Below are 97499 nucleotides of genomic sequence, written 5' to 3'. Positions count from 1 at the left end.
AAGCCGCCTCTGATCTCTTCGGAGTGAGGGGGAGTGGTGGAGCCGCTGAACCGGACTTGTAGTAGGTAAGCGATGGGGTGACGCAGGAAGGTAGTCCAGCCCGGGCAGTGGTTGTCCCGGGGTAAGGGTGTAGGACGTGTGGTAGGTAAATCCGTCACACATGAAGTCTGAGACCTGATGCCGAGCCGATTGTGGTGAAGTGGATGATCCTATGCTGTCGAGAAAAGCCTCTAGCGAGTTTCATGGCGGCCCGTACCCTAAACCGACTCAGGTGGTCAGGTAGAGAATACCGAGGCGTTCGGGTGAACTATGGTTAAGGAACTCGGCAAAATGCCCCCGTAACTTCGGGAGAAGGGGGGCCACTTCCGGTGATCATCTTTACGGTGTGAGCTGGGGGTGGCCGCAGAGACCAGCGAGAAGCGACTGTTTACTAAAAACACAGGTCCGTGCGAAGCCGTAAGGCGATGTATACGGACTGACGCCTGCCCGGTGCTGGAACGTTAAGGGGACCGGTTAGTCCTGTTTCGACAGGGCGAAGCTGAGAACTTAAGCGCCAGTAAACGGCGGTGGTAACTATAACCATCCTAAGGTAGCGAAATTCCTTGTCGGGTAAGTTCCGACCTGCACGAATGGCGTAACGACTTCTCGACTGTCTCAACCATAGGCCCGGTGAAATTGCACTACGAGTAAAGATGCTCGTTTCGCGCAGCAGGACGGAAAGACCCCGGGACCTTTACTATAGCTTGATATTGGTGTTCGGTTCGGCTTGTGTAGGATAGGTGGGAGACTTTGATATCGCGGCGCCAGCCGTGGTGGAGTCGTCGTTGAAATACCACTCTGGTCGTGCTGGATGTCTAACCTCGGTCCGTGATCCGGATCAGGGACAGTGTCTGGTGGGTAGTTTAACTGGGGCGGTTGCCTCCTAAAGGGTAACGGAGGCGCCCAAAGGTTCCCTCAGCCTGGTTGGCAATCAGGTGTTGAGTGTAAGTGCACAAGGGAGCTTGACTGTGAGACTGACGGGTCGAGCAGGTACGAAAGTAGGGACTAGTGATCCGGCGGTGGCTTGTGGAAGCGCCGTCGCTCAACGGATAAAAGGTACCCCGGGGATAACAGGCTGATCTTCCCCAAGAGTCCATATCGACGGGATGGTTTGGCACCTCGATGTCGGCTCGTCGCATCCTGGGGCTGGAGTCGGTCCCAAGGGTTGGGCTGTTCGCCCATTAAAGCGGTACGCGAGCTGGGTTTAGAACGTCGTGAGACAGTTCGGTCCCTATCCGCTGCGCGCGTTGGAGTCTTGAGAAGGGCTGTCCCTAGTACGAGAGGACCGGGACGGACGAACCTCTGGTGTGCCAGTTGTCCTGCCAAGGGCATGGCTGGTTGGCTACGTTCGGGAGGGATAACCGCTGAAAGCATCTAAGCGGGAAGCCTGCTTCGAGATGAGGGCTCCCACCCACTTGATGGGGTAAGGCTCCCAGTAGACGACTGGGTTGATAGGCCGGATGTGGAAGCCTCGTGAGGGGTGGAGCTGACCGGTACTAATAGGCCGAGGGCTTGTCCATGTGTGCTCGCGTCCACTGTGTAGTTCTGAAACAACCAGCAACCACACACTCCTAGCCCGGTTCTTTTATGGGGCTGGGTTGGTGTGTGGTGTGTGGGACAGTTTCATAGTGTTTCGGTGGTCATAGCGTTAGGGAAACGCCCGGTTACATTCCGAACCCGGAAGCTAAGCCTTTCAGCGCCGATGGTACTGCAGGGGGGACCCTGTGGGAGAGTAGGACACCGCCGAACAATTTTTCAGCTCGGGTCCCCCGATTAATTCGGGGGACCCGAGCTTTTTTGCGTTCAGCACCCCTGTACGGTGAGCCCGTGCAGTACGACCTGGTGATCTTCGACAACGACGGCGTCCTGGTGGACAGCGAGCCGATCTCCAACCGCATTCTCGCGGACTGCCTCACCGCGGCCGGACACCCCACCACCTACGAGGACTCCCTCCGCGACTTCATGGGAGCGGCACCGCACCGTATCCACGATGTGGTGCGCGAGCGGTCGGGTGCGGAGTTGCCCGCCGACTTCGACGCGGCCTATCACGCGCAGGTCTTCGCCGCGTTCGAGCGGGAGCTGGAGCCGGTGGACGGCGTGGCGGTCGTCCTGGAGAAGCTGGCGGCGGAAGGGGTGCCGTACTGCCTGGCGTCGTCCGGGGGGCATGAACGGATTCGGGTCGCCCTGCGGAAGACCGGGCTGTACGCACGGTTCGGGGAGGAGCGGATCTTCTCCGCGCAGGACGTGGGGCGTGGCAAGCCGGCGCCCGACCTGTTCCTGCACGCCGCACGTGAGATGGGGGTCGCCCCCGACCGGTGTGCCGTGGTGGAGGACAGCCGGCTGGGTGTGGCGGCGGCGCTCGCGGCCGGGATGGACGTGTACGGGTACACCGCGATGACGCCGGCCGAGAAGCTCGTGGGGGCGACGGCGCTCTTCCACACCATGGCGGAGCTCCCCGGACTGCTGTCCTGCTGACCGTTCCGGCGGCACGTGCGGCGGCAGGCGTGACGGTCCGCACCGCACTCGGCGAGGAATCGTTTCCCCGGCCCCTACTCATCCGTAGCTTTCGCGCTTAGCCTGCTCGCTTATGGATGTCGCTCGCCCGCAGGCCCTGCGGCAAGGCCGAGCCGCCCTCGCGGTCAGCTTCTTCGCGCAGGGCGTGCTGTTCGCGTTGCTCGTGACCCGTATCCCCGCGATCCAGGACCGCTACGGGATCAGCGACGGACTGCTGCCGGTGTTCCTGGCGGCCGTGCCGATCCTGGCCGGCATCGGGAGCGTGCTGACCGAGCAGCTGGTGAAGCGGGTACGGCCGAGCGTGGTGCTGCGCTGGGTGCAGCCGACGGTGGGGCTGGTGCTGGCCGGCCTGGGTGCCGGGGACCGGCTATGGGTGGCGGCGGTGACGTTGGCGCTGTTCGGGGTGTGCGTCGGCGGGCTCGACGCGTCCATGAACATGCTGGGCGTGAGCCTCCAACGGGCCTGGGGGCAGAGCATCATGCTGGGTTTCCACGCCGCCTACAGCCTGGGCGGCATCGTGGGGGCGTCACTGGCCTGGTCGGGCGCGCACTGGCACTTCGCGCTGTTCTCGCTGTACGCGCCCGCGGCGCTGGTGCTGATCCCGCTGGCACTGACCGCGAGCCGCTGGTACCGCGACCAGCAGCCCGACGACGCGGCCGTGGCCGCCGCCTCCGGTGCCCAGGGCGCCCAGGCGCCCGACGGTGCCCGTGGCGCGGCCGGTGAGGGCCTGGCGATGCCGTACGGCCCCGAGCCGCCCGCGTCGGCGACCGCGGGCCTTCCCGCCGCGTCCGGGGTGTCCGGGGGGTCCGGGGTGTCCGCCGCGTCCGACCCGGCCGGCGCGTACCCGGCCGTGCCCCGGGCCGTCCAGCAGGTCGCCATGCGGATGCTGCTGCCGCTGTGCCTGGTGATGGCGTTCGCGTACATCGGCGACTCGACGGTCTCCAACTGGAGCGCGAAGTACTTGCAGGACACCCTGCACAGTTCGGACCAGCTCTCCACGGTGCCGTACGCGGTGTACATGGTGACGACGCTGATCGGGCGGTCGGTCGGTGACCTCGGGGTGCGGCGGTTCGGGGCGGTCGCGGTGGTGCGGCTGGGCACCGTGGGGGCGGTGGCCGGGTTCGCGGTGGTGGCGGTGGCGCCGGGGCCCTGGGTGGGCATGCTCGGCTTCATGCTGCTCGGGCTCGGGTTGTGCGTGGTCGTGCCGCAGACCTTCGCCGCGGCCGGGCGGATGTTCCCCGACGCGTCGGACACGGCGATCGCACGGCTGAACATCTTCAACTACGTCGGGTTCCTGGTCGGGTCGCCGCTGGTGGGCGCGCTCGGCGACGCGTGGAGCTACCGCGGCGCCATGGTCGTACCGATGGTGCTGGTGGCGGCGACGCTGGTGTACGCGCGGTCATTCGCGGCCGGGCCCGCCGGGTACGGTGTCGGCCATGAGCGGCCGCGCACAGTTGATGTGGGATGACCAGGAGACGGCGTACGACTTCGGGGCCGGGCACCCGATGGACCCCGTGCGGCTCAAGCTGACCTGGGCCCTGGTGCGGGCGTTCGGCCTGGACGCGGGGTTGAAGGTGGTGGCGGCGCCGCCGGCCGGGGACTCGACGTTGGAACTGGTGCACCGGGCGGACTACGTGGCGGCCGTGCGCCGGGCCTCGGCGGACCCGCGGGCCGCGCAGGCCGGCGCGGAGGCGGGGTACGGGATCGGCAGCGTCGACAACCCGGCGTTCGCCGCGATGCACGACGCGTCCGCGCTGATCGCGGGGCAGTCGGTGGGTGCGGCCGAGGCGGTGTGGCGGGGCGAGGTCGAGCACGCGGTGAACTTCGCCGGCGGGCTGCACCACGCGATGCCGGGCCAGGCGGCGGGCTTCTGCGTCTACAACGACGCGGCGCTCGCGGTGGCGCGGCTGCTGGAGTTGGGCGCGGAGCGGGTGGTGTACGTGGACACGGACGTACATCACGGGGATGGCGTGCAGACGGTGTTCTGGGACGATCCGCGGGTGCTGACGATCTCGTTGCACGAGACGCCGCGCACGCTCTTCCCGTTTGCCAGCGGGTGGCCGGAGGAGACCGGCGGGGCGGCGGAGGGCGGCGCGGTGAACGTGGCGCTGCCGGCCGGGACCGGGGACGCGGGCTGGCTGCGGGCGTTCCACGCGGTGGTGCCGGAGTTGGTGGCGGCGTTCCGGCCGCAGGTGCTGGTGTCGCAGCACGGCGTGGACACCCACGTGGAGGACCCGCTGGCGCATCTCGCGGTGTCGCTGGACGCGCAGCGGGTGGTCGCGGAGGCGTGCCACCGGCTGGCGCACGAGCACGCGCAGGGGCGCTGGTTGGCGCTGGGCGGCGGCGGTTACGCCGTGGCGGACGTGGTGCCGCGGGCGTGGACGCATCTGGTGGCGATCGCGGCGGGGACGCCGGTCGCGCCGCAGACGCTCGTGCCGCAGGAGTGGCAGGAGCAGGCGTACGCGCTGACCCGGACGTCGGTGTCGGCGCGGATGACGGACGGGGCGGCGGCGCGCTGGACGGAGTTCGACGACGGCGGGTACGACCCGGCGTCGCGGCTGGACCAGGCGGTGCTGGCGACGCGGCGGGCGGTCTTCCCGCTGCACGGGCTGCTGCCGTAGCCGCGGTCGCGGCCCGGTGCCGGACCCGGCGCCCCACCCGTGGGAGTGATTTCGGAGGGTTCGTCATGCGCCGGGCGCACGACGTGGGCAGGATCGGCCGGGTGGTGAGTGTGGGTGCGCTGCGCGCACATCTGGTGGCGGTGGGGCTCGCGGGCCGGGTGGGCACCGCGCGGGAGCAGAGCCTGGTGAACTACGGGCTGTTCGCGGCGCGTGATCCTCGGCTGACCTGCGGGCTGGAACCCGACGGCGAGTGGGGGCGGGCGGAGTTGCTGCGGTTGATGGCCGACCGGTGCGGGGTGTCGGCCGATCCGGGGCAGACGTCGGGGCCGGACGCGATCGATCCGGACCGCACGGTGGCGGCGCTGGACGCCTTCGCGGAACGCCTGGCACGGGCGGCGCACGACCGCGTACCCGTCCTGTTGGGCACAGGACATCCACATCGCCTCCTTGGTTTCTACGCAACTTTGGCCGCCGCTCTGTCGGCGGCCGGGTGCCAAGTACTCACCCCGCCCTACGCTCGCTGCATGCGTATGTCCACACACTTCGGCGTACGCGCACACCGCCTCGGCTACGTCGGAGGGGTGGCTCTGGTGCGTTCGGAGGGGGCGGAGCGCGGGGCGCACACGCACTCGCCGCTGCCGGTCCGGGCGGCGCTCGCAGCGGCTGCCGAACAGGCCGGGATATTGCCGAAACTGGTGGTCGGAGACCATGGATTCGTCTGCGGGGCAGGGCAGTTGGGCATCGAGGCGATCGGCCTGGGGGACTGCGACGACCCCGCGGTTTTCGTCGCGGAAGCGGAGGGCAGGGTGTCGGTGGCCGTACCACTCGACGACACCGCTCGCTCGGACTACTACCGGCCGGTCACCCGCTACGTGTTGAAGAGTGCGTGGCTCGCACAGTAGTCAACCCTTCGCAACTCCTCTTCCCCACTCGCATCATCCGCCCCTAATCTGAGGGGGAGCGCACATGCCTGTTTGGAGTCGCCGGAGGGGAAGCCGGTGGCCGTCATGTGCGGAAGGTTCAGGTGTGTCATGGCTGTAACTGAAAGTCGGCCTCTCAACGAGGTCGTGTTCCTCACCGTCGCCGAAGTCGCGGCGGTAATGAGGGTGTCGAAGATGACCGTGTACCGGCTGGTGCACAGCGGTCATCTGCCGGCGATTCGCGTGGGTCGGTCCTTCCGGGTTCCGGAGCAGGCCGTGCACGAGTACCTGCGGGAATCCTATGTGGGGGTGGAGTCTGCCTGAGCTGCCCGAGGCGGCCCGGTAACGGGCCGGTGACGGACCGCGTGGGCCTCGGTTACGTTCGTCCGCTCGGGGCGGGTAGGCTTGGCCGACGTAGGTCGTGTGGGCTCGGACGCCCCGCACCGAGTGAAACCGAAGCGAGGGTTGTCGTGGGCTCTGTCATCAAGAAGCGGCGTAAGCGTATGGCGAAGAAGAAGCACCGCAAGCTTCTGAAGCGGACGCGTGTTCAGCGCCGTAACAAGAAGTAAGCGAGCTTTTTGCCGCTCTCCTGCCCCCTTCCTCCGCCTGATTCAGGGTGGTCGAAGGGGGCAGTGGCATGTACGGGGGCCGGTCGGGGCGCGGGGGCGTTTCGTCACCGTCGCGCAACAGCGGCGGGGTACGGTGACAGCATTCCCCGAGGAAGGCGCTGAACGTGGGCAAGGTGGTGCTCGTCACCGGAGTCGCGCGGCAGCTCAGCGGGCGGTTCGTCCGGCGTGTGCAGCGTGAGCCCGAGGTCGACCGGGTGGTCGCGGTCGACGCGGTGCCGCCGGAGCACGACCTGGGGGACGCGCAGTTCGTGCGGGCCGACATCCGGCAGCCGATGATCGGCAAGGTGCTGGCGCGGCACTCCGTGGACACCGTGGTGCACCTGGACGTCAGCGGCACCCCGCTGGGCTCCGGCGGCCGCACCCAGGCCAAGGAGACCAACGTCATCGGCACGATGCAGCTGCTGGGCGCGTGCCAGAAGGCGCCGACCGTCCGGCGGCTGGTGGTGAAGTCCACCACGAGCGTCTACGGTTCCGCGCCGCGCGACCCGGCGGTGTTCAGCGAGACCACCCCGGTCAAGTCGCTGCCCAGCGGCGGCTTCGCGAAGGACGCGGTCGAGGTCGAGGGGTACGTCCGCGGCTTCGCCCGGCGTCGGCCCGACGTGGCGGTGGCGGTGCTGCGGTTCGCGAACATCCTCGGCCCGCGGGCGGACACCCCGCTCGCGGAGTTCTTCGACCTGCCGGTGCTGCCCACCGTGTTCGGGTACGACCCCAGGTTGCAGTTCGTGCACGAGGACGACGTCAACGAGGTGCTGGTGGTCGCGGCCACGGAGGCGCGGCGCGGGACGCTCAACAGCGGCACGTTCAACATCGCGGGCGACGGGGTGCTGCTGCTGTCGCAGACCGCGCGGCGGCTGGGCCGTCCGACCGTGCCGGTGCTGCTGCCCGCGGTGACGTGGGTGGGCCGGATGCTGCGGACCGCGGGCGTGACGGACTTCTCCAGCGAGCAGATCCGACTGCTCACCCACGGCCGGGTGGTCGACACCCGGCAGATGCGGGAGACGCTGGGCTTCCACGCCGCGTTCACCACTGCGGAAACGTTCCACGACTTCGCCCGCACCCGGCAGCCCGGCCTGCTGCCGCCCGCACGGGTGGCGGCCGCGGTCGACGAGGTGGCGGCCAGGGTGCGGCGTACGGAGCCGGCGCGATGACGGTGGACGTGGCGGCGGCGGATGCGGTGACGGCGGTGGACGGCGTGGGATCGATGCGGGGGCCGGAGCGGCAGAAGGAGCGGCAGCCATGACGGACGCGAAGGTCATTCCGTTCGGGGATGACGCCCGTCGCCGCGGCAGTGGTGGCGGCAGTGGTGGCGCAGGAGCCGGGGCGCGGCGGTCGCGGAGCCGGGAGCGCAAGGCGGGCCCGCCGGGGGCGGGCCAGACGGCCGAGGGAGGCGCCCAGGCGCCGCTGGCGGCCGTACCGGAGGAGGGCCCGGGGATTCCGGCGCAGGCGGACGGGTCGGAGCCGGCAGGGCCGGGGGAGGGCCCGCACGGCGGCACCGCGGCCGAGGGGCCGGCGGCCGGCACGAGCGGTGCCGGCGACTCCGGAGGCCCGGGGTCCGATCAGGGCGCACCGCTGGCCGCGGCGCTCGGCGCGGTCGCCGACCGGCTGCTCGGCGGGCCGTGGGAGCGGAAGGTCGCGGCCGGGCTGTCGTTCCTGCGCCGGCGGGTGACCGGGGACTACGACGTCGACGAGTTCGGTTTCGACGCCGACCTCACCGACCAGGTGCTGCTGTCGCTGCTGCGCCCGCTGTACGAGGGGTACTTCAGGGTCGAGGTCAAGGGCATCGAGAACATCCCCGTGGAGGGCGGCGCCCTGGTGGTGTCGAACCACTCCGGGACGCTGCCGTTCGACGCGCTGATGACCCAGGTCGCCGTGCACGACCACCACCCGGCCGGGCGGCACCTGCGGCTGCTGGCCGCGGACCTGGTGTTCGTGCTGCCGGTCATCAACGAGCTGGCGCGCAAGGCCGGGCACACCCTGGCCTGCTCGGAGGACGCGCAACTGCTGCTGGAGCGGGGCGAGGTGGTCGGGGTGATGCCCGAGGGCTTCAAGGGCCTGGGGAAGCCCTTCTCCGAGCGGTACAAGCTCCAGCGGTTCGGGCGGGGCGGGTTCGTGGCGACGGCCCTGAAGACGAAGGTGCCGATCGTGCCGTGCTCGGTGGTGGGCGCGGAGGAGATCTACCCGATGGTGGGCAACTCCCGCACGCTCTCCCGCGTCCTCGGCGTCCCGTACTTCCCGCTCACGCCGACCTTCCCCTGGCTCGGCCCGCTCGGCCTGGTTCCGCTGCCGACCAAGTGGACGATCCAGTTCGGCGAGCCGATCCCCACGGAGTCGTATCCGCCGGAGGCCGCGGACGACCCGATGCTCGTCTTCAACCTGACCGACCAGGTCCGCGAGACCATCCAGCACACGCTGTACGAGCTGCTGGTGGAGCGGCGGTCGGTGTTCTTCTGAGCGCCGTCTTGCGGAGATCGGGGGCGGGTACGCGTCGGGGGCGGGTGGTCCGGGTGGACCGTCCGCCCCCGACGCGTACCGTGATGCGTGCCGTCAGCCCTGGTCGTCGCTGCTGGTCAGGCCGAGACCGGGGAGGAGACCGGGGAGCAGCGGGGGCAGCTCGACGGAGTGGTGCGGCGAGCTGGGGGTCTCCGTCGGGGTCGCCCCGGGGATGCCGGGGAGGGTGGGCTGCGTGTCGAGCAGCTTGCCGGAGCCGCCGATGAGACCGTCGGGAGCACTGTCGGAGGGCGAGGGGCTGGGGCTCTGCCCGCTGTCCTCGCCGGCCGTGCCCTTCGTCGTGGTCGTCGCCGACGGGCTGCCCGAGGGACCGCTGCCGGGGATGCCGCCGTCGTGACCGGTCCCGGAGCCGTCCGCGCCGTGGGTGGCGGGTGTGCCGGGGCGGTCCTTCTGCGGCAGGGACAGCGGCGCGACCTCTGCGTCTATGGCGTCGAAGAGCGAGGTCACCTGGTCGGAGACGTCGGTGAGCTGGCTGGGCAGCTTGCCGCTCAGGTCGGCCCAGCCCTGCCGGTGGCTCTCCGCGAAGGTGTTCAGCAGCTCCATCGGCTGGAGCGAGCCGTCCTTCTGGTAGGCCGCGGTGAGCAGGCGGTGCCCCTCGGACACCTCCTGGTGCATCCCGGAGAGCGCCTTGCGCACCTCGCCGACCGACTCGCTGTCGAGCTGGCCGCCGCGCCCGCGGTCCATCAGCCGGCGGGCCTCCTGCATGCGGGTGGACGCCATGTCGAGGTAGACCTTGCCCCGGGAGGAGTCGCTGCCCGCCATGTCCAGCTTGATGTCCTCCATGCTGCGCTTGAGGCCGTAGAGGCTGTCACCGGGCAGGGCGTTGGTGCTCGCCGCCGCGACGCCGCCGAAGGCACCGGCGGCGACTCCCATGGTGAGCCCGCCGACCGCGATCCGGCGTGACAGCCGGGAGCGCGGAGCGAGCTTGCGCAGCGCGGCCGCGGGTGCTCGCCTGGGGCTCTCGCCGCGTTGCTCGGGCACCCGGACGGTGGCGCGGAAGCTGCCGTCGGCGATGGCCTGCTCCATGGCGGCGATCAGCTGGGCGCGCTGCACCGTCTTCTGCTCGGGGTCCATCGCGGGGCGGGGCCGCCGGCCGAGCACCTCGGCGAGCGCGACCATCGAGACCTGCTCGGGGTCGGCGTGCCGGTCGGCGGCATGGGAGCCGTGCCCTCCGCCGGCGCTGTGCGCGCCGCCGTGGCCGCCGTGCTCGCCATGGCTGCCCGTACCGGCACCCGCGCCGGAACCGCGGGCACCGGACCCGTGGCCGTCGGCACCGCCGTCCGTACCGGTACCGGCGCCGTGCCCACCGGTGGTCTCCTCGCGGCCGCCGTCAAGCCCGGCGTCCTCGACCGCCTGGGCGAAGGCGTTCGCCCGACGGTGTGCCGTTGCCTGTCCGATCACGGGCGGCACCTCCTCTCGTCTCCACACTCGACTCCTCCCGCCGTCTGGAAGGTTGCCCTCTCCCAGGCCGTCCACCCGATCGGGTGAAAAACGGTGAGCGGCGTGCGGCGCGGAAGTGTCTGCATGTGTTGCAACGAGTGCCGGTCCGGTTGGGTTACGCAGGTCTGATGATCGGGCAGGGTGAACCGTACGCGGTGCTCATCTGGCGTCTTCGGGCAGCAGGCGGGCCAGGGTGCGCACCGCGCGATACTGGAGCGTCTTGATGGCGCCCTCGTTCTTCCCCATCACCCGGGCGGTCTCGGCCACCGACAGGCCCTGCAGGAAGCGCAGGGTGATGCACTCCTGCTGCTGCGGGTTGAGCTTGCGGACGGCGGTGAGCAGCGCCTCGTTGGAGAGCTGTTCCAGGACCGATTCCTCGGGGCTGCGGGCCACCTCGTTGGCGTCCAGCATTTCGCCGGTGGTCACTTCGAGTCGGAACCTGCTCGACTTGAAGTGGTCGGCGACCAGGTTGCGGGCGATCGTGACCAGCCACGCGCCGAAGTCGCGGCCCTGCCAGGTGAAGGTGCCGATACGGCGCAGGGCGCGCAGAAAGGTCTCGCTGGTCAGGTCCTCGGCGGTGGCCTTGGAGCCGACCCGGTAGTAGATGTACCGGTAGACGGTGTCGCTGTAGTGGTCGTAGAGCCGCCCGAAGGCCTCGGTCTCGCCGCTCTGCGCGGCTTCGACCAGGTCCATCATGCGGCCGCTGTCGGTGTCCGACGCGGGCCGGCGGGCGTGGGCGCCCTTGTCGGCGGCGCTCTGGCCGCGCTGCGGGCTGCTGTTGCGGGTGCGTCTGCCTGCGGCGGTGCTGACTTCGGCCAGGGCGTAAGCCGAGCCGGGGACGGTGGGACCGGACGTGGCGAGGGCGGGCACGGCGAACGCGGGGACACGCGGCAACTGGTCGGAGACCAGAGCGCGCAGCGCAGCCAGGCCGGAGGTGACAACCCCGTCGTGTGGGTACACGGGACTCCCAGAGGCAGAACTTCCATCACGTGCAGTACGGGACCGTTCACCCGTCGTGGCGACGTGTGGGTACCGGAATGCGTCTGAGGAGAATAACGCTTCGTACAGGCGACGCTACACCGAGTTGTGGAATTCGCCGTTTCCGGCACTTCCTGTGCGGAATCGTGATCGACCAATTATCGAACAGGGCACCCGAGTTGACCACTTGCAGTCGTGAAGCGCTCGTGTGAAGCGCGTGTTGTGCTCGTGTCGAAGTCGGCGAAGCGAGCCGCGTGTTCGACGGAGCGAGCCATGCGGGGTGGCCGCGGTCGGCCGCGCCGGGGCGTACGCGGGCGGACCGTGAGGGGGCGGGTCGAACGAGGGCGGGTCGAACGGCGGCGGGCTGTACGGGAGCGGGGTCCGGGTCTCCGCGGTCGGGCCGGGCGGGCCGGGCGGGCCGGGCGGGCCGGGTGGCGCGGGTTGGTGCGGTTGGTGCGGGCTCGCCGTCAGCGGTAGCGCCGGCGCACGGCCACCGCCGCCAGCACCCCACCGGTCACCGCGCCCATGCCCGCGGCCGCGGGAATCCCGATCTTCGCGGCCTTGCGCCCCGTGCGGTAGTCGCGCAGCCGCCATCCCTCGGCCCGCGCGTGCTTGCGCAGCGCGCTGTCGGGGTTGACCGCGTACGGGTGTCCGACCAGCGAGAGCATCGGGATGTCGTTGGTGGAGTCGCTGTAGGCCGCGCACCGCGACAGGTCGAGGTCCTCGGCCGTCGCCAGCGCCCGTACCGCCTCGGCCTTGGCCGGGCCGTGCAGGGGTTCGCCGACCAGCCGGCCGGTGTAGACGCCGTCGACGGACTCGGCGACGGTGCCCAGCGCCCCGGTCAGGCCGAGCCGGCGGGCGATGATCGTGGCGGTCTCCACGGGCGCGGCCGTGACCAGCCAGACCCGCTGCCCGGCGTCGAGGTGGGCCTGGGCGAGCGCGCGGGTGCCGGGCCAGATCTTGCCGGCCATGTACTCGTCGTAGATCTCCTCGCCGATGCTCATCAGCTCCTCGACCCGGTGCCCCTTGACGATGGACAGCGCGCTGTCGCGGGCGTCCTGCATGTGCTCGGGGTCCTCGGAGCCGGCCAGCCGGAAGTACGCCTGCTGCCAGGCGAACCGGAGCAGGTCGCGCTTGTCGAAGAACTTCCGCTTGTACAGCCCGCGGCCGAAGTGGAAGAGCGCGGCGCCCTGCATCACGGTGTTGTCGAGGTCGAAGAAGGCGGCGGCCCGCGGGTCGCCCGCCACCGGGAACTGCGGCTCCTCGGTTTCGGCCGCCGCGTCGCCGGACCGCGCCTCGCTGCCGAGCGCGGCCTCCGCGGCGGCCTCTCCTGCCAGCACGCTCCGCTCGGTGGCGGACTGCTTACGGGGGGTGAGCCATTTGAGAGCGGCCATGTCGCGAGCATAACCAGATCGGGGGGCGGGTCGGCTGCGGCCGGGATGCGGGCGCGTGAACGGCGCGGGACACAATGGCGGGTATGACGACGACCCCGAAGACGGTGACCTTGATCGGCAAGCCCGGCTGCCACTTGTGCGACGACGCCCGAGCCGTGATCGAGAAGGTCGCCGCGGAGACGGGCGCGGCCGTGGCCGAGCAGGACATCACCCAGGACGCGGAGTTGTACGACCGCTACTGGGAGCAGATCCCGGTGGTGCTGGTCGACGGCGAGCAGCACACCTTCTGGCGGGTCGACGAGCGGCGGCTGCGCGCGGCGCTGGCCTGAGCGGGCGCTGAGCCCGACCCCGCGCGCACCTGACCCGACCTGGCCCGACCCGGCGCTCACCTCACCTGGCGCACGGCCCCGGCCGCCCGACCCGGCGCTCGGACACGTGAATCCGTGCACGAACCTCTGGGCATTTTGAGCGGATTGCCTACGGAGCCGCGTATTCGATTACCATCAGGGGCGTTTTGTACACCCGGGGGCGATGCGTGAGGAGTGTGGGCACGTGCTTCCGGGCCGGAGTCAGGGTTCGTACGGCTATGCCGTCGTGGACTTGGAGGCGACCGGCTCGTCCTCGCACCGGCACCGGGTGGTGGAGTTGGCGGTGCTGCTGCTGGACCCGGACCTGGTGCCGCAGGGCGAGTTCACCACGCTGATCGACCCGCAGGGACCGGTCGGCCCCACCCACATCCACGGCATCGAGCCGGAGCACCTGAGCGGGGCGCCGCGGTTCTCCGCGATCGCCGCCCGGCTGCTGGCGCTGCTGCGCGGCCGGGTGCTGGTCGGCCACAACGTCGGCTGTGACCGGGCCTTTCTGGTCGCGGAGTACGCGCGGCTGGGCCTGCGGCTGCCCGCGGTGCCCGAGGTGTGCACGATGCGGATCGCGGCGGCGGCCGGCGGCGGCCCCGCGCCGTACGGGCTGTCGCTGCGGGCCCGCGCCGCCGCGATCGGGCTCACCGACTGGAGTCCGCACACCGCGCTCGGTGACGCCCGCGCCACGGCGGCGCTGCTGGCCCACCACGCCCCGCAACTGCCCGGCCTGTCCGAGCTGCTGGCGACCGCGGCCGGGCTGCGGTGGCCGGAGCCGTCCGACCTGCCGGCGGCGGCGGACGGCCTGTGGGTTCGGCGCAGCAACGATTCGGCACGGCGAACAGTGCCGAATGTCCGGCATGGGCATGCGTGATGCCCATCACTTCCGCCGGGCAAATCGGACACCATCTTTGTGCACGCGTTCACAAAGACATAGCCTGGCGTCCACGGGGCGTCCCCAAAGACCGTGGTCGCCCTCAGCCCAGCTCTACCCGCAGGAGCACCGTGGCAACTGGCCGAACACACCGACCGGCGACCCGCGGCCGAGGAATTCCCGAGGCCACCGTCGCCAGGCTTCCGCTGTATCTGCGGGCACTGACAGCACTCTCGGAGCGCTCCGTGCCCACCGTCTCCTCGGAAGAACTCGCCGCCGCCGCCGGAGTCAACTCCGCGAAGCTGCGCAAGGACTTCTCCTACCTCGGCTCCTACGGGACGCGCGGGGTCGGATACGACGTGGAGTACCTCGTCTACCAGATCAGCCGGGAACTCGGCCTCACCCAGGACTGGCCGGTCGTCATCGTCGGTATCGGCAACCTCGGCGCCGCGCTCGCCAACTACGGCGGGTTCGCCTCCCGGGGCTTCCGGGTCGCCGCGCTGCTGGACGCCGACGCGGGCCTGGCCGGGCGCCTGGTCGCGGGCCTGCCGGTGCGGCACATCGACGAACTCGAGGCGATCGTCGCGGACAACCAGGTGTCCATCGGGGTGATCGCGACCCCGGCCGGCGCCGCCCAGGAGGTCACCGACCGCCTCGTCGCGGCCGGCGTCACCTCGATCCTCAACTTCGCCCCGACCGTGCTGTCGGTGCCCGACGGGGTCGACGTGCGCAAGGTCGACCTCTCCATCGAACTGCAGATCCTCGCCTTCCACGAGCAGCGCAAGGCCGGTGAGGAACGCCAGGACCCGGACGGTGACGTACCCGCCGTGATGCCGGCATGAGCGAGCGCAGCGAGAGCACCCTCGGAAGGTGCGCCCCGGCCGCGGGCCGGCCCGAGCACAGCGGGAGGCGCGCATGAGCCTCCTTGTCGTCGGGCTGAGCCACCGCACCGCGCCGGTCAGCGTCCTCGAGCGCGCCGCGCTGCCCGAGGGCGCGCGCGCCAAGCTGCTCCAGGACACGGTGGCCTGCGAACCGGCCACCGAGGCCGCGGTGCTGGCCACCTGCAACCGCATAGAGCTGTACGCCGATGTCGACAAGTTCCACGCCGGGGTGGCCGAACTGACCACGCTGCTCGCCCAGCACAGCTCCGCCGGCCTGGACGAGCTGACCCCGCACCTGTACGTGCACTACGAGGACCGGGCCGTCCACCACCTGCTGTCGGTGGCCTGCGGGCTGGACTCCATGGTGGTCGGCGAGGGCCAGATCCTCGGCCAGATCAAGGACGCCCTCGCCCTCGGCCAGCAGCAGCACACCGCCGGGCGCCTGCTCAACGATCTGTTCCAGCAGGCGCTGCGAGTCGGCAAGCGGGCCCACTCCGAGACCGGCATCGACCGCGCCGGACAGTCCCTGGTCACCTTCGGACTGTCCCAACTGGCCCCCGCCACCGGCCCGCTCGACGGCCGCAGCGCCCTGGTGGTCGGCGCCGGATCGATGTCCTCGCTCGCCGCGGCGACCCTCGCCCGGGCCGGCGTCCGCGAGTTGGCGATCGCCAACCGCACCGTCGAACGCGCCCAGCGGCTGGCCCGCGCGCTCGCCGACCAGCACCCCGGCCTGAGCACCCGCGCACTCACCATCGCCGACGTGCCCGACGCCGTCGCGCAGGCCGACCTCGTGGTGTCCTGCACCGGCGCCACCGGCCTGGTGCTGACCGCGGACGACCTGCGGACCGCCGTCGCCCGCCGCACCGGCGAAGGACCGCTGGCCGTACTGGACCTGGCGATGCCGCGGGACGTGGACTCGGCCGCCCACCAGCTCGACGGCCTGCACTTCGCGGACATCGAGTCGCTCGCCGCGGCCTCCGCCGACGCCCCGATGGCCGCCGACGTGGACCAGGTGCGGGCGATCGTCTCCCAGGAGGTCGCCGCCTTCGGCGCGGCCCAGCGGGCGGCCCGGATCACCCCCACCGTGGTGGCGCTGCGCGCGATGGCGGCCGACGTCGTGGCGGGTGAACTTTCCCGACTCGACGGTAGGCTGCCCGATCTGGACGACAAGCAGCGCGCCGAGATCACCCAGACGGTACGCCGTGTGGTGGACAAACTCCTGCACGCTCCGACCGTGCGGGTCAAGCAGCTTGCCGGTGAGCCCGGCGGCGCCGGGTACGCCGACGCGCTGCGTGAACTCTTCGACCTCGACCCGCAGGCGGTCGCCGCCGTCAGCCGGGCCGACACCCGGCCGCCGACCCGGGTGGCACAGAACCGAATCGAGGCGGGCAATGAGTAACCCTGCGGGGCCGGGACCGGAAACGGTGCGGCCGTCGGCCGCGGCCCCCGGACCGATCGGCGCCGGTGCCGCCACCGCGGAGGCGGGCCCGGCAACGGACCGGCCCGCGCCGGCCGCTGACGTGCGCGCGCCCCACCGCGACTCCGCCTCCGGCGGGCGACCGCTGCGGCTGGGCACCCGCCGCAGCAAGCTCGCGATGGCGCAGTCCGGCATGGTCGCCGACCAGGTACGGCAGTTGACCGGCCGGCCGGTCGAGCTCGTGGAGATCACCACCTACGGCGACGTCTCCAAGGAGAGCCTGGCCCGCATCGGCGGCACCGGGGTGTTCGTCTCCGCGCTGCGCGACGCGCTGCTCACCGGCGGGATCGACTTCGCCGTGCACAGCCTCAAGGACCTGCCCACCGCCGAGCCCGACGACCTGGTCCTGGCCGCGATCCCGGTCCGCGAGGACCCCCGCGACGCGCTGGTGGCCCGTGACGGCCTCACCTTCGCCGAGCTGCCGCCCGGCGCCAAGGTCGGCACCGGCTCGCCGCGCCGCATGGCGCAGCTCAACGCGTGGGCACGGTCACACGATCTGGACATCGAGACGGTCCCGATCCGTGGCAACGTTGACACCCGAATCGGGTACGTTACTTCAGGCACGCTCGACGCGGTCGTGCTGGCCGCCGCCGGGCTGAACCGTATCGGCAGGCTCGCCGAGGCGAGCGAGCTGATCGACACCAGCGTCAGCCTGCCCGCTCCCGGACAGGGGGCACTGGCCGTCGAGTGCGCCGCCTCCAACCAGGAGTTGGCCGCACAGCTCGCCGAACTCGACGACCCGTTCACCCGGGCCGCCGTGACCGCCGAGCGATCCCTGCTCGCCGCCCTTGAGGCCGGTTGCTCCGCCCCCGTGGGCGCGCTGGCCGACCTCGTGGCCGACGGGCAGTTTACCGAGCTGCGCCTGCGCGGCGTCGTCGGCACCACCGACGGCACCTCGCTGGTGCAGATGTCCACCACCGGTCCCGTACCGGCGTCGGACGACGAGGCGCGGGCCGTTGGCCGCGAACTCGCCGTGGCGATGCTCGCCAAGGGTGCGGCCGGTCTTATGGGGGAGCGCACATCTTGAACCCCGCCGCCGTCGCTACAACCAACCCGGCCGGCACCGCCGCCGGTCCGGCCGTACCAGCAGCCGGGCACGTGACCTTCCTCGGTGCCGGGCCCGGTGACCCGGGCCTGCTGACTCTGCGCGCCGTCGAGGCACTCGCCCTCGCCGACGTGCTCGTCGGCGCCGGACACGTGCTCGACGTCGTCCGCGGCCACGCCCGCGCCGACGTGGGCACGGCCGAACCCGCCGTCAACGGTGAGGTGTTGGACACCGCCGACGCCGCCGCTGCTGCCTCACAGCTTGTCATGTCGTCCGCGCGCACCGGTAAGCGGGTGGTACGCGCGGTGGCCGGCGACCCCGGTCTGGACGCGTCCACGGCCGAGGAGATGCTGGCCTGCGCCCACGCGGGCATCCCGTTCGAGGTCGTCCCCGGCGTCGCCGCCGCCCTCGGCGTGCCCGCGTACGCCGGCGTGCCGCTCAGCGGCGACGTCCGGTTCGTGGACGCGGCCACCGCCTCCGACCAGTGCTGGGGCGAGGTCGGCGCGAGCTCCGCGACGCTGGTGGTCTCCACCACGCTGCAGACCGTCGCCGCGGCCGCCGCCGAACTCGTCGCCGCCGGGCGCAAGCCCGACACCGCGCTGACCGTCACCGTGGCCGGCACCACCACCCGCCAGCGCACCTGGAGCGCCACCCTGGCGACCATCGCGGCCGAGCTGAAGGCGACCAAGGCGCTGCCGACGCCCGAGGGGCCGATCGCCGCGATAGCCGTGGTCGGCGAGCCCACCGCGTACCGGCGGCAGCTGTCCTGGTTCGAGACCAAGCCGCTGTTCGGCTGGCGGGTCCTGGTGCCGCGCACCAAGGAGCAGGCCGCCTCCCTGTCGGACCAGCTGCGCTCCTACGGTGCGGTCCCGCACGAGGTGCCGACCATCGCGGTCGAACCCCCGCGCACCCCGCAGCAGATGGAGCGCGCGGTCAAGGGCCTGGTCACCGGTCGCTACGAATGGATCGCGTTCACCTCGGTCAACGCGGTCAAGGCGGTCCGGGAGAAGTTCGAGGAGTACGGCCTGGACGCCCGGGCGTTCGCCGGGATAAAGGTCGCCGCCGTCGGCGAGCAGACCGCGCAGGCGCTGGTCGAGTTCGGCGTCAAGCCGGACCTGGTGCCCAGCGGTGAGCAGTCCGCCGCCGGGCTGCTGGAGGACTGGCCGCCCTACGACCCGGTCTTCGACCCGATCGACCGGGTGTTCCTGCCGCGCGCCGACATCGCCACCGAGACGCTCGTCGCCGGTCTGGTGGAACTCGGCTGGGAGGTCGACGACGTCACCGCCTACCGCACGGTGCGCGCCTCGCCCCCGCCGGCCGAGACCCGCGAGGCGATCAAGGGCGGCGGCTTCGACGCGGTGCTGTTCACCTCGTCCTCCACGGTGCGCAACCTCGTCGGGATCGCCGGCAAGCCGCACAACGTGACCGTCATCGCCTGTATCGGGCCCGCGACCGCGAAGACGGCGGAGGAGCACGGGCTGCGGGTGGACGTGATGGCTCCCGAGCCGTCCGTGCACGCGCTCGCGCAGGCGCTCGCGGAGTTCGGGCGGGCACGACGTGCCGCGGCCGAGGAGGCGGGCGATCCTGTCACGCGGCCCAGCGAGCGTCGGCCGGGTGCCCGGCGCCGCTCCCGGGTCTGACGGGCCCCTCCGGGGTGGATGGTCCTGTCGGTTCCGGGACCACCCACCAGTGGGTGGTCCCGGAACCGGCGTGCGGGGGGCACGCCGGAGGGTCAGGGCCGCCCCGGGAGCACCGACTTTGCGTCGGGAAGAGCACCCTGCGTACGGGCGTACCGTGGAAAGCCTGGTACAGATCCGCACCCTTCTCCTGAAAGGCGGCGCAGCCGATGAGCAGCCGATACGGCGAGTTCCCTGGAGCGCGGCCCCGGCGCCTCCGGACGACCCCCGCGATGCGCCGCCTGGTTGCCGAGACACGCCTGAACCCGGCGGAGCTGATCCTCCCGATGTTCGTGCGGGAGGGCGTCAGCGAGCCGGTCGAGGTCTCCTCGATGCCGGGAGTGGTCCAGCACACCCGTGACAGCCTCCGCAAGGCCGCCGTGGAGGCGGCCACCGCCGGTGTCGGCGGGCTGATGCTCTACGGCGTGCCCGAGACCAAGGACGCGGTGGGCAGCGCCGGCACCGACCCGGACGGCATCCTCCAGCAGGCGATCCGTGACGTGGTGGCCGAGGTAGGGGACGCGGCCGTGGTGATGTCCGACCTGTGCCTGGACGAGTACACCGACCACGGCCACTGCGGCGTGCTGGACGACCAGGGCCGGGTCGACAACGACGCGACGCTGGAACGTTACGCCGAGATGGCCCGGGTGCAGGCCGACGCCGGCGTCCATGTGGTCGGCGCGTCCGGGATGATGGACGGCCAGGTCGGTGTGACGCGCGACGCACTCGACGAGATAGGCCGCCAGGACGTGGCGATCCTCGCCTACACCGCCAAGTACGCCTCCGTGTTCTACGGCCCCTTCCGCGAGGCGGTCAACTCCTCGCTCCAGGGCGACCGAAAGACGTACCAGCAGGACCCGGCGAACTTCCGGGAGTCGATGCGCGAACTGGCGCTCGACCTCGCGGAGGGCGCGGACATGGTGATGGTCAAGCCCGCGTTGCCGTATCTTGACGTGCTGAGGAAGGTCGCGGACACCGTCGACGTGCCGGTCGCGGCGTACCAGATCTCCGGTGAGTACGCGATGGTCGAGGCCGCGGCCGCGAACGGCTGGATCGACCGGGAGCGTGCGATCCTGGAGACGCTGACGTCGATCCGGCGGGCGGGTGCGAACCTGATCCTGACCTACTGGGCCACGGAAGTCGCCCAGCGGCTGTAGCGGCCGCGGTGGTCGTACGGCCCGAGCGGCCGCGGGACCGCGGCGGTCATGACGGCCGCCGGGCGCGTGTTGAGGAAAGGGGAGGGGTCCGATGAGCCGGGGCATACCCTCGTGGGCAACGGTGAGCGGGCTGACCGCTGCGGCGATGGCCGCGGTGTCGGTGCTCGCGATCCAGGCCAGCGGATCGTCCCCGAGCGGCAAGCCGACCGCCGCCGGGCCCACCCCGCACCCCACCGCGACCAAGCAGCATGCCCCGCAGGCCCCGCCGCCGGTGCCCCCGCACTCGGACACCGGCAAGCGGATCGTCTACTCGCTCTCCCAGAACCGCGTGTGGGTGGTGCCGCGCTCCGGCCCGACCTCCACCTTCCTGGTGCAGCCGGGTACGGTGCCGGCCCAGGTGGGCACCCACTACGTGACCCGCCGCAAGCCCACTGGTGTGGGTACCGACGGCACGAACATCGAGAACATCGTGTACTTCGAGTACACCGCCGAGACCTGGGTGGCCTTCTCCGCCCCGGTCAACGACAAGGTGACGGCGCCCTCCTCCTCGCTGCACACCGGCGCCATCCGTGCCCACCGCGCCGACGAGACGAAGATCTGGAACAACACGGTCATCGGGTCCACGGTCGTCGTCCTGAAGTGAGCGCGCGCCCGGCCGGCCCGCCTCAGTCCCACCAGAAGGTCCAGACCCCCTCGTCCACCAGGGACTTGGCGTAGGCGCGCAGGGTGCCGGGGCCCTGGGTGATGTTGTCCGGGCAGAAGGAGAGGTGCTCGGCGGCGACGGCCTCGGCCTCCTCGACGGTGGTCGGCGGGGCGGCGACGGTGGCGGTCAGCGTGGCGAAGCCGAGGGCGACCACGCGCAGGCCGAAACGGTCCTCCCAGGAGCGCAGCACCGCGCACAGCCGGGCGACGTCGTGCTCGTGGTTGACCGGGCCGGTCCAGCCGATGGCGGCGGGGACGTCGGCGCTCCGGCGGGCGTACACCAGGGCCGCGCGGGGGTCCCGCAGGCGGCCGGAGCCGGTGAGCGCCGCGGTGAGTTCGGCGGCGACCGCGTCGGGCCGGCCGGCGGCGGCCTCGGCGGAGGTGAGCAGCTTCGGGGCGAGGCCGGGGAAGGCGGGGCCGAACGGGGCGACCAGGTCGCGCAGTTCGTCGTCCCACTCCGCGTCCGCCGGGTCGTCGTCGTGGTCCGCGGGGCCGGCGTCCGCGTCCTCGGCCGTGTCGTCGTCGCGGTCCGCGGATACGTCTGCGTCTGCGGATACGTCTGCGTCTGCGTCCGAGTCCGTGTCCGCGGCTTCGGCGCACAGCGGCCAGGCGTGGGCCAGGACATCCTCGGCGTCATGGTGGCCCGGATACGACATCGCGCCGGGGTCCAACTCCCAGGTGGCGACGTCCTCCATGCCGGGTATCTCCCCGGACTCCAGCAGCACCGGCAGCAGTCCCACCGCCCGGGCCGCCGCCGGCTCCGGCCAACCGCCGGGCCCTGCCGGGGTGTCAGCGTGCCAGAGCAGCGGCTCGTGCCAGGTCCCGTCGCAGGTGGTGTCGACCAGTCGCCCCGGCGGCAGCCGCAGGCCGAGAGCGGCACCGCTGAGGTCGTCCGTGAGCCGGGGGAGGGGGTTCGGAAGCATCGCCATGCCGAGACTCTAGGACCGGGCCGCGACAGCGTCCGCACCGCGGTCCTCGGCCCCCGCCCGGGCCCGACCCGCACCGCGGTCCCCGGCCCCCGCCCGGGCCCGAGCCGCACCGCGGTCCCCGGCGCGCACCGAGGACCGCGGGCACGGTCCTACAGGCGCTCGGGGCTGCGGATGCCCAGCAGTTCCAGGCCCTTGCTCAGGGTGCGGCCGGTCAGTTCGCACAGCAGCAGGCGGTTCTCCACCTGCGCCGGGCCGCCGTCCGCGGTCAGCACCGGGCACTGCTCGTAGAACGTGGTGAACAGCGAGGCGAGTTGGAAGAGGTACGACGCCAGCCGGTGCGGCTCGTAGCTCTCCGCGACCTCCGCGAGGCTGTCCCCGAACGCGTCCAGGTGCAGCCCCAGCGCGCGCTCGGCCGGCTCCAGGGCCAGCTCCGGGTGGGCGACGGGCCGCTGGTCGGCGCCGGCCTTCCGGAAGATGGACCGGGTCCGGGCGTACGCGTACTGGAGGTAGACGCTGGTGTCGCCGTTGAGCGAGACCATCCGGTCCAGGTCGAAGATGTAGTCCCGGCCCAGCGAGGTGGACAGGTCGGCGTACTTGACCGCGCCGATGCCGACCTGCCGGCCGTTGTCCACGATCTCCTGCTCGGACAGGCCGATCTTCTCGCCCTTCTCCCGCACCACCGCGGTGGCCCGCTCGACGGCCTCGTCGAGCAGATCCTCCAGCTTCACGCTGGCACCGGCCCGGGTCTTGAACGGCTTGCCGTCCGCGCCCAGCACGGTGCCGAACGGGAGGTGCCGCGCCACCACGCCGTCGGTGAGCCAGCCGGCCCGCCGGGCGGTCTCGAAGACCATCCGGAAGTGCAGCGACTGCCGCACGTCCACGACGTAGAGCAGGGTGTCGGCGTGCAGGTCGCCGGTGCGGTTCCGGATCGCGGACAGGTCGGTGGCCGCGTACCCGAAGCCGCCGTCCGACTTGCGGACGATCAGCGGGACCAGCTCGCCGTCCTTGCCCTTGATGTCGTCGAAGAAGACGCACAGCGCGCCCTCCGAGCGCACCGCCACGCCGGACTTCTCCAGCAGCTCGCAGGTCTCGACCAGCATGTCGTTGTACCCGGACTCGCCGACGATGTCCTCGTCGGCGATCTCGATGTCCAGCTTGTCGTAGACCGAGAAGAAGTAGATCTTCGACTCGTCGACGAACCGCTGCCAGGTCGCCAGCGTCTCGGGGTCGCCCGCCTGGAGGTCGACCACCCGGCGCCGGCCCCGCTCCTTGAACGCCTCGTCGGCGTCGAAGAGGGCGCGCGACGCTTTGTACAGCCGGTCGAGCCGGGACATGGACGCCTCGCCCGAGTCCGCGTCGGCGCCCTCGGTGTGGTCCAGCGCGTGCGGGTGCTCCAGCAGGTACTGGATCATCATGCCGAACTGGGTGCCCCAGTCGCCGATGTGGTGGCGCCGCACCACCCGCTCGCCCGCGAACTCCAGGATCTTCACGATCGCGTCGCCGATCACCGAGGAGCGCAGGTGGCCGACGTGCATCTCCTTCGCCACATTCGGCTGTGCGTAGTCGACGACGGTGGTGCCGGGGGCGGCCTTCTCGGGCACGCCGAGCCGGTCGTCCGCCACGCGCAGGGCGAGGTTCGCGGTGATCGCGGAGTCGGGCACGCTGATGTTCAGGAAGCCGGGGCCGGAGACCTCGACCTGGCCGACCACCTCGTCGGTGGGCAGCGCGGCGAGCACGGCCGCGGCCAGCTCCCGCGGATTGGCCTTCGCCCGCTTGGCCAGACCCAGCACGCCGTTGGCCTGGAAGTCCGCCCGGTCGCTACGTCGCAGCAGCGGGTCGGCGTCGACGGCCGACGGCACCGCGGCCGCGAGGGCGGCGGAGACGCGCTGCTGGAGCGAAGCGGAGAGGGAAGCGACCGAGGCCATGGAGGTGCCGTTCCGTGTGTCGGGGAGATCGGACGTGCTACGGCGAGGTAGCAGCATCATTGTCCCATGCGCCCCGCGACCGGCTCACCCGGTTATCCACAGGCCGCACGGTCGCCGTCGGGTTATCCACAGGCGGGATTATCCGCTGGCGAGCGGAGGCGCCAGGTCTGGGAGAATGAACGTGCCGGGCCGCTCCGGCCGCCGGGGCCCAGGCCCCGGGAAAAACCATCGGAAACCCCCCAGGAAGAAGAGGACCGTGGCTGCAAGCACCGAGGCCGACTGGGTCTCCCGTTTCGCGGACGACGTCATCGCCGAGGCGGAGCGCCGCGCCCCCGGGAAACCCGTTGTCGTCGCGTCCGGGCTCAGCCCCTCCGGCCCGATCCACCTGGGAAACCTGCGGGAGGTCATGACTCCCCACCTGGTGGCCGACGAGATCCGCCGCCGCGGCATCGAGGTGCGCCACCTGATCTCCTGGGACGACTACGACCGGTACCGCAAGGTGCCCAAGGGCATCCCCGGGATCGACGACTCGTGGGCCGAGCACATCGGCAAGCCGCTGACGTCGGTGCCCGCCCCCGCCGGCTCCGCGTACCCGAACTGGGCGGAGCACTTCAAGGCCGCGATGACCGACGCGCTCGCCGTCCTCGGCGTGGAGTACGACGGCATCAGCCAGACCGCGCAGTACACCGCGGGCGCCTACCGCGACCAGGTGCTGCACGCGATGCGGCACCGCGCCGACATCGACGCCATCCTCGCGCAGTACCGCACGAAGAAGCCCGCGCCCGCCGCCAAGCAGGGCCAGAAGCCGGTGGACGACGCGGAGCTGGCAGCGGCCGAGGGCTCGGGAGCCGCCGCGGAGGACGACGGCAGCGGCACCGGTGCCGAGTACTACCCCTACAAGCCGTACTGCGCGCAGTGCGGCAAGGACCTCACCACCGTCACCGGATACGACGACGAGACCACCGAGCTGACCTACACCTGCGCCTGCGGCCACTCCGAGACGGTCCGGCTCAGCGAGTTCAACCGCGGCAAGCTGGTCTGGAAGGTCGACTGGCCGATGCGCTGGGCGTACGAAGGGGTGGTCTTCGAGCCGTCCGGCGTCGACCACTCCTCGCCCGGGTCGTCCTTCCAGGTCGGCGGGCAGATCGTCGGACCGATCTTCGGCGGGAAGCAGCCGATCGGGCCGATGTACGCGTTCGTCGGCATCTCGGGGATGGCGAAGATGTCCTCCTCCAAGGGCGGCGTGCCCACCCCGGGAGACGCGCTGAGGATCATGGAGCCGCAGATCCTGCGCTGGCTCTACGCCCGCCGCCGTCCCAACCAGTCCTTCAAGATCGCCTTCGACCAGGAGATCCAGCGGCTGTACGACGAGTGGGACGCGCTGTCCCGCAAGGTCGCCGACGGCACCGTGCTGCCCGCCGACGCCGCCGCGTACGGCCGGGCGGTCGGCACCGCCCGCGGCGAACTCCCGCGCACCGTCCGCCCGCTGCCGTACCGCACCCTCGCCTCGGTCGCCGACGTGACCGCGGGCGCCGAGGCCCAGACGCTGCGCATCCTCTCCGAGCTGGACCCGGAGCACCCGCTCACCTCGCTCGACGAGGTGCGGCCCCGCCTGGACCGCGCCGAGGACTGGATCTCGACCTACGTCCCGGCCGAGCAGCGGACCGTGGTCCGCGACCAGCCGGACACCGACCGTCTCGCCGCACTCGACGACGCCGACCTCGGCGCGCTGAAGCTGCTGCTCGACGGGCTGGAGTCGCACTGGTCGCTGGACGGCCTGACCACCCTCGTCTACGCGGTGCCGAAGATCCGGGCCGGCCTCGCGCCCGACGCCAAGCCGACGCCCGAACTCAAGGTGGCCCAGCGGTCGTTCTTCGTGCTGCTCTACGAACTGCTGGTCGGCCGGGACACCGGTCCGCGGCTGCCCACCCTGCTGCTGGCCGTGGGCCAGGACCGGGTGCGTTCGCTGCTGGGCGGTGCCTGACCGGCCCCAGCGGGACAAGTGCCGGGCGGTGCCGGCCGGTGGGGGACCTGGCGTGGTCCCCGCCGGCCGGCGCCCGCCGGGATGACGTGACGGGCTGTCGAGTCCGCTTCCGGCGTCCACGGTCGGCGGGGCTCGGGTCGGGGGCCGGCCCGTCGGCCGCTATCGGGGTGCCCGCGATCCGCGAGGCGCGGCGCCGTACGCCCGGTGGCCTGGCCGGGTGTGTCAACTGCGGTCGCCGATCGACGCGTTGGCGTTCGACGCGCGCCGGCCGCAGGGGCTGAAGGGAAGCCGGCCGCCCGGGCGGCGTCCTGGCTCCGGCGTGTTGGGGCGGCACGCCCCGGGGGGGGGCTACGGGATGTACTCGGTCTCCGCCTCGGACGTGTAGCGGTAGCGCAACTCGCGGTGCGCGGCGATGAGTTCGCGCAGCTCGGGCGCGTTGCCGCCGTATGCCTCCTCCAGCAGCCGGGCGAGCTGGCGGGCGTTGGGGAAGGTGCCATGCTCCCGCACGTATTGGCGGTAGGCGGCGAAGTAGGCGTCCTCGACCGGCACGTCGTCGGGCAGGCGCAGGGTGCCGGAGGGGTAGGTCGCGAGATCGGCCTCCGGCTCCGGTTCGGCCGCCGGCTCGGGCGCCGGGGCGGCGGTCCGCTGCTCGGCCGGGCCGGGTTCCTCGGAGCGCTGCCCGGGGAGGGAGACGCCGTTCGCCTCACCCGAACCGTTGACCGGGTTGCCGCCGTTGCCGCTGCTCATGCCGTTGACCGCGTCGCCGTCCGTGCCCACGCTGCCCAACGGGCGGGTGCGGTTGGGCCCGGCGGGCACCATCACCTGGGGCTGCGGCTGCTGGTGGGCCGGGCCCTGCCCCGGGAACTCCTCGCCGGGGAAGTCCTGCCCCGGCACCTGCTGTCCCGGCACCTGCTGCGGCATCTCCTGCGGCGCGTACGCCTGCTGCGGATCGGCGTATCCGGCCGGGCCGTAGGGGTAGGGGTACGGATGTCCCTGGGCCTGGGCGGCCTGCTGCGCGGCGAACCAGGGGCTGTCGTGCGGCGCGCCCTGCCAGTCCTGCTGGTAGGCCTGCTCCTGGAGTTGGCGTTCGTACATCTGCCGCTCGTACTCCTGCGCCTGGGCCAGTGCCAGGTCGAAGTCCTGGTCCAGCTCGCTCGCGGGGCCGGCCGGCCGCACGGGCCGTGCCGCCACGGCCGCCACCTGGTCGCCGCTGTGCTCGCCCGCCTGCTCGCCGGTGGCCTGCCCGGCGGCCGGCTCGGCAGTCTGCCCGGTGGCCGGCTCGCCCGTGGCCGGAGTGCTCGCCCCTGACGCGGCCGCCGTCAACTGCTTGGCCGCGGGCTGGAGTTCGATGCCCGCCGCCTCCAGGCCCGCGTCCGCGGTCTCGGACAGCGGTACGCCGTAGCGGGCCAGCCGCAGCGGCATGATGGCCTCGATCGGGGCCCTGCGCCGCCACGCGACGCCGTAGCGGGCGCGCAGCCGGGCCCGGTAGACCAGCCGGTCCTGCTCGCGCCGGATGACCTCCTCGTAGGAGCGCAGCTCCCACAGCTTCATCCGCCGCCACAGCCGGAAGGTCGGCACCGGGGCGAGCAGCCAGCGGGTCAGCCGCACGCCCTCCATGTGCTTGTCGGCGGTGATGTCGGCGATCCGGCCGATCGCGTGCCGGGCGGCCTCGACCGCCACCACGAACAGCACCGGGATGATCGCGTGCATGCCGACGCCGAGCGGGTCGGGCCAGGCCGCGGCGCCGTTGAAGGCGATGGTGGCCGCGGTGAGCAGCCAGGCGGTCTGCCGCAGCAGTGGGAACGGGATGCGCAGCCACGTCAGCAGCAGGTCGAGCGAGAGCAGCACCACGATGCCGGCGTCCACGCCGATCGGGAAGACGTTCGCGAACCAGCCGAAGCCCTTGTGCAGGGCGAGCGTGCGCACGGCGGCGTACGAACCGGCGAAACCGATTCCGGCGATCACCACGGCACCGGAGACGACGATACCTATCAGTATCCGGTGAGTCCGGGTCAAACGTATCGCGGCCACCCGCGACCCTCCTGCTGGTCGGCACCTGTCCCGTGAACTGGCCGACCCAGACTGCCACATGCGGGTGGCGTCGGGAGGATCGGTTGACGCCGGAGTCGACTCGCGGTCGGACAAACGTACGGATACGGGGCCCATGAGGCCGAGTTGTTACGCGCTGCGGAGGGGTGCGGGCCGAGGCGGGCCGCGGCGGCGTTGCGGCAGCGTCGCCGTGGCGGCGTCGGAGGGGAGACGGAAGCGGCGTGGAAGCGGCGTTACGCGTTGGCCGCCGCGACCGAGGCGACCACGTCCTTCGCGGCGCGCTGGGCGTCGCTGTTCACGGTCTTCGCGCTCGGGTTCTTCTTGCCCTCCAGGCCGGCGCCGTCGTACTCCACGATCAGGACGACGTTGCCGGTGCGGACCACCACCGAGTCGTTCTGCGACTTGACCTTCGAGACGATCGTCCAGCCGCTGATCGAGCGGGCCTCGTCGCCGAGCCCGGTCACGCCGGTGGCGGAGGTGCCCGCGGTCTTCTCCACGGCGGAGACCTCGTCGGTGAACCGCTTGTGCGCCTGGAGGTCGGCCGCGCCCAGCTCGGGGGAGGAGTCGTAGCGCTCCAGGGTGACCGAGAGCCAGCGGTACTGGAAGCCGTCCTTGCCGTTGCCGGTCCACGAGCAGCCGCTGCGGGAGTTGCCGGTGTCTGCGGTGTCCGTCGCCGTGCCGCCGCTGTGCTTGGCCTTCGGGACCAGCTTGCTGATCGTGTCCTTGGTGATCGTCTTGCAGGACGACGGCAGCGTCTTGAAGCGCGCGGGCGCGATCGGGGGTGTGGTGGTGGCGCTCGGGGTCGGCGCGGCCGAGCCGTTCTTCCCTCCGGAGCCGGAACTCGCGGTGGAGCCGGAGGCGGAGTGGGACGAGCCGCCGGAGCCCGAGGAGCAGCCGGCCACCAGCAGGGCGGGCACGGTCGCGCCGGCGAGCAGCACGGCCAGGCGGCGCTTGGAGGGGCGTCGACGTCGTTCCATGGTCTCGGGTTCCTTCGGCAGCGGAGGCGGTCGGCCGGTTCGGCCCACCACCCTAAGGGGTCGCGGTGGACCCCTGGCCCGCGCGCCGGTTCAGCCCTCGACCTTGTGCTGGAGGTCGCTCGCCACCTTCTCGGCGCCCTTCTGCAGGTCAGCGCTCTTCGGTGGCTGTGCGTCGGTGGGCGACGACTGCGTGTAGGTGACGGTCGCCAGGACGTTCGCGGTGCGGAAAACCAGCGTCACCGTGCGGCTCGAGCCCTTTCCGGGCTTCTTCGCCACGTCGTTGATGAATGCGGCGTTTCCCACACCGGACAGCAGCCGCGGGGCGAGATCGGGGCTGCCCGTGTTCGCGTCGTTCGCCGCGTTCGACCCGATTGCGTCGTTCGAGGAGCCGGTCGAGGACGGAGTGCCCGAGCCGGACGAGGAGTTGCCGCCCGCGCCGCTGGTCGCGCTGCTGCCGCTGGTGCCCGCGCTCCCGTTCGACCCGCTGTTCGCGGTCCCGGTCGACGACGAGGTGGTCGGGGTCGTCGGGCTCGTGGTCGACGGCGAGCCGCCGGGCGGGGTCGACGGGATCGACGCCGCCTGGGCCCGCTTGTCGAAGTCCGACGACGCCTGCGCCTCATCGCTGACCGACGGGTCGTACGACACCACCCGGACCAGGGTCAGGCTCAGCGAGCGGGAGGTGCCGTCGGCCGCCTTCACCTTCCACGAGCAGCCCACCAGCCGGTCGGTGTCGTACGTCAGGGACTCCGCGCCCGAGTAGTCCTGCAGACCCGGCACCAGCTTCTTCAGCGAGTCCGTGTCCACGGACGTGCAGGGCTGCGGCAGCGTGCGGTACTTGCCCGGGGGAGCGGACGAGACGCTGCCGCCCGTGACCGGCCCGGTCTTCCCGTCGCCGTCCGCGCCGTCCGACGAGCCGGAGCCGGTGCACGCGCCCAGGGTGGCGACCGCGACCGCGGTCAGCACGGCCCCGGCGGCGAGCGGCAGCCTTCGTGTCGACGGCAACGTGGACCGCACCGGCCGGACCCCTTTCGTCATTCCTCGCGGGTAATTCCTTGGCGCATACGAGCGAGCCTTGGACACAATGTCTATCGCACCCGGGACCGAAACCGCCCGTCGGGGCGGTGCGCCGGACGGCCCGCGCAAGCCCGCCGGTACGACCCGATCGTCACGCCGTACGCGCCCCCACGGGCTGTGCGGAGCGTGTCCTCGCTCCCTTTCTTCGTATTGTCGCTCAATTATCCGTACCGCCATCGGGGGGAATCCATGTCGTACACCGAGCTGCCGGGCGTCCGCGTACCGATCCGGATGTGGGCCGACCCCGCGTCCGTCGAACAGGGCGCCATGCAGCAGCTGCGCAATGTCTCCTCGCTGCCCTGGATCAAGGGCCTCGCGGTCATGCCCGACGTCCACTACGGCAAGGGCGCGACCGTCGGCTCGGTCATCGCGATGCACGGCGCGGTCTGCCCGGCCGCGGTCGGTGTCGACATCGGCTGCGGGATGAGCGCGGTCAGGACCTCGCTGCGGGCGGGCGACCTCCCCGGCGACCTCTCCCGGCTGCGTACCAAGGTCGAGCAGGCCATCCCGGTCGGCCGCGGCCTGCACGCCGACCCGGTCGACCCGGGCGCGATCCACGGGTTCCGCACCGCGGGCTGGTCCGACTTCTGGACCCGTTTCGACGGCCTCGCCGACGACGTGAAGTTCCGCGCCGAACGCGCCGCCCAGCAGATGGGCACGCTGGGTGGCGGGAATCACTACATCGAAGTCTCGCTCGATGCCGACGAAGCGCTCTGGCTGACCCTGCATTCCGGTTCCCGGAACATCGGCAAGGAACTCGCCGAGCACCACATCGGGATCGCCCAGGGCCTGTCCCACAACAAGGGCCTGGTCGACCGTGACCTCGCGGTCTTCGTCGCCGACACCCCGCAGATGGCCGCCTACCGCAGCGACCTCTACTGGGCGCAGGAGTACGCGAAGTGGAACCGGGCCGTGATGATGACCCTGCTCCGCGAGGTCGTCCGCAAGGAGTTCAAGAAGGCCAAGCCGGTCTTCGAGCCCGAGATCTCCTGCCACCACAACTACGTCGCCGAGGAGCGTTACGACGGCATGGACCTGCTCGTCACCCGCAAGGGCGCGATCCGCGCGGGCAGCGGCGAGTACGGCATCATCCCCGGTTCCATGGGCACCGCGACGTACATCGTGCGCGGCCTCGGCAACACGGCGGCGTTCAACTCCGCGTCCCACGGCGCCGGCCGCCGGATGAGCCGCGGCGCGGCCAAGAAGCGCTTCACCACCCGCGACCTGGCGGAGCAGACCCGCGGCGTCGAGTGCCGCAAGGACTCCGGCGTCGTGGACGAGATCCCCAGCGCCTACAAGCCGATCGAGCAGGTGATGGACCAGCAGCGCGACCTGGTCGAGGTGGTGGCGAAGCTCAAGCAGGTCGTCTGCGTCAAGGGCTGAGCCGGGCGGGGGCGAGCCGAGGCCCGTGCCCGGCTGGTGCGCTCGGGTGCCGGGCCGGTGCACGCCGGCCCGGCCAGCGGCGAGTTCAGAGGTTTCCTTGAGGTGGGGCGGGGGTGGGGGTGGGTACTGTCCCGGGCACAGGGGCCGGGGTGTGGGGCCCACGGGGGAAACGCGAGGGGGACGCGGTATGGACGCGATGTTCTATGGGGTGCCCGCGCTGATCGGGCTGGTGGCGCTGGCGGTGGCGATCGGGAGCGTGCGGCGGGCGCTGGAGTTGCGGGCGGCGTGGCGCAGCGGGCTGACCGCCGAGGGGCGGTGCCTGCGGGCGTACACCACGCACAGCGAGGACAGCACCACCCACCACCACGTGTACGCCTTCACCACGAGGGACGGGCGCGAGGTCCGGTTCGAGGAGCGGAACGGGCCGACGACCCGGGTGGCGGGCGACCACGTCACCGTGCACTACACGGCGGCGCGGCCGGAGAAGGCGACGGCGGCCGCGCCGGGGGGCGTGAAGAACGCGGCGGGCGCGGTCGCGGTGGTGGCGTTCTGCGGGGTGATGATCGCGTTCTGCGCGGTGTTCGCGATCACGGTGCCCACGTAGGCCGTGTTTTGGAAGTAGCGCCGTCCGCCCAAGGGGCGGGGCCCGTGGCGTCTGGTGCTCCCCCACAGCCTGCGGCGTGGGAGGTGCCCCCAGATCGCAAGGCGGAGGGTTGTCCTCGTAGTGGGCCTACTCGGACAAGCCCGACAACGAAGCGAGCGTGCGTGCCAGGCGCCACGGGATGGGGGCACCTCCCCCGCCGAAGGCAGGGGGGGAGGGACTTCCAAAACACGGCCTAGCCGCGGCCGGAGCCGCGCGGCGTGCCGCGCGGCTCACTGCTCCCGGTGGACCTTGGTGTTGCTGGCCTGGGCGCGCGGTCGCAGCACCAGGAGGTCGACGTTGACGTGGGAGGGGCGGGTGACGGCCCAGGCGACGGTGTCCGCGACGTCGTCGGCGGTGAGGGGTTCGGCCACGCCGGCGTAGACGGCCTCGGCGCGGGCGGCGTCGCCGTGGAAGCGGGTGAGCGCGAACTCCTCGGTCCTGACCATGCCGGGGGCGATCTCGATCACCCGCACCGGCTTGCCGTTGAGCTCCAGGCGCAGCGTCTCGGCGATGACGTGGGCACCGTGCTTCGCCGCCACGTAACCGCCGCCGCCTTCGTACGTGCCCAGGCCCGCGGTCGAGGAGAGCACCACGACGGTGCCGTCACCGGAGCCGGTCAGCGCGGGCAGCAGGGCCTGGGTGACGTTGAGCACGCCGAGCACGTTGACCTCGTACATGGTGCGCCACTCGGCGGGGTCGGCGGTGGCGACCGGGTCGGTGCCGAGCGCGCCGCCCGCGTTGTTCACCAGGACGTGCAGCGGGGGCAGGGCGTCCAGGGAGGCGGCGAAGGCGTCGACGGCGGCGCGGTCGGTGACGTCGAGGGCGTGCACGGAGGCGCTGCGGCCTTCGGCGGTCAACTCCTTGGCGAGCGCGTCCAGTCGGTCGGTGCGGCGGGCGGCGAGTGCGACGTGGTAGCCGGCCTCGGCGAGCCTGCGGGCGGTCGCGGCGCCGATGCCGCTGCTCGCACCGGTGACCACTGCGGTACGGGAACTCATGTCGGGCTGCCTTTCGGACGGTCCTGCTGCTGAGGCCGGTTGAGCCGGTCGAACCGGGTCGAGTCGGTCGAACCGGGTCGAGCCGCTTGACGGGCTCCGGACGCGCCGGACGGCTCGGCTCCTACCTGTTCAGCATAGGTGCGGCCGTACCGCCGGCGCTCAGGAGTCCGCGTTCAGCGCCCGCAGCATGATCTTCTGGTCGAAGGCGAGCAGGGCGACCGTCGTCGCGCACATCAGCAGCGCGAAGGCGACGTGCGCGGCCGGCGAGGTCGCCTCGACGCCGACCAGGCCGAGCACGAAGTGGACGCCGACGCGCAGCGCGATCAGGCCGACGGCGAGCTTGCGGGTCTTCCTGCCGCGCAGGATCGCCTTCGCCATCTTCAGCCGGCCGCGCAGCACGGTCCTGGCCAGCACCACGTTCACCGCGACCGCGACCACGATGACGATCCAGCCGTGCGGGTCGCTCTTGACGATGTCGTACGAGGCGCCGATCAGGCCCTCGAAGGCGAAGAACCAGACCGGGACGGGCTGGTAGCCACCGGTGGCGGTGCCGGTCTTGGCGTCGGCACCCCCCTTCGCGCCGGTGCCGGTGCCCGTGCCGATGCCGGTGCCAGTGCCGGTGCCGTTGCCGGCGGGGGCGCCGCTCCGCGGGGACGGCCAGGTCGTGGTCTGCGTGACTGCCTCGGTGGTTGCCATGGACTCAGCTTCGCGTCCGCGGGGGTGCCGGCGGCAGAGCCGGACGTCCGGGGTCGGCGATGACATCTGTCATGTCCGGCCCCGCCGTTCGTCACCCCTCGGCCGCCCGGCGGGCGGCGAGCACGGTGTGCCGCAGCAGCAGCGCCGTGGTGATCGGGCCGACCCCGCCGGGCACCGGCGACACCGCGGCCGCCACCGTCGCGGCCGACGCGTCCACGTCGCCGGCCAGCCCGCCCTCCGGCGTCGGGTTGGTGCCGACGTCGACCACGACCGCGCCCTGGCGCAGGTGTTCCGCGGTGATCAGCCCGATCCGGCCGGCCGCCGCGACCACGATGTCCGCCTGCCGGGTGACCGCCGGCAGGTCGGCGGTGCGGGAGTGGGCGACGGTCACCGTGGCGTCCCGGTCCAGCAGCAGGTGCGCCAGCGGCTTGCCGACCACCGTGGAGCGGCCGACGACGGTGACCGTACGACCGGAGAGCGGGACGTCGTGGAAGTCCAGGAGCTGGACGACGGCTTCGGCGGTGGCGGGGGCGAAGGCGGGCAGTCCGGCGGCGAGCCGGCCCAGGCTCAGCGGGTTCGCGCCGTCGACGTCCTTGGCCGGGTCGAGGGCGGCGGCCAGTTCCGCGGCGACCGCGCCCTTGGGCAGCGGGGTCTGGAGGATGACGCCGTGCACGGACCGGTCCGCGCTCAGCCGCTCCAACTCCTCCCGGATGAGCGCGGGTTGGCTGTCGGCGGGCAGCGTCACGAGGTCGCAGGCCAGCCCGGCCTTCTCGGCGGCGCGGGCAATGGAGCGTACGTACCAGGCGGTCGACTCGTCCTCGGTGGCGACCACCACGGCCAGCCGGGGCCGGTTCCCGCCCGCGGCCGACTCGGCGGCGGCAAGGGCGACTTCGGCCCGGATCTCGGCGGCGCGCGGGCGGCCGTCCAGGGCCACCGAAGGCGTGGCGGTCATCGGGTGATCTCCTTGCGTACGGCCTCGGTCACGGCGTGGGCGCGGGCGGCGAGCCGGTCCACGCCGTCGATGGCGGCGGTGAGTTCGGCCCGTACCGCCTCGTCCTTGATGCCGCCGAGGTTGATCTCGACGTTCACCCGGGCGGTGGTGGCCGCGGCACGCGCGGCCTCGGTGGCGGCGGCGATGTCGGTCACGACGTTCGGGTTGCCGAACGGCAGCAGTTCCTCGGCGAGTTCGACCACCCGGGCGGCGACGGCGATCACGTCGGCCGGTGGCCGGGCAGCACCCGCGAGCGCGTCGGCGATGGCCAGCGAGCGGGCCGCCTTCTGCTCGGCCTCGGCCCGCGGCAGCTTGTACGCGTCGGTGACTGCGGTGAAGGCCCGCGCGTCCTCCTGTGCCAACTCCAGCGCCCGCAGCCGCAGTTCATCGGCCGCCGCGGTGATCGCGGCGACCTGCGCGGCATGTGCGGCGTACTTCTCGCCGGTGGTGTAGCGGGCCACCATCGCCAGCAGAGCCGCACCCTGGGCCGCGTGCAGGGCCGCCGCCGCCCCGCCGCCGGGTGCCGGTTCGCGGGCGGCGAGCCGATCCAGATAGCCGCCGATCGTCTGGTCCTGCATACGGGCTCCCACCTCGCGCCTGGCCACTGCCGTCGTCGCCCCGACCCTATCGCCGGGGACCGCAGGAGACCTCCGGGGACCGCCGCGGACGGGCGCGTTCGCGGGTGTGGTCACGGGCGCGTTCGCCGGCGCCTCCACGGCCGTGGTCAACGGCACGCTCAGTGCTGCGAGGAGGCCCGGTAGCCGTCGGCCACCCCGGCGGTGAAGACGATGTCGGAGTCGGTGTGGTCGGTGCGGTAACGCGCTATCTCGCGGTACGCGGGGGAGGCGTACCAGTCCCGCGCCGCCGCCAGGTCGGGGAACTCGATCACGATCAGGTGGCCGGGCCAGGTGCCCTCCACCACGTCCAGCACCGAGTCGTGGACGAGGAAGCGGCCGCCGAAGGGGTCGAGGGTGTCGGAGATCCGGTCGAGGTAGAGGCCGATCTCGGGGTGCGGGGTGACGCTGCGCATGTGGGCGACGGCGTAGGCGGTCATGTGGGGCTCCTCGGGTCGTCCGGTCCTGCCGGGCCGGGGCGGTCGCCCCGGCCGGTGCTCCGGTACGGCAGACGCTACGGAGGGCCGGCGCCGGCGGAATCCGTCACGCTTAGGTAGTCGCGCCCGGTGCGCGGCCCCCGCCGTCCCGCCCCCGCCGCACCCGCCCCCGCCGGGCCCGTACGCCACCGCCTCCGCACCCACCGGCCCCGTACGCCCCGCGCACCGCTCGCGCCTCCCCGCGTCGCCCCGGCGGTCCCATCAGCCCCGCTCGCCCCGCCCGTACGGCCGCAAGTACTCTCGATCGTTCCGCAAGAACCCGACGGACAGGCGTAGTTGTTCGCCAAAGACACGAAATACCTGTGCAGGAATCTTGTGGTGGCGGATCGGGCCGCCCTACTGTCACCTCACCGTTTCGCCCCCTCAAGAGAAACGAGCTAGCGATGTCACGGAGCATCACCGGTGCGGTGGCAAGTGGGCCCGGCAGATCCCGACGAAGAGCGGCGGCCGCCTTCGCCGCGGTGACCGCGGCCGCGGTCGGCCTCGGTGTGCTGGCCGGCGCACCCGCGTACGCGGGCGGCGTCGCCCACGGCGGGGGGCCGGGCGCGGGCCAGGCCGCGGCCGTCACCCGCGCCGCCCTCGACCCCTCGCTCGTCGCGGGCCGGGGCGCCGACCTCGGGTTCGCCGAGCAGGAGGCCGAGGACGCCGCCACCGACGGCACGGTGATCGGCCCGGGCACGGCCGCGTACACCCTGCCCGCCGAGGCGTCCGGCCGCAGCGCGGTGACGCTGAAGCCGGGCCAGTACGTCGAGTTCACGCTGCCGAGCGCGGCCAACGCGATCAGCGTCCGCTACAGCATTCCGGACGCGCCAGCCGGCGGCGGCATCACCTCGCCGCTGGACGTCTCGCTGGCGGCGAAGAGCGGCGGCGGTGTCCAGGGCCGCAAGACGATGACGCTCACCTCGCAGTACGCCTGGCTCTACAACCAGTACCCGTTCTCCAACGACCCCGACGCGGACCTGCTCTACCCCGACCAGTGGATCACCGAGTGCGCGTGCGTGCCGGACCAGACCACGCCGACGCCGACGGTCGCCAAGCCGTTCCGCCCCAACCATTTCTACGACGAGCAGCGGCTGCTGCTCGGCCGCACCTACCAGGCGGGGGAGAAGGTCCGGCTCACGGTGCCGAAGGGCGCCGCGACCACCACGGTCGACCTGATGGACTCGCAGCTGGTGGCCGCGCCGAAGATCGACCTGCTGGCGGCGAACGTGCTGGCCTTCGGCGCCGACCCGACCGGCCGCCGGGACTCCGCGGACGCCATCGACAAGGCGATCGCCTTCGCCAGGCGGGCGCACCTGAAGGTCTACATCCCGCCGGGCACCTTCCAGGTCAACCGGCACATCGTGGTGGACCACGTCACGATCGAGGGCGCCGGCAACTGGTACACGGTCATCAAGGGCCACCAGGTCACGCTGAGCAAGCCCGCTCCTGGGGGCACCTCCCAGCCCGCAGGGCCTGGGGGAGGGTCGCTCCACACCGGTGTCGGCTTCTACGGCAAGGACGCGGCGGACGGCGGCAGCAGCGACGTGCACCTGTCCGGCTTCGCCATCGAGGGCGACGTCCGGGACCGGGTGGACACCGACCAGGTCAACGGGATCGGCGGCGCGCTCAGCGACTCCACCATCTCCGGCCTGTACATCCAGCACACCAAGGCCGGCATGTGGTTCGACGGCCCGATGCACGACCTGACGATCACCGGCAACGAGATCGTGGACCAGACCGCGGACGGCATCAACTTCCACACCGGCGTGACCGATTCGGTGGTGCGGAACAACGTCGTCCGCAACACCGGTGACGACGGGCTGGCGATGTGGTCGGACAAGGTCGAGGACGCGAACGACACCTTCGACCACAACACCGTCCAGACGCCGGTGCTCGCCAACGGCATCGCGATCTACGGCGGCACCGACAACACCGTCTCCGGCAACCTGGTCGCCGACCCGATCCGCGAGGGCAGCGGCATCCAGGTCGGCTCCCGGTTCGGCGCCGAGGCGTTCACCGGCCACCTGTGGATCACCGGCAACACCACGGTGCGGGCGGGCACTTACGACCTGAACTGGAACATCGGGCTCGGCGCGATCTGGTTCTACGCGCTGGAGAAGAACATCAGCGCCGACATCGAGGTGACCGGGGACGACTTCCTCGACAACACCTACAACGCGATCATGCTGGTGAGCGACTTCCCGGTGAAGGACCTCTACTCGATCACCAACGTGCACTTCAAGGACATCAAGGTGGACGGCACCGGCACGTCGGTGCTGAGCGCGCGGGTCGCCGGCGGCGCCACCTTCCAGAACGTGGACGCCCGCAACGTGGGCGCGGTCGGCGTCAACAACTGCGGTTCGTTCAACTTCACGCCCAGCGGCTCGGAGTTCACGCTCACCGACCTCGGCGGCAACGACGGCGGGGGCACCACCGGGGACTGGCTCGCCCCGTGGGAACTGCCCAACACGATCACCTGCGACGACCGTCCCGCGGTGGTGCCGCCGCCGGCCCCCTCGGCATGGTGACGCGCTGAGCGCACGCCTTCGGTGAACCGCGGCCGCCCGGCCCTCCCCCCGGGCGGCCGCGGTCGTGTGGGCCCGGCGGCCGATTGCCGGGGCGCGCCTACGGGTTGCCTACGGGTTGGGGCGGCCGGACCTGGTGTTCACCCAGGCCGGGCCGCCCGCCGCGTGGAAGACGGCCATCGGCAGCGCCCCGAGCGCGGCCGCGACGCAGGCCGCGCCGGGGTGGTCGCCGGGGCGGGCCCAGTACAGGCTCAGCCCGGCGACCACGAAGAGCGCCCAGCCCCCGATCGCGTTCGGCACCGGCCCGTTGCCCGTCACGCTCGGGTACGGGCGGCCGGTGATGCCGCTGACGAAGTGCGGCAGCGCGTTCGCGGCCATCAACCCGGCGAACGCGCTGAGCAGGACGGTCTGGGTCATGGCGGTGCTCCTGGAGTCGAGAGCGGGCGGGCCGGTGCGGGTGCGGGTGCGGGTGCCGGTGCCGGTGCCGGACCGCGGCCGGGGTACGGGCCCGGCCGCGGCGCATGGGGGCGCAACACGGCGCAACGCGGTACGGAATGGCGTGAAACGGTGTGTCGCGGCACGCCTCGGCCGCACGACGCGGCACGTTTCGTGCAACGCGTGTTGACTCAAATGACGGTAGCGGTCGCCGGCCCTTCGGTCAACGCGTGTAGGCTGAATCCGTGACGCCCCCGGCTACGCCGCCGACCGCCTCCGGTTCGGCCTCCACCGCCCCCTCCGACTCGGCCTCCGGCCCGGCCCGGACGACCACGCGGGCCGAGCGGCGGCGTGCCACCGAGGCCCGTATCCTCGCCGCCGCGCGCCGGCTGTTCGCCGAGGTCGGGTACGAGCGGGCCACCGTACGGGCCATCGCCGCCGCGGCGTACACCGATCCGAGCCTGGTCACGCGCTACTTCGGTTCCAAGGAGGCACTCTTCCAGCAGGTCGCGCGGATGGCGCCGGACGACGTCTCCGCCGAGACGATCGAGGGGATCGCCGAGCAACTGCTGGCCGCGCTCGCCGACAAGCTGTCGGACGAGCCGACCGACGTGATGGCGGTGCTGCGGTCGATGTTCACCCGTCCCGAGGCGGTGGTGGAGGCCCGCGAGGCGATGCTGGAGCAGCAGCGGCGCACCGCCGAGCGGATCGACGGGGAGGCACCCGACCTGCGGGCGGGGCTGGTCGGCGCGATCACGATCGGCGCGGTCGTCGGGCGGCACCTGCTCGGGCTCGACGGGTTGCGGGACGCCTCGCCGGAGCAGGTCGTCGCGATGCTGCGGCCGGCCTTCCACGAACTGCTCGGCGTCCCGAACCCCCCGAGCGCCCCGAATCCCCCGAACCCCCCGAACCCCCCGGCCGCCCCGAACTCCCCGGCCGCCCCGCCCGGTTAGCCGAAGGACCCTCGCCCGGTTCCGGGGCGCGGCTCACTCCGGGGCGCGCTCCGCGCCGGCCTTCAGGGAGGCGGCCTCGGTGTCGACCATGCGGCGGATCGTGGCGGCGCCGAGGCGGCCGAGGAGGGCGCCGGCCGGGCCTTCCATGGCGAAGGTGAGGACGACCTCGCAGCGGTCCGCGCCGTCGGGGCGGACGACGTGGTCGGCCCACTGCCGGACGCCGCCGGCGCTGCGGCTCCAGCGGAAGCGGCGGCCGGGCTCGACGGTGTCGACGGTGTACGTGGTGGGGCGGCGGCCCGGTTGGGTGAGGGTGACCGGCGTGCCGACGGCGAGTTCGGCCGCGCCGTGGACCTCGGCCGCGGTGACCGTGGGGGTCCACCGCGGCCAGCCGCCGAGGTCGGCCAGCAGCGCCCACACCGTCCGCGCCGACGCGTCCACCCGCATGTGCGTCTCGTACCGCATGCCCGCCTCCCGGGGTCCGGCTGTCTTGACCATTTGGTCAAGTCGCTCGCCCCCACCCTAGCCCTTGCGGTCACGTAGGGTGAGGGATGTGAGCGCGAAGGACGAGTTGACCGGCGCCGTGCTCGATCACCTGCTGAGCGACGCCGGCCGGGAGGGGCTCGACGGGAGCCTGCGCTCGCTCGCCGGGGCGATCGGGGTCGGCCACTCGCTGCTGCTGTACCACTTCGGTTCGCGCGAGGGCCTGCTGGTCGCGGTGCACGAGGCGTGCGAGCGCCGCGAGCGGGCGCACCTCGCGGCCTTCGGCGCCGAGGACGCCGATCCGGCTACGACGATGCGCCGGATGTGGCGGCACCTCGCCGAGCCCCGGATGTGGCCGCTGTACCGCGTCGGGTTCGCGCTGCGGGCCCGCCGGCCCGGCGTGGACGAGACCCGCGAGCCGTGGATCGACGAACTGCTGCCGCTGGTAAGGGCGGTGGGCGTCCCCGCCGGCCGGGCCCGGGCCGAGGCGCTGCTGTGGCTGGCCACCAGCCGCGGCCTGCTGCGGGAACTCACCACGGGCGCCGACCCGTTGGCGGTCGACGCCGCGGCCGAGGCGTTCTTCGCGCACTACGTGACGGCGGCGCGCGAGCGCTGATCCGGGGCCTGCGCCCGCCGACTCGCCTGCCCCGGAAGGGTGTTGTGCGTGTCCAGGCCGTTGCGGTGATCCGCCAGCGGCAAACCGGGCGAAGGGGGTGAAGCGCGCCGCCGGACGAAGGGGCCGGGACGGGTCCCAGGGGGAGGTGCTACGGCCAGACCAGGCAGTAGAGCTGGTGGCCGGACTCCTCGCAGCGGCGGGCGAAATCCTGCCATTCGTGCAGCATCTGGTAGATCACGAACGCGTCGCGCGGGCCGCGCCGGTCGGGCACCGTGGACCAGATGAAGGCGGCGGCGCCCAACGACTCCTCGTTGGCGGTGCGCAGCGGGTCGACCACGGACGCCGGCAGCCGGACCACGGCGTAATCCGGGTGCAGGACGACGAGTTCGAGCGGCGGGACCTTCGACGGAGGTATGCCCTCGATGCCGGTGAGCACCATCGCGGCCATCGTCTCCGGCTTGACCTTGGTGTACATGCCCTGGCCGAGTTCGTCCCCCCCGAGTTCCTCCGGGCGCATGGAGATCGGGACGCGGGCCGCCGTGGCCCCGTCGGGCGCGCCGAAGTACTTGTAGGTCACCCCCACTCGGCCACCCCTGCTCCTGCCCTCTGCGGTCGGTCGCTGTTCCGGGCGGTCGGCCCCGGAGTCGTTGTTCTCCTGCGGTACGCGATCGGCGGGCCGGCGTCGCCGGCCGGTGGGACGGGGGTTTTCGGGCTCGCGATCGCCCGGCACGTCGCCCGGTTCACCACCGCGCTGCTGCATTCCACTACCCGACCATCCGTCGACCCAACCATGCAACCCGATCATCGTCTCAGATACGAGGTCGAGACGTTGCGGCGCAACGCCCGTCGTTTGAGAGCATGTGCCTGTGAGCTATCCGTACGAAGCACCAGTGTCCCAGGAACTCTTCGACCGCGCGGCGGCCGTGACCCCAGGTGGCGTGAACTCCCCGGTGCGGGCGTTCCGCGCGGTGGGCGGCACGCCGCGGTTCATGGTCTCCGGTGCGGGCCCGTACCTGACCGACGCCGACGGGCGCGAGTACGTCGACCTCGTCTGCTCGTGGGGACCGATGATTCTCGGCCACGCGCACCCGGAGGTGATCGCGGCCGTGCAGGCGGCGGTGGTCGGGGGCACCTCCTTCGGTACGCCCACCGAGGGCGAGGTCGCGCTCGCCGAGGCGATGGTGGCGCGGGTCGAACCGCTGGACCAGGTGCGCCTGGTGTCGTCGGGCACCGAGGCCACGATGTCGGCGATCCGGCTGGCCCGCGGCTTCACCGGCCGCGCGAAGGTGGTGAAGTTCGCCGGCTGCTACCACGGTCATGTGGACGCGCTGCTGGCCGCCGCCGGTTCCGGGGTGGCCACCTTCGGGTTGCCGGACACCCCCGGGGTGACCGGCGCGCAGGCCGGCGACACCATCGTGCTGCCGTACAACGACATCGAGGCCGTACGGGCCGCGTTCGCCGCGCACCCGGGAGAGATCGCCTGCGTCATCACCGAGGCGTCGCCGGGCAACATGGGCGTCGTGCCGCCGCGGGACGGCTTCAACGCGCGGCTCAAGGAACTGTGCACGGCCGAGGGCGCCCTCTACATCTCCGACGAGGTGATGACCGGCTTCCGGGTCAGCGCGGCCGGCTGGTACGGCATCGACGGGGTGCGCCCGGACCTGCTGACCTTCGGCAAGGTGATGGGCGGCGGCTTCCCGACCGCGGCCTTCGGCGGCCGCGCCGACGTGATGGCCGCGCTCGCCCCGGCCGGGCCGGTCTACCAGGCCGGCACGCTCTCCGGTAACCCGGTCGCCACCGCCGCCGGGCTGGCCCAACTCCGCCTGCTGGACGCGGCCGCGTACGCCCGGCTCGACGCGGTCTCCGCGCAGATCCGCGAACTGGTGAGCGCCGCGCTGGACAAGGAGGGCGTCGCGCACCGGGTGCAGACCGCGGGCAGCATGTTCTCCGTCTTCTTCACCGACGCCGAGGTACGGGACTTCGACGACGCGAAGAAGCAGGAGGCGTACCGTTTCACCGCTTTCTTCCACGCGATGCTGGCGCAGGGCGTCTACCTGCCGCCGTCCGCGTTCGAGTCCTGGTTCGTGTCGACCGCACACGACGAGCAGGCGGTGCAGCGGATCGCCGCGGCGCTGCCCGCCGCCGCACGTGCCGCAGCGGAGGCCCACGCATGAGTGCCGATCCCACCGAGCTGACCGTCGTGCACCTGATGCGCCACGGCGAGGTGCACAACCCCGAGGGGGTGCTGTACGGGCGGCGGCCCGGCTACCACCTCTCCGAACTCGGCCGGCAGATGGCCGACCGGGTCGCCGGGCACCTGTCGGGGCGTGACATCCGCCACGTCGTCGCGTCCCCGCTGGAGCGGGCGCAGGAGACCGCGGCGCCGATCGCGAAGGCGTTCTCGCTGGACATCGCGACCGACCCGCGGCTGATCGAGGCGGCGAACATCTTCGAGGGCAAGACCTTCGGGGTCGGCGACGGCGCGCTGAGCCGGCCGGCGAACTGGAAGTACCTCACCAATCCGTTCCGGCCGAGCTGGGGGGAGCCGTACGTCGACCAGGTGGTGCGGATGATGGCGGCGCTGGGCGCGGCGCGGGACGCCGCGCGCGGGCACGAGGCGGTGTGCGTCAGCCACCAGTTGCCGATCTGGATCGTGCGGTCCTACGCGGAGCGGCGCAGGTTGTGGCACGACCCGCGGAAGCGCCAGTGCACGCTGGCGAGCGTGACCAGCTTCACGTTCCAGGGCGACGAGATCATCTCCGTCGGCTACAGCGAGCCGGCGATCGACCTGGTCCCGGCGAGGTTGCGGGCGGGCGCGAAGCCGGTACGGGGCTCGGTGGGCGCGTAGGCGCGTAGCCGGCAGGCGGGTAGGCGCACCCTGGGTCCGTCACGGAAGAGGGTGCGCACGTAGGTAAGGGGCGCTGGGAGGTACTCCCCGCGCCCCTTTTCGCTGCCCTTTTCCGTCAGGGCACCGTGCCCCTTTGCTTGGCACCCTTCTCGCGCATATGCCAGCTCCGGGCCTCTTTTAAGGTGATCTGTTTAGCCCATAAGTGGGCTATTCGGCGGAGAGCCCCCGTTTCCCCATGACCGTGAGGAAGTGGTGAGGGGCAACGACGCGGACGCAGAACGCAGACGCAGAACGCAGACGCCGAGAGACGGGGATCGCATGAGTGCCATGACCCGAAGGGCCCTGTTGACCACCACCGCCGGAGCCGCCGCGGGTGTCGCCGTGGCGGGCTGCAGCGCCAAGGAGGGGGGCACCTCGGGTTCCGCCCCGAGTGCCCGCAAGACGGGGGAGCACTCCGGCGCGAGTGGCGCGAAGGCCCCGTCGACGACCGTGCGGCTGATCGGCGACGGCTCCACCGCCGACACCGGCCCGCAGCCCGGCCAGCCCGTGGTGGACCGGCTGGAGCCGGGCCAGACGCCCCCGCAGTTCGTGGTCTTCTCCTGGGACGGCGCCGGCGAGATCGGCAACGGCCTCTTCCCCCGCTTCCGCAAGCTCGCCGACGACCACGGCGCCAAGATGACCTTCAACCTCTCCGGCCTCTACCTGCTGCCGGAGGGCAAGAAGCTGCAGTACGCGCCGCCGAACAGCCCGCTCGGCGCATCCGACATCGGGTACCTCGCCGACGACCACATCAAGATGACGCTCGACAACCTGCGGCAGGCGTGGAACGCCGGCCACGAGATCGCCACCCACTTCAACGGCCACTTCTGCGCCGGCGCCGGCAGCGTCGGCCGCTGGACCCCGGCGGACTGGAAGAGCGAGATCGACCAGGCCGTGTCGTTCGTCACCCAGTGGAAGACGAACACCGGCTGGCACGACGACGAGCCGCTGCCGTTCGACTACGAGAAGACCCTGATGGGCGGCCGCACCCCCTGCCTGCTCGGCCAGGACAGCCTGCTGCCCACCGCGGCCGCGCTCGGCTGGCGCTACGACACCAGCAACCCCGGCGGCAACCAGACCTGGCCGGACAAGATGCAGGGCCTGTGGAACTTCCCGCTCCAGCTCATCCCGTTCCCGGGGCACACGTTCGAGGTCCTGTCGATGGACTACAACATGCTCGCCAACCAGTCCCACGCCGCCACCAAGTCCGACCCGCGCAACTACCCGTACTGGCGCAGCCAGGCGACCGCCTCGTACGTCGCCGGGTTCCAGCGCGCCTACGAGACGAACCGCGCGCCCTTCTACATCGGCAACCACTTCGAGGACTGGAACGGCGGCATCTACATGGACGCCGTCGAAGGTGCCTTCCAGCACATCGCCTCGCTCGGCTACAAGGACGTGCGGCTGGTCTCCTTCCAGCAGCTCACCGACTGGCTGGACGCCCAGGACCCGGCGATGCTGGCCAAGCTGCGCGAGCTGGAGGTCGGCGGGCAGCCGCCCGGCGGCTGGAAGGAGTTCACCGGGCAGGTGCCGGCCTCCGACGCGACCGGGGCCGCCCCCGCGACCGGAGCCGCGCCCTCGGTGCCGGCGGCGACCTGACCCTCGCATCCTTACTTGGGGCAATTGCCGTCTTTGGGGTTGACGGTGGGGGGGTGCGGAAGATCGTCCGAGGGCCCATGCGAAACTTTTCACATGAGTTCTCCGTGCGCCTTCGGTCGCCGCCTGCTCCGTCGTGCCGCCGCGCCGGCCGGAGCCGTGGCGCTGGCGCTGACGCTCGCCGCATGCAGTTCGTCCACGTCGTCGTCCGGCGCCGGCAACTCCAACTTCGTCGGTGGCAACGGCGACATCACGATGGTCAAGGCCGGCCAGCGCAAGCCCGCCCCGGAACTGTCCGGCAAGACCGTGGCCGGCGCCACCACCAGCCTCGCCGCGTACAAGGGCAAGGTCGTCGTGGTCAACATCTGGGGGTCGTGGTGCGCGCCCTGCCGGGCCGAGGCGCCCAACCTGGCCAAGGTCGCCACGGCCGAGGCGGGCAAGGGCGTCCAGTTCCTCGGCATCAACACCCGTGACCTGGACCGCTCCAACGCCGCCCGGTTCGACAAGCGCTTCGGCATCACCTACCCGAGCCTGTACGACCCGTACGGCAAGCTGATCCTGAAGTTCCCCAAGGGCAGCCTCAACCCGCAGAGCCTGCCGGCCACCCTCGTGATCGACCGGCAGGGCCGGGTCGCGGGGCGGGCGCTGGCCGCGCTCACCGAGGACCAGCTGCACAAGCTGATCGACCCCGTCGCCGCGGAGAAGTGACGTGGCGGGCGGCACTCTCCTCCTGGCCGGCAGCGCGGACACGGTGACGTCCGGAGCGCTCATCGCGGCCATACCGATCGCGATGTTCGCCGGGCTGATCTCCTTCGCCTCGCCCTGCGTCCTGCCGCTCGTGCCCGGCTACCTCTCCTACGTGACCGGCGTCACCGGCAGCGACCTCGGCGAGGCCCGGCGCGGGCGGATGTTCGCCGGGTCGCTGCTGTTCGTGCTCGGCTTCAGCGCGGTGTTCGTCTCCGGCGGTGCCCTGTTCGGCAACTTCGGCTCCGACCTCCAGGAGCACCGGCAGCTGCTGACCCGGATCTTCGGCTCGCTCACCATCGTGCTCGGGCTCGCCTTCATGGGCATCCTCGGCGGCATCACCCAGCGGGAGTTCCGCTTCCACTACCGGCCCGGGGTCGGGCTGGCCGGCGCCCCGCTGATCGGCGCCATGTTCGGGCTGGGCTGGACGCCCTGCGTCGGACCGACGCTCGGCGCGGTGCAGTCGCTGGCCTTCAGCAACGCCAGCGCCGGGCGCGGCGCGCTGCTGATGGTCTTCTACTGCCTGGGCCTCGGGGTGCCCTTCATCGTGGCCGCGCTGGCCTTCCGCCGTACGCTGGGCGCCTTCGGGTGGGTCAAGCGGCACTACGCGTGGGTCATGCGGATCGGCGGCGGCATGCTCGTCGCCGTCGGGGTGCTGCTCGTCACCGGCGTGTGGGACCACATCACCTACCAGATGCAGATCTGGTCCAGCGGCTTCTCCACAGGGGTCTGAACCGTGAGCATCACGCACAAGCCAAGCGACGGCCGTGTCCCCGGCCAGGGCCCCGGGCCGGACGCCGGCCGGGACCGCGACGTCCGGGAGGACCAGGACCCCGGCATCCAGGAAGAGGGGACCGGCGGCGAGGACGGCCTCGGTGCCGCGGGCGCGCAGCTGTCCACCCAGCCGGTGGACACCCTGGCCAGCGGGCCCTCGCTCGGCGTGCTCGGCTGGCTGCGCTGGATGTGGCGGCAGCTCACCTCGATGCGGATCGCGCTGATCCTGCTCTTCATGCTGTCGCTGGCCGCGATCCCCGGCTCGCTGATCCCGCAGCACAGCGACGAGCTGAAGGTCGCGGCGTTCAAGAAGGCGCACCCGGACATCAGCCCGCTGTACTCCAAGCTGGACCTGTTCCACGTCTACGGCTCGCCGTGGTTCTCGGCGATCTACATACTGCTGTTCATCTCGCTGGCCGGCTGCATCGTGCCGCGCAGCTGGCAGTTCGTCGGGCAGCTGCGGGCCAAGCCGCCGGCCGCGCCCCGGCACCTGGTCCGGCTGCCCGCGTACAGCACCTGGCACACCGACGCGAGCCCGGAGCAGGTCGCGCAGGCGGCCCGGAAGGCGCTGCGCGGGCGGCGGTTCCGGGTCAACGCCACCGGCACATCGGTGGCCGCCGAGAAGGGCTATCTGCGGGAGGCCGGCAACCTCTGCTTCCACGTGGCCCTGTTCGGCCTGCTGATCGGCTTCGCCTGGACCTCGCTGAACGCGGCGTCCGGCGGCAAGCTGGTCGTCGAGGGCCAGGACGGCTTCGTCAACAACCTCACCCAGTACGACGACTTCTCCGGTGGCACGCTCTACGGCGCCGACGACCTCAAGCCGTTCGGCTTCACGCTGGACAGCTTCGACGACCAGTACGCCACCAGCGGCCCGGAGCGCGGCACCGCGCTGAAGTTCCAGGCGAACATCCACTACTGGAGCGGCACCAGCGGCGCGCACACCACGAAGGGCACGATCTCCACCAACCACCCGCTGAACATCGGCGGCGAGAAGGTGTACCTGATCTCGCACGGCTACGCGCCCGTGGTCACCGTCAAGGACGCCCAGGGCAATGTCGCCTACCAGGGCCCGGTGCCGTTCCTGCCGCAGGACGCCAACCTGACCTCGACCGGTGTGATCAAGGTCCCGGACGCGATGGGCAAGAACGGCAAGCCCGACCAGCTCGCGTTCGAGGGCTACTTCACGCCGACCGGTGACACCTCGCGCGGCCCGATGTCGCTCTTCCCCGGCGAACTGCAGCCGATCCTGTGGCTCAACGCCTACCACGGCGACCTCGGCCTGGACTCCGGCATCGCGCAGAACGTCTACCAGCTCGACACCACGCACATGAAGCAGTTCAAGCTGAACACCAAGACCGGTGTGAACGGCGTCGCGCTCGGCCCGGGCGACTCCATGGACCTGCCCGGCGGCGCCGGCACCCTGGAGTTCGACGGGGTCAAGCGCTGGGCCAGCTTCAGCATCTCCCACCAGTCCGGCAACGAGCTGGCTCTGGTCAGCGGCATCGTCGCGATCCTCGGCCTGATGGGGTCGCTGTTCATCCAGCGGCGCCGGATCTGGGTGCGGGCGGTGCCGTCCGACCGCGGCACCCTGGTCGAGATGGGCGGCCTCGGCCGCAGCGAGTCGGCCAGGATCGCCGACGAGTTGGGCGAACTCGTCGACCAGCTCCAACCGGCCGCCCCGGTCAGATCCGCCGCCGCGCGGACCGACGACCCCGAGCCGGCCGACGACTCCGCTGCCGATCCGGCCACCGGGTCCGCGTCCGAGCGCCCCTCCGATACCGCCGACGAGGCCACACCCGGGACCGTATCCGGGTCCGGCGCCTCGAACGCCCCCGACGAACCGCAAACCCCGCCCGACGACGAAGGAGCCCGCGCGTGAACCTCGCGGCCGCGGTCAACGAGAACTTCGCGAACTACAGCAACTACCTGATCCGCTCGGCCATGTTCGTGTACGCGCTGGCCTTCCTCGCGCACCTCGCGGAGTGGGTCTTCGGCGGCCGCAGCAAGATCGCCGTGCAGTCGGCCGCGCTCACCCGGGAGGCGGCCCAGGACGCGGCCACACCCGCGGTGGCAGTGCGCTCGGCAGGCGGCACCACCACGCTGGAGCGCCCCAAGGTCGTCACCCGCTCCTCCGCCAGCGACCGCGACATCGCGGACGGCCCGGGCGCCGCGGGCGACAACGACAAGGGCGACCTGTACGGCAGGATCGCGATCTCCTTCACCGCCCTGGCGTGGCTGCTGCACGTCAGCGGCGTCGCCTTCCGGGCCGCCTCGGTGCAGCGCGCGCCGTGGGGCAACATGTACGAGTTCTCCACCACGTTCGGCGCGGTGGCGGTCGGCGCGTACCTGCTGCTGCTGGTGCTGAAGAAGAACGTCCGCTGGATCGGGCTCTTCCTGACCACGTCGGTGCTGCTCGACCTGGGCCTGGCGCTGTCGGTGCTCTACACCTCCAGCGAGCAGCTGGTGCCGGCGCTGCACTCGTACTGGCTGTGGATTCACGTGTCCTGCGCGATCATCTCCGGCGCGGTGTTCTACCTCGCGGCCGTCGGCACGCTGCTCTACCTGTTCCGCGACCACTACGAGATGGCGCTGCTGGCCGGGCGGGCGCAGGACAACCGCTGGGGCGACATCATGCGGCGGCTGCCGGCCGCCGCGAGCCTGGACAAGTTCGCGTACCGGATGAACGCGCTGGTCTTCCCGCTGTGGACGTTCACCATCATCGCGGGCGCGATCTGGGCGCAGGCCGCGTGGGGCCACTACTGGGAGTGGGACCCGAAGGAGACCTGGTCGTTCATCACGTGGGTGGTGTACGCCGGTTACCTGCACGCCCGCGCGACCGCCGGGTGGAAGGGCCGCAAGGCCGCGTACCTGGCGCTGGTCGCCTTCGCGTGCTTCCTGTTCAACTACTACGGCGTGAACATCTTCGTGACCGGCAAGCACTCCTACGCCGGGGTGTGACGAAGCTCGCCTCGCGGCGTACCGCTCACCGGGACGGTACGGCTCACTCGCCTTCGGGGGAGGGGGCCGTGCCGTCCCCGCGCTTCTGCCGGTTCAGCTCGGCGAGCGAGCGCAGGAACTCGGGGTTGTCGTCCGGCGGCACCCAGTCCTCCCGCGGTGCCTCGAGCAACTGGCCGTCCAGCGGCCGGCGCTCGGCCGGGCGGGACAGCTCAGGCCCCCACGTGGGGCGGACCGCGCCGCGCGGGCCCGGCACCCGCCGCTTGCCCAGCGCCAGCCAGGCCAGCGGGCCGATCAGGATCTCGCCGAAGAAGAGCACGATCAGCAGCCAGACCACCTTCGGCAGGCCGCGCACCTGCCGGTCCGGCGTGCCGAGGCAGTCCACGAACGCGTATATCCATACCGCGATCACCAGCAGGAACGGCATGTAGCGCGTCATTTCGAGAACCCCGGCACCATGTTGACCAATCCTTGACCCCACCCAGGTTACGTCCTGGCGTCCGGCGTCCGGCGGCCCGGCCGCGTACCGCCGCCACGGGGTGGAAGACTGACCGCATGGCTTACGACGATCTCCGCTCGCTGCTGAGGGCACTGGAGAAGGACGGCGACCTCAAGCGGATCACCGCCGAGGTGGACCCGTACCTCGAAGTCGGGGAGATCACCGACCGGGTGAACAAGGCCGGTGGCCCCGCGCTGCTCTTCGAGAACGTGCGCGGCTCGCTCGCCCCGCTGGCGATGAACGTGTACGGCACCGACCGGCGGCTGCTGAAGGCGCTGGGCCTGACGTCGTACGCCGACATCGGGGAGAAGATCGGCGGGCTGCTCAAACCGGAGCTGCCGCACGGGTTCGTCGGCGTGCGGGAGGCGTTCGGCAAGCTCGCCGGGATGGTGCACGTGCCGCCGAAGAAGGTGAAGGACGGCCCGGTGCAGGAGGTCGTGCTCACCGGCGACGACGTGGACCTGGACCGGCTGCCCGCGCTGTTCACCTGGCCGCAGGACGGCGGGTCCTTCTTCAACCTCGGCCTGACCCACACCAAGGACCCGGTCAGCGGGGTGCGCAACCTCGGCCTGTACCGGCTCCAGCGGCACGACCGGCGCACCATCGGGATGCACTGGCAGATCCACAAGGACAGCCGCAACCACTACCAGGTCGCCCAGCGGCGCGGCGAGCGGCTGCCGGTGGCGATCGCGTTCGGCTGCCCGCCCGCGGTGACCTACGCCTCGACCGCGCCGCTGCCCGGCGACATCGACGAGTACCTGTTCGCCGGGTTCGTGCAGGGCAAGCGGGTGGAGATGGTGGACTGCAAGACGGTGCCGCTCCAGGTGCCCGCGCACGCCGAGGTGGTGCTGGAGGGCTGGCTGGAGCCCGGGAAGACGCTGCCGGAGGGGCCGTTCGGCGACCACACCGGCTTCTACACCCCGCAGGAGCCGTTCCCGGCGCTGACCATCGACTGCGTGACGATGCGGAAGCGGCCGGTGTTCCAGTCGATCGTGGTCGGCCGCCCGCCGACCGAGGACGGGCCGCTGGGGCGGGCCACCGAGCGGTTCTTCCTGCCGCTGCTGAAGATCATCGTGCCGGACATCGTGGACTACCACCTGCCGGAGGCGGGCGGCTTCCACAACTGCGCGATCGTCTCGATCGACAAGAAGTACCCCAAGCACGCGCAGAAGACGATGCACGCGGTGTGGGGCGCCCACATGATGTCGCTCACCAAGCTGATCGTGGTGGTGGACGCCGACTGCGATGTGCACGACCTGCACGAGGTGGCCTGGCGGGCGTTCGGCAACACCGACTACTCCCGCGACCTGACGGTGGTGGAGGGCCCGGTCGACCACCTCGACCACTCGTCGTACCAGCAGTTCTGGGGCGGCAAGGCCGGCATCGACGCGACCCGTAAGCTGCCGGAGGAGGGCTACACCCGTGACGGCGGCTGGCCGGAGATGGTGCTCTCCGACCCGCAGACGGCGGAGCTCGTGACGAAACGGTGGAAGGAGTACGGATGGTGAGCGACGCACGCGAGGCCGCCGGGCGGCTGCCGAAGACGAGAACCGCACTTTCGTGCCGAGCGGGCGGTGGGGGTACTCCCCCTGGCTCCGCCGGGGGCACCCCCACCCAGGCGGCAGCGCTGGGAGAGAGCGGAGACGAGCTGTGAGCGCCACGACGCCGGATCTGTTCGAGTCGGAGCCGCGGCCCGACAGCAGGGTGCGGGCCTTTCTGCGGCTGGTGATGATCGAGCACTCGGTCTTCGCGCTGCCGTTCGCGTACATCGCCGCGCTGACCGCGATGTTCCGCGAGAGCCACAGCGTGCACTGGCGCCAACTGCTGCTGGTGACGGTGGCGATGGTGGGCCTGCGGACCTTCGCGATGGCCTGCAACCGGATCATCGACCGGGAGATCGACGCCCGCAACCCGCGCACCGCCAAGCGCGAACTGGTCACCGGCGCGCTGTCGGTGCGCTCGGCGTGGACCGGGGCGCTGGCGGCCGTGGTGGTCTTCCTCGGCGCCGCCGCGCTGCTCAACCCGCTGTGCCTGGCGCTGGCGCCGGTCGCGGTGGTGCCGATGGTGGTCTACCCGTACGGCAAGCGGTTCACCAACTTCCCGCACGCGATCCTGGGTGTCGCGCAGGCGATGGGGCCGATCGGCGCGTGGCTTGCGGTGACCGGCTCCTGGGACTGGCACGCGGTCGTGCTGGGCCTGGCGGTCGGGGTGTGGATCGGCGGGTTCGACCTGATCTTCGGCAGCCAGGACGTGGCCGCGGACCGGGCGCACGGCGTGAAGTCGGTGCCGGCCCGGTTCGGCATCCCGGCGGCGCTGTACGGGGCGCGGGTCTGCCATGTGATCACCACCGCGCTGCTGGTCTGGTACGGCGCCACGACCGGCGCGGGCGGCTTCTGGTGGGTGGGCATGGCGATCGTGGCCGGCGCGTTCGTCTACGAGCACTCGATCGTCAAGCCGCACGACCTGAGCCGGCTGAACCGGGCGTTCTTCACGGTGAACGGCGTCATCGGCATCACGCTCTTCGTCTTCGCGCTCTTCGACCTGATCGCGCGCGGCCTGGGCTGGTAGCGGGCAAACGGACATGTGAACGGCCCCGGCGGGAGGGTGTGATCCGCCGGGGCCGTCGCCGTCCTGTGTCACGCGTCTCGCGGCCCGCGCCGCACGGCACGCCTCACCGGGCGGGCGTCGTGCGGCGCGGGTGGGGCCGCGCTCAGAACATCGAGTTGTCCGAGCCGTCGCCGCCGAACTGCTTCATGATCGCGCTCACCACGTCCTGCGGGTTGAGCGCGACCGCGCCGCTCGGCGCGGAGATCGGTGCCGCGCTGCCCTTGAACCCGATGGTCAGCGGCAGCGGGCCGGTGGACTGGCTGTCCAACTGGTGGATGTCGAAGGTGATCGACTCGATCTTGCCGTCCTTGATGGCGACGTCGGCCGCGACCTTCTTGTTCGGCACGCCCTCGGCCTTCTGCAGGCTGTCCAGGTCGGACTGCTTCATGCCGGGGATCTGCTTGAGCGCCGGGGTGACGCCCGTGGCCACGTCCTTCGCGAACTGCTGCGCGGGCACGGTGACCGTGATGTGGTCGGCGCCGCCCTTCTTGCCGGCGTCGGCGAAGGTGGCGTCCTTCGTCAGCGCGGCGCGCAGCGAGGTGACGATCTGGTTCTGGGTCTGCGGGTCGAGCGTCGGGGTGGTCGAGCCGGAACCGCTGTCCGCGCCCTGGGCGGCGAGGGCGCTCTTGACGAACGCGCTCCACACCGTCGGGTCGATGCTGACCCACTTGCCCTTGAGCGCCGACCCCACCGAACCGGGCGTGCTGGTCAGGCCGTTGAGGTACTGCTCGTTGAACTGGTTGATGGAGTCGCCGTCGGACTTGCTGGTGTCGAGCTTCTCCAGGCCCTGGATGTCGGCCCGCAGGTAGACCTTCTGGTCGACCATGCGCACCTCGATCAGCTTCTTGCCGCTCGGGCCGTCGGTGGAGAGCAGGAAGCCCGCGGAGGAGCCCTTGGTGGCGTCCGCGCCCTTGCCGAAGCTCTTGCCGAGCAGGTTCAGCGACTGCTGCGAGCTGCCGCCGATCGTGACGTGCAGCGAGGCGAGCAGGTCGGCGTCGGCCTGCGTGAAGCCGTCCTCGTTCTTCATGGCCGAGTAGATCTGGGCGGAGGTGCCGCTGAAGCCCAGGTCGACGGAGACGGTGTTCTGCTTGCCGAGTTTCTGGAAGGCGTCGCTCACCTTTCCCTGGGGCGAGGCGGGGCTGTCCGCACCGCACGCTGCGGACCCGGCGGATATGAGGGCCACCACTCCGGCGGCGGCGAGGCCCTTGCGCATGCTGATGATGACGAACTCCTAGGAAAGGGGTGGGTAAGTGGACGAGCTGGAGCAGAAGCGTAACTGTGCGGGCGCTGTGGAATCACCCGGGTTGTTCAGGGCGAGTTGCCGGCCGGTTGGTTGCCGGAATCCGGCAACCGCTCAGCCGCCGTACGGTGGTTCGCCGGCCCGTACCTCGGCCGGCCGTTCACGGAACAGGTAGGCCGCGGCCACCCCGCCGACGAGGCCGAAGAGATGGCCCTGCCAGGAGACGCCGGTGTGCACCGGCAGCACGCCCCACAGGATGGAGGTGCCGTAGTACGCCCCGACGAGCAGGCCCACCACCAACTCCAGCGCGCGGCGGTCGACGAAGCCGCGCACCAGCAGATAGCTGAACAGGCCGAAGATCAGGCCGGACGCGCCCGCGGTGTTGGTGTGCGCGGGGGAGAACGCCCAGACGCCGAGCCCGTCGATGACGATGACGGCGAAGGCCACGCCCAGGAAGCGGCCGATGCCCCGCAGCGCGGCGATGAAGCCGAGCACCAGCAGCGGCAGGGTGTTGGACGCCACGTGCCCGTAGCCGAAGTGGATGAACGCCGAGGGGACGATGTCCACCAACTCGCCGGCCCTGCGCGGCTGGACGCCGAGGCTGTCCAGCCGGTGGCCGGTCGTCATGTCGACGACCTCCAGGGCCCACAGCAGCGCCACCCAGGCCACCATCAGCACTGCGGCGGAGGCGAGCCGGTCGCCGGCCGTGGCGGACGTGGTCCGGTCACGGGCGCGCAGCGGTGCGAGCAGCGCCCCCCCGCGGCCGGTGTACGCCGCGATGCGTCCGTACGCCACCGAATCCCCCCAATCCCGCCACGTCCCCACGTGGTTCAGTGCTCTCCAGTGTGCACGACGCCGCCGACACCGTCTGCGGTTCCCGTCCCGCTCGGGCCGATCGGCCGGAACCGTCCGTACCGGGGGAGACCCGGGCGAACCTGCCCGGGTCGGCGCCTTCCGCAGGTCGCGGCTACGCTCGACCGCGTGGAGGACGCGGACCGGGACGACCTGGACAACGTGGGCGGCAGGGACGGCGTGACGGACGCGGACGCCGGCCGGGGCGCGGGCGTGGGCGGCGGTGCGCCGGGGCGCGGTGGGCGCACCCCGTGGATCGTCGGCGTCTCCGGCGCCTCGGGCACGCCGTACGCGGCGGCGGTGCTGCGCGCGCTGCTGGCCGCCGGCGAGAGCGTGGACCTGGTGGTCAGCCGGGCCGCCCGGCTGACCCTGCTCGACGAGACCGGGGCGGCGGTGCGGGACGCGCACTGGCGGGAGGACCTGGCGCGGTGGCTGGCCCGCGGCGCCGACGGCCGTCCGGACGCCTTCGCCCCCGGCCCCGACCTGGCGGCCGTACGGTACTGGCCCGCGGGCGACCTCGCGGCCGGGCCGTCCTCGGGTTCGTATCCGGCCAAGGGCATGCTGATCGTGCCGGCCAGCACCGCGTGCGTGGCCGGGGTGGCGCTGGGCCTTTCCAAGGACCTGTTGCAGCGCGCGGCGAGCGTCACGCTCAAGGAGCGCAGGCCGCTGGTGGTCGCGGTGCGCGAGACCCCGTTGAGCGGTCAGACGCTGCGCCAGCTCACCGCGTTGGCCGACGCGGGCGCGGTGGTGCTGCCCGCCTCACCGGCGTTCTACGCCGGCGGCACCACGGCGCAGGAACTGGTGGACTTCGTGGCCGGGCGGGTGCTGGACGCGGCGGGCGTGCCGCACCGGTTGTACCGGCGGTGGACGGGCGAGCTCGGCGGTGCGTCGGGCGAGCGGGACGGGGCGTCGGGCGGGACACCGCACGGATCTTCCGACGGGTCGTCCGACGGGCCTTCCGACGGGTCGTTCGGCGGCATCGAAGTGTAGATGCGCAGGGCAAGAACCGTTTCATGCCTTAGATTCGTGTCCTGACAGCGCAGTCACCAGGCGAACGGGAGGGTCCAATCCGATGGACGCGGTGGACAGGCAGCTCATTCAGGCGTTGCGCGAGAACGGCCGGGCGTCCTACGCCGAGCTGGGCCGGCTCGTCGGTCTGTCCGGGCCGAGCGTCACCGATCGGATCAACCGCCTGGAGCAGGCTGGCGTGATCACCGGTTACCGCGCGACCGTCGCCCCCGCCGCGATGGGCCTGGGGGTGACCGCGCTGGTCGGGCTCCAGCTGTCGGACGCCGCCGACCACGAGGAGGTGGCCCGGCGGCTGTCGGACCTGGACGAGATCGAGGACTGCTGGTTCATCGCGGGCGACGACTCGTACATGCTCAAGGTCCGGGTCGGCGACGTGGACGGGCTCGAACACACCATCCGCAGGCTGTCCGGCACCAAGGGCGTGGCGAGGACCCGTACCACCATCGTGCTCTCCACCAAGTGGGAGAACCGGGTCGGGCACCTTCCCGAAGAGGTGTGACCGGGGCACTTCCGCCGGCTGCGCCGGGAGGTGCCCCCACCGCCGGCCGCGGGTCGGGGGAGTACCGTCGGGTGGGCCGAACCGCGTAGGAGGAGAGACACAGACATGGACGCTGGGCTCAAGCGCGAGCTGGAGGAGAAGGTCCACGCCGGCGAGCGGCTGACCCGTGAGGACGGGGTCGCGCTCTACGAGTCCGACGACCTGGCGTGGCTGGGCGGCCTCGCGCACGAGGTGCGCACCCGCAAGAACGGCGACGTGGTCCACTTCAACGTCAACCGCCACCTGAACATGACGAACGTGTGCACCGCGTCGTGCGCGTACTGCTCCTTCCAGCGCAAGCCGGGCGAGAAGGACGCGTACACGATGCGGATCGAGGAGGCCGTCCGGCTGGCCAAGGCCATGGAGGGCGACAACCTCACCGAGCTGCACATCGTCAACGGCCTGCACCCGACGCTGCCGTGGCGGTACTACCCGCGGTCGCTGAAGGCGCTCAAGGAGGCGCTGCCGCAGGTCTCGCTGAAGGCGTTCACCGCCACCGAGATCCACCACTTCGAGACGATCTCGGGCCTGTCCGCCTCCGACATCCTCGACGAACTGATCGACGCCGGCCTGGAGTCGCTGACCGGCGGCGGCGCCGAGATCTTCGACTGGGAGGTGCGGCAGCACATCGTGGACCACCGCACCCACTGGGAGGACTGGTCCCGCATCCACCGGCTGGCGCACTCCAAGGGCCTCAAGACCCCGGCGACGATGCTCTACGGCCACATCGAGGAGCCCCGGCACCGCGTCGACCACGTGCTGCGGCTGCGCGAACTCCAGGACGAGACCGGCGGGTTCCAGGTCTTCATCCCGCTGCGCTACCAGCACGACTTCGTGGACATGAAGGACGGCAAGGTCCGCAACACCCTCCAGGCCCGCACCACCATGGCCACCGGCGCGGAGGCGCTGAAGACCTTCGCGGTGTCCCGGCTGCTGTTCGACAACGTGCCGCACGTGAAGGTGTTCTGGGTGATGCACGGCCTGTCCACGGCCCAACTCGCCCTCAACCACGGCGCCGACGACATGGACGGCTCGGTCGTCGAGTACAAGATCACCCACGACGCGGACGACTACGGCACGCCCAACAAGCTGACCCGCGACGACATCCTCGACCTGATCAGGGACGCGGGCTTCCGTCCGGTCGAGCGCAACACCCGCTACGAGATCCTCCGCGAGTACCCGGGCCCCGACGGCTCCCGCCGGGAGTCGCCGCAGCCCATGCGGGTGTGACGCGGGTGACAGGAAAACGGCGGGCGGCCGCACGCGGGTAATAGGTACTCTGCTGCTATGGCACTTACCTTCGTACTCGATCCGGTGATCGACGACGACCTGCGCGAGGGCGTACTCGCGCTGTGGGCGGACGTGAGCAACGCGGGCGGCGCGGTCGGCTTCGTGCCGCCGGTCACCCCCGGGGAGATCGCGCCGTCCCTGGCGGAGTCGCTCGCCGAGGTCGAGGCGGGGCGGCGCCGGCTGCTCGTCGGCCGCGACGAGGACGGCCGGGTCGCCGCGACCGCGTTCCTCACGTACAACTCCCACCGGCTGATGACCCACTGGATCTGGCTCTACACGGTGATGGTCCACCCGCGCCACCAGGGTGCGGGGTACGGCCGGACGCTGCTGGCCGAGGCCGAGCGGGCCGCGCGCGGGCTCGGCGGGGTCGAGGCGATCCGGCTGACCTGCCGCGGCGGCCTCGGCCTCGAACGCTTCTATGCCTCCTGCGGCTACAAGGAGGTGGGCCGGGTGCCCAACGCGATCCGGGTCGCCCCGGACGACGACCGCGACGACGTCTTCATGCTGCTGCCCCTGTCCTAGGAGCGCGGAGCGCGGAGCGGGGAGGCGGGGGTGGGCCGAGGGCCGGGATCGGGGCGTGCTTCACTGGACGCATGCTCCGATACACCGCAATGCGCTTCGGCCTCATCGTCGGCAGCTTCGTGGTCATCTGGGGCCTGGTCCGGCTGCACATCCTGCCGGCCGGGCTCGGGAACTCGAACTACCTGTGGGTCGCCCTGCTCGCGCTGATCGTCTCCGCGCCGCTGAGCTTCGTGCTGCTGCGCGGCGCCCGTGAGCAGGCCGCCGCCCAGGTCTCCAGCCGGGTCGAGCGCACCCGGCTCAACCTGGCCGCCGCCGCGGGCCAGGAGGACGAAGCCGACGACGAGGCCCGCGAGGTCACGCACGGCGGGAAGCCGCACGCCGCCTGACCGGCCGGTCCCCGCGACCGACCACTGAGCACGGGGGAGGGTGGCGCCGGTGGGGACCCAGGGCAAGCGCGCGCAGCGCGTGCCGAGGGCGGTCCGCGAGCGGCAGATGCTGGACGCGGCCGTGGCCGTCTTCGCCCGCCGCGGCTACCGCGCCACCTCCATGGACGAGATCGCCGTCGCGGCGGGCGTCAGCAAGCCGCTGGTCTACCTCTACCTCAACTCCAAGGACGAGCTGTTCACCGCGTGCGTACGGCGCGAGGCCCAGGCGCTCAGCGCGGCGGTGCGCGCGTCCGTCGAGACCGGTGCCGCCCCTGACCGCCAACTGTGGTCCGGGCTGCTCGGGTTCTTCCGGTACACCGCCGAACATCCCGACGGCTGGAGCCTTCTCTACGGCCAGGCCCGCAGCGGGGGCGCTCCCTCCGGCGACGAGGTCGCCGCGATGCGGGCGGAGCTCGTCGACTTCGTCACCGCGTTGATCGGTTCCGCCGCGCGCGGGGCGCCCTGCGGGCCGGCGCTGCCCGAACGCGAGGTGCGGGCGCTGGCGCTCGCGCTCGTCGGTGCGGCGGAGTCCCTTGCGGGGTCCTCGCCGGACGGGCTGGAGACGGCCGCGACGTTGATGAACTTCGCGTGGGCCGGGCTCGGCAACCTTCTTGAGGGGAGTCCTTGGGTGCCCTGAGGACCTGGGGTACCTGACTCCCGGGGGTGCCCCTGACCCTCCGGGGTGCCTCGTTCGCTGCGATACGGGACCTTGCGGTCCGCGGTGGCTTGTCGCGCAGTTCCCCGCGCCCCTGGATGGTGCACCTCTTCCGCGGCGGCCGGCCACGACAGGGGCGCGGGGAACTGCGCGGGCAACCCCCCACCGGCAGGTGGTCCCTGAACCGGCAGGCAGGGGCACCCCGGGGGGTCAGCTTGCCCCGGAAACGTGGAGACCCCGCCGTGAGCGCACCTCGAACCGTGGTCCGGAAGCCGCGAAGGTGACCGTGGAGGGCAGCGGCACCGGAGCGCGGAATTCCGCGCGCACCGTCTCGCTCAAGCCGAGCGCAGCGACACTGCGGGCGACGGTCCACATCCCGTGGGCGATCGCGCGGGGGAAGCCGAGCGGCCGGGCCGTCCAGGCGTGCAGGTGGATCGGGTTGTAGTCGCCGGAGACACGGGCGTGGCGGCGCCCGAGGTCGGCCGGCAGCCGCCACTCCTCGACCGCGGGCAGCTCGGCTTCGGGGGCGCGGTCGGCCCGCGGCTCCTGCGGGCGGCCGGTGGCGTGCCGGGCCAGATACGTACTGCGGTCGGTCCACACCGGCTCCCCGCCGAGCAGGGCCTCCGTGACGAACACCACTTCCGTGCCGCGCCGATGCGGCCGCAACTCCTCGGCGTGGACGGCGATCTCGGGCCGGTCCCGGCTGGTGAGGGGCCGCCGCGCGGCGATCTCGATCGAGGTGTGCACCAGGCCCATCAGCGGCAGCGGGAAGTCCCGCGCGGCCATGATGCGCGCGGCGAGCGGGAATCCGAGGATGTGCGGGTAGGTGAGCGGCACCCGGTCGGCCGCGGGGGAGTAGCCGCAGACCTCCGCGTACCGGGCCATCCGCGCCGGGTCGATCCGTACGTCCGGCTCGGTCAGCCGCCGGTGCGGCAGCGCGGCGCCGGCCGAGGGCTTCTTGCCGATGCCGGTCAGCGCGCCGCGCCCCAGGGTGAGCAGCAGCGCCATCTCACGCCCCCAGCAGGGACTGGCCGCAGACGCGGACGACCTGGCCGGTGACGCCGCCGGAGCCGGCCGCCGCGAACCAGGCCACGGTCTCGGCGACGTCCTGCGGCTGCCCGCCCTGGCCGAGCGAGTTCATCCGCCGCCCGGCCTCGCGGATGAACAGCGGTACGGCGGCGGTCATCCGCGTCTCGATGAAGCCGGGGGCGACCGCGTTGACGGTGATGCCGCGCTCGCGCACCTCGGGGGCGGCGGCCAGCGCGCGGACGAAGCCGATGATGCCGGCCTTGGAGGCGGCGTAGTTGGTCTGGCCGACGTTGCCCGCGATGCCGGCGATGGACGCGGTGCCGACGATCCGGCCGTGCGGGCGGACCACGCCGGCCTTCAGCAGGTGGTCGGTGACGCGCAGCACGCTGCCGAGGTTGACCTCGATCACCGCGTCCCAGCCCTCGGCGGCCATGTTGGCGAGCTTGCGGTCGCGGGTGATGCCGGCGTTGTGCACCAGCACGTCCAGGCCGCCGGGCACCGCGGCCGCGATCCGCTCGGCGGCGTCGGGCGCGGTGATGTCCACGGTCAGCGCGGTGCCGCCGATCCGGGCCGCGGTCTCGGCGAGCGCGTCGGCCGCCTGCGGTACGTCCAGGCAGATCACGTGGGCGCCGTCCCTGGCGAGCGTGGCCGCGACCGCCGCGCCGATGCCGCGGGCCGCCCCGGTGACCAGCGCCGTACGCTTGCCGCCCGTCCCCGCGGCCCCGTCCCGGGCGGAGGCCGCGCCGGTCGCCTCGGCATCTCCGGTGGTCGGCCCGCCCACCTCCGGGCCGACCTCGATCACCTGCCCGCTGACGTACGCCGACTTGGGCGAGAGCAGGAACTCCAGCGTGGAGTCGGCGGCGGCGCCGGGCGCGAGCCGGACCAGCTGTACGGTCCTGCCCCGGCCGATCTCCTTGCCGAGCGAGCGGACGAAGCCCTCCAACGCCTGCTGGGCGGCGGCCTGGTGGACGTCGGCGTGGCCCGGCCGGGCGCCGAGCACCACCACCCGGCCGCACGCGGCCAGCGAACGCACCAGCGGGTGAAGGCTGTCGCGGACCGCCCGCAGCCCGGCCGGTTCGGTGACGCCCGTCGCGTCCAGCACCACCGCGGCCGGCCTCGGGTCGCCCGGGGCGGCCGGCGGCGCCGGCTCGCCAGCGGTCAACCGCAGCACGGGGCCGTCGAGTTCGGGGGTCGCGGCCGACCAGCGCCGCAGCGCGGTCGGCTGCGGCAGCCCGAGGCGCCGGGTGAGGAAGCGGCCGGGAGCCGTACCGGTGAAGCCGAGATAGCGGTCGGCCATTGGCCTTCTCCTTACTCTGGAGTAAGTTTACCGCCGGTAAGGCTACTGGTGAGTTGTCGCTCCGGCCAAGAGCCCTCAGGAGTTCCGCATGCATACCGTTCGCCGCGTCGCCGTCATCGCCGGCCACCGCATCCCCTTCGCCCGCTCGGACGGCCCCTACGCCACCGCGTCCAACCAGGACATGCTCACGGCCGCGCTGAACGGCCTGGCCGAGCGCACCGGCCTGGCCGGCGGCGGCGCCCCCGCCGAAGGCCGCGCGACGGTGGGGGAGTTCGCGGCGGGGGCGGTGCTCAAGCACGCCCGCGACTTCAACCTCGCCCGGGAGACCGTGCTCGGCTCCGTCCTCGACCCGACCACCCCCGCCTACGACATCCAGCAGGCGTGCGGCACCGGTCTCCAGGCCGTCTTCGCGGTCGCCGCCAAGATCGCGCTCGGCGTGATCGACTCCGGCATCGCCGGCGGCGCCGACACCACCAGCGACGCGCCGCTCGGCGTCAACGACGAGCTGCGCCGCACCCTGCTCGCCGCCCGCCGCGCGAAGACCCTCGGTGGCCGCGCCCGCGCGCTGGCCGGGCTGCGCCCCCGCCACGTCGTGCCCGACATGCCGCGCAACGCCGAGCCGCGCACCGGCCTGTCGATGGGCGAGCACGCCGCCGTCACCGCCGCGCAGTGGGGCATCACGCGGGCCGCGCAGGACGAGTTGGCCGCCGCCAGCCACCGCAACCTCGCCGCCGCCTACGACCGCGGTTTCTTCGCGCCACTGGTCAGCCCCTACCGCGGCCTGGACCGCGACCAGAACCTGCGGCCCGACTCCACCCGGGAGAAGCTGGCCCGGCTCAAGCCCGTCTACGGCGGGCCCGGCGGCACCATGACCGCGGGCAACTCCACGCCGCTCACCGACGGCGCCGCGGTGGTCCTGCTCGGCTCCGAGGAGTGGGCCGCCGCACGCGGGCTGACCCCGCTGGCGTACCTGACCGCGTACGAGACGGCCGCGGTCGACTTCGTCTCCGACCGGCCCGACGCGGACGGGCTGCTCATGGCACCCGCCTACGCCGTGCCGCGGATGCTGGAGCGGGCCGGACTCGGCCTCGGCGACTTCGACTTCTACGAGATCCACGAGGCGTTCGCGTCCCAGGTGCTGGCGACGCTGGCGGCCTGGGAGGACAAGGCGTTCTGTGCGGATCGCCTGCGGCTGGCGGGGCCGCTCGGCACGATCGACCGGGCGCGGCTCAACGTGGCCGGGTCGTCGCTCGCCACCGGGCATCCCTTCGCCGCGACCGGGGCACGGATCGTGGGGACCCTGGCGCAGCTCCTCGCGGAGCGCGGGTCGCCCGGGCGCGGCCTCATCTCGATCTGCGCGGCGGGCGGACAGGGTGTCACCGCGGTGCTCGAACGTCCTTAGCGGGACCGCCCGGGGCGCCCCGTCCCGTGAGTGCCCGGACCTTTCGGTCCGTGGGTGGCTCGTCGCGCAGTTCTCCCCCTGGCCTCGCCGGGAGGTGCCCCCAGCGCCCCTGGGTATGTGCGGCCAGCTCCGCGGAAGGACGACGGCAACCCCCAAGGGGCGCAACTCACCCTCACCTCTTCTGGAGCCGCAACCATGTCGATCGAAGCAGGGCAACCGGTGCATCCGGCGCCGCAGTTGGTGACCGAGGAAGGCCGGACCGTGCAGGCGGCCGTACCCCCGTTGGTCGAGGCGCCGAGGAGCGGCAGCTTGGCGGACATCCCGTTCACCAACGCGGCCGAGGCTCCGCGGGACGTCGTGCTGAGCCGGGAGGGCGCGGACGGGACCTGGCGTGACGTGACCGCCGCGGAGTTCTGCGCGGAGGTCACCGCGGTCGCGAAGGGGCTGATCGCGGCCGGACTGCGGCCGGGCGAGCGGTTGGCGATCATGGCGCGGACCAGCTACGCGTGGACGTTGCTGGACTTCGCGGGGTGGGCCGCCGGGCTGGTGACCGTACCGATCTACCCGACCTCGTCCGCCTCGCAGATCGCGTGGATACTCGGCGACTCGGGCGCCGCGGCCTGCGCGGTGGAGAACGTGGAGCAGTCCCGGCTGGTGACCGGGCGCCGCTCCGACCTGCCGGAGCTGCGCCAGCTGTGGCAGCTGGACGCGGGCGCGATCGCGCAACTCAGCTCGGAGGGCAAGGAGTTGCCGGACGCGCTGGTCACCTCGCGGCGGCAGGGCCTGGCCCCGGCGAGCACGGCCACGCTGATCTACACCTCGGGCACCACCGGCCGCCCCAAGGGCTGCGTGCTCACCCACGGCAACTTCTTCGCCGAGGTCGACAACGCCACCGAGTTGCTGCACCCGGTCTTCAAGTCGGTGAGCGACGAGCCCGCCTCGACCCTGCTCTTCCTGCCGCTGTCGCACGTCTTCGGGCGGATGGTCGCGGTCGGCTGCCTGCGCGCCCGGGTCCGGCTCGGCCACGCGCCCAGCATCGCCACCGAGGACCTGCTCGCCGACCTGGCCGGCTTCCGGCCGACCTTCCTGCTGGCCATCCCGTATGTGCTGGAGAAGGTCTACAACACCGGCCGGGCGACCGCGGAGAAGATGGGCCGGGCGTCGTCGTTCGACCGTGCCGCCACGATCGCGCAGCGTTACGGCCGGGCGGTGGTCGCCCAGCGGACCGGCGCGGGACCCGGCCCCTCGCTGGGCCTGCGGATGGCGCACGCGCTGTACGACCCGCTGGTCTACCGCCGGATACGGGCCGCGCTCGGCGGCAAGGTCAAGTACGCGATCTGCGGCGGCTCCCCGCTGGGCGAGCGGCTCACCGCCTTCTACGCGGGCGCCGGGGTGATGGTCTTCGAGGGGTACGGCCTGACCGAGACCACCGCGGCCGCCACCGTCACCCCGCCGCTGGCGCCGCGGCTGGGCACCGTGGGGCAGCCGCTGCCCGGCACCGCGGTACGGATCGCCGACGACGGGGAGGTGCTGCTGCGCGGCGGGCAGGTCTTCACCGGCTACTGGAACGACCCGAGCGGGGTGCCGCAGGTGGACGGGTGGTTCCCGACCGGGGACATCGGCGAGCTGGACGGGGACGGGTATCTGCGGATCACCGGCCGGAAGAAGGAGATCCTGATCACCGCGGGCGGCAAGAACGTGGCGCCGGCGCCCCTGGAGGACCGGCTGCGGGCCCATCCGCTGGTCGGCCAGTGCATGGTGGTCGGCGACAACCGGCCGTTCGTGACCGCGCTGATCACGCTGGAGGCGGACGGCCTCACGCACTGGCGGCGGATGCGGCACAAGGAGGGGCTGCGGCCGGCGCAGCTCGTCACCGACCCGGACCTGCTCGCCGAACTGCAGAAGGCCGTGGACGACGCGAACTCCACGGTGTCCCGGGCCGAGTCGATCCGCGCCTTCCGGGTACTCCCGGTCGACTTCACCGAGGAGAGCGGCCACCTCACCCCGTCGATGAAACTCCGGAGGGCGGCTGTCGCCGCGGACTTCGCCGAGGACATCGAGGCGCTCTACCTCCGTTAGGGTGCCAATCGACGTCCGACCCTGAACGGTGTAGGAGAGAGGGCGGTAAAAGGAGGCAGGGGCCCCGCGCAATTGCGGGGCCCCTTGGTACTGCAGGTTCTGGGCGCGATCGCGCCGCTGTCCGTCCCGACTAGTGGAGAACTAGCTGGGGGTGACGTTCTCCGCCTGGGGGCCCTTCGGACCCTGGGTGACGTCGAAGGTCACCGGCTGGTTCTCCTCGAGGGAGCGGAAGCCGGTCGCGTTGATCGCGGAGTAGTGAACGAAGACATCCGGGCCGCCGCCGTCCTGGGCGATGAAGCCGAAGCCCTTTTCAGCGTTGAACCACTTCACGGTTCCGGTAGCCATAAAGCCCTCCTTGGGCCCAAAGGGTTGCCCTGCTCCAGAACCTGCAACAGCGAAGTCTGAAAACTACAAAAGCCTGCGGGTTACATGATCCGCAGGCTTTAGTACTGCAAGGAAACCAAACTGCAACTTGCGATGAGCCTAGCATGTGGGGTCCGGAGCGGGGAAGGGTTGCAAGATCCTTCTTACGGCTCGCCGGGGCACCCCCGCACAGCTCCGCGGTGACCCAGGAGTAGCGTCCGCCATATGGACACAACCGCGCGTGAAAGCGACAGCGACCGGGTCCGCCCCCGGGTCGGCCACATCCAGTTTCTGAACTGCACCCCGCTCTACTGGGGCCTGGCCAGGACGGGTGCGCTGCTGGACGTGGAGCTGACGAAGGACACCCCGGAGAAGCTCAGCGCCCAGCTCGTCGAGGGCGATCTGGACATCGGCCCGATCACCCTCATGGAGTACCTCAAGCACGCCGACCAGCTGGTGGCGCTGCCCGACATCGCGGTGGGCTGCGACGGCCCGGTGATGTCGTGCGTCATCGTCAGCCAGCTGCCGCTGGACCGGCTGGACGGCCAGCGGGTGGCGCTCGGCTCCACCAGCCGCACCTCCGTCCGCCTCGCCGAGCTGCTGCTCGCCGAGCGGTACGGCGTCACCCCGGACTACTACCGCTGCCCGCCGGACCTCTCGCTGATGATGCAGGAGGCCGAGGCCGCGGTGCTGATCGGCGACGCCGCCCTGCGCGCCTCCCTCCACGACGCGCCCCGGCTCGGCCTCACCGTCCACGACCTCGGGCAGATGTGGAAGGACTGGACCGGGCTGCCCTTCGTCTTCGCCGTCTGGGCGGTCCGGCGGGACTACCTCGCCGCGCACCCCGACGCCGTGCACGAGGTGCACCGCGCCTTCCTCGCCTCCCGCGACCTGTCCCTCCAGGAGGTCGACAAGGTCGCCGAGCAGGCGGCGCGCTGGGAGGCGTTCGACGAGGAGCTGCTGCGCAGCTACTTCACCACCCTGGACTTCTCGCTCGGCACCCCCCAGCAGACCGGCATCACCGAGTTCGCCCGCCGCGTCGGCTTCCCCCCGGGCGCCGGCGTGGAACTCCTCCCCCCGGCGTGAGCCCACTGCCCTGAGCCCACTGCCCTGAGCCCACCGCGCTGAGCCCACCGCCCTTGAGCCGAGCGGCCCACGTCGGAGCCCGCCGTCGGTACCGTGCGGTGGATGGGGAGACGACGGGGAGCCGCCGAAGCGCTGGACGCGTTCTTCCGGGCCGGCAGCGAGGCGGAGCGGTACGCCGCGGCGCCGCGGGTGGTCGAGGCCGTGGGGCAGCCGCGCCTGGCCGCGATCCTGGCCGGGACGCGGGAGCGGATCGGCCCGTTCGAGGGCGTCGAGGAACGACCGGACGGGCTGTTCGCACGGGGGCCGCGCGGCCGGGTGGCCGTGGCCGGCCAGGTCGACGACGAGGGTCGGCTGGCCGCGCTGTACGTGGCCGGGCGGCCCGCGGCCCGCTCGCCGTGGCGGGCGGCGCCGGCGCTGCGGGCCGCACGGGTGTGGTCGGCGCGCGTGGTCTGGCCGCTCGCGCTGGTGGCCGCCGGGGCGGCCCTGTGGACCGCCGGCTCGGCGGGGGAGTGGCTGGACCGGGCCGCGGTCGTGGGGTTCCTGCTGGTGATGGCGTTCGGCTTCAAGGCGCCCTCGGCCACCGACCTTCCCCGGTGGGCCCGTTGGGCGCTCGCCGCGCTGACGGTCGCCTCGGCGGCCTCGGTCGTGCGCCTGCCGGGCCGCCCGCGAGGCACGGTGAGCCTGTGGGGGGCCGTGGAATGGGTCCTGGTGGCGGCGCTGGCCGCAGTGGTCGCTTCGAGCCGACGGGCCAGGGCGGCCGAGACGGTGTCGAGCCCCCTGCGGCTGCCGCTCGACCCGGGGGTGTGGTGGGTGATGCAGGGAGGCGGGCGCTGGCTCAACCACCACCATGTCGTGCCGGAGCAGCGCTGGGCCGTCGATCTGGTCAAGCTCGGTCCTGACGGCACCCGGGCGCCCGGTCTGCGGGTCGACCGCGACGCGTCCACCTACGCGGCCTACGGGACCCCGTTGTACGCGCCGTGCGCCGGCACCGTGGTGCGGGCCGCCGACGGCTGGCCGGACCAGGCGCCGGGCCGGGTGGTGTTCGCGCCGCCGGCCGGCAACCACGTCGCGATCGACACCGGCCGCGAACACGTCCTCCTCGCGCATCTACGGCCGGGCACCGTACGGGTCCGGGTCGGCGACCGGGTGGCGGTCGGCGACCGGCTCGGCGAGGTCGGCAACTCCGGCAACTCCACCGAGCCGCACCTGCACCTCCAGGCGGACCGGGACGGCCGGAGCGTCCAGTTGCGGTTCGAAGGGGTGCGCGGCCGGCTCCGGCGGGGCCGGCGGATCAGCGTCCCCGGGTAGCGGCCCGCCGTCGTGGCGGTCGCCGTACCTCCGCCCGGGCGGCCCGGGGAGCCCACGGTGGGGCGGTCGGGCAGGGGGTCCGGGGTGGGGGAACGCGCTGGCGTAGGCTGGGCCGGTCCGGATTCGTATCCTCCGAAGGGCCTGCCACGGTGACTTCCTCGACCGAACTCGCAGCCGTCCTCGACCGCGCCGCCGCAGGGGGCAGGATCACCCCGGAGGAAGCGCTCGACGTCTACCGGTCCGCGCCGCTGCACGCGCTCGGGGCCGCCGCCGACGCGGTGCGCCGCCGCCGCTACGCGGGCACCGAGCACATCGCGACGTACATCATCGAGCGCAACATCAACTACACGAACGTGTGCGTCACCGCGTGCAAGTTCTGCGCGTTCTACGCGGCGCCGAAGGACACCGGCAAGGGGTGGAGCCGCGGGCTCGACGACATCCTGCGCCGCTGCGCCGAGACCGTCGAACTCGGCGGCACCCAGATCATGTTCCAGGGCGGCCACCACCCGGACTACGGCGTCGAGTACTACGAAGAGCACTTCGCCGCGATCAAGCGGGAGTTCCCGCAGCTGGTGATCCACTCGCTGGGCGCGTCCGAGATCGACCACATGGCGCGGGTCTCCGGGGTCAGCGCGGAGGAGGCGATCCGCCGTATCCACGCCGCCGGGCTCGACTCGTTCGCCGGCGCCGGCGCGGAACTCCTGCCGGAGCGGCCGCGGAAGGCGATCGCACCGCTGAAGGAGTCCGGCGAGCGGTGGCTGGAGATCATGGAGACCGCGCACGGGCTGGGCGTGGAGTCCACCACGACCATGCTCATGGGCACCGGTGAGACCAACGCGGAGCGGATCGAGCACCTGCGGATGATCCGCGACGTGCAGGACCGCACCGGCGGGTTCCGGGCGTTCATCCCGTACACCTACCAGCCGGAGAACAACCACCTGAAGGGCCAGACGCAGGCGACGCTCTTCGAGTACCTGCGGATGATCGCGATCGCGCGGCTCTTCCTCGACAACGTCGCCCACATCCAGGGGTCCTGGCTCACCACCGGCAAGGAGGTCGGCCAACTGTCGCTGCACTACGGCGCGGACGACCTCGGGTCGGTCATGCTGGAGGAGAACGTCGTCTCCTCGGCCGGGGCGAAGCACCGCTCCAACCGGATGGAGCTGATCCATCTGATCCGCGCGGCCGGGCGCGTGCCCGCGCAGCGCGCGACCACCTACGAGCACCTCGTCGTGCACGACGACCCGGCGAACGACCCGGTCGACGACCACGTCGTCTCCCACCTGTCCTCGACCGCGATCGAGGGCGGCACCGCACACCCCGAGTTGAAGATCCTCGAAGCCAGGTAGCAGCCGGGCGGTAGCCGGGTGGAAGCCGGGTGGTCGCTCCACGGGCCGGGCCGTACCACGTCCGGATGGGCCCGCGCCCCTGGAAGGCCGCCCTGCTCACCTTGGACGTAGGGTGGGGCGCGTGACACGGGCCTCCTTGGAGAAGCAGCCGCAGGACGTCGCCGCGATGTTCGACGGTGTGGCGGCGAAGTACGACCTGACGAACGACGTGCTGTCGCTCGGCCAGACCCGGCTGTGGCGCAGGGCGGTGGCGCAGGCGCTGGACGTACGGCCGGGCGAGCGGGTGCTCGACCTGGGCGCGGGCACGGCGACGTCGTCGCTGCCGTTCGTGGCGGCGGGCGCGCAGGTCGTCCCCTGTGACTTCTCGCTCGGCATGCTGCGGGAGGGCAAGAAGCGCCACCCGGAGCTGCCGCTGACCGCCGGCGACGCGACCCGACTGCCGTTCGCCGACGGGGTGTTCGACGCGGTCACCATCTCGTTCGCGTTGCGCAACGTGCACGACACCGACGCGGCGCTGCGCGAGATGCGGCGGGTGGCCAGGCCCGGCGGGCGGCTGGTGATCTGCGAGTTCAGCCACCCGACGTACCGGCCGCTGCGCACCGTCTACACCGAGTACCTGATGCGCGCGCTGCCCCCGGTGGCGACCAAGGTGAGCAGCAACCCGGACGCGTACGTGTACCTCGCCGAGTCGATCCGCGCCTGGCCCGACCAGCGGGCGCTGGCCGGGCGGTTGAAGGACGCGGGCTGGACGGGCGTGGCCTGGCGCAACCTGACCGGCGGGATCGTGGCGCTGCACCGCGGCGCGAACGGGTAGCTGTATCCGGCAAGCGGTATCCGGCCTCCACGGAAGAGGAATCCGCGGTTCCGGGTCGTCGTCGCCGGTGGGGGCCATATGCTGCGATGTCCGCGGGGGGACAGCAGCCCCGCCGTCTCCCGGAGTTGCCGATGCCGTTCTGCCCCGCGTGCGGGAACCAGGTCGCCGAGGCGGAAGGCGTCCGCTTCTGCCCGCGTTGCGGCCGTGACCTGACCGCGCCTTCCCTCCTCGCGCCGCCCCCGCCGACCGACGCTCCCGCGCCGCAGGCCACTCCGACCCAGGTCGGGGCGCTGCCTCCACCGCCTCCTCCTCCACCGCCGCCGCCGTACGGCGCGCCGACCGGGCAGACGGCGATACCGCCGGGCCCGCCCGGCTACGGGCCGGGCTACCCGCCGCCCGGACCGGTCGTGCCCTCGCCCGCCGCGGTGTTCGTGCGGAGGGTGTTCACCGGCCGCTGGGAGATGCCGCTGCTGGTCGCGCTCGGCCCGGCGCTGACCATCGTCGCGGCGGCCCTGGCGATCGCGGGTGTCGCGGGCACGGCGCTGCCCAGCGGCTCGGTCGGCATGGCCACCCGCACCCGGGCCGCCCTCGCCGCCCTCGTCCAGGGCCTCGGCGGCAACCTCAAGGCGAGCACGACCTACACCGACGACACCGGGTTCGACGACTCGGACGACGGTGACGGGTTCTCCGACGGTGGCAGCGACGGCAGCGACGGCGGTGACTTCTCCGACGGCGGCTCCGACGGTGACGAGTTCTCCGACGGCGGCAGCGACGGTTCGGATGGCTCCGACGGCTATGACGGCGGCAGCGACGGGTACGACGACGGCTCCGACGGGTACGACGACGGCAGCGACGGTTACGACAACGGCTCCGACGGTTCGGACGGCTCTGACGGTTCTGACGGCTCCGACGGCTCTGACGGGTACGACACCTTCGACTCCGGCAGCGACGTCGGCTACACCATGAGCGGCAGTGGCAGCGGCGGTCACGCGCACACGTACCACGCGTCGCTCACCGTCCTGCCCTGGACGGTCACCCTGCTGTGGGTCCTGGTGCTGGTGCTCGGCCTGCGGATGATGCGCAAGCGGCAACTCGCCACGGCCGCCGCCTCGGGCGCCGGCCCGGTCACGACCGCCGACAGCGCCGCGGCCGCCGTACGCGTCGCGCTGCTCGCCGCCGCCGCGGCGCTCGCCATCGGCTTCTTCGCCGAGCCGCACATCGCCCTGGCGCACTTCACCACCGCGCCGTTCCTGGCCATGCTGGGGACCTTCGTGCTCAGCCTGGTCACGGCGCTGATCGTGCTGTGCCGTCCGGCGCTGACGGCGTGGCTCGCCGCGCGGCCGGGTGCCGCGGCCACGTACCGGGTGGTCTCCACCACGGCGATCGCGCTGCTGGCCACCCTGCTCATCGCGGGCGCCGTGGTCTTCGTGATCGCGGCCGCGCACTACCACGACCTGACCGGCTGGGGAGTGGCCGCGGCCGGGCTGCTGCTGCTCAACCTCGGGGTCTCCGGGCTGGGTCTGAGCTGGGGGGCGCCGTTCCGGGTCGGCGCGGACTACGGCACCAGCAACGAGCACCACGTGTCCTTCGGCCTGGGCGACCTCGACCACGTGTGGGGCGGCTGGTCGGTGACCGGCACGGTCGCGGGCGGGCTCGGCTGCGCGCTGCTGATCGGGGTGCTCGCGGTCCGGCGGACCCGTGGCCGCCCCGAACAGTTCGCGGTGGCCGCGCTGTTCACCGGCCTGCTGGTGATCCTCGCCGCGGTCAGCGGCGCGCGCACCGGCGGGGACACGGCCCTGACCGGCGTGCTCGACCACGTCAGCGCGGGCACGAAGGTGCCCGAGATGCTGGGTCTCGGCCTGCTGTGGACGTTCGGCGGCGTGCTGGTCGCGCCGTACGTGTGGCGGGTCTTCGGCGGCCGGGTGCCGCCGGCGTACCCGGTCGGACCGGGCGCCCCCTCGCCGTACGGCCCGGTTCCCCAGAGCGGAGCGGCGTACGGCGGGACGTACGGGACGACCGGCGGGACGTACGGCGCGGTCCCCGGTGGCGCGGTGCCGCCCCAACCCGGCCCGCCCGCCGGGGCGTACGGCCCGCCGCAGCCCCCCGGCCCGCCCGCGCCGGCGGAGCCCGTCGTGCACGACCTGGGCGTGGTGGAACCGGACCGGCTGCGCAAGCCGCCGCCGGACCCGCACTGACCCGCCGCTCTCCCGAGAGCCGCCGCTCCACCCGGAGCGGCGGCCTCATACACTCGGCATGACGTCCTCGCATCCGACGTCGAACACCAGCAACAGCCCTTCGCCGAACCGGGAGAGTCCACGTGACCGACACCGCACTGTCCGAGCGCAGCGCCGATGTGATCGTCGTCGGCGCCGGGCCCGCCGGTTCGACGACCGCGTACTACCTGGCCAAGTCCGGTCTCGACGTGCTGCTGCTGGAGAAGACCGCCTTCCCGCGCGAGAAGGTCTGCGGCGACGGGCTGACCCCGCGCGCCACCAAGCAGCTGGTGTCGATGGGCATCGACGTCTCCGAGGAGGCGGGCTGGCTGCGCAACAAGGGCCTGCGGATCATCAGCGGCGGCATGCGGCTGGAGATGGACTGGCCGGAGCTGGCCGCCTACCCGGACTACGGACTGGTGCGCAGGCGCGAGGACTTCGACGAACTCCTCGCCCAGCAGGCCGTGAAGGCCGGCGCGCGGCTGTACGAGCGGTGCAACGTCGGAGCGCCGATCATCGACGAGCGCACCGGCCGGATCACCGGCGTCACCGCCAAGCTCGGCGAGGAGAAGACGCCGGCCGCCTTCCACGCGCCGCTGGTGGTCGCCGCCGACGGCAACTCCACCCGGCTGTCGCTGGCGATGGGCCTGCACCGCCGCGACGACCGCCCGATGGGTGTCGCGGTGCGGACGTACTTCACCTCGCCGCGGCACGAGGACGACTACCTGGAGTCCTGGCTGGAGCTGTGGGACCGGCGCGGCGCCGCCCCGCGCCAACTGCCGGGCTACGGCTGGATCTTCGGCCTCGGCGACGGCACCTCCAACGTGGGCCTCGGCATCCTCGACTCCTCGGCGGCCTTCCGCGAGCTGGACTGGCGCGAGGTGCTCAAGGCGTGGGTCGGCTCCATGCCGGAGGACTGGGGCTTCACCCCGGAGAACATGACCGGGCCGATCCGCGGCGCCGCGCTGCCGATGGCCTTCAACCGCCAGCCGCACTACACCCGCGGCCTGCTGCTGGTCGGCGACGCGGGCGGGCTGGTCAACCCGTTCAACGGCGAGGGCATCGCCTATGCGATGGAATCCGGGCAGATCGCCGCTGACGTGATCACCCAGGCGCACGCCCGCGCCACCGCCGGGCAGCGCGAACTCGCGCTCGCCGCCTACCCGCGCATCCTCAAGGACACCTACGGCGGCTACTACAACCTCGGCCGCGCCTTCGTGAAGCTGATCGGCAACCCGAAGGTCCTCCAGCTGTGCACCCAGCGCGGCCTGACCCACCCGATGCTGATGCGCTTCTGCCTCAAGCTCCTCGCCAACCTCACCGACCCCACCGGCGGCGACGCGATGGACCGCATCATCAACGGCCTCACCAAGATCACCCCGCGCGCCTGAACCGGCGCCCGGGCAACGCGGGGCCGGGCCCGTACGGCTCCGGGGCGACCGGCGGTCAGACGGGCAGGTCCCAGCCCGGACCGTCCTCGTCGCCGATCCAGACGCGCTGCCCGGTCGGGGAGACGGTGAGGCCGAAGCCCTCCTGGTGCGGTGCGCCGGCCTCCTGCCAGCGCTGAACGGCCGCTTCGACCCGGTCCCACAGCCGTACGGGCCCGCGCTGTACGACCGTCCAGCCGCCGTCCGGTCCGGGCGTGGTCCGGGCCTGTGAACCGGTGGAAACGTCCCACAGGACCTGTTCGGCTCCCGCTCCCAGCCGCTCTGCCGCGGGCGCGGCGAGCTGGGCGACCCAACCGCCGGTCCAGGTGGTGATGACCGCGGGATCGATGGTGCTCGGACGCTCGTCGCCGGGCAGCAGGGCAAGCGCGGGGCGGGGCGGCCGGTCGTGCGGGCGGGCGATCATGAAGCTGGTGTACCCGGGCAGGAACCTGCCCGTGGCGGTGCCGGGTCCGGTCACCGTGAGGAGCACCAGCCCGGACGCGTAGCCCCAACCGGACAGCGTGACCAGGATCTTCCCGCCCGGTTTCACCTGGTGCAGCCAGGCCAGGGGGATGTAGCGGACGGAGCAGGTGGCGATCAGGCGGTCGTACGCGCCGCCCTCCGGATCTCCGCGCAGGCCGTCCCCGACGATCAGCCTCGGTGCGTACCCGGCTGCGCCGAGTGCTGCGGAGGCTGCCTGCGCGACCACCGGGTCGTACTCGATGCTGGTGAGCGCGGCGCTCCCGAGGCGGTGCGCCCCGATGGCGGTCGAGTACCCGGTCCCGGTCCCGACCTCCAACACCCGCTGCCTCGCCTCGACATCGAGCTGGTGCCACATGCGCAGCACCAGCGAAGGAAGGGTGGACGACGAGGAAGGGGAGCCGGTGACGGTCCCTTCGGTCACATCGCCGGGCCGGATGCGGCCGTCCAGTTGCGTGATCAGCGTCCGGTCGCCGTAGACGCCCTCCAGCCAGCCGTCGTCACCTTGGTGCACGGGTCGGTAGCGGGTCGGGAAGCTGTCCGGGACCTCTTCGAAGTAGGACGGTGTGAACAACTCCCGGGGAACCGTCTCGACGGCGCCACGCCACGCGGGGTCCGTCAGCGTGCCGTCCTCGGCGAGCATGTCCGCCAGCGCGGCGCGCAGTTGAGCCAGTGTGCTCACAGGTCGGAGTCCTTCTGTAGTTCGTCGCAGATGGCGTGCGCGATGGCGTCGGTGGTTTCGGCCGGCTGCCAGGCCCACTGCCCGTTGGGGTTGCACTCCAGGAAGTACCACCGGCCGTCAGCGGTCACGGCGAAGTCGAACGCGCCGTAGGTCAGGCCGAATTCGCCGAGGTAGGAAGCGATGGAGTCTGCGACCGCCTCCGGCACCGCGATCGGTCCGCACCGCATGAGGTCCTGCCGGTGACGCCAGTCGACGTCCGGGCTGTCGATCCGGGTACCGAACAACCGATCGCTGACGGCGGTCACCCGCACGTCGAACTCCTTGTCGACCGTGGCCTGGAACAGGTGCGGGCAGACGGCAACGGCACTCGTGATCTCGTCCTCGTTCACCTCGCGCACCCAGACACTGCGCGGCTGACCGTCCACCCGGTACGGCATGCTCCACAGAGGTTTGTACACGACTGTGCCGGCTTGGCGCGCCATGAAGTCTTGGACCTCGTGTTCGTCCGTGGTGATGAGGGTGTCGGGCACCAGGAACCCGTTTCTCTGCGCGGCGGCGAGTTGGGCGGCCTTGTGCTCGGCCGCACGGTTGCGCCACGGGTGGTTGACGTAGTGCGCTCCCGGGAGCGAGGCGAGGATGCCTCCGGTTCCCCACGTATGCTGCGCCGCAGCGAACCTGCGGTCTTGTTCGTCCAGCCCGGGAGGGCCCCCGTAGGGCGAGGGCCTGCGGACCCAGACGGACCGTACGTGTGCGAGATCGAGTTGCCGGCTCGGGGTGCGCAGGAGGCCTCCTTGTTCGCCCGTGCCGTATCCGGCGGACAGCGAAGCACCCGCGTACAGGTCGATGCCGGGGTCGAGGCGGACCACGGGAACTCGTCGTGCGGCGAGTATCCGCAGCACGACATCCGACGTCACGTCTCGGCTGTTGGTCAGCACCAGCACCGACCCGGGTCGGTCGTCCATCAGTCGGACTGGTCCTGGTCGTAGGACTCGGTGACGTCCGAGTCCGTCGGGCCACTCGGCCCCGCGCCATCGCCGGGCGTCGTACTGGTAGGTGTGACACCGCTCGTACTGGTGCCGTGGTCTCCCAACTCGACCGTGCGGCCCTCCTCGTCCACGATCATGGCGATCTGGGTCTCGGGATCGATCAAGGGTGTGAATGCCGGGACTGCGGCGGCGGTCGCGTACAGCTCCATCCTGCCCACCCCCCACGGTGCGGTCTTCTGCGTCATCTGTGCTGGGCCCCTCTCGTGTCGATACCCGAACTGGCATCAGATCGGACATCTTCGTTTCCTCTATGCAACCGAATGATCACGCAGAGCGGTATGGTGATGGTGCGAGTTCGTTGTCAAGAGCGTTAAGCGCGACCGGCGAGTGGGGGCGGCGTGGGGGACCGGCAGCCGAACCAGGGGCTGGCACGGCTATACCAGGAGAGCGGTTGGACGCTGCGGCAGTTCGCCCAGGCGGTCAACAGGATCGGCACGGAGCGTGGGACGCCCACCCGGTACCAGGCCGCATCAGCTCATCAGTGGCTCAATGGGCACGTTCCGAGGGAGAGTTCACACGCGCTTGTGCTGGAAGCGTTCGCACGCCGTCTTGGGCGGGCGGTTACCTGCGCGGAAGCGGGCCTGCCCCTCTCCGCGGCTGAAACGTCCGCGTTCGCCGGGGAGGCGGGTTGGTCCGGGGATACGGTGGTGGGACTCGTCACGATGGGGAGAGCCGATATGGACCCGTCCAGGCGCAATTTCCTCTCAACTGCTCTCTATGCCGCCGCGTTGCCGGTTCCGCTGTACGCCGAGGTGGTCGGTCGGACCGAGTACGGCGCGGGAGGGCACACGACTCGTATCGGTGCGGGCGACGTCACCACCGTACGGACGATGACCGAACGCATCGCGGACATTCTCGACGAACTGGGGGGAGGCCACGCCCGCCCCATGGCCGCCGCCTTCCTCGTCAACACGGTGGCACCGTACCTACGGGCCGACGCGTCGGACGCCACCCGGAAGAGCATGCTCGCCGCCGCGTCGGACCTCGTGTACCTCACCGGGTGGATGGCCATGTACGAAAAAGCGCACGGTCTCGGTCAGCGCTACTACCTGCAGGCACTTCGGCTGGCCGGGGAGGCCGAGGACCACGTGACGTACTGCCGCACGCTGCGTGGCATGGCCCTGCAGGCGGCTGATCTCAGGCATGCGAAGCGAGCGCAGGAACTCGCCGACTCCGCAGCCGAGGCGGGGCCCAAGGCGGGCCCGCGACTGCGGGCGTTCCTCACCGGACAGCAGGCGCAGGGGGCCGCACTCGTCGGCGACAAGCGCCGGGCCTTCTCCCATCTCGCCGAGACGGCGGACGCCCTTTCGCAGGCCGACAACCGGCGCGACTTCGTCGGCGGTTACGACCAGGCCGCGTACCACTTCCACGTGTCCAGCGTGCTCTACGCCTTGGGCGACGTGCGGGGATCGGTCACGGCCATGCAGGAGTCCAACCGGGCGCGGCCCCCGATGGAGAAGCAGGGCAGGGCCCACGCGAACGGACTGCTCGCCCAGCGGCAACTCGAGGTCGGGCAGTTGGAAGCCTCCTGCGCCACCTGGGACGACTTCCTCGACGACTACGCGCACTTGTCCTCTGCACGCGCCGACGAGCACTTCGGTGTCCTAAGGAGACGCCTGCGTCCGTACCTGAAGAGCTCCCGGGTGCGCGAGGTGTACGACCGGGCCGCGGACGTGGCGCGTCACAAGGCCGCGTAGAACCCTGGCCGGTCTCGGACCCGAAGGGCCCGACGGACCGCGCGTACGGCCGTACGCCCGTACGAAGGTGCGGGGAGCCGCTCAAGCTCCCTCTGGACGGTCCCCCGCACCCGCGTTCGCTTCGGGACCCGCTGGACCTACTCGCTCCGACCGGTCTGCCCGGCGGGCAGGCCGACCCGGTTGCCCGCCTTACGCAGCGGCACTCAGAGGACGTTGACCGCCCAGTCGGGCATGTAGTCCGCGAGCTGGTGGATGGCGACCGGGGTGGACGGGTTGGCCGCGTCCAGGTACTGGCCGTTACCGATGAAGACGCCCACGTGGTAGGCGCTGCCCTCGCCGCCCCAGAAGATGAGGTCGCCGGGCTGGAGGGCGGAGATCGAGACGGGCGTGCCGACGGTCGACTGGTCCTGCGAGGTCCGCGGGATGTCGACGCCGATGGAGGCGAACGCCGCCTGGGTCAGGCCCGAGCAGTCGTACGAGCCGGGGCCGGTGGCGCCGTACACGTAGGGCTTGCCGAGCTGGGACTTCAGGAACGCGATGAGCTGGTCGACCTTGCTGGACGAGGCCGCGGTGACGGTCGCGGTCGGCGTCGCGGTGACCGAACCCTGTCCGGACGAGCCGAGCGTGGTCCTGGTGGTGGAGCGCGAGGCGGCCTGGCCGGCCCGCGCCTTGGCGGCCTTGGCCGCCTTCGCGGCGGACTCGGCCTTCCTGAGTGCGGCCTTGTGCGCCTTGGCCGCGGTCTTCGCGGCGTCGGTGGCGGCCTTCTCCTGGTCGGCGGAGAGGGCGGCGGACAGCGCCTCCCGCTCCAGCGCCGCGACGGCCTGCTGAGCGGAGGCAGCCGTGGAGAGCGTCGCCGCCCGGACGTTGAGGTCGCGCGCGGACTGCGCGTCCCGCGTGGCCTGCGCCGAGGCGGCCGTGGTGGTGGTGTGCGTGGTCTCGGCCATGGCCGGAGCGGCCGCGCCGCACAGGGCGAACGCGCTGACGACGCCGCCGACGAGTCCGGCCCTGCGGACCCACTTCGGGTCACGGGGCGCCGCGTGCCGTCGGCGGCCGGTATGGGTATGCGTGTCGGACACCTGTGTCCGGGATGTGTTCGGGGACATGGGTCCCTGGCTATCAGGAACGAATGGTTCCGTTCAATAAAGGTGGGATGCGCCACAGTTGACGTGCTCACGGCTCAATTGCCCGTTTCGCGATCTTGCTTGACGGGTGCTTTGATCCGTTTTCGCTCCTCCGGTGACGTATGCGCTCGTGCACACTTTCACGCGCGTCATTCCCGGGTTCCGCGGCTCACCCGGGCGGGTTCGGCGGCGCTATCACGGCGATTCGTCCATCGCCAATTTGCCTGCTGCGGAGGCTGTCTGATAGTGGATGCGCCGCGCTGACCAGCGAGAACGCCCATGAATGTGACGTGAAGTGATCGTTTGGGTGCCATCCGCCGCAAGATCACCGCTCATCCGACTTCATGATCGTTGGTCAGGTGGTGGAGATCACAAAGCTCGTGCTGACCCCCGTGTCGCAGATCACAGACCGGGAGGCATAGGATGCAGGCGGCTTGGGCTTGTGAACTGCCTCACATAGGCGCGATCTTCGCGGTTTTGTGGCGTGGCGCACCGCCCCGGTCACGGTCCGTACATCAGTCACAGTCGACTGGAAGGAGCGGGGGACGGTGAACGCCTACGCGCCCATCCTCGTGCTGGGCGGCCTCGCGGCCGGCTTCGCGATCTTCTCCGTTTTCATGGCCTCGATCATCGGGCCGAAACGGTACAACCGGGCCAAGTTGGAAGCGTATGAGTGCGGCATCGAGCCGACTCCGCAGCCGGCCGGTGGTGGCCGCTTCCCGATCAAGTACTACCTGACGGCGATGCTCTTCATCGTCTTCGACATCGAAATCGTCTTCCTCTATCCGTGGGCGGTCACCTTCGACCGGCTGGGGATGTTCGGGCTCGTCGAGATGCTCCTCTTCGTGCTCACCGTCTTCGTCGCCTACGCCTACGTGTGGAGGCGCGGCGGCCTGGAGTGGGACTAGGGCCTGACGAGTTCCGGCAACTGACGGCGACCAGGGGACCGAGGAGACCAGGAGCCAACCCATGGGTATCGAAGAGAAACTGCCGAGCGGATTCCTGCTGACGACGGTGGAGACCGCGGCGGGCTGGGTGCGTAAGGCGTCGGTCTTCCCGGCCACCTTCGGCCTCGCCTGCTGCGCCATCGAGATGATGACCACCGGTGCCGGGCGGTACGACATGGCCCGGTTCGGCATGGAGGTCTTCCGCGGATCGCCGCGGCAGGCCGACCTGATGATCGTGGCCGGCCGGGTCAGCCAGAAGATGGCCCCGGTGCTGCGCCAGGTCTACGACCAGATGCCGAACCCCAAGTGGGTGATCTCGATGGGCGTGTGCGCCTCCAGCGGCGGCATGTTCAACAACTACGCGATCGTGCAGGGCGTCGACCACGTGGTGCCGGTCGACATCTACCTGCCCGGCTGCCCGCCCCGCCCCGAGATGCTCCTCGACGCGATCCTCAAGCTGCACGAGAAGATCCAGCACGGCAAGCTCGGCGTGAACCGCGAGGCCGCCGCCCGCGAGGCGGAGGAGGCGGCGCGCAAGGCGCTCCCCACGATCGAGATGAAGGGGCTCCTGCGATGACCGCCACCCCCAACCCGCCCCAACTGCCGGAGGAGCCCGCCGAGGGCGGGGTGCCCGCGCAGCGCCACGACGCCGGCGAGGTGATCGGCGTCCGCAAGGGGATGTTCGGCGCCAACAACGGCGGCGACACCACCGGTTACGGCGGCCTGGTCCGTACCGTGCGGCTGCCCGGCGCGACCAACCGGCCCTACGGCGACCCCTTCGACGAGATCGCCGACGAGCTGGAGGGCGCCCTGGAGGAGCAGGGGCTGCCGCCGGCCGAGGCGATCGAGAAGACCGTCGTCGACCGCGGCGAACTGACCTTCCACATCGCCCGCGAGCACCTGGTCCGGGTCGCCCGCACGCTGCGCGACGACCCCGCCCTGCGGTTCGAGCTGTGCACCGGCGTCAGCGGCGTGCACTACCCCGGCGACACCGGGCGCGAGCTGCACGCGGTCTACCACCTGCGCTCGCTCACCCACGGCCGGCTGATCCGGATCGAGACCAGCGCGCCCGACGCCGACCCGCACGTCCCCTCGCTGGTCCCGGTCTACCCGACCAACGACTGGCACGAGCGCGAGACCTACGACTTCTTCGGCATCGTCTTCGACGGCCACCCCGCGCTCACCCGGATCATGATGCCGGACGACTGGCCCGGCCACCCGCAGCGCAAGGACTACCCGCTCGGCGGCATCCCCGTCGAGTACAAGGGTGCCCAGATCCCGGCTCCCGACCAGCGGAGGTCGTACTCATGAGTTATGGATACACCGCCCCCCAACAAGCCGAGGAGCGGGAGACCACCGAGGGCCGGGTGTTCACCGTCACCGGTGGGGACTGGGACGAGCTCGCCGAGACCGTGGGCAAGGCCGACGACGAGCGGATCATCGTCAACATGGGCCCGCAGCACCCGTCCACCCACGGCGTGCTCCGGCTGATCCTGGAGATCGACGGCGAGACGGTCACCGAGGCCCGCTCCGGCATCGGCTACCTGCACACCGGCATCGAGAAGAACATGGAGTTCCGGACGTGGACCCAGGGGTCCACCTTCGTGACGCGCATGGACTACCTCACGCCGCTGTTCAACGAGACCGCCTACTGCCTCGCGGTGGAGAAGCTGCTCGGCATCACCGACCAGATCCCGGACCGGGCCAGCGTCATCCGGGTGCTGATGATGGAGCTCAACCGGATCGCCTCCCACCTGGTCTGCATCGCCACCGGCGGCATGGAGCTGGGCGCGACCACCATCATGATCTACGGCTTCCGCGACCGCGAGTACATCCTCGACATCTTCGAGCTGGTCACCGGGCTGCGGATGAACCACGCGTACGTCCGCCCCGGCGGCCTCGCCCAGGACCTGCCGCCCGGCGCGGTCGACCAGATCCGCGAGTTCGTGAAGAAGTTCCGGAAGAACCTGCCGGAGTACGACAAGCTCGCCACCGGCAACCCGATCTTCAAGGGCCGGATGCAGGACGTCGGCTACCTGGACCTGACCGGCTGCATGGCGCTCGGCGCCACCGGCCCGATCCTGCGCGCCGCCGGCCTGCCGCACGACCTGCGCAAGGCCGACCCGTACTGCGGCTACGAGAACTACGACTTCGAGGTGCCGACCACCGACACCTGCGACTCCTACGGCCGCTTCCGGGTCCGCCTGGAGGAGATGCACCAGAGCCTGCGGATCGTCGAGCAGTGCCTGGACCGGCTCGCCCCCGGGCCGGTGATGGTCGAGGACAAGAAGATCGCCTGGCCCGCGCAACTCGCGCTCGGCCCGGACGGCATGGGCAACTCCCTGGACCACATCAAGAAGATCATGGGCACCTCCATGGAGGCCCTGATCCACCACTTCAAGCTGGTCACCGAGGGCTTCCGGGTACCGCCCGGACAGGCGTACGCCGCCGTCGAGTCGGCCAAGGGCGAGCTGGGCGTGCACGTCGTCAGCGACGGCGGCACCCGCCCGTACCGGGTGCACTTCCGCGACCCGTCCTTCACCAACCTGCAGTCCATGGCCGCGATGTGCGAGGGCGGCCAGGTGGCCGACGTCATCGTGGCGGTGGCGTCCATCGACCCCGTGATGGGAGGTGTCGACCGATGACCGAGCTCTCACAGGGCAGCGGCTCCCCCGGTGTGTCCCTGGGCATCCCCGAAATGCCCGCCCCCGACTACCCGGCCGACGTCCGGGCCCGGCTGGAGACCGACGCCAAGGAGGTGATCGCCCGCTACCCCGGCTCGCGCAGCGCGCTGCTGCCGCTGCTGCACCTGGTGCAGTCCGAGGAGGGGTACGTCACCCGCACCGGCATCCGGTTCTGCGCCGAGCAACTGGGCCTCACCACCGCCGAGGTCACCGCGGTCGCCACCTTCTACACGATGTACCGGCGCAAGCCGTCCGGCGAGTACCAGGTCGGCGTCTGCACCAACACGCTGTGCGCGGTGATGGGCGGCGACGCGATCTTCGAGGAGCTGAAGGAGCACCTCGGGGTCGGCAACGACGAGACCACCGAGGACGGCAAGGTCACCCTCGAACACATCGAGTGCAACGCGGCCTGCGACTTCGCGCCCGTGGTGATGGTCAACTGGGAGTTCTTCGACGACCAGACCCCCGAGTCGGCCAAGCGGCTCGTCGACGACCTGATCGCCGGCCGCGAGGTCCGCCCGACCCGCGGCGCCCCGCTGTGCACCTACCGGCAGACCGCCCGCATCCTGGCCGGCTTCCCCGACGAGCGCGAGGGCGCCGTCGAGGCGACCGGCGGCGCCGGCCCCGCCTCGCTGGCGGGCCTGCGGCTGCACCGCGGCGAGCTGCCCGCGCCGAAGGTGGTCGGCCAGCGCGACGCCTCGCCGAGCGGCGAAGCCGGGACGTACGACACCGCCACCTCGCCGTCGCCCGCGCAGCACCCCAGCTCGCACGACGCGCCCGCGCAGACCGCCGAGTCCGACCCGGCCCACCCCGCGGACCCGGTGGCCGAGCACGTGGACCACGCCACCGAGGAGGAGGGCGAGTGATGACCGTCGAACCGGCCGAGAAACTGCTCGCGCCCGTACTGTCGGCGTTCTGGGACGACCCGCGGTCGTGGACGCTGGAGACCTACCGCAGGCACGACGGGTACGAAGCGCTCACCAAGGCGCTCGCGATGGCCCCGGACGACCTGATCGCCTACGTCAAGGACTCCGGCCTGCGCGGCCGCGGCGGCGCGGGCTTCCCCACCGGCATGAAGTGGCAGTTCATCCCGCAGGGCGACGGCAAGCCGCACTACCTCGTGGTCAACGCCGACGAGTCCGAGCCGGGCACCTGCAAGGACATCCCGCTGCTCTTCGCCAACCCGCACTCCCTGATCGAGGGCATCGTGATCGCGTGCTACGCGATCCGCTCGCACCACGCCTTCATCTACCTGCGCGGCGAGGTCGTCCCGGTGCTGCGCCGGCTGCACGAGGCGGTGCGCGAGGCGTACGCCGCCGGCTACCTCGGCAAGAACATCAAGGGCACCGGCTTCGACCTCGAACTCACCGTGCACGCGGGCGCCGGCGCCTACATCTGCGGCGAGGAGACCGCGCTGCTGGACTCCCTGGAGGGCCGCCGCGGCCAGCCCCGGCTCCGCCCGCCGTTCCCCGCCGTGGAGGGCCTGTACGCCTGCCCCACCGTGGTGAACAACGTGGAGTCGATCGCCTCGGTTCCCGCGATCATCCAGCGCGGCAAGGAGTGGTTCAAGTCGATGGGCAGCGAGAAGTCCCCGGGCTTCACGCTGTACTCGCTCTCCGGCCACGTCGCCCGCCCCGGCCAGTACGAAGGCCCGCTCGGCATCACGCTGCGCCAGCTGCTCGACATGGGCGGCGGGATGCGCCCCGGCCACCGGCTGAAGTTCTGGACCCCCGGCGGCTCCTCGACCCCGATGTTCACCGACGAGCACCTCGACGTGCCGCTGGACTACGAGGGCGTCGGCGCGGCCGGCTCCATGCTCGGCACCAAGGCCCTGCAGTGCTTCGACGAGACGACCTGCGTGGTGCGGGCCGTCACCCGCTGGACCGAGTTCTACGCCCACGAGTCGTGCGGCAAGTGCACGCCGTGCCGTGAAGGCACCTACTGGCTGGTCCAGTTGCTGCGGGACATCGAGGCCGGGAAGGGCCGGCCGGAAGACCTCGACAAGCTCCAGGACATCGCCGACAACATCAACGGCAAGTCCTTCTGTGCCCTGGGCGACGGCGCCGCCGCCCCGATCTTCTCCTCGCTGAAGTACTTCCGCTCGGAGTACGAGGAGCACATCGAGCAGAAGGGCTGCCCCTTCGACCCGGCCCGCTCCACCGCCTGGGCCGACAAGTCCCGTACGGAGGCCCACGCGTGACCATCACTACGAACGCACCCTCCGGTGGGCAGCCGGCGCCGCCCCCTGAAGACCTGATCTCGGTCACCATCGACGGCATCCCGATCTCGGTGGCCAAGGGCACCCTGGTGATCCGCGCCGCCGAGCAACTGGGCATCGAGATCCCCCGGTTCTGCGACCACCCGCTGCTCGACCCGGCCGGCGCCTGCCGCCAGTGCATCGTGGAGATCGAGGGCCAGCGCAAGCCGGTCGCGTCCTGCACCATCACCTGCACCGACGGCATGGTGATCACCACCCAGCTCACCTCGCCGGTCGCCGAGAAGGCGCAGCGCGGGGTGATGGAGCTGCTGCTGATCAACCACCCGCTGGACTGCCCGGTCTGCGACAAGGGCGGCGAGTGCCCGCTGCAGAACCAGGCGATGTCGGTCGGCGACCCCGACTCCCGCTTCGAGGGCCGCAAGCGCACCTTCGAGAAGCCGGTGCCGATCTCCGCGCAGGTGCTGCTGGACCGCGAGCGGTGCGTGCTGTGCGCGCGCTGCACCCGGTTCAGCCAGCAGATCGCCGGCGACCCGATGATCGAACTGCTCGAACGCGGCGCGCTCCAGCAGGTCGGCATCGGCGAGGGCGACCCGTTCGAGTCGTACTTCTCCGGCAACACCATCCAGATCTGCCCGGTCGGCGCGCTCACCTCCGCCGCCTACCGGTTCCGCTCCCGCCCCTTCGACCTGGTCTCCTCGCCGTCGGTGTGCGAGCACTGCGCCGGCGGCTGCGCCACCCGTACCGACCACCGCCGCGGCAAGGTCATGCGGCGGATGGCCGCCAACGACCCGGAGGTCAACGAGGAGTGGCTGTGCGACAAGGGCCGGTTCGGCTTCCGCTACGCGCAGCGGCCCGAGCGCCTCACCCACCCGCTGGTGCGCGGCGCCGACGGTGAACTCGCCCCCGCCAGCTGGCCGGAGGCGCTGGCCGCCGCGGCGGCGGGACTGACCGCGGCGCACGGCCGGGCCGCGGTGCTGGCCGGCGGCCGGCTCACCGTCGAGGACTCCTACGCGTACGGCAAGTTCGCCCGGGTCGCGCTCGGCACCAACGACGTGGACTTCCGGGCCCGCGCGCACTCCGCCGAGGAGGCCGACTTCCTCGCCGCCCACGTAGCGGGACACGGAGTCGACCTGGACGGCAGCGGGGTGACCAACCGGGCGCTGGAGCAGGCGCCGACCGTGCTGCTGGCCGGACTCGAGGCCGAGGAGGAGGCCCCGGGGGTCTTCCTGCGGTTGCGCAAGGCGCACCGCAAGAGCAAGCAGCAGGCGTACGCCCTGGCCACCTACACCTCGCGCGGCCTGGAGAAGGCCGGCGGCATCCTGCTGCCGGCCGCGCCCGGCACCGAACCGGAGTGGCTGGACGCGCTGGCCGGCGGGGTGGGCCTGGACGAGGCGGGTCGGCTGGCCGCGGAGGCACTGCGCAAGCCCGGCGCGGTGATCCTGGTCGGCGAGCGGCTGGCCGCGGTGCCCGGCGGGTTGACCGCCGTGCTGCGGCTGGCCACCGCGACCGGCGCCCGGACGGCGTGGATTCCGCGCCGGGCCGGCGAGCGCGGCGCTGTCGAGGCGGGGGTGCTGCCCGGGCTGCTGCCCGGCGGGCGCCCGGTCACCGACCCGCGCGGCCGGGACGAGGTCGCCCGGGTGTGGGGCCTGCCGGCCCTGCCGACCCGGTTCGGCCGCGACACCGGGCAGATCGTGGAGGCCGCGGCGGACGGCGAGCTGGCCGCGCTGGTGGTCGGCGGCGTCGAGGTCGCGGACCTGCCGGACCCGGCCCGGGCCCGGATCGCCTTCGGCAACGTCGGGTTCCTGGTCAGCCTGGAGCAGCGGCCGAGCGAGGCCACCGAGCGCGCCGACGTGGTGCTGCCGGTCGCCGCGGTCGTGGAGAAGTCCGGCACCTTCCTCAACTGGGAGGGCCGGGCCCGGATGTTCGAGGCCGCGATCAAGCCCGACCAGGCCACCACCCGGCACCAGCTCCCGGACGCCCGGGTGCTGACGATGCTCGCCGACGCGATGGACGTCGCACTCGGCCTGTCCGACGTGCGGGCCGCGCGCCGCGAACTCGACCGGCTAGTGGGGGCTCCCACGCCGCAGGCAGGGGGATGGTCCGGCACCCACGCGACCGCGCCCGCCGAGACGTCCGTGCCGCTGCCCAGGCCCGGTTCGGGCCAGGCGGTGCTCGCCGGGCACCGGCTGCTGCTCGACCAGGGCCGGCTGCAGGACGGCGACGACGCGCTGGCCGCCACCCGGCACGCGGCCGTCGCCCGGCTGTCGGCCGCGACCGCCGCGGAGGTCGGGGTGGGCGACGGCGAGATCCTCACCGTGGCCGGCCCGGACGGCACCGTGGCGCTGCCGCTGGCCGTCACCCCGATGCCGGACCGGGTGGTCTGGGTGCCGCTCAACTCCGTTGGCCACGGCGTCACTTCGGACACCGGTGCCCGCCCCGGGCAGGTCGTCTCGCTCAGCGCGGAGGTCCAGTCATGACCGCCCTGTCCACCGGCGGGAGCCAACTCGCCGCCACCACCACGGAGAACCTGTCGTTCTTCGGCACCGACCCGTGGTGGCTGATCGTCATCAAGGCGGTGTTCTGCTTCGCGTTCGCGATGCTGACCGTGCTCTTCTCCATCGTGTGGGAGCGCAAGGTCGTCGCCTGGATGCAGTTGCGGATCGGCCCGAACCGGCACGGCCCCTGGGGCATGCTCCAGTCGCTCGCCGACGGCATCAAGCTGATGCTGAAGGAGGACCTCACCGTCAAGCGCGCGGACAAGGTGGTCTTCATCCTCGCGCCGATCGTGGCCGCGATCCCCGCGTTCATGTCGTTCGCGGTGATCCCCTTCGGCCCGGCCGACAACGAGGTGTCCATCTTCGGCCACCGCACCGCGATGCAGCTCACCGACCTGCCGATCGGCATCCTCTACATCCTGGCCACGGCGTCGGTCGGCATCTACGGCATCGTGCTCGCCGGCTGGTCGTCCGGCTCGACGTACCCGCTGCTGGGCGGCCTGCGCGCCTCCGCGCAGATGATCTCCTACGAGATCGCGATGGGCCTGTCCTTCGCGGCGGTCTTCCTCTACTCCGGCTCGATGTCCACCTCGACCATCGTCGAGGCGCAGCACGGCCGCTGGTACATCATCCTGCTGCCGGTCTCCTTCCTGGTGTACATCTGCACGATGATCGGCGAGACCAACCGGGCGCCGTTCGACATGCCGGAGTCCGAGGGCGACCTGGTCGGCGGCTTCAACACCGAGTACAGCTCGATCAAGTTCGCGCTGTTCATGCTCGCCGAGTACGTCAACATGGTGACGGTCTCCGCGGTCGCCACCACCCTCTTCCTCGGCGGCTGGCGGGCACCCTGGCCGATCACCACCTTCTGGGACGGCGCCAACCACGGCTGGTGGCCGCTGCTCTGGTTCGTGATCAAGGTCCAGCTGCTGCTCTTCTTCTTCATCTGGCTGCGCGGCACCCTGCCCCGGGTCCGCTACGACCAGCTGATGAAGCTCGGCTGGAAGGTGCTCATCCCGGTCTCGATGGTCTGGCTGATGCTGGTCGCCGCCGTGAAGGCGATGCGCAACGAGAACTACGACTTCACGAAGATCGTGCTGTACATCGGTGGCGCGGTCGTCGCGCTGCTGCTGATCTCGCTGGTCATCGACGTCTTCCGGGACCGCGAGGAGAAACGGAAGGAAGCCGCGGGCGGCGGCGCACTGGCCCCGCAGGAGCGGTTCGACCCGATGGCGGGCGGCTATCCGGTGCCCCCGCTGCCGGGCCAGCAGCCCGAGCGGGTGCCACGGCGGCCCAGCCGTGCACAGGCCCAACTCGTAGGCGCACCAGGTGCGTCCGGCGTGTCCGGCTCGCCCGGACAGGACGCCGCGCAGACGGAGAACACGGAGGACGGCGATGCCTGAGTTCCTGGACCCGGTCGCGGGCTTCGGCGTGACCTTCAAGGCCATGTTCAAGAAGCGGCTGACCGAGCAGTACCCCGAGTACAAGAAGCCGACCGCGCCGCGTTTCCACGGCCGCCACCAGCTCAACCGGCACCCGGACGGGCTGGAGAAGTGCATCGGCTGCGAGCTGTGCGCCTGGGCCTGCCCGGCCGACGCGATCTACGTGGAGGGCGCGGACAACACCGAGGAGGAGCGCTACTCCCCGGGTGAGCGCTACGGCCGCGTCTACCAGATCAACTACGCCCGCTGCATCCTGTGCGGGCTGTGCATCGAGGCGTGCCCGACCCGCGCGCTGACCATGACCAACGAGTACGAACTCGCCGACCGCACCCGCGAGTCGCTGATCTTCACCAAGGAGCAGCTGCTCGCCGGCCTGGAGGAGGGCATGGTCGAGTCGCCGCACTCGATCTTCCCCGGCATGGACGAGGGCGACTACTACCGCGGCCAGGTCACCGAGGCCGCGCCCGGCACCGTACGGCAGGTCGCCGTCTCCAAGGGCGAGAAGGCGGACGAGTCGGTGCCGGTGGAGAACCCGTACACCGGTGAGCCGGAGGCGGCGGAGACCGTCGCCCCCGGCGGCGCCGCCCCGGCCGGGACGGGGGAGGAAGCATGACCGGCTCGATGCAGTCGCTGCAACTCGCCGCCGGCTACCAGACCTCCACCGGCGAGGCCGTGCAGTTCTGGGTGCTGGGCACCGTCGCCGTGATCGGCGCGCTGGGCACCGTGCTGATGAAGAAGTCGGTGCACAGCGCGCTGTCGCTGGCCGGCACCATGATCGTCCTCGCGGTCTTCTACCTCGCCCAGGGCGCGTACTTCCTCGGCGTGGTGCAGATCGTCGTCTACACCGGCGCGATCATGATGCTCTTCCTCTTCGTCGTCATGCTGGTCGGCATCACCGCAGCCGACTCGCTCAAGGAGACGCTGAAGGGCCAGCGGTGGATGGCCGCGGTGTGCGGCCTCGGCTTCGGCATCCTGCTGATCGCCGGCATCGCCAACGCCTCCCTGGACACCTTCGCCGGCACCGGCGGGGCCAACGCGGCGGACGGCGGCAACGTCCAGGGCCTGGCCCACCTGGTCTTCACCAAGTACGTGTGGGCGTTCGAGATCACCGGCGCGCTGCTGATCACCGCCGCGATCGGCGCGATGGTGCTCACCCACCGCGAGCGGACCGAGGAGCGGCGCACCCAGCGCGAGCTGGCCGAGGCCCGGGTCCGCGAGGGCAAGCAGGTCACCCCGCTGCCGGCGCCCGGCACCTACGCCCGGCACAACGCGGTGGACGTCCCGGCGCTGCTGCCCGACGGCTCGGTCTCCGAACTGTCGGTCAGTTCCACGCTGCGCGAGCGCGGCCAGATCCGCGACGTGTCGCGGGACGCGATGCGGCGGCTGGCCGAACTGGACCAGCGCTCCGACGAGTGGCTGGAACGCGCTCCGGAACAGCCCGAGTTGGAGCAAGACGGCGAGCGGGCCCCGGCCTCCGCCGAGGAGGGTGCGAAGTGAACCCGGCGAACTACCTCTATCTCGCGGCGCTGTTGTTCACCATCGGCGCGGCGGGAGTGCTGATCCGGCGCAACGCGATCGTCGTGTTCATGTGCGTGGAGCTGATGTTGAACGCCTGCAACCTGGCGTTCGTCACCTTCTCCCGGCTGCACGGCAACCTCGACGGGCAGGTCATCGCGTTCTTCACGATGGTCGTGGCCGCCGCCGAAGTCGTGGTGGGCCTGGCGATCATCGTGTCGATCTACCGAACCCGCCACTCGGCCTCGGTCGACGACGCGAACCTGATGAAGCTGTAAGGGGCTGCGAGACGTGGAAACCCTGATCGGACTGCTCGTCGCGGCACCGCTGCTGGGCGCGGGCATCCTGCTCACCGGCGGCCGCCGGCTGGACCGCACCGGCCACCTGCTGGGCACGCTGCTCGCGCTGCTGTCGTTCGTGCTCGGCGTGGTGCTCTTCGTCAACATGCTCGGCAAGCACGCCGACGCCCGCGCCCTGCACTCGCACCTGTTCACCTGGGTGCCGGTGGAGGGCTTCCAGGCGCAGGTCGGCTTCCAACTCGACCAGCTGTCGATGACGTTCGTGCTGCTGATCACCGGTGTGGGCACGCTGATCCACATCTACTCGATCGGCTACATGGAGCACGACGAGCGCCGCCGCCGCTTCTTCGGCTACCTCAACCTCTTCCTCGCGGCGATGCTGCTGCTGGTGCTCGCCGACAACTACCTTCTGCTGTACGCGGGTTGGGAGGGCGTCGGGTTGGCGTCCTACCTGCTGATCGGCTTCTGGCAGCACAAGCCGAGCGCGGCGACCGCGGCGAAGAAGGCGTTCCTGGTCAACCGGGTCGGCGACATGGGCCTGTCCATCGGCATCATGCTGATGTTCACCACCTTCGGCTCGTTCGCGTTCTCCAACGTGCTGCCGAGGGCGGCGGGCGCCTCCGCCACCCAGCACGCCACGATCACCGGCATCGGCTTCATGCTGCTCCTCGCCGCCTGCGGCAAGTCGGCCCAGGTGCCGCTGCAGTCCTGGCTCGGCGACGCGATGGAGGGCCCGACCCCGGTCTCGGCCCTGATCCACGCCGCGACCATGGTGACCGCGGGCGTCTACCTGATCGTCCGCTCCGGCGCGATCTTCAACGCGGCGCCGGACGCGCAGACCGCGGTGGTCACCGTCGGCGCGGTCACGCTGCTCTTCGGTGCGATCGTCGGTTGCGCCAAGGACGACATCAAGAAGGCGCTGGCCGGCTCCACGATGTCGCAGATCGGCTACATGATCATGGCGGCCGGGCTCGGCCCGATCGGCTACGTCTTCGCGATCATGCACCTGGTCACGCACGGCTTCTTCAAGGCCGGGCTGTTCCTCGGCGCCGGCTCGGTGATGCACGGCATGAACGACGAGGTGGACATGCGCCGCTACGGCGGCCTGCGCAAGTTCATGCCGATCACCTTCGTCACCTTCGGCCTGGGCTACCTCGCGATCATCGGCTTCCCCGGGCTGTCCGGCTTCTTCTCCAAGGACAAGATCATCGAGGCGGCCTACGCCAAGGGCGGCACCGAGGGCTGGATTCTCGGCAGCGCGGCCCTGCTGGGCGCCGCGATCACCGCGTTCTACATGACGCGGGTGATGCTGATGACGTTCTTCGGCGAGAAGCGCTGGGTCCCGGACGCGGAAGGCCACGAGCCGCACCCGCACGAGTCGCCGAAGTCGATGACCGTCCCGATGATCATCCTGTCGATCGGCTCGGTCTTCGCCGGCGGCCTGTTCAGCATCAACTCGGCGTTCGTGAAGTGGCTGGAGCCCGTCACCGGGCACAGCGAGGGCAACTCGCCCCTCAGTACCGGCACGCTGACCGCCGCCACCCTGGTCTGCCTGGTGGTCGGCGTCGGCATCGCCTGGCTGATGTACGGGCGCCGGTCGGTGCCCGCGACCGCGCCGCGCGGCAGCCTGGTCACCCGGGCGGCCCGCCGCGACCTGCTCCAGGACGACTTCAACCACGTGGTGCTGGTCCGCGGCGGCGAGCACCTGACCCGCTCGCTGGTCTACCTCGACCACTCCCTGGTCGACGGCGTCGTCAACGGCACCGCCGCCTCCGTCGGCGGCCTGTCCGGACGGCTCCGCCGGCTCCAGAACGGCTACGTCAGGTCGTACGCCGTCTCCATGCTCGGCGGTACCGCGGTGGTGGTCGCCGCGACCCTTCTCATGAGGGCGGTCTGATAGCTCATGTCGTTTCCTCTGCTGACCACCACTGCGGTACTGCCCGCGGTCGGCGCCATCGCCACCGCGGCCGTGCCCGCCGCGCGGAGGGTCGCCGCCAAGTACACGGCGCTGGCCTTCTCGCTCGGCACGCTGGTGCTGGCGATCATCGCGATGGTGCGCTTCGACCCGCACGGCGACCGCTACCAGCTCACCGAGTCGCACACCTGGGTGAAGAGCTTCGGGCTCCACTACGACCTGGGCGTGGACGGCATCGCGGTCGTCATGGTGGCGCTGACCGCGCTGCTGATCCCGTTCGTGATGCTCGCCGGCTGGCATGACGCCGACCCGCTCGAAGGGCCCGACCCCAACCGGCGCTGGCGGCCCACCCAGGGCTTCTTCGCGCTGATCCTGCTGGTCGAGGCGATGGTGGTGCTCTCCTTCGAGGCCACCGACGTCTTCCTCTTCTACATCTTCTTCGAAGCCATGCTGATCCCGATGTACTTCCTCATCGGCGGCTTCGGCGACCGCGCGCACGCGGCAGGCGAGGAGGAGGCGGCCCGCCAGCGCTCGTACGCGGCGGTGAAGTTCCTGCTCTACAACCTGGTCGGCGGGCTGATCATGCTGGCCGCGATCATCGGCCTGTACGCCGCCACCGCGCAGCAACTGGGCACCGGGACCTTCTCGTTGCAGGAGATCCTCTCCGCCCGCGCCTCCGGGCACCTGCACCTGGCCACCTCCACCGAGCGGTGGCTCTTCCTCGGCTTCTTCTTCGCCTTCGCGGTGAAGGCGCCGCTGTGGCCGCTGCACACCTGGCTGCCGAACGCGATGGGCGAGGCCACCGCGCCGGTGGCGGTCCTGATCACCGCGGTGGTCGACAAGGTCGGCACCTTCGCGATGCTCCGCTTCTGCCTCCAGCTCTTCCCGGAGGCGTCCAAGTGGGCGACGCCGGTGATCCTGGTGCTCGCGGTGATCAGCATCATCTACGGCGCCCTGCTCGCGGTCGGCCAGCGCGACATCAAGCGGCTGATCGCGTACGCGTCCGTCTCGCACTTCGGCTTCATCATCCTGGGCATCTTCGCGATGACCAGCCAGGGCCAGTCCGGCGCGACGCTCTACATGGTCAACCACGGCATCTCCACCGCCGCGTTGATGCTGGTCGCCGGGTTCCTGATCACCCGGCGCGGGTCGCGGATCATCTCCGACTTCGGCGGGGTGCAGAAGGTCGCGCCGGTGCTCGCCGGCACCTTCATGATCGGCGGTCTGGCCACGCTGTCGCTACCAGGGCTCGCGCCGTTCGTCAGCGAGTTCCTGGTGCTGGTCGGCACGTTCAGCCGCTACCCGGTGCTCGGCATCATCGCCACCCTGGGCATCGTGCTCGCCGCGCTGTACGTGCTGGTGCTCTACCAGCGGACCATGACCGGCCCGGTGAAGGCCGGCATCGAGGGCATGGCCGACCTCAAGGCGCGTGAAGTGCTGGTGGTCGCCCCGCTGATCGCCCTGCTGCTCTTCCTCGGCGTGTACCCGAAGCCGGTGGCGGACATCGTCAACCCGTCGGTCAAGCACACGCTCTCCGACGTGCACAAGACCGACCCCAAGCCCGCGCTGGAGGCGAAGAAGTGAGCGCCGCACTGCATACGGGACCCGCCGTCCACACCCTGTGGACGAGCGCCGCGTCCACCACGGACCGCTTCCCCACCCCGCACATCGAGTACGCGCAGCTCTCACCGGTGCTGATCGTCTTCGGTGTGGCGATGGTGGGGGTGCTCGCCGAGGCGTTCGTGCCCCGCAGGTCCCGCTACACCGCGCAGGTGGTGCTGGCCGTGGTCGGCCTGGCCGCCGCGTTCGCCGCCGTGGTGGCGCTCGCCGAGAAGGGCTACGGCACCACCAAGGCACACATCGCGGCCATGGGCGCGGTCGCCGTGGACGGCCCGGCGCTCTTCCTCCAGGGCACCATCCTGCTGGTCGCGCTGGTCGCGGTCTTCACCTTCGCCGAGCGCCGGCTCGACCCGAAGGCGCACGGCAACCACGTCGACTCCTTCGCCGCTCAGGGCTCCGCGGTGCCCGGCGGCGACCAGGAGAAGGCCGCGGTACGGGCCGGGTTCACCACCACCGAGGTCTTCCCGCTGCTGCTCTTCGCGGTCGGCGGGATGCTGGTCTTCCCGGCCGCGAACGACCTGCTGACGCTCTTCGTCGCCCTTGAGGTCTTCTCGCTGCCGCTGTACATCCTGTGCGCGCTGGCCCGCCGCAACCGGCTGCTGTCGCAGGAAGCCGCCGTCAAGTACTTCCTGCTCGGCGCCTTCTCGTCGGCCTTCCTGCTCTTCGGTATCGCCCTGCTGTACGGCTACGCCGGCACCGTGTCGTACTCCGGGATCTCCTCGGTGATCGACGGCACCGCCAAGATCACCCCGGCGCTCGCCGACACCACCGGGAACGACGCGCTGCTGCTGATCGGGCTGGCGATGGTCACGGTCGGGCTGCTCTTCAAGGTCGGCGCGGTGCCCTTCCACATGTGGACGCCGGACGTCTACCAGGGCGCGCCCACCCCGGTCACCGGGTTCATGGCCGCGGCCACGAAGGTCGCCGCCTTCGGCGCCCTGCTGCGGCTGCTGTACGTGGTGCTGCCCGGGATGCGCTGGGACTGGCGGCCGGTGATGTGGGGCGTGGCGATCGCCACGATGATCGCCGGTGCGGTGATCGCGGTCACCCAGACCGACGTGAAGCGGCTGCTCGCCTACTCCTCGGTCGCGCACGCCGGGTTCATCCTCGCCGGCGTGATCGCCACCGACAAGTCCGGTGTGTCCTCGGTGCTCTTCTACCTCGCCGCGTACTCCTTCGTGACCCTCGGCGCGTTCGCGGTGGTCACCCTGGTGCGCGACGCGAGCGGCGAGGCCACCCACCTGTCCCGCTGGGCGGGGCTGGGCCGGCGCTCGCCCCTGGTCGCCGCGGTCTTCGCGGTCTTCCTGCTCGCCTTCGCCGGCATTCCGCTGACGTCCGGCTTCGCCGGGAAGTTCGCGGTCTTCAAGGCGGCGGCGCAGGGCGGCGCGATGCCCCTGGTGATCGTGGGTGTGATCTCCTCGGCGATCGCGGCGTTCTTCTACATCCGCGTCATCGTGCTGATGTTCTTCAGCGAGCCGAAGCCCGACGGCCCCTCGGTCGCCGTCCCCTCCCCGCTGACCTCCACCGCGATCGCGGTCGGCGTCGCGGTCACCCTCGTCCTGGGCCTGGCCCCCCAGTACTTCCTCGACCTGGCGGACAAGGCGGGCGTGTTCGTGCGGTAGTTCCCCGCGGCAGGGACGGAAGGAGGGGCCCCGGTGACGAACCGGGGCCCCTCCTTCCGCTCTTCGTCCGGGCGACGCCGCTACGGCCGACTCGCGCGCCACTCCTTGAACGCCGTCGGAAGTTCCGTGCGGCCGTAGTCGACCAGCCCGTCACCGTAGGACCGCAACCTGGCGTACGCCCTCTTGAGTTCGCCCTCGGTGGGGAACCTGCCGTGAAGAATCGCCAGTTGCAGTACCTGCTCGATGGTCAGCACGGTGAGGTCGTAGCGTGCGGAGGTGGCCTGGCCCTCCTGGTCGTCGATGGCTACGAATACCTCGTGGCCGCGTTCCACGAACTCCACCGCGTGGGCGATCACCACTGCCTCGCCGAGGTCCTTGGGACGGCGCAGCGCCTTCTCGAACTGCAACCCCCGGATCTCCTCGAAGACCTCGACGACCCGTGGTGGCGCGGTGGCGGCCCGTAGCGCCGGAAGTACGCGCACGCAGTCACTCGCGACCAGCCGGCGCCAAGGCGTCTCGATCGAACCGTACTTCCGTGCCTTGCCGAGAACCTCCTGATGAACCTCCTCCGGCACCAGAAGGACCAACTGCGCGGCGCGGAGTACGTCGACCAGGAGCCGCTGCAGATTCGCCCCCACGAAGTGGACGCAGATCACCGCATCGAGCACGCATAGCGAGTCGAGCCCGGTGGACGAACCGCCGTCGCCTTCCACGGCTTCGTCACGCTTCTCGGGCAATCCCCACCCCTTTGTTCGGTACTCTGTCCGGCTCTGACAGCCCGTCCCCGATGAGCAGCGGCGCCGCCCGCGAGTCCTAGCGATCCTCAGTGTCGGGTTCGGGCCGAGCTCTGGCGGCGAGACGGGTGACGTCGGCTCGCTTGGGTGTCTGCGGTTCGGGTACGAGCCCGGCTTCGCGCAGGGCGGCCTCCGTCTCCTCGACGCCGCGTCCTTCGAGCATCGCCAGCACTCTCACCCCGATCCGGTGCCCGCGGTACGCGAGCATCGCCCGTTCGAGGATGCGTCGAGGAGGGCGCACGGTCTGGGAGGCGTCGATCTCCTGCTCGTAGGCCGGCCCCCAGCCGTAGCGCTGCGAGAGTTCGACACCGGTCGGGCCCTTCAGCGAGCTCTTGCGAGCGGCCGAGATCAGGTTCAGGCATTCCAGCTGGATCAGCATCACGGGGAAGCTCACCCGGAAGTGGCGTGCCAGCAGAGCGGCGGTCCGCTCGTCGACGAGCTCGTCGGCTTCGGAGTCCGGGCCTTCGTCCGGAGGACCCAGCCAGGTCCGGATGCCGGTCAGGGGGGCCAGCAGGTGCCGTGCGAACGCGTCGCAGCGCTGCTCGGCAGGGGTTCTGGCGCCACCCAGCTCGTGCACCTCCGTGCCGTCGCCCTGGAGAAGGTGCCCGAGTTCGTGGGCGAAGGTGAACCTCTGCCGTTCCGGTACGTCGCACGCGCGGACCGCGATGAGAGTGGTGTTCCGTTCGGGGTCGGTCACCGTGAAGCCGTCGACGGGTTTGGGCAGTCGGAGCACCGCCGTGTCCACGCCGGTGAGGTGCTCGATGAGCTCGTCGATGTCCGCGATCGGTGCCGCGCCGAGGCCGAGCGTGGAGCGCACGGACTCCGCGAGCGCCTTCCCCTGCTCCTCGGGCGTGGCGCAGGTGCCGACCAGGCGCGGCCCTGTCGCGGGCCGGCGAGGCGGCCGATCCGTCACACCGTCACCGGCGCCGCTGTCCAGGCGCGCGTCGAGTTCGAGCACCTCGACGACCAGACGCAGCGCGTCT

Annotated in this window: 88 protein-coding genes and 2 rRNA genes (2 of these 90 only partly in view); 62 read left to right on the top strand and 28 right to left on the bottom strand. The window is 71.6% G+C overall.

Features of this window, described 5'->3' with window-relative positions; genetic code table 11:
• The 10 genes from OG896_RS16035 to OG896_RS15990 all read left to right on the top strand — a co-directional run.
• Positions 1-1559 (top strand): 23S ribosomal RNA (locus tag OG896_RS16035) (it extends 1566 nt beyond the left edge of the window).
• A 112-nt stretch (positions 1560-1671) separates the two neighbouring features.
• Positions 1672-1788: ribosomal RNA gene (gene rrf, locus OG896_RS16030) — 5S ribosomal RNA — on the top strand.
• A gap of 78 nt (positions 1789-1866) precedes the next feature.
• Complete coding sequence (locus tag OG896_RS16025) at positions 1867-2514, top strand: HAD family hydrolase (RefSeq protein WP_329366072.1); 648 nt, start codon at positions 1867-1869, stop codon at positions 2512-2514.
• A gap of 112 nt (positions 2515-2626) precedes the next feature.
• The gene (locus OG896_RS16020; protein WP_329366070.1) at positions 2627-4021 is read left to right on the top strand and encodes an MFS transporter; all 1395 of its coding nucleotides are present in this window, start codon (positions 2627-2629) and stop codon (positions 4019-4021) included.
• Complete coding sequence (locus OG896_RS16015) at positions 3990-5174, top strand: acetoin utilization protein AcuC (protein WP_329366068.1); 1185 nt, start codon at positions 3990-3992, stop codon at positions 5172-5174. Before OG896_RS16020 ends, OG896_RS16015 begins: the two co-directional genes overlap by 32 nt.
• Positions 5175-5275: 101 nt before the next feature.
• The gene (locus tag OG896_RS16010) at positions 5276-6076 is read left to right on the top strand and encodes a phosphatase (RefSeq protein WP_329374046.1); all 801 of its coding nucleotides are present in this window, start codon (positions 5276-5278) and stop codon (positions 6074-6076) included.
• Between the two features lie 129 nt (positions 6077-6205).
• Positions 6206-6418 carry a helix-turn-helix domain-containing protein gene (locus tag OG896_RS16005; protein WP_202235362.1) on the top strand — a complete coding sequence of 71 codons (213 nt, stop codon included), beginning with the start codon at positions 6206-6208 and terminating at the stop codon, positions 6416-6418.
• Between the two features lie 29 nt (positions 6419-6447).
• Complete coding sequence (locus tag OG896_RS40410; RefSeq protein WP_443057055.1) at positions 6448-6663, top strand: 30S ribosomal protein bS22; 216 nt, start codon at positions 6448-6450, stop codon at positions 6661-6663.
• 164 nt (positions 6664-6827) lie between these two features.
• On the top strand, positions 6828-7871 hold the full coding sequence (locus tag OG896_RS15995; protein WP_329366066.1) for an NAD-dependent epimerase/dehydratase family protein: 1044 nt from the start codon (positions 6828-6830) through the stop codon (positions 7869-7871).
• Between the two features lie 88 nt (positions 7872-7959).
• Positions 7960-9174 carry a lysophospholipid acyltransferase family protein gene (locus tag OG896_RS15990; RefSeq protein WP_329366064.1) on the top strand — a complete coding sequence of 405 codons (1215 nt, stop codon included), beginning with the start codon at positions 7960-7962 and terminating at the stop codon, positions 9172-9174.
• 93 nt (positions 9175-9267) lie between these two features.
• On the opposite strand, the gene OG896_RS15985 is transcribed toward OG896_RS15990, so the two are convergent.
• From OG896_RS15985 to OG896_RS15975, 3 genes are all read right to left on the bottom strand, one after another.
• Complete coding sequence (locus OG896_RS15985; protein ID WP_329366062.1) at positions 9268-10632, bottom strand: DUF5667 domain-containing protein; 1365 nt, start codon at positions 10630-10632, stop codon at positions 9268-9270.
• Between the two features lie 198 nt (positions 10633-10830).
• Positions 10831-11631 (bottom strand): ECF subfamily RNA polymerase sigma factor, BldN family, encoded by an 801-nt coding sequence (locus tag OG896_RS15980; protein WP_328467712.1) that lies wholly within the window; start codon positions 11629-11631, stop codon positions 10831-10833.
• A 485-nt stretch (positions 11632-12116) separates the two neighbouring features.
• The gene (locus OG896_RS15975; protein ID WP_329366055.1) at positions 12117-13043 is read right to left on the bottom strand and encodes an HAD family hydrolase; all 927 of its coding nucleotides are present in this window, start codon (positions 13041-13043) and stop codon (positions 12117-12119) included.
• A gap of 83 nt (positions 13044-13126) precedes the next feature.
• On the opposite strand from OG896_RS15975, the gene OG896_RS15970 reads away from it, so the two are divergent.
• The 8 genes from OG896_RS15970 (at position 13127) to OG896_RS15935 (ending at position 21152) form a co-directional block, all read left to right on the top strand.
• A complete protein-coding gene (locus OG896_RS15970; protein ID WP_329366053.1) occupies positions 13127-13372 on the top strand; it encodes a glutaredoxin family protein in 246 nt (81 codons plus the stop codon).
• Positions 13373-13595: 223 nt separating this feature from the next.
• Positions 13596-14273 (top strand): 3'-5' exonuclease, encoded by a 678-nt coding sequence (locus OG896_RS15965; RefSeq protein ID WP_329366050.1) that lies wholly within the window; start codon positions 13596-13598, stop codon positions 14271-14273.
• A 131-nt stretch (positions 14274-14404) separates the two neighbouring features.
• Complete coding sequence (locus OG896_RS15960; protein ID WP_103887072.1) at positions 14405-15115, top strand: redox-sensing transcriptional repressor Rex; 711 nt, start codon at positions 14405-14407, stop codon at positions 15113-15115.
• Positions 15116-15188: 73 nt separating this feature from the next.
• A complete protein-coding gene (locus tag OG896_RS15955; protein WP_329366047.1) occupies positions 15189-16553 on the top strand; it encodes a glutamyl-tRNA reductase in 1365 nt (454 codons plus the stop codon).
• A complete protein-coding gene (gene hemC / locus OG896_RS15950; protein ID WP_329366045.1) occupies positions 16546-17658 on the top strand; it encodes a hydroxymethylbilane synthase in 1113 nt (370 codons plus the stop codon). The genes OG896_RS15955 and hemC overlap by 8 nt, the downstream gene beginning before the upstream one ends.
• A 71-nt stretch (positions 17659-17729) precedes the next feature.
• The gene (locus tag OG896_RS15945; RefSeq protein ID WP_329374044.1) at positions 17730-19316 is read left to right on the top strand and encodes a uroporphyrinogen-III synthase; all 1587 of its coding nucleotides are present in this window, start codon (positions 17730-17732) and stop codon (positions 19314-19316) included.
• Between the two features lie 206 nt (positions 19317-19522).
• Entirely contained in the window at positions 19523-20509 is a 987-nt protein-coding gene (gene hemB, locus OG896_RS15940) for a porphobilinogen synthase (RefSeq protein WP_329366043.1), read from the top strand.
• Positions 20510-20600: 91 nt separating this feature from the next.
• A complete protein-coding gene (locus OG896_RS15935) occupies positions 20601-21152 on the top strand; it encodes a hypothetical protein (protein WP_329366041.1) in 552 nt (183 codons plus the stop codon).
• A 22-nt stretch (positions 21153-21174) separates the two neighbouring features.
• Here OG896_RS15935 and OG896_RS15930 read toward each other — a convergent pair whose 3' ends face one another.
• Positions 21175-22140, bottom strand: a complete 966-nt coding sequence (locus tag OG896_RS15930; RefSeq protein WP_329366039.1) for a DUF4253 domain-containing protein — start codon at positions 22138-22140, stop codon at positions 21175-21177.
• Positions 22141-22289: 149 nt separating this feature from the next.
• Positions 22290-24065 carry an arginine--tRNA ligase gene (gene argS, locus OG896_RS15925; RefSeq protein WP_329366037.1) on the bottom strand — a complete coding sequence of 592 codons (1776 nt, stop codon included), beginning with the start codon at positions 24063-24065 and terminating at the stop codon, positions 22290-22292.
• Between the two features lie 256 nt (positions 24066-24321).
• Between argS and lysS the strand changes: the two genes are divergently transcribed.
• Positions 24322-26049 carry a lysine--tRNA ligase gene (lysS, locus tag OG896_RS15920; protein WP_329366035.1) on the top strand — a complete coding sequence of 576 codons (1728 nt, stop codon included), beginning with the start codon at positions 24322-24324 and terminating at the stop codon, positions 26047-26049.
• A 348-nt stretch (positions 26050-26397) separates the two neighbouring features.
• On the opposite strand, the gene OG896_RS15915 is transcribed toward lysS, so the two are convergent.
• The 3 genes from OG896_RS15915 to OG896_RS15905 all read right to left on the bottom strand — a co-directional run bounded on the left by OG896_RS15915 (position 26398) and on the right by OG896_RS15905 (position 30110).
• Complete coding sequence (locus OG896_RS15915) at positions 26398-28080, bottom strand: DUF2637 domain-containing protein (RefSeq protein WP_443057054.1); 1683 nt, start codon at positions 28078-28080, stop codon at positions 26398-26400.
• Positions 28081-28331: 251 nt separating this feature from the next.
• A complete protein-coding gene (locus tag OG896_RS15910) occupies positions 28332-29075 on the bottom strand; it encodes a DUF3558 domain-containing protein (protein ID WP_329366031.1) in 744 nt (247 codons plus the stop codon).
• A gap of 90 nt (positions 29076-29165) precedes the next feature.
• On the bottom strand, positions 29166-30110 hold the full coding sequence (locus tag OG896_RS15905; protein ID WP_329366029.1) for a hypothetical protein: 945 nt from the start codon (positions 30108-30110) through the stop codon (positions 29166-29168).
• Positions 30111-30338: 228 nt separating this feature from the next.
• On the opposite strand from OG896_RS15905, the gene OG896_RS15900 reads away from it, so the two are divergent.
• Both OG896_RS15900 and OG896_RS15895 read left to right on the top strand, forming a co-directional pair.
• Complete coding sequence (locus OG896_RS15900) at positions 30339-31532, top strand: RtcB family protein (protein ID WP_329366027.1); 1194 nt, start codon at positions 30339-30341, stop codon at positions 31530-31532.
• Positions 31533-31719: 187 nt separating this feature from the next.
• The gene (locus OG896_RS15895; RefSeq protein WP_329366026.1) at positions 31720-32136 is read left to right on the top strand and encodes a DUF3592 domain-containing protein; all 417 of its coding nucleotides are present in this window, start codon (positions 31720-31722) and stop codon (positions 32134-32136) included.
• Positions 32137-32405: 269 nt separating this feature from the next.
• Here the strand turns inward: OG896_RS15895 and OG896_RS15890 are convergent, their stop codons facing one another.
• From OG896_RS15890 to OG896_RS15870, 5 genes are all read right to left on the bottom strand, one after another.
• The gene (locus OG896_RS15890) at positions 32406-33170 is read right to left on the bottom strand and encodes an SDR family oxidoreductase (protein WP_329366024.1); all 765 of its coding nucleotides are present in this window, start codon (positions 33168-33170) and stop codon (positions 32406-32408) included.
• Positions 33171-33329: 159 nt separating this feature from the next.
• Positions 33330-33866 (bottom strand): hypothetical protein, encoded by a 537-nt coding sequence (locus OG896_RS15885; protein WP_329366022.1) that lies wholly within the window; start codon positions 33864-33866, stop codon positions 33330-33332.
• Positions 33867-33957: 91 nt separating this feature from the next.
• Positions 33958-34818 (bottom strand): bifunctional 5,10-methylenetetrahydrofolate dehydrogenase/5,10-methenyltetrahydrofolate cyclohydrolase, encoded by an 861-nt coding sequence (locus OG896_RS15880; RefSeq protein WP_329366020.1) that lies wholly within the window; start codon positions 34816-34818, stop codon positions 33958-33960.
• Complete coding sequence (locus tag OG896_RS15875) at positions 34815-35435, bottom strand: cyclodeaminase/cyclohydrolase family protein (protein WP_329366018.1); 621 nt, start codon at positions 35433-35435, stop codon at positions 34815-34817. Before OG896_RS15875 ends, OG896_RS15880 begins: the two co-directional genes overlap by 4 nt.
• 158 nt (positions 35436-35593) lie before the next feature.
• Positions 35594-35911: a DUF1330 domain-containing protein gene (locus OG896_RS15870; RefSeq protein WP_328467754.1), complete on the bottom strand. Its 318-nt coding sequence runs from the start codon at positions 35909-35911 to the stop codon at positions 35594-35596.
• A gap of 440 nt (positions 35912-36351) precedes the next feature.
• Between OG896_RS15870 and OG896_RS15865 the strand changes: the two genes are divergently transcribed.
• Positions 36352-38478: a glycosyl hydrolase family 28-related protein gene (locus OG896_RS15865; protein WP_329366015.1), complete on the top strand. Its 2127-nt coding sequence runs from the start codon at positions 36352-36354 to the stop codon at positions 38476-38478.
• 108 nt (positions 38479-38586) lie between these two features.
• On the opposite strand, the gene OG896_RS15860 is transcribed toward OG896_RS15865, so the two are convergent.
• Complete coding sequence (locus OG896_RS15860) at positions 38587-38892, bottom strand: hypothetical protein (RefSeq protein WP_329366013.1); 306 nt, start codon at positions 38890-38892, stop codon at positions 38587-38589.
• Between the two features lie 263 nt (positions 38893-39155).
• Here OG896_RS15860 and OG896_RS15855 point away from each other — a divergent pair, with 263 nt between their 5' ends.
• The gene (locus OG896_RS15855) at positions 39156-39863 is read left to right on the top strand and encodes a TetR/AcrR family transcriptional regulator (protein WP_329366012.1); all 708 of its coding nucleotides are present in this window, start codon (positions 39156-39158) and stop codon (positions 39861-39863) included.
• Positions 39864-39896: 33 nt separating this feature from the next.
• On the opposite strand, the gene OG896_RS15850 is transcribed toward OG896_RS15855, so the two are convergent.
• Positions 39897-40325, bottom strand: coding sequence for an SRPBCC family protein (locus OG896_RS15850; RefSeq protein WP_329366011.1), 429 nt, complete (start codon positions 40323-40325; stop codon positions 39897-39899).
• A gap of 88 nt (positions 40326-40413) precedes the next feature.
• Between OG896_RS15850 and OG896_RS15845 the strand changes: the two genes are divergently transcribed.
• Positions 40414-40959, top strand: coding sequence for a TetR/AcrR family transcriptional regulator (locus tag OG896_RS15845; RefSeq protein WP_329366009.1), 546 nt, complete (start codon positions 40414-40416; stop codon positions 40957-40959).
• A 148-nt stretch (positions 40960-41107) separates the two neighbouring features.
• Here OG896_RS15845 and OG896_RS15840 read toward each other — a convergent pair whose 3' ends face one another.
• On the bottom strand, positions 41108-41719 hold the full coding sequence (locus OG896_RS15840; RefSeq protein WP_329366007.1) for a hypothetical protein: 612 nt from the start codon (positions 41717-41719) through the stop codon (positions 41108-41110).
• 106 nt (positions 41720-41825) lie between these two features.
• Here OG896_RS15840 and hemL point away from each other — a divergent pair, with 106 nt between their 5' ends.
• From hemL to ccsB, 7 genes are all read left to right on the top strand, one after another.
• Positions 41826-43133 carry a glutamate-1-semialdehyde 2,1-aminomutase gene (hemL, locus tag OG896_RS15835; RefSeq protein WP_329366005.1) on the top strand — a complete coding sequence of 436 codons (1308 nt, stop codon included), beginning with the start codon at positions 41826-41828 and terminating at the stop codon, positions 43131-43133.
• The gene (locus OG896_RS15830) at positions 43130-43807 is read left to right on the top strand and encodes a histidine phosphatase family protein (protein ID WP_329366003.1); all 678 of its coding nucleotides are present in this window, start codon (positions 43130-43132) and stop codon (positions 43805-43807) included. Before hemL ends, OG896_RS15830 begins: the two co-directional genes overlap by 4 nt.
• Positions 43808-44125: 318 nt before the next feature.
• Positions 44126-45445, top strand: coding sequence for a hypothetical protein (locus tag OG896_RS15825; protein WP_329366001.1), 1320 nt, complete (start codon positions 44126-44128; stop codon positions 45443-45445).
• Between the two features lie 93 nt (positions 45446-45538).
• Positions 45539-46150 (top strand): TlpA family protein disulfide reductase, encoded by a 612-nt coding sequence (locus tag OG896_RS15820; RefSeq protein ID WP_329365999.1) that lies wholly within the window; start codon positions 45539-45541, stop codon positions 46148-46150.
• A gap of 1 nt (position 46151) precedes the next feature.
• A complete protein-coding gene (locus OG896_RS15815) occupies positions 46152-46919 on the top strand; it encodes a cytochrome c biogenesis CcdA family protein (protein WP_329365997.1) in 768 nt (255 codons plus the stop codon).
• Positions 46920-47024: 105 nt separating this feature from the next.
• Positions 47025-48839 (top strand): cytochrome c biogenesis protein ResB, encoded by a 1815-nt coding sequence (locus OG896_RS15810; RefSeq protein WP_329374042.1) that lies wholly within the window; start codon positions 47025-47027, stop codon positions 48837-48839.
• The gene (gene ccsB, locus OG896_RS15805; RefSeq protein WP_329365995.1) at positions 48836-49918 is read left to right on the top strand and encodes a c-type cytochrome biogenesis protein CcsB; all 1083 of its coding nucleotides are present in this window, start codon (positions 48836-48838) and stop codon (positions 49916-49918) included. The genes OG896_RS15810 and ccsB overlap by 4 nt, the downstream gene beginning before the upstream one ends.
• Positions 49919-49961: 43 nt before the next feature.
• On the opposite strand, the gene OG896_RS15800 is transcribed toward ccsB, so the two are convergent.
• Entirely contained in the window at positions 49962-50354 is a 393-nt protein-coding gene (locus tag OG896_RS15800) for a PLD nuclease N-terminal domain-containing protein (protein WP_328467781.1), read from the bottom strand.
• A 116-nt stretch (positions 50355-50470) separates the two neighbouring features.
• Between OG896_RS15800 and OG896_RS15795 the strand changes: the two genes are divergently transcribed.
• Positions 50471-51922, top strand: a complete 1452-nt coding sequence (locus OG896_RS15795) for a menaquinone biosynthesis decarboxylase (protein WP_329365993.1) — start codon at positions 50471-50473, stop codon at positions 51920-51922.
• A gap of 142 nt (positions 51923-52064) precedes the next feature.
• Positions 52065-52982: a menaquinone biosynthesis prenyltransferase MqnP gene (mqnP, locus tag OG896_RS15790; RefSeq protein WP_329365991.1), complete on the top strand. Its 918-nt coding sequence runs from the start codon at positions 52065-52067 to the stop codon at positions 52980-52982.
• Positions 52983-53124: 142 nt separating this feature from the next.
• Here the strand turns inward: mqnP and OG896_RS15785 are convergent, their stop codons facing one another.
• Positions 53125-54234 (bottom strand): hypothetical protein, encoded by a 1110-nt coding sequence (locus tag OG896_RS15785; protein WP_329365990.1) that lies wholly within the window; start codon positions 54232-54234, stop codon positions 53125-53127.
• A gap of 141 nt (positions 54235-54375) precedes the next feature.
• Entirely contained in the window at positions 54376-54933 is a 558-nt protein-coding gene (locus OG896_RS15780; protein WP_329374040.1) for a rhomboid family intramembrane serine protease, read from the bottom strand.
• Positions 54934-55326: 393 nt separating this feature from the next.
• On the opposite strand from OG896_RS15780, the gene OG896_RS15775 reads away from it, so the two are divergent.
• From OG896_RS15775 to OG896_RS15750, 6 genes are all read left to right on the top strand, one after another.
• Complete coding sequence (locus OG896_RS15775; RefSeq protein WP_329374038.1) at positions 55327-56103, top strand: UbiX family flavin prenyltransferase; 777 nt, start codon at positions 55327-55329, stop codon at positions 56101-56103.
• Positions 56104-56185: 82 nt separating this feature from the next.
• Positions 56186-56641 (top strand): Lrp/AsnC family transcriptional regulator, encoded by a 456-nt coding sequence (locus tag OG896_RS15770; RefSeq protein WP_328467791.1) that lies wholly within the window; start codon positions 56186-56188, stop codon positions 56639-56641.
• 105 nt (positions 56642-56746) lie between these two features.
• Positions 56747-57910, top strand: a complete 1164-nt coding sequence (mqnE, locus tag OG896_RS15765) for an aminofutalosine synthase MqnE (protein WP_328467793.1) — start codon at positions 56747-56749, stop codon at positions 57908-57910.
• Positions 57911-57967: 57 nt separating this feature from the next.
• A complete protein-coding gene (locus OG896_RS15760) occupies positions 57968-58492 on the top strand; it encodes a GNAT family N-acetyltransferase (protein WP_329365989.1) in 525 nt (174 codons plus the stop codon).
• A gap of 71 nt (positions 58493-58563) precedes the next feature.
• Entirely contained in the window at positions 58564-58878 is a 315-nt protein-coding gene (locus tag OG896_RS15755) for a DUF4229 domain-containing protein (RefSeq protein ID WP_329365987.1), read from the top strand.
• A 79-nt stretch (positions 58879-58957) separates the two neighbouring features.
• Positions 58958-59554: a TetR/AcrR family transcriptional regulator gene (locus OG896_RS15750; RefSeq protein WP_329374037.1), complete on the top strand. Its 597-nt coding sequence runs from the start codon at positions 58958-58960 to the stop codon at positions 59552-59554.
• A 228-nt stretch (positions 59555-59782) separates the two neighbouring features.
• On the opposite strand, the gene OG896_RS15745 is transcribed toward OG896_RS15750, so the two are convergent.
• Both OG896_RS15745 and OG896_RS15740 read right to left on the bottom strand, forming a co-directional pair.
• Positions 59783-60580, bottom strand: a complete 798-nt coding sequence (locus OG896_RS15745) for a MaoC/PaaZ C-terminal domain-containing protein (RefSeq protein ID WP_329365986.1) — start codon at positions 60578-60580, stop codon at positions 59783-59785.
• A 1-nt stretch (position 60581) separates the two neighbouring features.
• Entirely contained in the window at positions 60582-61898 is a 1317-nt protein-coding gene (locus tag OG896_RS15740; protein ID WP_329365983.1) for a 3-oxoacyl-ACP reductase, read from the bottom strand.
• Positions 61899-61986: 88 nt separating this feature from the next.
• Here OG896_RS15740 and OG896_RS15735 point away from each other — a divergent pair, with 88 nt between their 5' ends.
• Entirely contained in the window at positions 61987-63300 is a 1314-nt protein-coding gene (locus OG896_RS15735) for an acetyl-CoA C-acetyltransferase (protein ID WP_329365982.1), read from the top strand.
• 195 nt (positions 63301-63495) lie between these two features.
• The gene (locus OG896_RS15730) at positions 63496-65379 is read left to right on the top strand and encodes an AMP-dependent synthetase/ligase (protein WP_329365980.1); all 1884 of its coding nucleotides are present in this window, start codon (positions 63496-63498) and stop codon (positions 65377-65379) included.
• Between the two features lie 141 nt (positions 65380-65520).
• Here OG896_RS15730 and OG896_RS15725 read toward each other — a convergent pair whose 3' ends face one another.
• Positions 65521-65724, bottom strand: a complete 204-nt coding sequence (locus tag OG896_RS15725) for a cold-shock protein (RefSeq protein WP_328467807.1) — start codon at positions 65722-65724, stop codon at positions 65521-65523.
• Positions 65725-65967: 243 nt separating this feature from the next.
• Between OG896_RS15725 and OG896_RS15720 the strand changes: the two genes are divergently transcribed.
• The 6 genes from OG896_RS15720 (at position 65968) to OG896_RS15695 (ending at position 73903) form a co-directional block, all read left to right on the top strand.
• Positions 65968-66828 carry a menaquinone biosynthetic enzyme MqnA/MqnD family protein gene (locus OG896_RS15720; RefSeq protein ID WP_329365977.1) on the top strand — a complete coding sequence of 287 codons (861 nt, stop codon included), beginning with the start codon at positions 65968-65970 and terminating at the stop codon, positions 66826-66828.
• Between the two features lie 102 nt (positions 66829-66930).
• Complete coding sequence (locus tag OG896_RS15715) at positions 66931-68136, top strand: M23 family metallopeptidase (protein ID WP_329365976.1); 1206 nt, start codon at positions 66931-66933, stop codon at positions 68134-68136.
• Positions 68137-68285: 149 nt separating this feature from the next.
• Positions 68286-69485 (top strand): cyclic dehypoxanthinyl futalosine synthase, encoded by a 1200-nt coding sequence (mqnC, locus tag OG896_RS15710; RefSeq protein ID WP_328467813.1) that lies wholly within the window; start codon positions 68286-68288, stop codon positions 69483-69485.
• A gap of 121 nt (positions 69486-69606) precedes the next feature.
• Positions 69607-70299 carry a demethylmenaquinone methyltransferase gene (locus tag OG896_RS15705; protein WP_329365973.1) on the top strand — a complete coding sequence of 231 codons (693 nt, stop codon included), beginning with the start codon at positions 69607-69609 and terminating at the stop codon, positions 70297-70299.
• 131 nt (positions 70300-70430) lie between these two features.
• Positions 70431-72494, top strand: a complete 2064-nt coding sequence (locus OG896_RS15700) for a zinc ribbon domain-containing protein (RefSeq protein WP_329365971.1) — start codon at positions 70431-70433, stop codon at positions 72492-72494.
• 122 nt (positions 72495-72616) lie between these two features.
• Entirely contained in the window at positions 72617-73903 is a 1287-nt protein-coding gene (locus OG896_RS15695) for a geranylgeranyl reductase family protein (RefSeq protein WP_329365969.1), read from the top strand.
• A gap of 55 nt (positions 73904-73958) precedes the next feature.
• On the opposite strand, the gene tgmC is transcribed toward OG896_RS15695, so the two are convergent.
• The 3 genes from tgmC to tgmA are packed head-to-tail and all read right to left on the bottom strand — an operon-like array spanning position 73959 to position 76332.
• Positions 73959-75101, bottom strand: a complete 1143-nt coding sequence (gene tgmC, locus OG896_RS15690) for an ATP-grasp peptide maturase system methyltransferase (RefSeq protein WP_329365967.1) — start codon at positions 75099-75101, stop codon at positions 73959-73961.
• Complete coding sequence (gene tgmB / locus OG896_RS15685) at positions 75098-76063, bottom strand: ATP-grasp ribosomal peptide maturase (protein ID WP_329365966.1); 966 nt, start codon at positions 76061-76063, stop codon at positions 75098-75100. Before tgmB ends, tgmC begins: the two co-directional genes overlap by 4 nt.
• Positions 76063-76332: a putative ATP-grasp-modified RiPP gene (gene tgmA, locus OG896_RS15680; RefSeq protein WP_329365964.1), complete on the bottom strand. Its 270-nt coding sequence runs from the start codon at positions 76330-76332 to the stop codon at positions 76063-76065. The genes tgmB and tgmA overlap by 1 nt, the downstream gene beginning before the upstream one ends.
• A gap of 645 nt (positions 76333-76977) precedes the next feature.
• Between tgmA and OG896_RS15675 the strand changes: the two genes are divergently transcribed.
• Entirely contained in the window at positions 76978-77844 is an 867-nt protein-coding gene (locus tag OG896_RS15675) for a hypothetical protein (protein ID WP_329365962.1), read from the top strand.
• A gap of 203 nt (positions 77845-78047) precedes the next feature.
• On the opposite strand, the gene OG896_RS15670 is transcribed toward OG896_RS15675, so the two are convergent.
• Positions 78048-78920, bottom strand: a complete 873-nt coding sequence (locus OG896_RS15670) for a C40 family peptidase (protein WP_329365960.1) — start codon at positions 78918-78920, stop codon at positions 78048-78050.
• Between the two features lie 593 nt (positions 78921-79513).
• Between OG896_RS15670 and OG896_RS15665 the strand changes: the two genes are divergently transcribed.
• From OG896_RS15665 to nuoN, 14 genes are all read left to right on the top strand, one after another.
• The gene (locus OG896_RS15665) at positions 79514-79873 is read left to right on the top strand and encodes an NADH-quinone oxidoreductase subunit A (RefSeq protein ID WP_103887024.1); all 360 of its coding nucleotides are present in this window, start codon (positions 79514-79516) and stop codon (positions 79871-79873) included.
• 61 nt (positions 79874-79934) lie between these two features.
• A complete protein-coding gene (locus OG896_RS15660; RefSeq protein ID WP_093785987.1) occupies positions 79935-80489 on the top strand; it encodes a NuoB/complex I 20 kDa subunit family protein in 555 nt (184 codons plus the stop codon).
• On the top strand, positions 80486-81223 hold the full coding sequence (locus tag OG896_RS15655; protein WP_328467829.1) for an NADH-quinone oxidoreductase subunit C: 738 nt from the start codon (positions 80486-80488) through the stop codon (positions 81221-81223). Before OG896_RS15660 ends, OG896_RS15655 begins: the two co-directional genes overlap by 4 nt.
• Positions 81220-82557: an NADH-quinone oxidoreductase subunit D gene (locus OG896_RS15650; RefSeq protein WP_328467831.1), complete on the top strand. Its 1338-nt coding sequence runs from the start codon at positions 81220-81222 to the stop codon at positions 82555-82557. The genes OG896_RS15655 and OG896_RS15650 overlap by 4 nt, the downstream gene beginning before the upstream one ends.
• On the top strand, positions 82554-83462 hold the full coding sequence (gene nuoE / locus OG896_RS15645; RefSeq protein ID WP_329365955.1) for an NADH-quinone oxidoreductase subunit NuoE: 909 nt from the start codon (positions 82554-82556) through the stop codon (positions 83460-83462). Before OG896_RS15650 ends, nuoE begins: the two co-directional genes overlap by 4 nt.
• A complete protein-coding gene (nuoF, locus tag OG896_RS15640; protein ID WP_329365953.1) occupies positions 83462-84796 on the top strand; it encodes an NADH-quinone oxidoreductase subunit NuoF in 1335 nt (444 codons plus the stop codon). The genes nuoE and nuoF overlap by 1 nt, the downstream gene beginning before the upstream one ends.
• On the top strand, positions 84793-87291 hold the full coding sequence (locus tag OG896_RS15635; protein ID WP_329365951.1) for an NADH-quinone oxidoreductase subunit G: 2499 nt from the start codon (positions 84793-84795) through the stop codon (positions 87289-87291). The genes nuoF and OG896_RS15635 overlap by 4 nt, the downstream gene beginning before the upstream one ends.
• Complete coding sequence (gene nuoH, locus OG896_RS15630; protein WP_328467839.1) at positions 87288-88712, top strand: NADH-quinone oxidoreductase subunit NuoH; 1425 nt, start codon at positions 87288-87290, stop codon at positions 88710-88712. The genes OG896_RS15635 and nuoH overlap by 4 nt, the downstream gene beginning before the upstream one ends.
• Complete coding sequence (gene nuoI / locus OG896_RS15625; protein WP_328467841.1) at positions 88705-89364, top strand: NADH-quinone oxidoreductase subunit NuoI; 660 nt, start codon at positions 88705-88707, stop codon at positions 89362-89364. The genes nuoH and nuoI overlap by 8 nt, the downstream gene beginning before the upstream one ends.
• Positions 89361-90248, top strand: coding sequence for an NADH-quinone oxidoreductase subunit J (locus OG896_RS15620; protein ID WP_328467843.1), 888 nt, complete (start codon positions 89361-89363; stop codon positions 90246-90248). Before nuoI ends, OG896_RS15620 begins: the two co-directional genes overlap by 4 nt.
• On the top strand, positions 90245-90544 hold the full coding sequence (nuoK, locus tag OG896_RS15615; protein ID WP_103887016.1) for an NADH-quinone oxidoreductase subunit NuoK: 300 nt from the start codon (positions 90245-90247) through the stop codon (positions 90542-90544). Before OG896_RS15620 ends, nuoK begins: the two co-directional genes overlap by 4 nt.
• Positions 90545-90557: 13 nt before the next feature.
• The gene (nuoL, locus tag OG896_RS15610; RefSeq protein ID WP_328467847.1) at positions 90558-92462 is read left to right on the top strand and encodes an NADH-quinone oxidoreductase subunit L; all 1905 of its coding nucleotides are present in this window, start codon (positions 90558-90560) and stop codon (positions 92460-92462) included.
• A 6-nt stretch (positions 92463-92468) separates the two neighbouring features.
• Positions 92469-94064, top strand: coding sequence for an NADH-quinone oxidoreductase subunit M (locus tag OG896_RS15605; RefSeq protein ID WP_329365948.1), 1596 nt, complete (start codon positions 92469-92471; stop codon positions 94062-94064).
• A complete protein-coding gene (gene nuoN, locus OG896_RS15600; protein WP_402447050.1) occupies positions 94061-95722 on the top strand; it encodes an NADH-quinone oxidoreductase subunit NuoN in 1662 nt (553 codons plus the stop codon). The genes OG896_RS15605 and nuoN overlap by 4 nt, the downstream gene beginning before the upstream one ends.
• A gap of 80 nt (positions 95723-95802) precedes the next feature.
• On the opposite strand, the gene OG896_RS15595 is transcribed toward nuoN, so the two are convergent.
• Complete coding sequence (locus OG896_RS15595) at positions 95803-96459, bottom strand: hypothetical protein (RefSeq protein WP_329365947.1); 657 nt, start codon at positions 96457-96459, stop codon at positions 95803-95805.
• Positions 96460-96535: 76 nt separating this feature from the next.
• Positions 96536-97499 carry the 3' portion of a helix-turn-helix domain-containing protein gene (locus tag OG896_RS15590; RefSeq protein WP_329365946.1) on the bottom strand. It continues 272 nt past the right edge of the window, so 964 of the gene's 1236 nt are visible here — the last part of the coding sequence; its start codon lies beyond the right edge, outside the window; its stop codon occupies positions 96536-96538.

The sequence above is a fragment of the Streptomyces sp. NBC_00669 genome, assembly GCF_036226785.1.
In the GTDB taxonomy this organism is placed as follows: Bacteria; Actinomycetota; Actinomycetes; order Streptomycetales; family Streptomycetaceae; genus Actinacidiphila.
This window is presented reverse-complemented; position numbering and strand designations above follow the sequence as displayed.

Excerpts from the sequence above, each read along its gene's own strand:
- OG896_RS16020 (WP_329366070.1), top strand. The coding sequence starts at position 2,627 with ATGGATGTCGCTCGCCCGCAGGCCCTGCGGCAAGGCCGAGCCGCCCTC.
- OG896_RS16015 (WP_329366068.1), top strand. The coding sequence starts at position 3,990 with ATGAGCGGCCGCGCACAGTTGATGTGGGATGACCAGGAGACGGCGTAC.
- OG896_RS16005 (WP_202235362.1), top strand. The coding sequence starts at position 6,206 with ATGGCTGTAACTGAAAGTCGGCCTCTCAACGAGGTCGTGTTCCTCACC.
- OG896_RS15990 (WP_329366064.1), top strand. The coding sequence starts at position 7,960 with ATGACGGACGCGAAGGTCATTCCGTTCGGGGATGACGCCCGTCGCCGC.
- OG896_RS15975 (WP_329366055.1), bottom strand. The coding sequence starts at position 13,043 with ATGGCCGCTCTCAAATGGCTCACCCCCCGTAAGCAGTCCGCCACCGAG.
- OG896_RS15970 (WP_329366053.1), top strand. The coding sequence starts at position 13,127 with ATGACGACGACCCCGAAGACGGTGACCTTGATCGGCAAGCCCGGCTGC.
- OG896_RS15955 (WP_329366047.1), top strand. The coding sequence starts at position 15,189 with ATGAGCCTCCTTGTCGTCGGGCTGAGCCACCGCACCGCGCCGGTCAGC.
- hemC (WP_329366045.1), top strand. The coding sequence starts at position 16,546 with ATGAGTAACCCTGCGGGGCCGGGACCGGAAACGGTGCGGCCGTCGGCC.
- hemB (WP_329366043.1), top strand. The coding sequence starts at position 19,523 with ATGAGCAGCCGATACGGCGAGTTCCCTGGAGCGCGGCCCCGGCGCCTC.
- OG896_RS15935 (WP_329366041.1), top strand. The coding sequence starts at position 20,601 with ATGAGCCGGGGCATACCCTCGTGGGCAACGGTGAGCGGGCTGACCGCT.
- OG896_RS15930 (WP_329366039.1), bottom strand. The coding sequence starts at position 22,140 with ATGGCGATGCTTCCGAACCCCCTCCCCCGGCTCACGGACGACCTCAGC.
- argS (WP_329366037.1), bottom strand. The coding sequence starts at position 24,065 with ATGGCCTCGGTCGCTTCCCTCTCCGCTTCGCTCCAGCAGCGCGTCTCC.
- OG896_RS15910 (WP_329366031.1), bottom strand. The coding sequence starts at position 29,075 with ATGGAACGACGTCGACGCCCCTCCAAGCGCCGCCTGGCCGTGCTGCTC.
- OG896_RS15905 (WP_329366029.1), bottom strand. The coding sequence starts at position 30,110 with ATGACGAAAGGGGTCCGGCCGGTGCGGTCCACGTTGCCGTCGACACGA.
- OG896_RS15900 (WP_329366027.1), top strand. The coding sequence starts at position 30,339 with ATGTCGTACACCGAGCTGCCGGGCGTCCGCGTACCGATCCGGATGTGG.
- OG896_RS15895 (WP_329366026.1), top strand. The coding sequence starts at position 31,720 with ATGGACGCGATGTTCTATGGGGTGCCCGCGCTGATCGGGCTGGTGGCG.
- OG896_RS15890 (WP_329366024.1), bottom strand. The coding sequence starts at position 33,170 with ATGAGTTCCCGTACCGCAGTGGTCACCGGTGCGAGCAGCGGCATCGGC.
- OG896_RS15885 (WP_329366022.1), bottom strand. The coding sequence starts at position 33,866 with ATGGCAACCACCGAGGCAGTCACGCAGACCACGACCTGGCCGTCCCCG.
- OG896_RS15880 (WP_329366020.1), bottom strand. The coding sequence starts at position 34,818 with ATGACCGCCACGCCTTCGGTGGCCCTGGACGGCCGCCCGCGCGCCGCC.
- OG896_RS15875 (WP_329366018.1), bottom strand. The coding sequence starts at position 35,435 with ATGCAGGACCAGACGATCGGCGGCTATCTGGATCGGCTCGCCGCCCGC.
- OG896_RS15870 (WP_328467754.1), bottom strand. The coding sequence starts at position 35,911 with ATGACCGCCTACGCCGTCGCCCACATGCGCAGCGTCACCCCGCACCCC.
- OG896_RS15865 (WP_329366015.1), top strand. The coding sequence starts at position 36,352 with ATGTCACGGAGCATCACCGGTGCGGTGGCAAGTGGGCCCGGCAGATCC.
- OG896_RS15860 (WP_329366013.1), bottom strand. The coding sequence starts at position 38,892 with ATGACCCAGACCGTCCTGCTCAGCGCGTTCGCCGGGTTGATGGCCGCG.
- OG896_RS15850 (WP_329366011.1), bottom strand. The coding sequence starts at position 40,325 with ATGCGGTACGAGACGCACATGCGGGTGGACGCGTCGGCGCGGACGGTG.
- OG896_RS15840 (WP_329366007.1), bottom strand. The coding sequence starts at position 41,719 with ATGCAGCAGCGCGGTGGTGAACCGGGCGACGTGCCGGGCGATCGCGAG.
- OG896_RS15830 (WP_329366003.1), top strand. The coding sequence starts at position 43,130 with ATGAGTGCCGATCCCACCGAGCTGACCGTCGTGCACCTGATGCGCCAC.
- OG896_RS15825 (WP_329366001.1), top strand. The coding sequence starts at position 44,126 with ATGAGTGCCATGACCCGAAGGGCCCTGTTGACCACCACCGCCGGAGCC.
- OG896_RS15820 (WP_329365999.1), top strand. The coding sequence starts at position 45,539 with ATGAGTTCTCCGTGCGCCTTCGGTCGCCGCCTGCTCCGTCGTGCCGCC.
- OG896_RS15800 (WP_328467781.1), bottom strand. The coding sequence starts at position 50,354 with ATGACGCGCTACATGCCGTTCCTGCTGGTGATCGCGGTATGGATATAC.
- OG896_RS15795 (WP_329365993.1), top strand. The coding sequence starts at position 50,471 with ATGGCTTACGACGATCTCCGCTCGCTGCTGAGGGCACTGGAGAAGGAC.
- OG896_RS15785 (WP_329365990.1), bottom strand. The coding sequence starts at position 54,234 with ATGCGCAAGGGCCTCGCCGCCGCCGGAGTGGTGGCCCTCATATCCGCC.
- OG896_RS15780 (WP_329374040.1), bottom strand. The coding sequence starts at position 54,933 with ATGGTGGCCTGGGTGGCGCTGCTGTGGGCCCTGGAGGTCGTCGACATG.
- OG896_RS15770 (WP_328467791.1), top strand. The coding sequence starts at position 56,186 with ATGGACGCGGTGGACAGGCAGCTCATTCAGGCGTTGCGCGAGAACGGC.
- mqnE (WP_328467793.1), top strand. The coding sequence starts at position 56,747 with ATGGACGCTGGGCTCAAGCGCGAGCTGGAGGAGAAGGTCCACGCCGGC.
- OG896_RS15760 (WP_329365989.1), top strand. The coding sequence starts at position 57,968 with ATGGCACTTACCTTCGTACTCGATCCGGTGATCGACGACGACCTGCGC.
- OG896_RS15755 (WP_329365987.1), top strand. The coding sequence starts at position 58,564 with ATGCTCCGATACACCGCAATGCGCTTCGGCCTCATCGTCGGCAGCTTC.
- OG896_RS15745 (WP_329365986.1), bottom strand. The coding sequence starts at position 60,580 with ATGGCGCTGCTGCTCACCCTGGGGCGCGGCGCGCTGACCGGCATCGGC.
- OG896_RS15740 (WP_329365983.1), bottom strand. The coding sequence starts at position 61,898 with ATGGCCGACCGCTATCTCGGCTTCACCGGTACGGCTCCCGGCCGCTTC.
- OG896_RS15735 (WP_329365982.1), top strand. The coding sequence starts at position 61,987 with ATGCATACCGTTCGCCGCGTCGCCGTCATCGCCGGCCACCGCATCCCC.
- OG896_RS15730 (WP_329365980.1), top strand. The coding sequence starts at position 63,496 with ATGTCGATCGAAGCAGGGCAACCGGTGCATCCGGCGCCGCAGTTGGTG.
- OG896_RS15725 (WP_328467807.1), bottom strand. The coding sequence starts at position 65,724 with ATGGCTACCGGAACCGTGAAGTGGTTCAACGCTGAAAAGGGCTTCGGC.
- OG896_RS15720 (WP_329365977.1), top strand. The coding sequence starts at position 65,968 with ATGGACACAACCGCGCGTGAAAGCGACAGCGACCGGGTCCGCCCCCGG.
- OG896_RS15715 (WP_329365976.1), top strand. The coding sequence starts at position 66,931 with ATGGGGAGACGACGGGGAGCCGCCGAAGCGCTGGACGCGTTCTTCCGG.
- OG896_RS15700 (WP_329365971.1), top strand. The coding sequence starts at position 70,431 with ATGCCGTTCTGCCCCGCGTGCGGGAACCAGGTCGCCGAGGCGGAAGGC.
- tgmB (WP_329365966.1), bottom strand. The coding sequence starts at position 76,063 with ATGGACGACCGACCCGGGTCGGTGCTGGTGCTGACCAACAGCCGAGAC.
- tgmA (WP_329365964.1), bottom strand. The coding sequence starts at position 76,332 with ATGACGCAGAAGACCGCACCGTGGGGGGTGGGCAGGATGGAGCTGTAC.
- OG896_RS15675 (WP_329365962.1), top strand. The coding sequence starts at position 76,978 with ATGACCGAACGCATCGCGGACATTCTCGACGAACTGGGGGGAGGCCAC.
- OG896_RS15660 (WP_093785987.1), top strand. The coding sequence starts at position 79,935 with ATGGGTATCGAAGAGAAACTGCCGAGCGGATTCCTGCTGACGACGGTG.
- OG896_RS15655 (WP_328467829.1), top strand. The coding sequence starts at position 80,486 with ATGACCGCCACCCCCAACCCGCCCCAACTGCCGGAGGAGCCCGCCGAG.
- OG896_RS15650 (WP_328467831.1), top strand. The coding sequence starts at position 81,220 with ATGAGTTATGGATACACCGCCCCCCAACAAGCCGAGGAGCGGGAGACC.
- nuoE (WP_329365955.1), top strand. The coding sequence starts at position 82,554 with ATGACCGAGCTCTCACAGGGCAGCGGCTCCCCCGGTGTGTCCCTGGGC.
- nuoF (WP_329365953.1), top strand. The coding sequence starts at position 83,462 with ATGACCGTCGAACCGGCCGAGAAACTGCTCGCGCCCGTACTGTCGGCG.
- nuoH (WP_328467839.1), top strand. The coding sequence starts at position 87,288 with ATGACCGCCCTGTCCACCGGCGGGAGCCAACTCGCCGCCACCACCACG.
- nuoI (WP_328467841.1), top strand. The coding sequence starts at position 88,705 with ATGCCTGAGTTCCTGGACCCGGTCGCGGGCTTCGGCGTGACCTTCAAG.
- OG896_RS15620 (WP_328467843.1), top strand. The coding sequence starts at position 89,361 with ATGACCGGCTCGATGCAGTCGCTGCAACTCGCCGCCGGCTACCAGACC.
- OG896_RS15605 (WP_329365948.1), top strand. The coding sequence starts at position 92,469 with ATGTCGTTTCCTCTGCTGACCACCACTGCGGTACTGCCCGCGGTCGGC.